This window comes from Petrimonas sp. (assembly GCF_963921705.1).
Lineage (GTDB): Bacteria > Bacteroidota > Bacteroidia > Bacteroidales > Dysgonomonadaceae > Petrimonas > Petrimonas sulfuriphila.
In genome coordinates, this window is sequence record NZ_OY997410.1 from 2,364,317 (window position 1) to 2,479,659 (window position 115,343).

Annotated in this window: 100 protein-coding genes, 1 tRNA gene, 2 pseudogenes and 1 riboswitch (2 of these 104 running past the window's edge); of the genes and pseudogenes, 49 read left to right on the forward strand and 54 right to left on the reverse strand. The window is 43.5% G+C overall.

What is annotated here, in order from left to right:
• A protein-coding gene (acnA, locus tag AACM02_RS09815) for an aconitate hydratase AcnA (protein WP_339116845.1) crosses the window boundary here: on the forward strand, positions 1-431 show its 3' portion. Its footprint begins 2,344 nt before the window's first position; only the last 431 of its 2,775 coding nucleotides appear in the window; its start codon lies off the left edge, out of view; its stop codon occupies positions 429-431.
• A gap of 21 nt (positions 432-452) precedes the next feature.
• On the opposite strand, the gene AACM02_RS09820 is transcribed toward acnA, so the two are convergent.
• The 15 genes from AACM02_RS09820 to purH form a co-directional block, all read right to left on the reverse strand.
• Complete coding sequence (locus AACM02_RS09820) at positions 453-1,199, reverse strand: creatininase family protein (RefSeq protein ID WP_339116846.1); 747 nt, start codon at positions 1,197-1,199, stop codon at positions 453-455.
• A gap of 18 nt (positions 1,200-1,217) precedes the next feature.
• Positions 1,218-2,381, reverse strand: coding sequence for an MFS transporter (locus AACM02_RS09825; RefSeq protein WP_321716220.1), 1,164 nt, complete (start codon positions 2,379-2,381; stop codon positions 1,218-1,220).
• A 17-nt stretch (positions 2,382-2,398) separates the two neighbouring features.
• Positions 2,399-3,277 carry a LuxR C-terminal-related transcriptional regulator gene (locus tag AACM02_RS09830; RefSeq protein WP_332456437.1) on the reverse strand — a complete coding sequence of 293 codons (879 nt, stop codon included), beginning with the start codon at positions 3,275-3,277 and terminating at the stop codon, positions 2,399-2,401.
• Positions 3,278-3,616 carry a nitrous oxide-stimulated promoter family protein gene (locus AACM02_RS09835; protein WP_214062767.1) on the reverse strand — a complete coding sequence of 113 codons (339 nt, stop codon included), beginning with the start codon at positions 3,614-3,616 and terminating at the stop codon, positions 3,278-3,280.
• 151 nt (positions 3,617-3,767) lie between these two features.
• Positions 3,768-4,457 (reverse strand): monofunctional biosynthetic peptidoglycan transglycosylase, encoded by a 690-nt coding sequence (gene mtgA, locus AACM02_RS09840; RefSeq protein WP_214062766.1) that lies wholly within the window; start codon positions 4,455-4,457, stop codon positions 3,768-3,770.
• A 7-nt stretch (positions 4,458-4,464) separates the two neighbouring features.
• Complete coding sequence (locus tag AACM02_RS09845; protein WP_332456435.1) at positions 4,465-4,920, reverse strand: hypothetical protein; 456 nt, start codon at positions 4,918-4,920, stop codon at positions 4,465-4,467.
• Positions 4,921-4,951: 31 nt separating this feature from the next.
• Positions 4,952-6,256, reverse strand: coding sequence for a hypothetical protein (locus AACM02_RS09850; RefSeq protein WP_339116847.1), 1,305 nt, complete (start codon positions 6,254-6,256; stop codon positions 4,952-4,954).
• A gap of 169 nt (positions 6,257-6,425) precedes the next feature.
• On the reverse strand, positions 6,426-7,196 hold the full coding sequence (locus AACM02_RS09855) for a tRNA threonylcarbamoyladenosine dehydratase (protein ID WP_339116848.1): 771 nt from the start codon (positions 7,194-7,196) through the stop codon (positions 6,426-6,428).
• A 53-nt stretch (positions 7,197-7,249) separates the two neighbouring features.
• On the reverse strand, positions 7,250-8,029 hold the full coding sequence (locus AACM02_RS09860; RefSeq protein ID WP_339116849.1) for an SDR family oxidoreductase: 780 nt from the start codon (positions 8,027-8,029) through the stop codon (positions 7,250-7,252).
• Between the two features lie 174 nt (positions 8,030-8,203).
• On the reverse strand, positions 8,204-9,661 hold the full coding sequence (gene rodA, locus AACM02_RS09865) for a rod shape-determining protein RodA (RefSeq protein ID WP_339116850.1): 1,458 nt from the start codon (positions 9,659-9,661) through the stop codon (positions 8,204-8,206).
• On the reverse strand, positions 9,645-11,567 hold the full coding sequence (gene mrdA, locus AACM02_RS09870; protein ID WP_339116851.1) for a penicillin-binding protein 2: 1,923 nt from the start codon (positions 11,565-11,567) through the stop codon (positions 9,645-9,647). Before mrdA ends, rodA begins: the two co-directional genes overlap by 17 nt.
• Complete coding sequence (gene mreD, locus AACM02_RS09875) at positions 11,560-12,075, reverse strand: rod shape-determining protein MreD (protein ID WP_339116852.1); 516 nt, start codon at positions 12,073-12,075, stop codon at positions 11,560-11,562. Before mreD ends, mrdA begins: the two co-directional genes overlap by 8 nt.
• Positions 12,075-12,917, reverse strand: a complete 843-nt coding sequence (mreC, locus tag AACM02_RS09880) for a rod shape-determining protein MreC (protein ID WP_339116853.1) — start codon at positions 12,915-12,917, stop codon at positions 12,075-12,077. The genes mreD and mreC overlap by 1 nt, the downstream gene beginning before the upstream one ends.
• A 1-nt stretch (position 12,918) precedes the next feature.
• The gene (locus tag AACM02_RS09885; RefSeq protein WP_214062758.1) at positions 12,919-13,944 is read right to left on the reverse strand and encodes a rod shape-determining protein; all 1,026 of its coding nucleotides are present in this window, start codon (positions 13,942-13,944) and stop codon (positions 12,919-12,921) included.
• Positions 13,945-14,010: 66 nt separating this feature from the next.
• Positions 14,011-15,534: a bifunctional phosphoribosylaminoimidazolecarboxamide formyltransferase/IMP cyclohydrolase gene (gene purH, locus AACM02_RS09890; RefSeq protein ID WP_339116854.1), complete on the reverse strand. Its 1,524-nt coding sequence runs from the start codon at positions 15,532-15,534 to the stop codon at positions 14,011-14,013.
• Positions 15,535-15,864: 330 nt separating this feature from the next.
• Positions 15,865-16,079, forward strand: a riboswitch (cobalamin riboswitch).
• 120 nt (positions 16,080-16,199) lie between these two features.
• On the opposite strand from purH, the gene nrdD reads away from it, so the two are divergent.
• Entirely contained in the window at positions 16,200-18,329 is a 2,130-nt protein-coding gene (gene nrdD / locus AACM02_RS09895; RefSeq protein WP_339116855.1) for an anaerobic ribonucleoside-triphosphate reductase, read from the forward strand.
• A 100-nt stretch (positions 18,330-18,429) separates the two neighbouring features.
• Positions 18,430-18,891 (forward strand): anaerobic ribonucleoside-triphosphate reductase activating protein, encoded by a 462-nt coding sequence (gene nrdG, locus AACM02_RS09900; protein WP_332456427.1) that lies wholly within the window; start codon positions 18,430-18,432, stop codon positions 18,889-18,891.
• A gap of 156 nt (positions 18,892-19,047) precedes the next feature.
• Here nrdG and AACM02_RS09905 read toward each other — a convergent pair whose 3' ends face one another.
• Positions 19,048-20,616, reverse strand: coding sequence for a metallophosphoesterase (locus tag AACM02_RS09905; protein WP_339116856.1), 1,569 nt, complete (start codon positions 20,614-20,616; stop codon positions 19,048-19,050).
• A 359-nt stretch (positions 20,617-20,975) separates the two neighbouring features.
• On the opposite strand from AACM02_RS09905, the gene AACM02_RS09910 reads away from it, so the two are divergent.
• From AACM02_RS09910 to AACM02_RS09950, 9 genes are all read left to right on the forward strand, one after another.
• The gene (locus AACM02_RS09910; protein ID WP_339116857.1) at positions 20,976-22,928 is read left to right on the forward strand and encodes an alpha-amylase family protein; all 1,953 of its coding nucleotides are present in this window, start codon (positions 20,976-20,978) and stop codon (positions 22,926-22,928) included.
• Positions 22,929-22,951: 23 nt separating this feature from the next.
• Complete coding sequence (locus tag AACM02_RS09915) at positions 22,952-25,213, forward strand: hypothetical protein (protein WP_286855838.1); 2,262 nt, start codon at positions 22,952-22,954, stop codon at positions 25,211-25,213.
• 121 nt (positions 25,214-25,334) lie between these two features.
• Entirely contained in the window at positions 25,335-27,590 is a 2,256-nt protein-coding gene (locus tag AACM02_RS09920; protein WP_339116858.1) for a hypothetical protein, read from the forward strand.
• Positions 27,591-27,594: 4 nt separating this feature from the next.
• Entirely contained in the window at positions 27,595-29,610 is a 2,016-nt protein-coding gene (locus AACM02_RS09925; protein ID WP_339116859.1) for an alpha-amylase family protein, read from the forward strand.
• Positions 29,611-29,703: 93 nt separating this feature from the next.
• Positions 29,704-32,079 carry a hypothetical protein gene (locus AACM02_RS09930; RefSeq protein ID WP_286848642.1) on the forward strand — a complete coding sequence of 792 codons (2,376 nt, stop codon included), beginning with the start codon at positions 29,704-29,706 and terminating at the stop codon, positions 32,077-32,079.
• A gap of 38 nt (positions 32,080-32,117) precedes the next feature.
• Positions 32,118-33,278, forward strand: coding sequence for a M24 family metallopeptidase (locus tag AACM02_RS09935; protein ID WP_321716209.1), 1,161 nt, complete (start codon positions 32,118-32,120; stop codon positions 33,276-33,278).
• 12 nt (positions 33,279-33,290) lie between these two features.
• On the forward strand, positions 33,291-34,034 hold the full coding sequence (locus AACM02_RS09940; RefSeq protein WP_332456752.1) for a creatininase family protein: 744 nt from the start codon (positions 33,291-33,293) through the stop codon (positions 34,032-34,034).
• A gap of 2 nt (positions 34,035-34,036) precedes the next feature.
• On the forward strand, positions 34,037-34,981 hold the full coding sequence (locus AACM02_RS09945) for a DUF6786 family protein (protein ID WP_339116860.1): 945 nt from the start codon (positions 34,037-34,039) through the stop codon (positions 34,979-34,981).
• Between the two features lie 62 nt (positions 34,982-35,043).
• Positions 35,044-36,252, forward strand: a complete 1,209-nt coding sequence (locus tag AACM02_RS09950; protein ID WP_339116861.1) for an MFS transporter — start codon at positions 35,044-35,046, stop codon at positions 36,250-36,252.
• A 64-nt stretch (positions 36,253-36,316) separates the two neighbouring features.
• Here the strand turns inward: AACM02_RS09950 and AACM02_RS09955 are convergent, their stop codons facing one another.
• Together AACM02_RS09955 and AACM02_RS09960 are read right to left on the reverse strand one after the other, a co-directional pair.
• On the reverse strand, positions 36,317-37,465 hold the full coding sequence (locus tag AACM02_RS09955) for a DNA-binding transcriptional regulator (protein ID WP_339116862.1): 1,149 nt from the start codon (positions 37,463-37,465) through the stop codon (positions 36,317-36,319).
• A gap of 235 nt (positions 37,466-37,700) precedes the next feature.
• On the reverse strand, positions 37,701-38,663 hold the full coding sequence (locus tag AACM02_RS09960; RefSeq protein ID WP_286845308.1) for an ROK family protein: 963 nt from the start codon (positions 38,661-38,663) through the stop codon (positions 37,701-37,703).
• A 259-nt stretch (positions 38,664-38,922) separates the two neighbouring features.
• Between AACM02_RS09960 and AACM02_RS09965 the strand changes: the two genes are divergently transcribed.
• Positions 38,923-40,371: a tryptophanase gene (locus tag AACM02_RS09965; protein WP_286845307.1), complete on the forward strand. Its 1,449-nt coding sequence runs from the start codon at positions 38,923-38,925 to the stop codon at positions 40,369-40,371.
• Between the two features lie 65 nt (positions 40,372-40,436).
• Here AACM02_RS09965 and lpdA read toward each other — a convergent pair whose 3' ends face one another.
• The 11 genes from lpdA to pstS all read right to left on the reverse strand — a co-directional run bounded on the left by lpdA (position 40,437) and on the right by pstS (position 52,641).
• Positions 40,437-42,137: a dihydrolipoyl dehydrogenase gene (gene lpdA / locus AACM02_RS09970; protein ID WP_339116863.1), complete on the reverse strand. Its 1,701-nt coding sequence runs from the start codon at positions 42,135-42,137 to the stop codon at positions 40,437-40,439.
• A gap of 42 nt (positions 42,138-42,179) precedes the next feature.
• The gene (locus AACM02_RS09975) at positions 42,180-43,289 is read right to left on the reverse strand and encodes a dihydrolipoamide acetyltransferase (protein WP_286855881.1); all 1,110 of its coding nucleotides are present in this window, start codon (positions 43,287-43,289) and stop codon (positions 42,180-42,182) included.
• A 12-nt stretch (positions 43,290-43,301) separates the two neighbouring features.
• The gene (locus AACM02_RS09980) at positions 43,302-44,303 is read right to left on the reverse strand and encodes an alpha-ketoacid dehydrogenase subunit beta (protein WP_286855880.1); all 1,002 of its coding nucleotides are present in this window, start codon (positions 44,301-44,303) and stop codon (positions 43,302-43,304) included.
• Positions 44,304-44,453: 150 nt separating this feature from the next.
• Positions 44,454-45,449 (reverse strand): thiamine pyrophosphate-dependent dehydrogenase E1 component subunit alpha, encoded by a 996-nt coding sequence (locus AACM02_RS09985; RefSeq protein ID WP_339116864.1) that lies wholly within the window; start codon positions 45,447-45,449, stop codon positions 44,454-44,456.
• Between the two features lie 341 nt (positions 45,450-45,790).
• Entirely contained in the window at positions 45,791-47,539 is a 1,749-nt protein-coding gene (locus tag AACM02_RS09990) for an ATP-binding protein (RefSeq protein ID WP_332456747.1), read from the reverse strand.
• On the reverse strand, positions 47,536-48,228 hold the full coding sequence (locus AACM02_RS09995) for a response regulator transcription factor (RefSeq protein ID WP_214062481.1): 693 nt from the start codon (positions 48,226-48,228) through the stop codon (positions 47,536-47,538). The genes AACM02_RS09990 and AACM02_RS09995 overlap by 4 nt, the downstream gene beginning before the upstream one ends.
• Before the next feature lie 21 nt (positions 48,229-48,249).
• Entirely contained in the window at positions 48,250-49,005 is a 756-nt protein-coding gene (locus AACM02_RS10000) for a PhoU domain-containing protein (protein WP_286844961.1), read from the reverse strand.
• A gap of 45 nt (positions 49,006-49,050) precedes the next feature.
• Positions 49,051-49,833: a phosphate ABC transporter ATP-binding protein PstB gene (gene pstB / locus AACM02_RS10005; protein ID WP_214062479.1), complete on the reverse strand. Its 783-nt coding sequence runs from the start codon at positions 49,831-49,833 to the stop codon at positions 49,051-49,053.
• A complete protein-coding gene (gene pstA, locus AACM02_RS10010; protein ID WP_214062478.1) occupies positions 49,821-50,696 on the reverse strand; it encodes a phosphate ABC transporter permease PstA in 876 nt (291 codons plus the stop codon). Before pstA ends, pstB begins: the two co-directional genes overlap by 13 nt.
• Positions 50,693-51,550 (reverse strand): phosphate ABC transporter permease subunit PstC, encoded by an 858-nt coding sequence (gene pstC, locus AACM02_RS10015; protein WP_339116865.1) that lies wholly within the window; start codon positions 51,548-51,550, stop codon positions 50,693-50,695. Before pstC ends, pstA begins: the two co-directional genes overlap by 4 nt.
• A gap of 11 nt (positions 51,551-51,561) precedes the next feature.
• Positions 51,562-52,641, reverse strand: a complete 1,080-nt coding sequence (gene pstS / locus AACM02_RS10020) for a phosphate ABC transporter substrate-binding protein PstS (RefSeq protein ID WP_339116866.1) — start codon at positions 52,639-52,641, stop codon at positions 51,562-51,564.
• A gap of 368 nt (positions 52,642-53,009) precedes the next feature.
• Between pstS and AACM02_RS10025 the strand changes: the two genes are divergently transcribed.
• The 4 genes from AACM02_RS10025 (at position 53,010) to AACM02_RS10040 (ending at position 56,134) form a co-directional block, all read left to right on the forward strand.
• On the forward strand, positions 53,010-53,672 hold the full coding sequence (locus tag AACM02_RS10025; protein ID WP_286844968.1) for a YiiX/YebB-like N1pC/P60 family cysteine hydrolase: 663 nt from the start codon (positions 53,010-53,012) through the stop codon (positions 53,670-53,672).
• A gap of 4 nt (positions 53,673-53,676) precedes the next feature.
• Positions 53,677-54,207, forward strand: a complete 531-nt coding sequence (locus tag AACM02_RS10030) for a TlpA disulfide reductase family protein (RefSeq protein WP_339116867.1) — start codon at positions 53,677-53,679, stop codon at positions 54,205-54,207.
• Between the two features lie 94 nt (positions 54,208-54,301).
• Complete coding sequence (locus AACM02_RS10035) at positions 54,302-55,228, forward strand: undecaprenyl phosphate translocase family protein (RefSeq protein ID WP_339116868.1); 927 nt, start codon at positions 54,302-54,304, stop codon at positions 55,226-55,228.
• Positions 55,229-56,134 (forward strand): DMT family transporter, encoded by a 906-nt coding sequence (locus AACM02_RS10040; RefSeq protein ID WP_339116869.1) that lies wholly within the window; start codon positions 55,229-55,231, stop codon positions 56,132-56,134.
• Here AACM02_RS10040 and AACM02_RS10045 read toward each other — a convergent pair.
• Together AACM02_RS10045 and AACM02_RS10050 are read right to left on the reverse strand one after the other, a co-directional pair.
• Positions 56,122-56,904 (reverse strand): DUF1080 domain-containing protein, encoded by a 783-nt coding sequence (locus AACM02_RS10045; protein ID WP_339117454.1) that lies wholly within the window; start codon positions 56,902-56,904, stop codon positions 56,122-56,124. The genes AACM02_RS10040 and AACM02_RS10045 overlap by 13 nt on opposite strands.
• Positions 56,887-57,834 (reverse strand): annotated as a pseudogene (locus AACM02_RS10050) (glycoside hydrolase family 43 protein); the annotation flags it as partial. The pseudogene AACM02_RS10050 and the gene AACM02_RS10045, both read right to left, overlap by 18 nt.
• 350 nt (positions 57,835-58,184) lie before the next feature.
• Here AACM02_RS10050 and AACM02_RS10055 point away from each other — a divergent pair.
• Complete coding sequence (locus AACM02_RS10055) at positions 58,185-58,643, forward strand: hypothetical protein (RefSeq protein WP_214063475.1); 459 nt, start codon at positions 58,185-58,187, stop codon at positions 58,641-58,643.
• Between the two features lie 77 nt (positions 58,644-58,720).
• Here the strand turns inward: AACM02_RS10055 and AACM02_RS10060 are convergent, their stop codons facing one another.
• Positions 58,721-59,902 carry a lactonase family protein gene (locus AACM02_RS10060; RefSeq protein ID WP_339116870.1) on the reverse strand — a complete coding sequence of 394 codons (1,182 nt, stop codon included), beginning with the start codon at positions 59,900-59,902 and terminating at the stop codon, positions 58,721-58,723.
• Positions 59,903-60,162: 260 nt separating this feature from the next.
• On the opposite strand from AACM02_RS10060, the gene AACM02_RS10065 reads away from it, so the two are divergent.
• The 4 genes from AACM02_RS10065 (at position 60,163) to AACM02_RS10080 (ending at position 62,675) form a co-directional block, all read left to right on the forward strand.
• The gene (locus AACM02_RS10065; protein WP_286844976.1) at positions 60,163-60,603 is read left to right on the forward strand and encodes a DUF5606 domain-containing protein; all 441 of its coding nucleotides are present in this window, start codon (positions 60,163-60,165) and stop codon (positions 60,601-60,603) included.
• 6 nt (positions 60,604-60,609) lie between these two features.
• Positions 60,610-61,446: a phosphatidate cytidylyltransferase gene (locus tag AACM02_RS10070; RefSeq protein ID WP_286844978.1), complete on the forward strand. Its 837-nt coding sequence runs from the start codon at positions 60,610-60,612 to the stop codon at positions 61,444-61,446.
• Between the two features lie 96 nt (positions 61,447-61,542).
• Positions 61,543-61,761 (forward strand): winged helix-turn-helix domain-containing protein, encoded by a 219-nt coding sequence (locus AACM02_RS10075; protein WP_286844980.1) that lies wholly within the window; start codon positions 61,543-61,545, stop codon positions 61,759-61,761.
• 143 nt (positions 61,762-61,904) lie between these two features.
• The gene (locus tag AACM02_RS10080; RefSeq protein WP_339116871.1) at positions 61,905-62,675 is read left to right on the forward strand and encodes a hypothetical protein; all 771 of its coding nucleotides are present in this window, start codon (positions 61,905-61,907) and stop codon (positions 62,673-62,675) included.
• A 75-nt stretch (positions 62,676-62,750) separates the two neighbouring features.
• Here the strand turns inward: AACM02_RS10080 and galE are convergent, their stop codons facing one another.
• Positions 62,751-63,785, reverse strand: coding sequence for a UDP-glucose 4-epimerase GalE (gene galE / locus AACM02_RS10085; protein WP_339116872.1), 1,035 nt, complete (start codon positions 63,783-63,785; stop codon positions 62,751-62,753).
• 212 nt (positions 63,786-63,997) lie between these two features.
• Here galE and AACM02_RS10090 point away from each other — a divergent pair, with 212 nt between their 5' ends.
• A complete protein-coding gene (locus AACM02_RS10090; RefSeq protein WP_339116873.1) occupies positions 63,998-64,981 on the forward strand; it encodes a GNAT family N-acetyltransferase in 984 nt (327 codons plus the stop codon).
• Between the two features lie 264 nt (positions 64,982-65,245).
• On the opposite strand, the gene AACM02_RS10095 is transcribed toward AACM02_RS10090, so the two are convergent.
• A complete protein-coding gene (locus AACM02_RS10095) occupies positions 65,246-65,989 on the reverse strand; it encodes a lysophospholipid acyltransferase family protein (RefSeq protein WP_332456742.1) in 744 nt (247 codons plus the stop codon).
• 189 nt (positions 65,990-66,178) lie between these two features.
• Between AACM02_RS10095 and AACM02_RS10100 the strand changes: the two genes are divergently transcribed.
• Positions 66,179-66,463 (forward strand): hypothetical protein, encoded by a 285-nt coding sequence (locus AACM02_RS10100; RefSeq protein WP_286856050.1) that lies wholly within the window; start codon positions 66,179-66,181, stop codon positions 66,461-66,463.
• 55 nt (positions 66,464-66,518) lie between these two features.
• Here the strand turns inward: AACM02_RS10100 and AACM02_RS10105 are convergent, their stop codons facing one another.
• Positions 66,519-67,601: a 3-oxoacyl-ACP synthase III family protein gene (locus AACM02_RS10105; RefSeq protein WP_286856051.1), complete on the reverse strand. Its 1,083-nt coding sequence runs from the start codon at positions 67,599-67,601 to the stop codon at positions 66,519-66,521.
• Between the two features lie 116 nt (positions 67,602-67,717).
• Positions 67,718-69,160: a transposase gene (locus tag AACM02_RS10110; RefSeq protein ID WP_339115938.1), complete on the reverse strand. Its 1,443-nt coding sequence runs from the start codon at positions 69,158-69,160 to the stop codon at positions 67,718-67,720.
• 494 nt (positions 69,161-69,654) lie between these two features.
• Here AACM02_RS10110 and AACM02_RS10115 point away from each other — a divergent pair, with 494 nt between their 5' ends.
• Positions 69,655-71,424, forward strand: a complete 1,770-nt coding sequence (locus tag AACM02_RS10115) for an IS1634 family transposase (protein ID WP_214063063.1) — start codon at positions 69,655-69,657, stop codon at positions 71,422-71,424.
• A gap of 299 nt (positions 71,425-71,723) precedes the next feature.
• Here the strand turns inward: AACM02_RS10115 and AACM02_RS10120 are convergent, their stop codons facing one another.
• From AACM02_RS10120 to AACM02_RS10175, 12 genes are all read right to left on the reverse strand, one after another.
• A complete protein-coding gene (locus AACM02_RS10120) occupies positions 71,724-72,737 on the reverse strand; it encodes an LLM class flavin-dependent oxidoreductase (protein ID WP_339116874.1) in 1,014 nt (337 codons plus the stop codon).
• Positions 72,738-72,747: 10 nt separating this feature from the next.
• Positions 72,748-73,461 (reverse strand): DUF3307 domain-containing protein, encoded by a 714-nt coding sequence (locus AACM02_RS10125; RefSeq protein WP_321770199.1) that lies wholly within the window; start codon positions 73,459-73,461, stop codon positions 72,748-72,750.
• The gene (locus AACM02_RS10130; RefSeq protein ID WP_321716232.1) at positions 73,458-74,096 is read right to left on the reverse strand and encodes a hypothetical protein; all 639 of its coding nucleotides are present in this window, start codon (positions 74,094-74,096) and stop codon (positions 73,458-73,460) included. The genes AACM02_RS10125 and AACM02_RS10130 overlap by 4 nt, the downstream gene beginning before the upstream one ends.
• A 112-nt stretch (positions 74,097-74,208) precedes the next feature.
• A complete protein-coding gene (locus AACM02_RS10135; protein ID WP_339116875.1) occupies positions 74,209-75,873 on the reverse strand; it encodes a formate--tetrahydrofolate ligase in 1,665 nt (554 codons plus the stop codon).
• Positions 75,874-75,932: 59 nt separating this feature from the next.
• Positions 75,933-77,957, reverse strand: coding sequence for an excinuclease ABC subunit UvrB (uvrB, locus tag AACM02_RS10140; protein ID WP_339116876.1), 2,025 nt, complete (start codon positions 77,955-77,957; stop codon positions 75,933-75,935).
• Between the two features lie 63 nt (positions 77,958-78,020).
• Entirely contained in the window at positions 78,021-79,460 is a 1,440-nt protein-coding gene (locus tag AACM02_RS10145; RefSeq protein WP_332456735.1) for an MFS transporter, read from the reverse strand.
• A 65-nt stretch (positions 79,461-79,525) separates the two neighbouring features.
• Positions 79,526-81,025: a histidine ammonia-lyase gene (gene hutH / locus AACM02_RS10150; RefSeq protein WP_332456734.1), complete on the reverse strand. Its 1,500-nt coding sequence runs from the start codon at positions 81,023-81,025 to the stop codon at positions 79,526-79,528.
• A 7-nt stretch (positions 81,026-81,032) separates the two neighbouring features.
• Positions 81,033-81,659 (reverse strand): cyclodeaminase/cyclohydrolase family protein, encoded by a 627-nt coding sequence (locus tag AACM02_RS10155; protein WP_332456733.1) that lies wholly within the window; start codon positions 81,657-81,659, stop codon positions 81,033-81,035.
• 24 nt (positions 81,660-81,683) lie between these two features.
• Positions 81,684-82,928: an imidazolonepropionase gene (hutI, locus tag AACM02_RS10160; RefSeq protein WP_339116877.1), complete on the reverse strand. Its 1,245-nt coding sequence runs from the start codon at positions 82,926-82,928 to the stop codon at positions 81,684-81,686.
• Positions 82,929-82,933: 5 nt separating this feature from the next.
• A complete protein-coding gene (pnuC, locus tag AACM02_RS10165) occupies positions 82,934-83,515 on the reverse strand; it encodes a nicotinamide riboside transporter PnuC (protein ID WP_339116878.1) in 582 nt (193 codons plus the stop codon).
• A gap of 14 nt (positions 83,516-83,529) precedes the next feature.
• Positions 83,530-84,426: a glutamate formimidoyltransferase gene (gene ftcD / locus AACM02_RS10170; protein WP_339116879.1), complete on the reverse strand. Its 897-nt coding sequence runs from the start codon at positions 84,424-84,426 to the stop codon at positions 83,530-83,532.
• 39 nt (positions 84,427-84,465) lie between these two features.
• Positions 84,466-86,457, reverse strand: coding sequence for a urocanate hydratase (locus AACM02_RS10175; RefSeq protein WP_339116880.1), 1,992 nt, complete (start codon positions 86,455-86,457; stop codon positions 84,466-84,468).
• A 166-nt stretch (positions 86,458-86,623) separates the two neighbouring features.
• Between AACM02_RS10175 and AACM02_RS10180 the strand changes: the two genes are divergently transcribed.
• Both AACM02_RS10180 and AACM02_RS10185 read left to right on the forward strand, forming a co-directional pair.
• A complete protein-coding gene (locus AACM02_RS10180) occupies positions 86,624-87,373 on the forward strand; it encodes a copper homeostasis protein CutC (RefSeq protein WP_339116881.1) in 750 nt (249 codons plus the stop codon).
• Between the two features lies 1 nt (position 87,374).
• Positions 87,375-89,711: a glycoside hydrolase family 20 protein gene (locus tag AACM02_RS10185; protein ID WP_339116882.1), complete on the forward strand. Its 2,337-nt coding sequence runs from the start codon at positions 87,375-87,377 to the stop codon at positions 89,709-89,711.
• Positions 89,712-89,718: 7 nt separating this feature from the next.
• Here the strand turns inward: AACM02_RS10185 and nhaD are convergent, their stop codons facing one another.
• Positions 89,719-91,125 (reverse strand): sodium:proton antiporter NhaD, encoded by a 1,407-nt coding sequence (gene nhaD, locus AACM02_RS10190; protein WP_339116883.1) that lies wholly within the window; start codon positions 91,123-91,125, stop codon positions 89,719-89,721.
• A gap of 9 nt (positions 91,126-91,134) precedes the next feature.
• Entirely contained in the window at positions 91,135-91,986 is an 852-nt protein-coding gene (gene nfo / locus AACM02_RS10195) for a deoxyribonuclease IV (protein WP_339116884.1), read from the reverse strand.
• Positions 91,987-92,151: 165 nt separating this feature from the next.
• Here nfo and AACM02_RS10200 point away from each other — a divergent pair, with 165 nt between their 5' ends.
• From AACM02_RS10200 to AACM02_RS10235, 8 genes are all read left to right on the forward strand, one after another.
• On the forward strand, positions 92,152-92,472 hold the full coding sequence (locus AACM02_RS10200) for a heavy metal-binding domain-containing protein (protein WP_332456724.1): 321 nt from the start codon (positions 92,152-92,154) through the stop codon (positions 92,470-92,472).
• A 166-nt stretch (positions 92,473-92,638) separates the two neighbouring features.
• The gene (locus AACM02_RS10205) at positions 92,639-93,355 is read left to right on the forward strand and encodes an SGNH/GDSL hydrolase family protein (protein ID WP_339116885.1); all 717 of its coding nucleotides are present in this window, start codon (positions 92,639-92,641) and stop codon (positions 93,353-93,355) included.
• A gap of 101 nt (positions 93,356-93,456) precedes the next feature.
• On the forward strand, positions 93,457-94,590 hold the full coding sequence (gene pdxB, locus AACM02_RS10210) for a 4-phosphoerythronate dehydrogenase PdxB (RefSeq protein WP_339116886.1): 1,134 nt from the start codon (positions 93,457-93,459) through the stop codon (positions 94,588-94,590).
• Positions 94,591-94,796: 206 nt separating this feature from the next.
• Entirely contained in the window at positions 94,797-96,488 is a 1,692-nt protein-coding gene (locus tag AACM02_RS10215; protein ID WP_339116887.1) for a hypothetical protein, read from the forward strand.
• A 157-nt stretch (positions 96,489-96,645) separates the two neighbouring features.
• Entirely contained in the window at positions 96,646-97,419 is a 774-nt protein-coding gene (locus tag AACM02_RS10220; protein WP_339116888.1) for an MCP four helix bundle domain-containing protein, read from the forward strand.
• A gap of 2 nt (positions 97,420-97,421) precedes the next feature.
• The gene (locus AACM02_RS10225) at positions 97,422-98,870 is read left to right on the forward strand and encodes a TrkH family potassium uptake protein (RefSeq protein WP_339116889.1); all 1,449 of its coding nucleotides are present in this window, start codon (positions 97,422-97,424) and stop codon (positions 98,868-98,870) included.
• Between the two features lies 1 nt (position 98,871).
• Positions 98,872-99,549: a potassium transporter TrkG gene (locus AACM02_RS10230; protein WP_339116890.1), complete on the forward strand. Its 678-nt coding sequence runs from the start codon at positions 98,872-98,874 to the stop codon at positions 99,547-99,549.
• A gap of 2 nt (positions 99,550-99,551) precedes the next feature.
• Positions 99,552-100,043: a potassium transporter TrkG gene (locus AACM02_RS10235; RefSeq protein WP_339116891.1), complete on the forward strand. Its 492-nt coding sequence runs from the start codon at positions 99,552-99,554 to the stop codon at positions 100,041-100,043.
• 218 nt (positions 100,044-100,261) lie between these two features.
• On the opposite strand, the gene AACM02_RS10240 is transcribed toward AACM02_RS10235, so the two are convergent.
• Positions 100,262-101,704: a transposase gene (locus AACM02_RS10240; protein ID WP_339115938.1), complete on the reverse strand. Its 1,443-nt coding sequence runs from the start codon at positions 101,702-101,704 to the stop codon at positions 100,262-100,264.
• Positions 101,705-102,067: 363 nt separating this feature from the next.
• Between AACM02_RS10240 and tyrS the strand changes: the two genes are divergently transcribed.
• The 4 genes and pseudogenes from tyrS to AACM02_RS10260 all read left to right on the forward strand — a co-directional run.
• A complete protein-coding gene (gene tyrS / locus AACM02_RS10245) occupies positions 102,068-103,360 on the forward strand; it encodes a tyrosine--tRNA ligase (protein WP_339116892.1) in 1,293 nt (430 codons plus the stop codon).
• Positions 103,361-103,381: 21 nt separating this feature from the next.
• The gene (locus tag AACM02_RS10250; protein ID WP_339116893.1) at positions 103,382-104,125 is read left to right on the forward strand and encodes an acyl-ACP thioesterase domain-containing protein; all 744 of its coding nucleotides are present in this window, start codon (positions 103,382-103,384) and stop codon (positions 104,123-104,125) included.
• 95 nt (positions 104,126-104,220) lie between these two features.
• Positions 104,221-104,291 (forward strand) — tRNA-Gln (locus tag AACM02_RS10255).
• 313 nt (positions 104,292-104,604) lie between these two features.
• Positions 104,605-105,373: pseudogene (locus tag AACM02_RS10260) on the forward strand (IS982 family transposase); the annotation flags it as partial.
• 216 nt (positions 105,374-105,589) lie between these two features.
• On the opposite strand, the gene AACM02_RS10265 reads toward AACM02_RS10260, so the two are convergent.
• The 3 genes from AACM02_RS10265 to AACM02_RS10275 all read right to left on the reverse strand — a co-directional run bounded on the left by AACM02_RS10265 (position 105,590) and on the right by AACM02_RS10275 (position 108,554).
• Entirely contained in the window at positions 105,590-106,306 is a 717-nt protein-coding gene (locus AACM02_RS10265) for a peroxiredoxin (protein ID WP_339116894.1), read from the reverse strand.
• Between the two features lie 123 nt (positions 106,307-106,429).
• On the reverse strand, positions 106,430-108,124 hold the full coding sequence (locus AACM02_RS10270; RefSeq protein WP_339116895.1) for an FAD-dependent oxidoreductase: 1,695 nt from the start codon (positions 108,122-108,124) through the stop codon (positions 106,430-106,432).
• Positions 108,125-108,137: 13 nt separating this feature from the next.
• Complete coding sequence (locus AACM02_RS10275; RefSeq protein WP_339116896.1) at positions 108,138-108,554, reverse strand: DUF134 domain-containing protein; 417 nt, start codon at positions 108,552-108,554, stop codon at positions 108,138-108,140.
• A 305-nt stretch (positions 108,555-108,859) separates the two neighbouring features.
• Here AACM02_RS10275 and AACM02_RS10280 point away from each other — a divergent pair, with 305 nt between their 5' ends.
• The 10 genes from AACM02_RS10280 to AACM02_RS10325 form a co-directional block, all read left to right on the forward strand.
• Positions 108,860-109,183 (forward strand): NifB/NifX family molybdenum-iron cluster-binding protein, encoded by a 324-nt coding sequence (locus AACM02_RS10280; RefSeq protein ID WP_339116897.1) that lies wholly within the window; start codon positions 108,860-108,862, stop codon positions 109,181-109,183.
• A gap of 16 nt (positions 109,184-109,199) precedes the next feature.
• Positions 109,200-109,439 (forward strand): DUF5320 domain-containing protein, encoded by a 240-nt coding sequence (locus AACM02_RS10285; RefSeq protein ID WP_339116898.1) that lies wholly within the window; start codon positions 109,200-109,202, stop codon positions 109,437-109,439.
• Entirely contained in the window at positions 109,436-109,774 is a 339-nt protein-coding gene (locus AACM02_RS10290) for a NifB/NifX family molybdenum-iron cluster-binding protein (RefSeq protein ID WP_045089215.1), read from the forward strand. The genes AACM02_RS10285 and AACM02_RS10290 overlap by 4 nt, the downstream gene beginning before the upstream one ends.
• 13 nt (positions 109,775-109,787) lie before the next feature.
• Positions 109,788-110,657 carry an ARMT1-like domain-containing protein gene (locus AACM02_RS10295; protein WP_339116899.1) on the forward strand — a complete coding sequence of 290 codons (870 nt, stop codon included), beginning with the start codon at positions 109,788-109,790 and terminating at the stop codon, positions 110,655-110,657.
• Positions 110,618-111,511, forward strand: a complete 894-nt coding sequence (locus AACM02_RS10300; protein ID WP_339116900.1) for an ATP-binding protein — start codon at positions 110,618-110,620, stop codon at positions 111,509-111,511. Before AACM02_RS10295 ends, AACM02_RS10300 begins: the two co-directional genes overlap by 40 nt.
• Positions 111,508-112,374: a P-loop NTPase gene (locus AACM02_RS10305; RefSeq protein WP_339116901.1), complete on the forward strand. Its 867-nt coding sequence runs from the start codon at positions 111,508-111,510 to the stop codon at positions 112,372-112,374. Before AACM02_RS10300 ends, AACM02_RS10305 begins: the two co-directional genes overlap by 4 nt.
• Before the next feature lie 28 nt (positions 112,375-112,402).
• Positions 112,403-113,356: a radical SAM protein gene (locus AACM02_RS10310; protein ID WP_339116902.1), complete on the forward strand. Its 954-nt coding sequence runs from the start codon at positions 112,403-112,405 to the stop codon at positions 113,354-113,356.
• Positions 113,357-113,455: 99 nt separating this feature from the next.
• The gene (locus AACM02_RS10315; protein WP_339116903.1) at positions 113,456-114,295 is read left to right on the forward strand and encodes an Mrp/NBP35 family ATP-binding protein; all 840 of its coding nucleotides are present in this window, start codon (positions 113,456-113,458) and stop codon (positions 114,293-114,295) included.
• A 9-nt stretch (positions 114,296-114,304) separates the two neighbouring features.
• Positions 114,305-114,589 carry a thioesterase family protein gene (locus AACM02_RS10320; RefSeq protein WP_339116904.1) on the forward strand — a complete coding sequence of 95 codons (285 nt, stop codon included), beginning with the start codon at positions 114,305-114,307 and terminating at the stop codon, positions 114,587-114,589.
• A gap of 260 nt (positions 114,590-114,849) precedes the next feature.
• Positions 114,850-115,343, forward strand: partial view of a DUF4405 domain-containing protein gene (locus tag AACM02_RS10325; protein WP_339116905.1) — the 5' portion only. 31 nt of this gene lie beyond the right edge of the window; the window shows 494 of its 525 coding nt (coding positions 1-494); the start codon lies at positions 114,850-114,852; the stop codon falls past the right edge of the window.

A 115,343-nucleotide genomic window follows, 5' to 3' on the forward strand; every position in this document is an offset into this window, starting at 1 on the left:
AAACAGCGATGGCGTATAAACGGGATAAAACGCCCTTAATCATCATAGCGGGTAAAGAATACGGTTCAGGTTCTTCCCGCGACTGGGCAGCCAAAGGAACTTTCCTGTTGGGTGTAAAAGCCGTCATAGCCGAAAGCTTCGAACGCATTCACCGGAGTAATCTCGTAGGAATGGGGGTAGCACCGCTTGTATTCCTCGCAGGTGAGAATGCGGAAACCCTCGGTCTGGACGGAACCGAAACCTACAACATCACCGGGCTGGCCGACAACCTGATCCCCCATAAATTACTGGAGGTTGAAGCGGTACATCCTGACGGAAAAGTGACCGTATTCGAAGTGGAAGTACGTTTGGATTCCGCTATCGAAATTGAATACTACAGAAACAACGGAATCTTGCAGTACGTGCTGAGGGATTACCTGAAGAACAGTTGATAAAAATGTTGTGGATAAGATTTACCACGCTTTCAACTCAACCAGTAAACCGGCAATTTTCCCCACCACAGCTTCGGCATATCTTTTGCCTTTTTCGGCGGTGGATTTTGCAGGATTACCTATCCCTGTGTCTTCGGAAACCTGTTGCCAGGGTCGTGGTAACCAGCCAACTTTTTGATTGATGGACTCCATCGGTAAGGGAGATGTTTTGCCATTACCGGCTTGTTCCATCTTCACCAAATCGGGACGGTAATGGAGCAGTACCGAGGTTTCCTGCTCCCCACCGTGCTCATCGATCTTCTCTTCAAAGTAGGCACCGGCAGGTACAATGGACCACCAGTCCACGGCGATAACGGTAAAATCGGGATATTTCTTGGCTAAATCGCGAATGTAGGTTTTGAATGTATTGCCGCCGTGTCCGTTTACGATAACCAGCTTTTTTAATCCTTGCCCGTGCAGGGAATCGACTATATCGCACAATATGGCTTTTTGCGTCTCGCTGTTCGTGTGAATGCACAACGGCAAGTCCCATTGTCCGGGGTTTTGTGATCCGAAATAAACCGGCGGCAGAACAGCACACAACACGCCGGATTTCTCATAAGCGAGTAAAGCGCTCTCCAAGGCTATATGATGCGATAAGTAACAATCCGTAAGGTACGGTAAATGATAATTGTGCGGCTCAAAAGCGCCCCAGGGTAATACCACGGCATCGTAGCTGGCTTCTTTTACGTCCTTCCAGTTGGCAGACCTTAAATCAATTGAGTTCATATGTTGAAAAATTAAATGTCAATAACGAATAGCCGTTTTCTTATCTGCTTTTCCAATCAACAGGAAAATAAAAATCATCATTACAATTTCCACAAGAACCACATACGGAAAAACATTCATTCCAAACTTTTCGGTCAGTATGCCGATTGAATAATTTATAATTGTATTTCCGGTGAGCGCAATGAGCATCGCAAAACTGAAAGCCGTCCCGGAAACCTCCTTGAAGATTTCACCTACCAAACCCAGCATGACCGGAAAACCCGGGGCCAGGCCGCTACCGATAAGAAACATTCCCAGCAAGTGCATAAAGTAGGATGCCGGTAGCACCAGACAGATCAACCCGAGCGAAAACAGCAATAACGACAATTGAATCAACCGAAAATGATGCCATTTTTTCAATACGCTTCCCGTAAGAATTCTCATGCAAACCAGTCCTGAGACAGAAACCGATAATGCTATCAATGCCTGATATTGAGGCACGGCAAGTTTATCAATAAAAAACGAAACCGACCAATTGTTGATTATGGCTTCGAAGGCCGACTGAAAAAACAGGTAAAAACAAATGGCCATAAACAGCTTGTTCTTTACAAAAACAGGAATGAGCTTTAACGATATTTTTTCCTTTTGAACGGTCAACGGATAATTGATGAGAAGAAAAATTAAGGCAACAGCCAGGCTGATGCCACTCACCACATCAATAACCAAGGTGTAATGTATCTCATCTATCCGGCTCAGGATCATTGGCATGGAAAATGCACCAATACCGTAAAACAATCCTAGCCAGTTCAGGTTTATGATTTTATTTTTTCCTTCGCTTAAGTCGGAAACCAATGCGCTGGTACCGCCGTTAATGACTCCACCGCCCAATCCGAAAAAGAAAATACCGGCCCTCAACAAGTGAAGGGAACCCACGTGGACTATCCCGAAAAACCCGAGCGATAGAAACAGCGAAGCAACGGAAAGCACCCACCTGTAACCGAACTTGTCTACAACAGGCCCAAACAAAACCGAGCCGGCAAGCATACCAACGGGAAGAACGGAGAATAAACCTCCGGCAGCAATATCAGACATTCCGAAACGGGCCTTCAGCAACGGCAAAATCGAACCGATAATCACCATGGAAATTCCGAAAAGAAAGATGCCCGTAAAGTTGGCTATAAATGCAATTGTTTTATTATTCATATTCCTTTTTGCCTTTGCTAAACAACATGGTCGCCGGGAGAAACATATCCGTTGGAAATAGAGTAAAACGTAAGCCCGGAAACCGTTTTAATACCGGTCTTCGCAATAATATTTTTACGGTGCGAAAGGACTGTGTTCAGGCTTATGTTCAGCTTATCGGCAATCTCTTTGTTTAAACGTCCCTGAACTATAAGCTTCAGTACCTCTATTTCCCGGTTGGTCAACTGCTTATTCTCCTCTTGCAATTTATGTTCATCGGAAAAGGTATGGTTCAGGTGTTCGATATGTCCGGAATCCAGTTCCTTGAGTTTCGGACGCAACACTTTTTCCAACAACCGGTTATGAATGTGCAGCTCCTTTTCGAGGGCAGTTATTGAAAAAATAACCGCGTAAGCAAGGTTTTGGTTAAAATTTCCCGAAATATGCCTGATGATAATGTTTTTTAAATCGTGCAACAATTCATTTGGGTAGTCACTGAGCTGCTCAAGGCCTTGCTGCAGATGTTCAGAAAGCTCCGATTTGAACTGATAGAATATTTTATGCAACAGTTTTAGTTCTTCATTTTCGCCACCACTCATCGCGATAAAAGGGGTGAAGTGCTTTTCCAGGTTCGGAACAGACGCCTGCATATAATTTTCGACGGTACGTTTAAGATAATCCACGATAAGTGAGACATCAAACGCATCGAGATCCTTTTCCGGATTATATTCTTCATCCAGGTAAACATTCAGGATGGCCAGAATGAAATCAATGTTCAGGTCATTTTCCAAGCAGATTTTTTCGATCGTTTTCTCTCCCACTCCCAGTTTTATGCCAAACCTGTTCACAACAGGTATAAGTTCACTGTGCTCGGTAAGCAATTCAGATAAGACCGCATTTTTTTTAATGTCTGCCATTTATTTCCGGAAAGATTTTTCAGCAACCGAAGAGAAGCGATCCCGCCTGTATTCTTTGTAGAAATGCCGGACAGCATCTATGGGATGCCAAAACAGCATTCTGGGGCCTGAAAATCGCATTACTTCTTTTATTTTCAATCGCATATCGTTTTTATAGCAATGAACAGTGCAGGATCCGCAGGTAGGTTTTTTTTCACCGAAAGGGCAATTTTCAAGCCGTTTCATTGCATAATTTTTCAGTACGGTACATTCTTCACACAGTCCCGTCACATGTTTATGATTCGCCCTACAATAGATGGCCATCATCTTGTTCACCACTTTTTTTTCACCTTCGTTCATATATCGTTTAAACAGCCAGGCGCGTTCTGTAATCAGCGTTATTGGTATAAGCTTGATTATTGCCTGAGTCCGTTTCTATAAAGAACCGTAAAAGTAACCCTTTTATTTTTTTTCTCAAAATCGGGACAAAATGATTTGATGAAAAGAAGAGTCACTTCTTTTCCGAAGCCGGAGGAAGTTGTACTGTACGCATTTGCCGGAGGATATGCGATTGCCGTTGCCTGATATATGAAGACGGTTTTTTTGAGCTAAATTTCAGCGGATTAGGCAATGTTGCGGCCACCAATGCCGACTGTGAAGCCGAAAGTTTCTCCGCCGTAGTATTGAAATGTTCATGGGCAACCGCTTCCACGCCATAAATCCCGTCACCCACCTCCATACAGTTCAGGTAGACCGTCAAAATACGTTCCTTTGTCCAGAAAAATTCAATTAAAACTGTGAAATAGGCTTCCAATCCTTTTCTCAGCCACGACGACCGGGGCCAGAGAAACACGTTTTTAGCCGTTTGCTGACTGATGGTGCTTGCTCCCCGGGGACGTTTACGGGTTTTATTCTCTTTGAGGGCTTTTTTAATTTCCACCTTGTCGAAGCCGTTGTGATTAAAGAAACGCTGGTCTTCCGAGGCGACAACAGCGCGTTTCATATTATTCGAAATACGTGTGTACGAAACCCATTTGTGCTTAACCTCAGGCTTTCTCCCCTCTGCGATCTGTTCCGTCATTCTTATTCCCATCAGTGGAGTAAAATAGACAGGGACAAACCTGTACCCTATCACGGATACTACGCTCCAGAGAAAGAAAAAAAGCACTATTTTACCGAAGATACGAGGTATTTTTTTCATGACTTCTCTACCACAATTTGAACCTTACCCGCCACCTTCCATCGCTAAAATCGTGGCTAATAATTTCAAAACGCCCGATTTCCGATGTGTTTCCAACATGTGAACCGATGCAGGCGCAAACATCATAGTCACCTACCCTGACAATACGCAATGTTTCTGATACATTATCGGGAAGTTTTGATAAATCCACTATCTCTGCTGCCGCTGAGACCGGTAGAAATTCTTCTGAAACGGGCAGATGACGGCCGATAATCTCGTTTACGCCCGCCTCAATGGTTTGTACTTGTTCAGGGGTGGGCGATTGAGACAAAAAATAATCGGCTTTGCTTTTCTTCCGTTCTATGTGTGTATTTTTCGAGCGGGCACAACCGAACATCCTTACCATTGTCTGGTTAAGAATATGTTCCGTAGTGTGCATGGGAGGGTATTCCTGTTTGTTGTGTCCGTTAAGCTCAAGTTCCATAATCCGTTTCAAAGCACAAAGATAAGAAAAATCACTCGTTTTTTTTCTTCGTCATCAAATAATTCCCCTGATTGTTTTTTTCAAGGTAATATCCTTTGTTCAGCTCAATGCGCCACCCTTCGCCGGTAATTTCATCTTCGCCGATCTCCACCGGTTCAGAAACAACCACCCATACTAGTCCGGGCGACAACAGCGCACCTCCGCCGGTCACCGTCAAGATTCCCCAGTTGTCGCTTATGCGGATGGTGGGATAAACCGTCCCTTCGTCAACATCCAGGGGAATCGGGTTAACCGGGTCGAACGACATGTTCATATCCTCCAGTTTAATTTCAAGTCGCGGCTTTTCCAGAAACTTATCCCGCAACTCATTCAGTGTTAATGTGTGTTTTTCGCTACGTAAAGTCTCTTCATCACGAATTTCCTTGCCGCGATAATCTTCCGATAATTGCCTTACGTATGAAGGTAAAACTATTCGCATATCTAACTCAAAAGCCTCTTCGAAAAATTCTGTAAGATCGGTTTCTCCGCTAATACCCTTGTTCCAGTTGTTGTTTTTCTGATAAAGAAAAAAGCCATACACCGCCACAGTTTCATAAGCAAAAGACCTGACAAACGAAGGAGTGTTGGGATAATCTTCCAGTCTCGCTATGAGGTATTCGCGCAACTGCCATTTATCGCGTCCGCTCATCATTTGTCCGGTGTAGGTTGCAAGGCCTTCAAGCAATTCCAGTTTGTTCTCCGATAGTTGCGATCCGCTGTATACCAGATGACGATACTTTCTGAATATCAATGCATTCCGCAAATGTTCTTCTGCCAGCGAAAGCCTCCTGGCCCTCAGTGCTTTTTTTAAGGCTTCAAGTTCGAGCCGAAGAAATACCCTGCCGTCTTTCTCATCCAGGTGATAATTATCTGATCCCCGTATATCGAAGCCAAGCGAAAGTTGTGCACTGTGGAACAGTTCGTGCGTAATAAGATCGAGTCGCTGGTATTTATTGGGTGAAAGCGGCAAAACGACTGTTGCCCATGTTTTTCCTTTCCAATCGAGCGAAGTGTTCTGAAAACTGATTTCTTTGGGCAGGACTCCCGTGTAATAACCCCTCCTTGCCACCAATACATTGTCTTTGTCCGGCTCATTGGCATAGATTACACGGGTACCTTCCTCTATGAGCATAATAGGGCCGTAGATGTCCTTATCCCATATTTTAACATTTTCGCGTGTTGCCTGTTTTACCTGATCAAAATAATGCGGAATACTGTCCCTGTTTATCATCGGGGTTTGTGCACCGGCCACAGGGATAAAAAAAGAAATCAATACTGCGCAAACAATACCTTTCATTCCTCTCCAACATCTTGAGGCGAAAGATACGAAAAACATTTCCTTTTAAAGAAAAATGCTCAAAATCTTTTCTTTTAATCTGTAAGTCTACTTCAAAAACTCCGAAGACTTATTTTATCGTAGAAGACTTATCTGTTAAAAAACACATGGAGGTTAAAAAGGTTAACTTTCAGGATTCACCTCCCGAATGAATGTCTATATCCTTTACCACAAGTGAAGCCAGTGTCATTCCGAAAATTGCCGGCAGGTAAGACATTGTACCGTTAATTCGCGCTTTTTTTGTATCCCATTGAGAAACAGGAGCATTACTCTCCTCTAGAAACGATTTTTCTCCTTTGTTTTCACGCGCTTCATTGCTGTAGACACAAAGGAATTTTTTTTCCAGCCCGCCAAGTTTCTTTATTCTTGTCCGGAGTGCGGCAGCCAGGGGACAACCTTTCACTTTCCAAAACTCATCTACCCTGATGTAGGAAGGGTCAATCTTCAACGCCGCACCCATCGATGAAAAGAAAACTCCAGGCATTTGCGAGGCTAAACGTATAAGATGAACTTTATTGGAAAGGCTGTCGATAGCATCAATAATGAAATCATACGATTCGAGCTTAAAGGAACCGGCGGTCTCCGGACTATACACTACTTGCATAGAAACAATTTCGGCATTGGGATTTATTTCGAGCAGTCGTTCCTTTAACACCTCCACCTTCACTTGTCCGATAGTTTTCACCGTAGCCATCAGCTGCCGGTTGATATTGGTTACGGCAACCTTGTCTGAATCCACCAGCGTAAGATGGGTAATCCCGCTTCTTATCAGCATTTCTGCGCACCAGCTCCCGACTCCTCCCACACCAAATATAATAACCCTCTTTCGCTCTGCGAGATCCAAATAACGGCTTCCCATAAGGAGCTCAGTTCGCTGAAATATCTCTTTTTCGTTTATCATAAAACAGGACATGAAAAAATTCAAAACAGTTTCTATCAATCGGGTGCTTTCCTTTACCAGGAAATCACTTTTGCGGAAAGGGTTATCAGCCATTTGCGCGGAATAAACCTGACCAGGTTGGCTACGAATTTATTCAATCCTCCTTGAATAACCAGTGTTTTTCCTTTCATCATGGCACGATAACCAAACGCTACCACTTCCCCCGGCAAAGGCGTTTTCATGTCTTTCAGAAATCCGTTTGGGTGCTGCATCCGGGCAGCTATCCCAAAATTGGTTCTGACGGGTCCGGGACAAAGTGCAGTGACGGTAATGCCGTATTTTTGGAATTCGTAAGCAATGGCTTGTGAGAAGCTTGCCACGTATGCTTTGGACGCAAAATAAACCGACATCCCCGGGCCCGGTTGAAAGGCAGCTGTGGATGCAATATTCAAGATTTTTCCCGATTTACGCGGGATCCAATCCTGAACAAAAAGATGACATAAATGCGATAATGCACTTATATTCAAATCGATCATTTGTCTATGCCTCACCCATTCCGTATCGGCAAAATATCCAAAATCGCCAAACCCTGCGTTGTTCACCAAGTAATCTACCTCTATTCCAGTGTCCTTTATTTCATCGTGAACAGCCCGCACATTTTCTGGCTTTGTCAGGTCTTTGGCAATCGTCCGTACCGATATGTTAAATGTATTTTCCAATTCATCTTTCAAATCATTCAATTCTTTTTCGCTTCGGGCAACGAGAATCAGGTTTGTGCCCTTTGAAGCGAACAGCCGGGCAAACTCAGCACCAAGCCCCCTCGACGCACCCGTAATTAATGCAGTATGGTTCATTCTTATTGATTTTGGAACAAAATTAAACTTTTTTTCCGTAGCGCGGTCGAAGAAAATGAACCAATTAACGAAACGTTAACTGGCTACGCATAAAAAATGCCGCCAAACTGAAAAATAATTGGGTTCTAATTGATAGGATGCATGCCGGTTGTGAAATTAGTGTGCATCCACTTTTTATGCTCTTTTCCGTCCTTTGTCTATCCGCAGAAAAATAAACAACAAGATGGTAAATCCCCACAACGACGAACCGCCGTAACTAAAGAATGGCAACGGGATACCAATTACGGGCATAATGCCAATCACCATTCCGATGTTTACCAGCAAATGGAACAGAAATATACTTACAACACCATAGCCATACACGCGGCCAAAGATTGTGGTCTGTCGTTCCGCCAAAGAAATAAGCCTCAGTATGAACACGGCAAAAAGCAGGAGAATAATGGTTGAACCGATAAAGCCCCACTCTTCGCCTATCGTGCAGAAAATAAAATCGGTGTCTTGCTCGGGGACATATTTCAGTTTGGTTTGTGTGCCGTTCAAGAAACCCTTTCCAGACATCCCGCCCGATCCAATGGCTATTTTCGATTGCCCCACGTGATAACCCGATCCACGCAAATCCTGCTCCATTCCCAACGTTACCTTGATGCGCATTTGCTGGTGCGGTTGCAGGACATCGTTAAAAACATACTCACTCGATTCAACAAACGCGAACGAACCCACAACAAACAACAAGATATACAAATAAACCTTTTTCCAAAACCGAAGCGACAAGTAAGCCAGGTAAACCGCGACCAATCCTAATGCCACAAGCGCCAATAAACCGGGATTGACAGGAAGATTAAAAAAATGCATAATCCATCCGGCTGCCAGGACAATCAATCCTAGTCCGATGATGATGAAAGCCGTTTCTCGGCGTTTTACGTAGTTCCAGACCATGGCGGCAGCAAAAACAATAATCAGTATAACTGCGATGAACTCGCCGACGGACAACATTCCCAGTTGAACGTCCGAAAAACGGATAGCCAGTACAAAATATAAAATTGCCGCCACACCCATGAAAAGAATTCCACCAGGTAGCCCCTCACGGTACAACACAAAAATAAGGCTCAGGTAAACCAGTGCGGTGCCTGTTTCACTTTGCAGTATCACCAGCACCAACGGAAGGAAAATTAAGGAGAATACGATGATCAGGTTTTTCCTTTCCATCAAACGAAAATTGTACACGTTGAAAATCTTTGCCAGCGTAAGTGCTATGATAAACTTCATAAATTCGGCAGGCTGCAACCGTACCGGACCTATCACCAACCACGAACGTGAACCTTTGATTTCGGGCGCGACAACAAGGGTAATGATCAACAATGCGATTCCGGCGATATAAGCTACAAAGGCATACGTTTCGTAAAATGAAGTATCAATTTTGAGGAGGGCAAACGCAAGCAGCAACGAGGTACCCATCCAAACAAGTTGCATCCCGGCCCGGCCGGAAAGGTCGAACATGCTCACCGCATTCTCCAGGTCGAAGCTGGCCGCATAAATGTTCAACCAACCCAGCACTATAAAGAGTAGGTACATAAGCGCAGTAAAGCGGTCTACCCTTCCCTTTTCCTGTATTTCCCTAGTTCCTCTGTACATTTCTAACTTGAGTTGCTGTGGTATCGATGCGTTGGGCAGAAGCATTTCTTCTGTACGCAAACGGTAAAATCACCCGGCTGGCAATAGTTTTTTCCAACACCTGGTCCTGTGGCATAATTTCTCCCATCAAGTACTTCTGCATCATTAATCTTCCGATAGGAACGGCGTTCGTGGCTCCAAAGCCTCCGTTTTCCACAATCACGGCAATGGCCACTTTCGGGTCGTCCTTCGGAGCAAACCCGATGAACAGGGAGTGATCTTCCCCGTGCGGGTTTTCGGCCGTTCCCGTCTTGCCGCAAACCGTTAAGAACGGTTCCATATTTGCCCTTCGGCAGGTTCCGTGCGTTACGGCATCGGCCATTCCCGCAACCGTCAGTTCAAAATGCTCGCGGCGGATGTTCGACTCTCTTCGTTTACTGAAGAGCGTATCTAACGGAGCACCTTTTCTGGCTTTCACCACATGCGGTTTATGGTAATAACCCCTGTTGGCGATTAGCGCTGTATAATTGGCAAGCTGCAAGGGCGTGGCCAATATTTCTCCTTGTCCAATAGCAATAGAAATGATGTTATGAGCCACCCATCTATCATTCTTAAATGCATTTGAATAATATTTGCTGTTAGGGATAAATCCCCTTTTTTCAGAAGGTAAATCTACATCTGTTTTATAGCCGAATCCCAGATCAACCATGTGCTCTTTCCAAACCTCAAAAGCCTCAATAGTACTACTGTATTTGGTACGGTTATTAAGCATGGCGTTAAGTCCATAACAGAAAAACGAGTTGCACGAAGTGGCCAGTGCCGGCTGCAGGCTGAGCGGTGAAGCGTGTCCGTGACAGGCAGGACGCCCTCCCAATGGCGGATAGCCTCCGAAACAGCTGTACCGGGTATCAGGAGTAATGATTCCTTCTTCCAGAAAAATCAATCCTTGTGAGGGCTTAAAAGTGGATCCGGGTGGATACAATCCCGAAACAGCCCGGTTGATCAACGGCTTGTAAGGATCCTGTTCGAGTTGAAGGTAATTCTGGCTGAAGTTTTTTCCGGTCAGGATCGACGGATCATAAGAAGGTGCAGCCACCATACAAAGGATTTCGCCTGTTTTGGGTTCAATCATAATAATGGACCCGATTTTGTTCTGCATCAGGTATTCCCCGTACGCTTGCAAATTAATGTCAATGGCCAGCGTTAAATCGCGACCTGAAACGGGCGATTTGTCAAATTCTCCATCACGGTATTTTCCCTGTACGCGACCGTGTGCGTCGCGCAAAAGGACTTCCACTCCTTTTTCACCCCGCAAGTCTTCTTCGTGAGAAAGTTCGATCCCAGACTTTCCCACATAATCAGTACGGGTATAATACGGATCAGCATCCATCTTATTTTTGTCTACTATGCCCACGTACCCCAATATCAACCCCATATTAGGATATTTGTATTGACGCTCGGTCCGGTTTTGAATATAAATTCCAGGGAACTTGTACAACTTTTCCTGCAACAAGCCGTATTCTTCCACATCGAGTTGCGACATGAAAAGCTGCGGTGTATAGGAGGAATAGCCTGGATTTTTTCGCCGGTCTTTCATTTCGGCTTCCAGCTGTAGAAAAGCTGCTTTGTCGATGTTTAGCGTGTTACAAAAATCGAGCGTGTCAAATTGCTTCATTTCACGGACAACCATCATGACATCGTATGTGGGCTGATTGAAAACGACCAATTCGCCGTTTCTGTCATAAATGGCTCCACGTGCCGGATAAAGTGTTTTTCTGAAAAAAGCGTTGCTGTCGGCAAAGTTTCTATATTCCGGACTAAGAATCTGCAAATTAAATAGTTGTGCAATATACACCAATAGCGTTACCACGACAACAGACGCAATGATATACTTCCTTTTCTCGTATGACTTGTTATTGTTAACCACTTTTCTCTCTCCTGATTGATAGGGAATCCAGTGCCAGAATCAGGACAATAGTCAGTATCGAAGAAGACCCAATCCGGATAAGGGTGCTGGTTAAATTAAAGAGTGTGAAGGCTTCGATAAAAAAGAGCAACGTCTGATGCAACAATACCATCATTACTGTAAATTTCACAAAAGCCGCTGTTGACGTATGAATACCGGGAACCAGGTCTTCGTACTCATTTTTGGGATAAAACAGGTTTAACACCATGCTTCTCAGTGTAGCAGTAATGGTTGTGGCAGCAGCATTCATACCGGGTGTATTCAAAAAAATATCGATAACAATTCCCAACAGGAAACCCGAAACAATTACATAGAACCGGTTTCTTCCGTAAGGCAGTTTTATGAGAAAATAGATATACAGAATAGGCACAGCCAATCCAAAAACAGCAATACGATTAAGCAGCAATACTTGTAGCAATACCAATATTACGAACAGCAAAATCTCTTTGAATATGGAAACCGCTTTCATTATGGAATTGAATTTTCTAATTCATTCTGTTCGTCAAAATGCGCATCATTTATAATAAGAATATCCCTCACAGAATAAAAATCAGTAGCTATTCGCAAATTTAACGTATTGAAATTGTCATCTTTAGATAAAATCTGCCCGGTAACGTATCCAATAACAATATCTTTTGGGAAAATGCGTGAAAAACTGGTCACTACCGTGTCTCCCGGTTGAAAGACTTCGTGTTTGGGAAGTTCTCCTATCTGCGCTGTAATCAAATCCTTGCCGTCCCACGAAATTGATCCCGTATTGTTGGAATTTTTCAGTTTGGCACTCAACCTGAATTTCGGATTTATAATGGGAATAACCACTGAAAATGATGGAGAGGTCTTCAACACTACTCCCACCACTCCATTTTGTGAAACTACACCCATATCAGGTTTGACACCGTGTATGGAACCTTTGTTTACCGTGATAAAATTGTTTGGGCCCGAAAAACTGACATTGATCACTTCAGCGGGAACAAACGAAAACCTTGAGGCTGGAATGGAATCACTCAGAAAAGCATTCGTTGTTAACGTGTCCCTTTGCGTGTCCGACAAGTAGGACTTTAACGAGTATAGTTCTTCTTCGAGCCGTGCATTCCGTTCCAGTAAAAGCTTGTTGCTCTTGTTTAAATAGATAAAAGCCGTTGCTTTGTCAGAAATCTCGTAAAACCAGCCAGTAGCCTTGTTTGCAGATGTGAGGTATACACTTCTCTGATAAGAATTATAAGAAAATACCAGATAGAAGCTGATAACAATCAAGCCGATTGCTACCAGCCACGAACTGTTTCTGATAATAAACGAGAGAAGGTTTTTCATCCTATCTCATCAGGAATGTAAACTTATCAATGTTTCTTAAAGCAATACCTGTTCCTTTGGCTACCACGTGTAACGGATCATCTACTACTTTGAACGGAATACCGATTTTATCGGTCAGCCGTTTATCCAAACCACGAAGCAAAGCACCGCCTCCTGTCAGGTAAATTCCATTACGTACAATATCGGCATATAACTCCGGGGGAGTTTGTTCCAGTGCACTAAGCACCGCTGAATCCACTTTAGAGATCGACTTTTCAAGGCAGTGTGCTATCTCCTGATAGGATACGGGCACATCCATCGGCAAAGACGTCATGCGATTAGGACCGTGAACGACAAAATCTTCTGGAGGATCCTGAAGCTCGGTCAAGACGGAGCCTACATTAATCTTGATCTGTTCGGCGGTTCTCTCTCCCACTTTCATGTTGTGCTGACGCCCCATATAATCCATAATGTCTTCGGTGAGGTCGTCACCGGCAATCTTTATCGATTTGTTCGATACTATCCCGCCCAGTGAGATCACAGCAATCTCTGTTGTTCCCCCACCTATGTCCACAATCATGTTCCCTTCGGGAATCTCCACATCCAGGCCGATACCCAGAGCAGCTGCCATAGGCTCGAAGAGCATGTAAACATCGCGTCCTCCGGCATGTTCAGCTGAGTCACGAACCGCACGGATTTCCACTTCGGTGCTTCCTGACGGAATACAGATTACTACCCGAAGTGACGGCGAAAATAATCCGCCTTTGTTTTTTGTAGCCATTTTAATCATACCGCGAATCATCTGTTCTGCGGCGTTAAAATCAGCGATTACACCATCCCTCAGGGGCCTGACCGTATGTATGTTTTCGTGTGTTTTTCCGTGCATTTGGCGGGCCTTCTCGCCCAGCGCGATCATCCTGTCGGTCTTGCGGTCCAATGCCACTATGGACGGCTCGTCCAGCAGAATTTTTCCGGCATTGTTTACAATAATGGAGTTGGCGGTTCCCAGGTCCATTGCCAACTCTTGTGTGAATGAAAATAATCCCATATTGTTATGTTTGTTACGAGTTGCAGGGTGTGTTCACACTGCGAGAACCCACCCCTGGCTTCTCAATCAATGTTTAAAATGCCTGATCCCGGTTGTAACCATGGCCAGGCCGTTTTCGTTACAGTAAGCAACCGACTCTGCATCCTTGATGGAGCCTCCCGGCTGAACTACAGCTGTTATTCCGGCTTTATGCGCTATTTCAACGCAATCGGGGAAAGGAAAGAAAGCGTCCGATGCCATTACGGCCCCGTTAAGGTTAAATTTAAACGTTCCTGCTTTCTCTATCGCCTGATTCAACGCATCCACTCGCGATGTTTGTCCGGTCCCGCTAGCAATCAATTGCTTGTTTTTCGCCAGCACTATAGCGTTCGACTTCGTATGTTTCACCAGGATATTTGCGAACAGCAGATCTTCCGTTTCTTTTTCCGTTGGAACTTTTGCGGTTACCACCGTTAAATCGCTTCTTGTCTGAATACTCGTATCTTTATCCTGCACCAGGAATCCGTTTAATGCAGAACGGACCTGTGTATTGTTCGCCTCCTTTCCGGTTATTTTTTGCTTGAGGATGATCCGGTTCTTCTTCTGGAACAGGATATTGAGCGCATCCTGCGAATAATCGGGAGCAATAATTACTTCGAAGAAAATTTCATTTATGACTTTAGCGGCATCTGCATCCACCTGACGGTTAGTAACCACAATTCCGCCGAAAGCAGAGATAGGATCAGCCGCTAGAGCTGCATCCCAGGCTTCTTTTACCGTACTCCGACAGGCCATGCCACAAGCATTATTGTGCTTCAGAATAGCCAAGGCTGTTTCATCAAAATCGGCAATCAACGAAACGGCGGCGTCTATGTCGAGCAGGTTGTTGTACGAAATCTCTTTGCCGTGCAACTGCTCAAATATTTCATTAAAGTTACCGTAAAAAACGCCCTTTTGATGCGGATTTTCCCCGTATCTCAATGTTTTGCCACTGTCGGCAGAAATCCGCAAAACGGGGCTTTCGCCCTTGTCGAAATAATTAAAAATAGCCGAATCGTATCCCGATGAAACGGCAAAGGCTTCCTTGGCAAACCAGCGCCGATCCTCAATGTCGGTATTTCCGCTTTTCTTTTTTAACAGATCGAGCAACGGTTTATATTGCTTCATGGAAGCCACAACAATCACATCTTTAAAGTTTTTGGCAGCCCCGCGAATAAGCGAGATTCCGCCAATATCTATTTTCTCGATAATTTCATCTTCGGGAGCTTGTGTAGCTACGGTTTCTTCAAACGGATATAAATCAACGATGACCAGGTCTATAGAGGGAATATCATAGGATTTGATGATTTTCCGGTCCTGCTCCTCGTCACGGCGGTACAGAATTCCCCCGAAAACTTTAGGATGCAGTGTCTTTACCCGTCCGCCTAGAATAGATGGATAGCCGGTAACATCCTCCACCGATTCACACTCATAACCCAACGACTGGATAAAATCACGGGTTCCCCCCGTTGATATAAGCTTTACGTTTAAACTGTTCAGCAATTTCAATATCTCCTCCAGGCCGTCTTTGTGGTATACCGAAATGAGTGCCGAATTTATTTTCTTTGACATCAATGATTATTTTTTTAAAGAATACAAAGGTATAAAATCTATCGGTCATTTTTGTGAAATTGGAGTTTGTTTTATGAATTTTTGAGAAAAAGAAGCTGTTCGGGGTTGTGCGACCGGATGGCGACCGCTTTTATCATGCTTTTTTAAATAATTATGCAAAGTATAGCAATTAATCAGTAGAAAAAAAAGAAAATATTGTCACTTGAATTTAATCAAGGAACTATCGAAATTAAAATATATAAATTTAATAATCAGAAATATAAAAAATAAAAGCACCTATGTTGATAACTTTTCCGGAAAACTTTATTGGTTTTCTAAAAAAGTAAATTTACCTTTGTGGTAACATTTGGTTTTTATTCATAGTTGTCTTTATGAATAAAATAAAAGGGAATGCCGTGAAAATCGGCAACAGTTCCCGCTGCTGTAAGCTCTTTTTTTGCGTGCTGAACAAACACCTCCATAGCCACTGTTTCGATAAACCGGAACGGGAAGGCGTTCAGACACGGGAGTAAGTCAGAAGACCTGCCAGATGTATTTATATACTCTTTTTGATGTCTTTCGGGTAAAAAGACGGTTAAAAATTTGATATCCCTATTTGTTATTTTAAAAACTGGCAGGTTTGCAGGTTTCAAGGGCTATTTATCCAATTATCTAAATGTCTAAATATGGGCAACAAAGAAATTTTTATTGTAAAACGAGACGGGAAAAAGGTTCCCTTCTCCATCGAGAAAATCAGAAATGCCGTTGCAAAAGCATTTCTGGCGGTAGGATCTTTCGCCACCGAAGAGGACTTTATCACGCTCCTCTCCCACCTCCACATTTCTGACGGCATGACTGTGGAAGAAATTCAGAACCAGGTAGAAACAGCGCTGATGAGGGAAAAATACTTCGCCGTTGCAAAAGCATACATGCTCTACCGGCAGAAACATACCGAAACACGTGAAATCCAGAGCAAGATGAACTTCCTGATGAACTATTGCAACGCACAGAACGCAGCAACGGGAAGCAAGTTCGATGCCAATGCCAACGTAGAGAAGAAAAACATTGCCACCCTCATCGGGGAATTACCCAAAAAGAACTTCATTGACCTAAACCGGAAAATGATCACCGACCGTATGAAGGAGATCTACGGGAAGGAGCTTGCCGACAAATACATCGGTATGCTGAACGAGCATTTTATCTATAAAAACGATGAGACCAGCCTAGCCAACTACTGTGCCAGCATCACGATGTACCCGTGGTTGCTGAACGGCACCCTTCCCATCGGTGGCAACTCCATGCCCCCGACCAACCTGAAATCGTTCTGCGGTGGGTTCATCAATATGGTGTTCATCGTGTCGAGCATGCTCAGCGGCGCCTGCGCCACGCCCGAGTTCCTGATGTACCTGGACTATTTTATCCGAAAAGAGTACGGCGACGACTATTTCGGGCGTTCCGGGGACGTGGTGGACCTGTCAAGGAGGCAACGAACAATAGACAAAATGATTACCGACTGCTTCGAACAGATCGTTTATTCCATCAACCAGCCTACGGGAGCACGTAATTTCCAGGCGGTTTTCTGGAATATTTCCTACTACGACAGGCTCTACTTCGAAAGCCTGTTCGGGGAATTCCTTTTTCCCGACGGATCACGCCCCGTATGGGAATCGCTCAGCTGGTTACAGAAACGATTTATGAAATGGTTTAACAAGGAACGCACCAAAACCGTGCTTACCTTTCCGGTGGAAACGATGGCATTGCTCTCGCGGGAAGAGGATGTGATCGATACAGAATATTCCGATTTTACCGCCGAAATGTATGCCGAAGGACACTCTTTCTTTACCTATATGAGCGACAATGCCGACTCATTATCGAGCTGCTGTCGCCTGCGCAACAAGATTCAGGACAACGGGTTCAGTTATACATTGGGGGCCGGCGGAGTGTCCACCGGATCGAAAAGCGTGCTCACCATCAACCTGAACCGCTGCGTTCAGTTCGCAAAACGTACGGGACAACCCTACAGCATTTTCCTTGAAGAGGTGGTGGACTTGACACACAAGGTACAGACCGCCTATAACGAAAACCTGAAGATGTTCCAACAAAAAGGGATGCTACCGTTGTTCGACGCGGGATACATCAACTTGGACCGTCAATACCTTACTATCGGTGTAAATGGGTTAGTGGAGGCGGCTGAATCGCTGGGGATAGCCATCAACCACAATCCTCAATATAAGGCCTTCGTACAGGAGGTGCTCGGGATCATTGAGCGATACAACAAAAAATACCGGTCGAGAGAATTGATGTTCAACTGTGAGATGATTCCCGCGGAAAACGTGGGCGTGAAACATGCCAAATGGGACAGGGAGGACGGTTATTTTGTACCGCGCGACTGCTACAATAGCTATTTTTACCGGGTGGAAGATCCATCGCTGAACGTGATCGACAAGTTCCGCCTGCATGGACGGGACTATATTGAGCACCTGACGGGCGGATCGGCGCTTCACCTGAACCTGGAGGAACATCTCTCAAAAGCACAATACCGACAGTTATTGCGCGTAGCAGCCCACGAAGGCTGCAACTATTTCACCTTCAACATTCCAAATACCGTATGCAACGATTGTGGCGTCATCGACAAGCGCTTTCTGAAAGAATGCCCCGGATGCAGATCCCTGAATGTGGACTACCTCACACGCATTATCGGCTATATGAAGAGGGTGAGCAATTTCTCGGCTGCCCGGCAAGCGGAAGCGGAAAGAAGACATTACGGAAAGCCGGACACAACAGAGAAGCCTAAAGAGGAACCTATTATTTATTAAGGTTATACATTAGCCGCAAGCATACCAAAGCTATGTTTGAGAATGAGATGCCAGAAAGGTATTACAGAAAAGCGGACATTTCAACCATAAGATAATTTTTATGCTTAAATATACAGACTATGATATTGTTTTTCAAGAGATTCCCGACGAGGTGACGTTAGCCGTCAACCTGTCGGGTTGCCCGCACCGCTGCAAAGGGTGCCACAGTCCTCACCTGCAGCAAGACATAGGGGAGGAACTGAACGAAGGAGCCCTTTCGAGACTGCTGCAGCTCTATGAGCATTCAATCACCTGCATCTGTTTTATGGGGGGCGATGCTCATGCCGAAGAGGTATGCCAGCTGGCAAACCATATCCGGATGGGTTGGAAAGGAAAGCTTAAAACGGCATGGTATTCAGGAAACAGTAACCTGCATCCTATGGCTACTGGTCGTTTTGATTATGTGAAAACAGGCCCCTATCTGGAAGCACTGGGAGGGTTAAACAAAAAAACAACCAATCAACGGTTGTACAGGTTTACAGGCGGCAGTTTTAAGGACATTACAGCAGAAATGCAGAAATAAAAAAACTCTCTACTTTTTATTTATTATTTTGAAAAGGCATTCCAAGTGATTGGCGTGCCTTTTAGTTAACTCTGCTCATAAAAAACAGCCTACAATCACTTGCCGGCTGCGTAGAGCGGTGAGTAGAGCCGCTTAAAATAGAGAGAATGAAAAATATTATTCGGAAAACAACTTCACTTCTACCTCATCGTTGACATTTTCATTAGCGTAAAAGTTTCCGTTGTTTATATTTTCATTAGTATTGAGTGTTAGAAAATAATTCAAGTCGTTTATAGAGTTATCCATCAGCCTTCCCTTTACGACTCCCTTTCCCGTAAGAAAAGTGTTTTCCCAAATGCTTGAGACGGCCTGTTTGGTCTTTTTAATCGTCTTGCTGCGTACAACAAGTTTCTCTATAATCCCCGACAAGCTTCCAGCAGATGCTTTACACAAGTCACGCACAAAACTGTCAATGGCTAATAACAACTCCTCTTTATGCCGGTGCGCATTCTCTATATTGTTTTCGTTTCCTCCGTAATGCGCAACAAGCATTTCCACAGCCGAGGGAGACAAGTTGGACAATACCATATCCGTAAACTTCTCCGCATCGGGAATGCGGATTATCCCCTTAAGCCATCGGGGTAAATATACAGGCAAGGATGAATGATATTCACTGATAAGAGCCGATATCATCTCATTAAAGCCTACATCAACCATCTTTTTCGCATAAGCCTGGAAATTCATACCCGAAGGAATAGGAAAATCTATACTATCCGTTAATTTTGTTTGTATGTCCAGATGGTTATTCGAAAGATCAATCACCTGGTAAGGACACGGATAAGTCACAACGGAGCCTGTCTCAATATCGTAAAGATAATTGCTTTTTTCATCTTCGATTCGGGCAATATCCGATGCATGAAAGTGTCCGGTAAACACAACATTCAGGCCGGCTTCCATGAATGATTGCTGAACCCATTCGAAATTATCGACGAGGTAAGGGCTAGCAAAAAAAGACTGATGGTCGAAATGTTCCACTACTCCGTGATGCATCATGGCAATCACTTGTTTTCCCAATAACTTAGCAAGCCGGACTTCATTTTTTATCCAGTTCATGGTTCCAGGTTTTACGGTACCGTGAGTGACACACGAATCTTTTTTCGCACCCCGGGAGATAAAAGTGTTGTCGCGATATTTACAGGCATCGATACAAATTATCCTTAACCCCTCGACAGGTTCATTTACGTAAATCAACGAATGTTCATCCAGACTGAGAGCGCTGTCATAGCCGTAATCCGAGTAAATATCTTTAAATTCAGCAGGTGTAACCGATCTAACCTTACGGGTTTCGCCTCCGTGAAAGATTACGGCGTCGGGGTTGTCGATATCGTGATTTCCGGGAACCACCAATACCTTCACTCCTTTTTCCCTGAGCGGAGACAAGAGTTCCACCACTCCACGGTGACTAACCAATTCTCCGTCTTTGGTCAGGTCGCCGGGAATAAGGACTACGTTTACATCCTCGCACAACAGATTCTCAACCAATTTCCGCAACAAGGCGTCGCTTTCGAGAAGAAGTTTTCTGTCGCGCCGTAAATAATCTTCCAGCGCTTTGCCTTTCTCAACAATCAGTGCCGGATACGTGTAATGCAGATCGGATATCACACCAATTCGGGCATGTTGTGCCTCAACGGAAAAAAACGAAGTGATAACCCAAAAGAAGAAAACGGATGAAACGGTTCTTTTCATTTTGTAGAAATTGTAAATTTCGTACAGTAAAACTACGCAATGAATGTTACGATCCGCTTACTTTTTCATTAAGATATAATGAAGATTTAGCTACAGAAATGTTAAGGGTAGATCTGATAACGTCGTCATACCTGGCAGACTACACGCCATGATGTAGTTTTAAACAGTTTTCCCTTTTTTGCGATTTTAGCCGTATAAAATAATATATCTTGCGCTATTTACAATAATTACTGCGTGAATTATATAAAATAATTTAAAAAACCAATGTTAATTTGTATTATGTTTGTTCATGAATTTATCCGTAACGTTAAAAGGGACGATTGAAAAACTTATATAACTGAACACATTAGATTTATAGCATGAAACATAAACCTAAATACTGTTTATTCTATGATAATCATACGATGAAGGCTATTCCCGATGTGGGAGAAAACTTTGATGTAGAAACTTTTACCGATAGAATCAGAAACTGTGGAGTCGATTATCTCGTGTTTCATGCTCGTTGTAATCAAGGGCTTGCATATTATAATACCCGGATTGGGACAAGACACCCTTCCTTAAAATACGATCTTTTCGGCAAATTGTCAGAAGCTTGTCAACGAAAAGGGATTGCATTGGGAGCATACTTTAATGCGGGTATTAGTAGTGAGGAAGGATTGCAGCATCGGGAGTGGACAACCTTGTATTTCGATGGCAGGTCGTTGCGTGAACCACGTTTTACGCCGCATGTCCGTACCATGTGTTACAACTCGGGATATAGGGATCATCTGATTGAAATGATAAAAGAAGTACTTTACCAATATCCCGTTGGGGGACTGATGATTGATTGCTTAATCAATTATCCCTGTGTATGTCCTGTCTGTGTACAAGAGATGAAGAAAAGAAATATGGATTGGTCGGATTTAAGCGCGGTCACTCGTTTTGCGGAAATTTCAGCAGTACGTTTAGCAAAAGATATTGCGGAGGAAGCGATGAAAATAAACCCCGATTTACTTATTTCCAATAATTATCCGAGTTACGAAGAGTTATTGGGAATAAATACCTATTTCGATGTGGTGTCTTTACCGGCATCGGATAGCGGATACGAGTTTATGCCTGTGATGGCCCACTATTTAAGGACGCTGGGCGACTATCCGGTTTTGAATATGACGGGCCGGTTTTACGATTGGGGGGATTTTGGAGGATTACGTCCCGGGGAAGCCATCAAGTCGGAGTTGCTTTACGGGTTGGCCAACGGGATGCGTCCCAATATCGGAGGCCATTTTCACCCCAGGGGGGATCTCGAGAATGCCGTCCTTGACAGGGTGGAAAGAATATACAGGGAACTCCAGACCATGGAACCCTGGTTCGACAACGCCAAGAACATAACTGAAATAGCCATCGTCTATCCAAAGAAAATTGCAAACATACGGGGCGACAGACAACTCAAAAGCGCGGTGCGCATGTTGAGCGAATTGAAGCAGCAGTTCGATGTGGTGACGCTGGCATCGGACTGGAGCAAGTACAAGGTGCTGATCTTTCCCGACGACATTCTCTTTGACGAGGAAACGGCAAGACGCGTGAAGAAACACGTCAATGAAGGAAAGGCGGTCATTTCAACGGGGTTCTCCGGCCTTGATCCGGAGAAGAGACATTTTGTGCTCGAACAGGAATGGGGCATCAAATTTTTAGGAGAAAATCTGTTTGATCCGGCTTATTTTACCGTAGGGGAAAATTGTAATGAAGGGTTGCCGGACATGCCGCTCTCTTTATACTCCAACGGCATTGAAGTGGAAGCCTCCGGTAAAACAAGAACGGAGGCACGTCTTGTAAAACCATATCATAACCGGGATTGGGATGGGGAATATGCTTTCTATTATAATCCGCCAGACAAGGTGACGGAGAAGCCGGCGCTTACAATTAACGGGCAGGTGGCCCATTTCAGCCACCGTATATTCTCCGGGTATTACGATAAGGCATCCGTGGAGTTAAGAACAGTCTTTTCCAACGTGCTCGACCGGTTTCTTGCCAAACCGTTAGTAAAGACAAAAAATTTACCGTCATTCTCCCGGGTTTTTGTCACGGAACAACCCAAAAGAAGAATGGTGCATTTGCTTTCTTATCTGCCCGAGATGAGGGGAAATACGCAAATGATCGAAGAACCCATTGAACTTGACAACATAACCCTATCCCTTCGCCACGATGATAGAAATTTCAAGAACATCTACCTGGCACCCGAAAAGGTGAGGCTGTCTTATACCCTTGAAGGTGATTATGTCCATATCAACGTACCTAAAAGCAAAGGATACTCTCTGCTGGTTATCGAAGAATAAACAAATAACAAACATATGCAGTTATGAAAAAAATTATTATTCCATTATTTGTATTGATTAACATCATTTTAATGTCATGTGTGCAAAAAAATGAAAGTGGCAACCTCGAAAATGACGTTGTAATCGAAAATGAACAATTTAAATTAGTTATCGGTAATAATGCCGCTGCTAAGAGTTTGAAACTGAAGTCTACCGGCGAGGAGTGTTTGATGCAGGGAGAAAATATGGCAATTATCTCAGTGACTCAGGAAAGGCCGTACCACAATGAAATAAAATTGGGTCACCCCAATAAGAAAACGACATACCAGGCCGATACTATTTATCGGGAGGGAGACAAACTCATTGTTGGATTTGAATTAATTCCGTACAAAGCGGTTATTCAAGTCAAGGAAACACCTGATTATATAGGTTTCAGCCTTTACGATTTTATTACGGACGGCGTTTATCCCTCGTACCTTAAAATAACTCCTCCTCCCGCTACTGAAGTATGTATTTTACAATTACCCATCCGTAACCGGGAGAATTTTGGAGAATGGCTAAATGTCAGTTGGGATAATAAGGCTGCTATTAATGTGTTAGCCACAGATGAATACGCCTATATCGATTTTGAGAAACGAAACGGGTATAAAATATTGAAGGCAAGTGCCATTAAGGATATAAAATTTAAAGGCACCGGGGCTGCATTAATTGTTTCTGAATCCGATAAATTGCTGGATAATATTGCTCAGATAGAGAATGACTTTAATCTGCCCAAAGGCGTAGAAAGCCGTAGAAATGATTTTATCAATGCTTCATACTATTGGACGGCAAACATAAATCCAACGAATGTCGATCAACACATCAAATACGCCAAGATGGGTGGTTTCAGGTTGATGAATATCTATTACCCCAGTTTTGAAGGAGGAGGAGGATACGGTATCATTGGAAGTTATGAAATTGACAAGACGTTATATCCCAATGGAAAAGAAGATCTTCAGAAAATGTTGGATAAGATTAAAGCGGAAGGTATCATTCCGGGTGTTCATTTTCTTCATTCACATATCGGCAGAAAGAGCCAGTACGTAACTCCCGTTCCCGATTACCGGCTAAATCTCGTAAAAACATTTAATCTGTCGGAAAACCTGGGAAGGGACGATACGACTGTGTATGTAGAACAAAATCCCGAAGGATCCGTCATGGCGGAGGGATGCCGGGTTTTGAAGGTAGGAACGGAACTTATTTCATATGAGAATTTTACTACTGTACCACCTTATAAATTTACGGGATGCAAAAGGGCGATCGATAACACTACGGTGAACAGCCTTCCCAAGGGATACTCCATTGGTATACTGGATGTCAGTGAATTCGGCGCTACCAGTGTTTATATAAACCAGAAAACCAGCTTACAAGATGAAATTGCTGAAAAAATTGCGGCAATTTATGATGCCGGATTTCAATTTTTCTATTTTGACGGTTCAGAGGGGGTGGATCCTCCATTCGGTATCAACGTTGCTTTAGCGCAGTACAGGGTATTTAAACGGTTAAAACCCCAGCCTTTATTTGCAGAAGGGGCTGCTAAAACACATTTTAGCTGGCATATGTTGAGTGGAGGAAATGCTTTTGATGTTTTCAGGCCGGAAGTATTGAAGGAAGAAACAAAAAAATGGCCGGCAGAAGAAGCTCCCCGGATGAGACAGGATTTTACACGAATCAACTTCGGATGGTTGGGTTATTGGGTTCCAAGTGAGACAACCGTAGGAACACAACCGGATATGTTGGAATACGTTACCAGTGTGGCAGCGGCCTGGGATTGTCCGATTTCCATTCATTCTAATCTTGAGGCATTTGAAGCTCATCCAAGAACTCCGGACAACCTGGAAGTAGTGCGAAGATGGGAGGAGGTCAGAGCGAAGCATTGGCTCACGGAAGAGCAGAAAAATGAGCTGAAAAATACGGAACAAGAGCATCATCTATTACTGAATGAACAAAATCAATTTGAGTTGGTGCCTTATGAGCAAATATCCGGCGCGGCGGGAAACAGCAAAGAAATCAGGGCTTTCATATTCCAGAGAAAGGGAGAGTATTACGTTGTTTATTGGCACATATCCGGAAATAAGAAACTGGAATTACCAATAGACAATAATAATGTAAAACTATACGAGAACCTGGGACAGGAAATTAACTTAATCCCCAGTCAAGAAAACCAGACAATAATCCCGGCCGACAGCCGTAGATACCTGAAAGTGAATGGAGTAACAAAAGAGCAATTAATAGATTGTTTTGTCAAGGCTAAAATTCTCAATTAAAAAACCTGTCGTAAAGTTAGATTTCTAGAGTGGTTTAAACAAAAAGAATTAACCCCTCAACAAATACATCTTTAGTAATTATTCAATTTCTTAAATAAGAATAATAAAACAAACGTCAAACATGAGATTTTCTATTGTCTTACTTATCATAGCCAGTGTTGCATTAAACATAGATGCAAGAACAAATGATAACAGGGATATCGTCATTGAAAACGATCAAATGAGATTTGTTATCGGGGAAGATGGAATTGCCAAAAGTCTACTGTATAAACCAACCAATGAAGAATGTCTTTCGCAGCAATTAAACATGCCTGTTTTCTCTGTCACTCAGGAAAGGCCATTCCACAATGAAATAAAACTGGCTTATCCAACAAACAAAATAACATTCAATGCTAAATCCGTTAAAAAAGAAGGGAACGAACTGATTGTTGATTTTGAACTGATTTTCTATAAGGCACGTATAAAATTAGATATAACACCCAATTATATAAACTTCACGGTAAAGGATTTTTTTATAGAAGGCAATGATTATGGCATTGGTGTAAATAAAGGGATTTTACCTCCCGTTTATGAAATGAATTTTATTCAATTGCCTGTGCGCGACCGAGAACACTTCGGAGAATGGCTCAATGTAAGCTGGGACAATAAAATAGCCATTAACGTACTCGCAACAAATATTCATGCGCGGATCAATTCAGAAAAGCGTGAAGGGTATCGCATAATGAAGGCGGCAGTTGAAAGGGACATTCAGCTATTAGAGGTTGGAGCCGCTTTGATAGTCTGCAAAACAGGCGATTTACTAAACAATATCGCCCGGGTGGAGGAGGATTTTAATTTGCCAAAGGGCGTTGAAAGTCGCAGACACAAACTATACAATGCATCTTATTATGCCGCTTCGGATATCACTCCCGACAACGTAGATGAACATATAAAATATGCAAAAATGGGAGGATTTCGCAGTATGAAAATTCCATATAGCGCTATTGTAGAAAGTGGCCCATCATGGAGTAAAAAGGGAGATTATGACTGGAGAAAATCAATTTACCCAAATGAAAGGGAGGATTTGGAAAATTTACTTAAAAAAATCAAGGGTAAAGGCATCTCACCCGGTTTACATTTTTTACATTCACATATAGGAAGAGACAGTAGGTATGTTACGCCTATACCCGATCATCGATTGAATTTGCTTAAATATTTTACGCTGGCAAAACCACTGGGAACTAGCGACACAGAAATATTTGTGGAACAAAATCCAGTCAGTACTACATTAGCAGATGGTATGCGCGTGCTAAAAATAGGAACCGAATTGGTTTCCTACGAGAGCTATACGACATCGTGGCCGTATAAGTTTATCGGTTGTACAAGAGGAGTTGACAAAACAACCATAAATTCATTACCGGTTGGTACCATTTTTGGATTGCTTGATGTAAGTGAGTTCGGCACCCAAAGAAGTGTTTATATTGATCAGAGAACCAGCTTACAAGATGAAATTGCGGAAAAACTGGAAAACATATATAACGCCGGATTTGAGTTTTGCTACTTCGACGGTTCAGAAGGAGTTAACCCTCCATTTTGGTTTAATGTCCCTTATGCGCAGTGGAGAGTTTATAAGAGATTTGATCCTACACCCATTTATGCAGAAGGAGCGGCAAAGTCACATTTTAGCTGGCACATGCTAAGTGGAGGAAATGCGTTTGATGTTTTCAGGCCGGATGTTCTGAAGGAAGAAATAAAAAGATGGCCAGCTCAACAAGCAAGGCGGATGAAAGCCGATTTTTCAAGGGTTAATTTCGGGTGGCTGGGCTATTTTGTTCCTAATGAAAAATCAATTGGGACACAGCCTGATATGATCGAATTTGTAACTAGCGTAGCTGCTGCTTGGGATTGTCCTGTTTCATTAAACTCAAATTTGGAGGGATTTAAAAAACATGCCCGAACAGCCGATAACCTGGAAGTTTATAGGAGATGGGAAGAGGTAAGAAGTATTGATTGGCTCACCGAAAAACAAAAAACAATGCTTCAGGATATGGAACAAGAGCATCATCTATTACTGAATGAACAAAATCAATTTGAATTGGTGCCTTATGAACAAATCTCTGGCGTAGCAGGAGGCAGCAAAGAAATCAGGGCTTTCATATTCCAGAGAAAGGGAGAATATTACGTTGTTTATTGGCACATATCCGGAAATAAAAAACTTCAACTACAGTTAAAACCATCCGATATTACTTTATACAAGAGATTGGACGAGGAAGAGCCTGTTAATGACTCGAACGGTAATATTCTTATTCCCCTAAATGACAGACGGTATATCCGAACGAATAAACTTACCAAAGAAGAAATACTAGCCGTGTTATCTAATGCTAAAATCATTGATTGAAAAAATGAAGAAAATCATTCCTTTTGTTATTTACCTTGTCCTACCCTTTCTGGTTTATCCGCAGGGCAAAATTCATACGCCTAAGTATTGTCTGTTTTACGATAATCATACTATGCCTGCAATCCCGGATGTAGGAGAAAATTTTGATGTAGAGGCATTTACTGATAGGATCAAAGCCTGTGGAGTAGATTACCTGACATTCCACGCCCGCTGTAATTTGGGAATGGCTTATTACGATACAAAGATTGGCATAAAACACCCTTCTCTAAAATATGATCTTTTCGGGCAGCTTGCAGATGCATGCAATCGGAAAGGGATTGCTCTTACGGCATATCTGAATGGGGGAATAAGTAGTGCTGAGGGATTAAAACACAGAGAGTGGACGACTCTGTATTTTGACGGCCGCGAATATCGTGAGCCACGTTTTACGCCTTACGTACGAACCATGTGCTACAATACCGCTTACAGAGATCATTTAATTGCCATGGTAGAAGAGATCGCACGAAATTATCCGGTGTCCGGCTTCTTTATTGATTGCCTTCAGAATTTCCCTTGCGTCTGCCCTGTTTGCGTAAAGGAAATGAAAGAAAAGGGAATTGATTGGAACAATCTGGACGAAGTAACAAAATTTTCGGAATTCTCCGCACTGAGATTAGCTGAAGATATTTACAAAGCGGCAACGAAAATAAATCCTAATTTATTAATATACCACAACAATCCCGGTTACGAGGAACAGAGTAAATTCAGTACTTACTTTGAAGTAGAATGCCTTCCTGCCGGCGCATGGGGATATGAATACTTACCGGTTTTATCTCACTATTTAAGGACGCTGGGCGACTATCCGGTTTTGAATATGACGGGCCGGTTTTACGATTGGGGGGATTTTGGAGGATTACGTCCCGGGGAAGCCATCAAGTCGGAGTTGCTTTACGGGTTGGCCAACGGGATGCGTCCCAATATCGGAGGCCATTTTCACCCCAGGGGGGATCTCGAGAATGCCGTCCTTGACAGGGTGGAAAGAATATACAGGGAACTCCAGACCATGGAACCCTGGTTCGACAACGCCAAGAACATAACTGAAATAGCCATCGTCTATCCAAAGAAAATTGCAAACATACGGGGCGACAGACAACTCAAAAGCGCGGTGCGCATGTTGAGCGAATTGAAGCAGCAGTTCGATGTGGTGACGCTGGCATCGGACTGGAGCAAGTACAAGGTGCTGATCTTTCCCGACGACATTCTCTTTGACGAGGAAACGGCAAGACGCGTGAAGAAACACGTCAATGAAGGAAAGGCGGTCATTTCAACGGGGTTCTCCGGCCTTGATCCGGAGAAGAGACATTTTGTGCTCGAACAGGAATGGGGCATCAAATTTTTAGGAGAAAATCTGTTTGATCCGGCTTATTTTACCGTAGGGGAAAATTGTAATGAAGGGTTGCCGGACATGCCGCTCTCTTTATACTCCAACGGCATTGAAGTGGAAGCCTCCGGTAAAACAAGAACGGAGGCACGTCTTGTAAAACCATATCATAACCGGGATTGGGATGGGGAATATGCTTTCTATTATAATCCGCCAGACAAGGTGACGGAGAAGCCGGCGCTTACAATTAACGGGCAGGTGGCCCATTTCAGCCACCGTATATTCTCCGGGTATTACGATAAGGCATCCGTGGAGTTAAGAACAGTCTTTTCCAACGTGCTCGACCGGTTTCTTGCCAAACCGTTAGTAAAGACAAAAAATTTACCGTCATTCTCCCGGGTTTTTGTCACGGAACAACCCAAAAGAAGAATGGTGCATTTGCTTTCTTATCTGCCCGAGATGAGGGGAAATACGCAAATGATCGAAGAACCCATTGAACTTGACAACATAACCCTATCCCTTCGCCACGATGATAGAAATTTCAAGAACATCTACCTGGCACCCGAAAAGGTGAGGCTGTCTTATACCCTTGAAGGTGATTATGTCCATATCAACGTACCTAAAAGCAAAGGATACTCTCTGCTGGTTATCGAAGAATAAACAAATATTTTTATAATAAACATGCACTTCTGGTAATAAACAGATCTCTCTTTAAAGGTATTCGAATACGTATATGTAAATACAATCAAAAAAATGAGAAAAAATTTTACCCGTAGAAATTTTTTAATTACAAGCACTACCGGCCTCGTCGGAATGACTGTTTCACCCACTATGGGCTTTGCTGAAAAGAGTGATATTTCCACAGAAAACACCATAAAAAACAGAAACGTAACCCCTTTCCTTTCAGAGGTTGAACGCCTTGCTGTGGAAGAATCGTATGACTACCACAAACATCTTTCAACGGCTCCTGTGCATGTATGGAGAAGGGACAAGAGCACCTCGGCGGAAAAGGATGAGATGACCATTCTCAATCACGGGTGGAAACTGGTTTACTTGAAACAGGCAGGTATTGTCACCTTAACCGCCGTTCAAGATTTTCAGGATTATATGGTTATTTCACACGGTGTGGCAATAGAATTCGAAGAAAGGGTCACCTTGAATGACTGGAAGAAATTAAGTCAATGTATTGTTGCAGGAACGAGAGAGCAGCTTCCCGGATGCGGGTTAACCCTTAAAAACCCCAAAGATTACGAAATACAGGTAACTCCTCGTCGTATTGTTGTGTGTGGTTATGACGAACAAGGAACAATGTTCGGCCTTTATAACCTGGAAGCAAGAATGAATCTTCGTGAAGCTCCTTTTTTACCCAACAACTTAAAAACAGTTCGCCACAGTTTATACCATACGCGCATGGTTCTATCGTGGATGGGATGGATGGAATGGCCTGATGCACTTTTGTCCCATCTTGTTCATGACGGCTTTGACGGTATTTTTGCCGGTGTATATACCAACCCGAATGGAGACCGGACAACAGCCGATAATTCTACCGATTTTTACGCACGCCTGATGTACGGAGTGCGTAAACAAGATCCTGCAAAAATAAGAGATCTGATTAAACGAGCTTCCAAATACGGCTTGAAAGTTTACACGCAGATCATTTTCCAATACTTGGGAACCGAAGAAAGCGAAGCGGAATTGCGTAGACTGGTACGCGATATTGTCCGGGAATTTCCTGAAATCAACGGATACATCCTCTTAACGGAGGGATTCTGGTACAAAAAATGGGGGGGAGGCCACGGTGCAAGTAAGGAGTACCTTCAGGATTGGGCTAAAAACTGGTCGTATGCTGTGGGAATAGTCGAAGAAGAGTGTCATAAAATGAACCCGGCCATAGAAATACTTCCATGGGAATACAATATCGATTTTCGTCCCCAAAATACGGAAATAAAGCGCTATTTCATTCAACAACTCCCTGAGAACACCACCCCCATGCTCACCTGGGAAAATGGAAAAAGTTTTGAAATAGACGGCATGCAGGGATATTTGCGTGATTATTCCTTAAATCAAATTGGCCCGGCCGAAGTGACGGAAGCACAAATAGAGGAAGCCAAAAATCGTAACATGAGGGTCTTCTCTAAAGTAGACACCTTTGCCAGTTGGCAATACGGAACAATACCTTATCTGCCCTGTCCTTATCAATGGCATGACCGTTATAAGGCGTTGGAAAGACTAGGTGTGAACGGAACGTTGGAGAGCTGGAGCAGCGGTTACAAACCCAATTTTTTAAGTAAGCTTCGTGCATGGACTTGTTGGACAGATTATCCTTCTTTTGAGACACTTTTGAATCAAACGGCTACGGTAATTTTTGGAAAAAATCAGCAGGAACAGGTATTAAAAGCATGGGAACATTTTAGCAGGGCTATCCGTCTTGTTCCCGACACCGGGCCTAATATGGGCACTAACAATGCTATTGGAAACCCTATATTTTTCCAGGTACCCCCAGTAAGAACAGCAACTTTTACCTATTCATGGTCAGATCCGGCAAAAAATGATCCAGATCTCAACCCTTACTGGCCGTTTACCGTTTCCCGTATGGTATTCTTCCCCGATTTTTCGAATCAGGTAAATAGAGCAGAACAATATGCCAGAAATGCAACAGGTATTGTCGCTACAAATGAAACAAAGATTCTGCCCCTTTTCCTTAATTATCTAAAAAAAGCCATTGATGAAATGGAAAGGGGATTGACTTTATACAGGTCTGCCGCAATTAACAGTCCTGAGGCTAAACGCAGAGAAGCGGTAAGAGAAGTAATTGTGGCTGAACAACTACAACGAATGATGCAAAGCGACTACGCTATCCTTGAATTTGAAGATCTCCGGATGAAGCTAGTAAAAGAAAAAGAAAAAGAAGCTATTCAGGAGATCCTTGATAGAATGGAAAATATTGTAAAAGACGAGATCGAACGGACTGAACTCTCCTTATTGGCCACAACTAGAGATTCCCGTATGGGTTTTCAGTTTGAGCAGGATTATGTCTATACCCCATACTCATTAAAAGAGAAACTTTTGGTTTTGAAAGACACCTTATTGTACCAGTTGCCTAAAGTCAGAAAAGAAAACATTCGATAAACTTTATAACAAAATTATTAATGAAAAAAAACTGTATTATGAACACAACAACAATCCCAACAAGTGAATTTAAAGAAAGAATCAGGAAGTTTCAGGCAAACATCAAAAAAGAAGGCTTAGACGCCTGTTTAGTACATGCCACAGAATCAGACATGGCATTCGTCAGGTATTTGAGTGAGTACTGGCCCGTGTTTGAAACAGCTGCGGTATTTGTACCGGCACAGGGAGAAGCAATATTGTTAGTTGGCCCCGAAAGTGATTTATACGCGTCTCAGAGAAGTTTTTTCAAAAATATTGAAAAGTTGATAGAATACCGCGAATCAGCTGAGCCGGACGCGCCTGGGATGTCTTTTATTACATACAAAGATTTGTTGGAGAAATACGATTTGCAACACATTCGTAAATTAGGCATCGTGGGATGGGCTATTACTCCCCTACCCGTATATACCTCCCTAAAAGAGCAGCTTCCTAACGTAGAAATCGTAAAAGCAGACATGACCCTTTGGCCCCTTCGGTTCGTAAAAAGTGAAAATGAACTCGCATGCATGAGGAAGGCGTACCAGATATCGGAACTTGCTGTGGAAGCTATATTGAACGAGATAAAACCGGGTATGACGGAACTCCAGGTCATTGGAATTGCCCAACGTGAGATATATAAACACGGGGGAGAATATGAAGGACACTCCCTTTACTGCTTTTGCGGAGAGTCTACCAACAATGCTATCTCGAGACCGGGACACAATACAATCGTAGAAAATGAAGTAATACAACTTAATATAGGCGCAAGAGTCAGTGGCTATTCATCCAGCGTGGGTTTGCCGTTCTCCATCGGGCCGTTGCCCGAGCGAAAAAGACGTTTAATAGAATTTGGGTTAGAAGCTCACAAAAAAACCATAGGTATGATTGCTGCAGGAAAGCCTGCCGGACAAGTTGTCAATGACTACGAGAATTGGGTAAAGAATCAAGGTTTTGGCCAATATCTTCTTTACGGCCCGTGTCATGCTATCGGCATGATGGAAGTAGAGCGCCCCTGGATGGAATCGACTTCCGAATATCTATTGCAGAAAAATATGACTTTTCAAATCGATACTTTTTTCTACGATAAAGATTTTGGCTTAAGGTGGGAAAACGGAGTCATTGTTAAAGATGGCGGTGTAGAAATGATGTCCTCTAAATTTATGAAATACATTGAACTTTAAACAATAAAAAATATGCGTTACGAATATATGTTTCCGGATCAAATCCGAAAGTCTATTGATGAGAATACTCCGGTAGTTATGGCGTTAGGTGTTATAGAATATCATGCCGAACATCTTTGCACAGGTGTAGATACATTAGTTGTACAAGGTGCGTTGGAAATGTTGGAGAAAGAAATGGAGGTGATTATTTTACCGCCTTTTTGGTTCGGCGCAGGATCTTATGCCGTATCCGGGCCTGAACGCAAGGGAGGCATGCACATTGATTCAGGCGTACTCAACACCTTTGCACGGCAATTATTTTACAACCTGTTGCGAATTGGTTTCCGCAATATAAATTTGTTTTATCACCATCAAAGTGAAAACTTCGCGAGCGGTATGCCAAACGATTTAGCATTCAGGCTGGCCGCCAAGCAGGAAATTTTCGCTTTTCTCGACCGGGAAAAAGGGGATGGCTGGTGGGGAGAAGACAAGGCCTCTGCCAATTACTACGCAGAACATGATGCGGGAACGGACCCGTTCAGTTGGATTCGGGTAGAACCCTTTATGAGTGCCGAGGCACAGGCACAGTGGCCGATTGATCATGCCGGTGAACAAGAGACCTCACTTATGATGGCTTTTGCTCCCGAAGGAGTCGACATGAAGCGTTTCGACGACAAATATTGGTATGCACAACACGCACCCAAGGCTAACATGGAATATGCGAATAAGGCAAAGGCCTTTATCTTGACAGATTTAAAGAAAAGATTAAGCAAATAAAAATGACCGGAATTGAGTTAACTGAACTGCTGAACAAGTCTTATCGACGTTGGCACCTTACCGGTAATATGGAAAATGGCGTGATAGCCGCATTGGATCTGGAAGGACGGTTGTTCACGATTGTAAACGGACAAGTTTTAAACAGGGTTCAGCCCTCGGCCATTGAAAAACGTTCCAATAAAAATGCATATCAAAACCCTGGGGGCGACGCGCTTTGGCCCGCCCCCGAAGGGACAACGTTAGGTTATGAATACCCAACAGGAAACTGGCGGGTTCCACCATCTGTTACTGGAGCAGTGTGGGAAGTTATTTTATCAGAAGAGGACAAAACGGTCTTAAGGGCTGAAATTGATTTGATAAATAACCAACAAACAGGCCTTCCGTGTGAATTTGAAAGACACGTAAAGATTGAAACAGATCAGCATGTTTTCAGACAAAACGTTACCGAACTTATTCGATACGTGGGAAAAAAGACGATCAACAACGGAGAATTTATGTTAGCGCCCTGGTCGTTGTGCCAGTTCGATTCTGGTGAAAGAGGCAGAGTCGTAATACCTGTTTCTGATGAAGAAAATGTTTGGGACTTGTACAACTCCAGTAAACAGCAGCGTTTTATTGAAGATGGCCGACTGATTGTCAACACAGAAACGGATCAAAGGTTTCAGTTGGGGTTAAGTGAAAAAGTAGATTGGATGGAATACCTTCCCGGTGAAAAGTTCAGGGTAAAGCGCAGCGTGTTGAACGTTGCATCGAAACATCAATATATTGATATTGCGGATATTTCTCCCGATAAAACTCCTTCAGCCAAAGGGGTCAAATTGAGTGTTTATTGCGACCCCTCCGGATTCATGGAGATAGAAGGTTGCGGTAGATGTCCCGATACACTAACACCCGGTATAGAAATGAGTGTCGATATTTTAACAGAATACATAGTTACAGATTATTAATGATTTAGATTCCGTATGTACAGCGATAAACATACAAAAGCTCAATTAATAACATATTAAGAATGAAAGTAGATAAAAAAAACATCATTGTACCGTTACTCCTGGTGGGTTCGATGAATGCTATATTGGGTTTTGCACTGGGAGTTAATGCTTTTTTTATTCCTTTTGTAAAACAGGCATTTCATGTTACCACAGCAATGTCATACTTGATCATGCTGGCTACATTTTCGGCTTACCTGGTCTTTGGTGGCGTAGCAGGCAATATTTTAAAAAAAGCAGGTTATAAAGGCGGAATGGTCATTGCACTTATACTGATGGCTGTAGGTTTTCTCATTATTGTGCCTTCAGCTAAAACGGTAAACTTTTCCTTGTTTTTATTGGCCCTCTTCATCAATGGTTTGGGACAAGCACTGCTGACAGGTGCTTACAGCACCTATGTCTCCATTATAGGATCACCTGAAAGTGCAGCATCAAGAATTTCATTCATGGGGATTTGTGCGAAAATATTTTATGCTGCCGCATCTTTTATTTTGGCTGTTTTTATGGATTTGAGCAATGTAAGGATAACCGACATTATTACTCCGTTTTATATCATTGCAGCCGTAATGTCTGTAATGGGAATTATCTATTATTTTTCTCCTCTGCCTGAAGTAAAAGCTATAGGAGAAGAAACAGAAACAGGAGAAATACAGAATTCTTATTCTTCTACAAAAACAAGTGTATGGCAGTTTCCACATTTGCTTTTAGGAGTTGTGGCCATATTTTTTACGGTGGGAGTGGAATACCTGGCTTTAGGAACAATAAATGATTATGCCAATATATTGGGATTGTCTTCCCCACATAACTATGTGTGGTTTGTTTCGTTTGCCATGATAGTAGGATATTTGGTAGGGATGATTTTTATCCCAAAATATATAAGTCAGACGCAGGCATTGCTTGCATCTACCATATTAGGAATTATTGTGAGCATAACCATTCTTATATTGCCTTCTACTATTTCTATCTACTTAATACCTTTATTGGGGCTCGCGAACGCTTTGTTGTGGCCTGCTATATGGCCCTTAGCTATTGCCGACTTAGGAAAGTTCACCAAATCGGGTTCTGCGTTATTGGTAACCGGGATTGTGGGTGCGGGCATTATTCCGTTGATCTTTGGGTATTTTGCACAACACTTTTCTTATCAAATGGCTTATGCCATAGGATTACCGGCTTACCTATTTATTATGTATTATGCACTGTGGGGAAGTAAAATACGGACAAAACAAGCCTGATTATATGGATTGAATTACTTGTCTTGACGAAAATTTGTAAAGTTGCTTACCAGGAGGAAAGTAATCACATAAATCTTTTACGGTATTCTACCGGGGTACAGCCTTTTATTTTTCTAAACAACCTGAAAACGTTCGAATAATCATTAAATCCGGATTTAAAAATTATGTCGGATATGGATAAATTTGTCGTGGTTAACAAAAAAGTAAAATGTTCTATTCTTAAATTAAGAATAAACTGGTAGAGCGAAATTCCCATTTCATTTTTGAACTTACTTTCTATACTCCTGCGGGAAAGAGGCACTAAAGAAGTTAATTTATCTATTTTTATTGCCGAATCAAAATTCTTTTGAAGGTATTTCACAATTTCCAGGATATATTTATCTTTAACATTATAGTTCTCTGTAGATTTTCGCAATTCAATTCCTAAAGGGTTAATACAAATACTGAACGGCTTTGGATTATTCTCCTGTAACGTCTCATGAATCTTTCTGCCCAGTTCATATCCTCCCTTTTCAGCGTCCAGTATAATGGAAGAGATTGGAGGATCGGATAAATTACAAATTAATCTATCGTTGTCTACTCCTAAAAGAGCAATTTCTTTAGGGATGTTTATATTGTTTAATTTACAAATTTCCGATATCTGTATGGCAAAACTATCGTCGCATGCGAAAATTGCAACCGGCTTCGGCAGAGAAATCAGCCAATCTTCCAATTGGGTGTGCGTGTGCTCCCATTGCTTATCATTCAAATCTTCACTCTCGAAGTAATAATAATTTCCTTTAATTTTTTCAATTTCACGCCTATAACCCTCGGCTCTTTCTCTTGACCAGATAAATCCTTTATTTCCGTAGAAAGCAAAATTATTATAACGCCTTTGAATAAAAAACTTCGCAGCCATCGCCCCCATCCCAGTGTAATCGCCTGTAATATTTGAAAAACATTTGCCTTCCTCTTTGTAGTTTTGTAAAAAAACCGGTATCTGTAACTTCTGAAGCGATTCCAAACTCATGTAATTCCATTGGGCTATAATAATATTGGCCTCCCACTTTTGAGCCCACGCTATTACGCCTTCTTCTCCATGGATGTTTTTATAGTAAACAGGAAGGCGATAAAAACTCCATTGTCCCATTTCCTGAGCATATTGGATTAACCCATCCAGGAAACGGCGGCTGAACTCAGTTGAGTAATCTATTAGGACCAATACTTTAATCACGTTTTTTAAATAGGGTTAATAAAAAATTTCACGTTGTTTTTAAGGATAAAATTAAACCTTCTTTTTCTTTTTTCCGAGATCGTTAGTTATACTTTCCTGCATAGATCTTATGCAAATGTAAATAAATCTCGGCTCTTTCACAAAAATGATTCGTTGCAGAGCCATGAAGGATGAAAACAAAAGAAAAAAACCGCCTCATTCCTGAGACGGTTTATAATCTGTAGTCTGTATAAAATCATCTCACTTCCCAACCCAGTGCGCTGGCGCCAAGTACCGCTGCATCACTTTCCTTGAGTTCAGAGAAGATCAATTTCACTTTGTTTTTGAAAATGGGCAACAGGTTTCTTTCCATTGATTCGCGGATTGGGTTCATAATTAGATCACCGGCTTTCGCCAATCCTCCAAAAAGGATAATGGCTTCAGGGCTTGAGAACGCTACAAAATCAGCAAATGCTTCACCTAACATTTCACCGGTAAAACGGAATATTTCTTTGGCCATTTCATCGCCTGCCATAGCCGCATCAAAGACATCTTTGGAAGTGATGTCATCAATGGGGATGTTACGCAACTGAGTTTTTGCGTCGTGTTGAAGCTCCAGGTATTCACGTGCAGTACGGGCTACTCCCGTTGCTGAGGTATATGCCTCCAAGCATCCCGATCTTCCGCAACCACACACTCTTCCGTTCGTGCGCCGCATGATTACATGTCCAAGTTCACCTGCAAAGCCATCGTGGCCGTACACCATTTGTCCGTTCACCACAATCCCACTTCCTACACCGGTTCCGAGAGTGATTACAATAAAGTCTTTCATTCCGCGGGCTGCTCCGTATGTCATTTCACCGATGGCTGCCGCATTGGCATCGTTGGTAAGCGCCACGGGAATACCTACTCTGTCTTCCAGCATTTGTGCAAACGGAATAACTCCTTTCCAACGAAGGTTGGGAGCAAATTCGATACTTCCGGTGAAATAGTTGCCGTTGGGTGTTCCGGCTCCAATTCCTTTGATTTGATCTTTAGTGGCAATATCCTTGATCACATCTTCAATCACTTGGCTCAATTCATTCAAGTAGTCTTCCACTTCAGCATGCTTAGCCGTTTTCAGACTTCCGCTACGTAAAATCTGTCCCCTCTTATCAACGATACCCACAACCGTATTTGTACCGCCGACATCTATACCTATTACATAAGGTTTATCCATGAGTTTCTGTTTAAATGTTATTCAATGAGATTAATTGTACTCGCAAATATACGATTAATTTGTCATCCTTACTTGAAATCGTTAAAAAAAATACAAGCGACCCGCTTTTTTTAAATTAAACTCAAATAATGGGTAATGATTTTATAATTTGACATATCTTTGCAGATCGTTTTGCCAAAACGACAGTTTTTCACATTAGATTTTGACCGATTAGAGGAATTCAGACTTTTATCTTTACAAAACAAAATAAACAATTATTATGCAGGAAATTAAATTTTATAACGGAGAGAATATCCCGTTGGAATTGCACAAAGTGCGTGTTGTGCAGAAACTACATTTAGTACCTATTGAACGTCGACTGGAAGCATTGGAAGAAGGTGGATTTAACACTTTCAGACTAAACACGAAAGATGTATTTCTGGACATGCTTACCGACAGCGGAACCAATGCTATGAGCGACAATCAGATGGCTGCGATGATGCAGGCAGATGATGCATATGCCGGATCACAAAGTTTTTACCGGTTAAAGAAAGCTGTAGAAGACGTTCTGGGGAAAAAACATTACCTGCCGGTTCATCAAGGCCGTGCAGCCGAAAATATTTTATCAAAAGCATACATCAAGCAAGGGAGCCTGATTCCGATGAACTATCACTTCACCACTACTTTGGCACATATAACCGAGTGTGGTGGCCGCATCGTGGAACTGCTTTACGATGAAGGGTATGTGATGAATTCTGATCATCCGTTTAAAGGCAACATGAACATCGAAAAACTGGAAGAGAACATTATCCGGCACGGTTCAAAAAACGTTCCGTTTATCCGCATGGAAGCTTCCACCAACCTGATTGGCGGGCAACCATTTTCGATTCAAAACCTACGCGATGTGAGGGCTATTGCAGATAAATACAATATCCGTTTAGTGCTGGATGCCAGCTTATTGGGTGAAAATGCTTACCTGGTAAAATTGCGGGAAGAAGAGTTTAATGAAACGTCTATGGCGGATATTCTAAAAACAATGACCGAGCTGGCAGATATTGTCTATTTTTCGGCACGGAAGCTAAGTTCTTCGCGCGGTGGAGGTATCTGCACCAACAGCGAAGTGATTTACAAGGAGCTCGAGGCACTTGTTCCCCTTTATGAAGGATTTTTGACTTACGGTGGCATATCGGTACGTGAAATTGAATCAATGGCAGTCGGATTATACGAAACGTTGGATGAAACCATGATTTGTCAAAGTCCCGACTTTATCCGTTACCTGGTGGATGAACTGGATAAAAACGGAGTACCCATGCTGAAGCCTGCCGGCGTACTCGGTGCACACGTGAATGCTATGGAACTCTGTTCCCATATTCCTCAAACGCAGTATCCTGCCGGATCGCTTGCTGCAGCCTTGTTTCTGATATCCGGAATCCGGGGAATGGAACGCGGCTCGGTTTCCAACCAACGCGACGAGTACGGAAACGAAACATACGCCGACATGGAGTTAGTCCGGCTTGCCGTTCCACGTCGTGTATTCACGTTATCACAGATAAAATACGTTATCGACCGGGTTACCTGGCTGAATGACAACCGTGAACTTATCGGTGGATTAAAATTCGTTTACGAACCGCCTGTTCTTCGTTTCTTTATGGGAGGGCTGGAGCCTGTTAACGATTGGCCACAAAGGCTTATTTCCAAATTCAAGGAAGATTTTGGAGAAAGCTTGTGAAGAATTTGAGAAAAAAGAGGCCGTCATGAGACGGCCTCTTAATATTTGTCAGTTTTTATACAAAACTACTTCTGTTTTTTAACAATATGTACAGCCTCGCCTAGAACATCTGCACAGGCTTCAAAAAGTGCTTCTGAATAGGTAGGGTGTCCGTATATAGTTTTGATTACTTCGTCCACGGTGATTTCCATTTCCATAAGCAACGATGCCTGGTTAATGATTTCAGCTGCCGCGGGACCTACAATATGCACACCAAGAATCTCGCCATATTTGCTGTCGGCGATCACTTTCACAAAACCAACATTATCACCGGATGCCATAGCCCGGCCGTTGGCAGCAAAATCAAAACGGCCAATACGAACGTCGTATTTCTCGCGTGCCTGTTCTTCCGTAAGACCAACCATAGCCACTTCGGGATGGGTATAAACTACCGAAGGAGCGGAATGCAATTTAAGTTCGCGATGATTGCCTTTTACAGCATTATCAGCTGCCACTTCACCCATGCGAAATGCTACATGCGCTAGCATCTTTATAGCATTCACATCGCCGGGTGCATAAATGCCTTTCACACTGGTTTCCATATATTTGTCAACCTTGATCCGGCCGCGCTCCATTTCAAACTGAATATCTCCCATCCCTTCGGTATCCGGTAAGCGTCCGATAGAAATCAGGACCTTATCAGCAATGACCGATTCTCCTCCTTCAATTTTAACTTCCACCTTGCCTTTTTTATCGGCAAGCTCAGTAATCTTGGTAGAAGTCATTATTTTCACGTTCTTCTTTTTCAGCAACTTGGTAAGTAATGCCGACGCTTCAGCGTCCACTGACGGAATAATCCTGTCCATCATCTCGATAACGGTTATTTTTGTTCCGAGCGCCTCAAATGCCTGAGCCATCTCTATACCGATAACACCTCCGCCAATCACCGCCAGCGTTTCCGGCAGTACGTCCAGCGCCAACAAATCATCACTGGTTAATACATTCGGATTATCAATACCCGGAATGTTTATTCTGGATACTTTTGACCCTCCCGCTAGAATAATTTTGTCACCTTTTATCACCGTGGAATCATCCACTACCACATCTTTGTTTTTATTGATTCGGGCAACTCCTTTGAAAATGTCCACTTTGTTGCTTCTCAGCAATGCTTCTACACCGCTTGTCAGCTTTTTCACCACCGAGTTTTTGTGCTGAACCACCCGAGGCATATCTATTTTGTACTTAACGCTTTCAAAAATGATTCCACGTGAAGCAGCCATCTCCATACCCTCGATAATTTCACCACTTTTGAGATATGCTTTCGTCGGAATACATCCCAAGTTAAGACACGTTCCTCCAAATTCTTTTTTTTCCACAATGGCCACTTTTGCCCCCTGTTGTGCAGCACGGATAGCAGCCACGTATCCAGCAGGTCCGCCACCAATGACGATCACATTGTATGAATCTTCGAGCCTTGTCATTGATTTGTCAGCAGCCTCTTCTTCAACCGGTTTCTCCTCTTCATATGCCTGCGGAACAATTTCCTCGCCTTCTTGTCCGATATAACCGATAACTTCCGTTACCGGAACAGTATCTCCGTCGTGACGGAGAATTTTAAGGAGCACGCCTGTTGCCTCGGCTTCAAGTTCCATACTTGTTTTATCGGTCATGATTTCGAGGATAATTTCACCTTGAGTCACAGGATCTCCTTCTTTTTTTAACCACTTTACAATTTGCCCTTCGGTCATGTCGATTCCCGCTTTGGGCATTATAATTTCGTATGCCATGTTTTGAGTTATGAGTTATGAGTTTTAAGTAAACCTCAAACGTTAAATTAATAATGTTAACGGATTTTCAAGCAGTTGCTTCAGGTCCGTCATGAATTTTGCCGCTGTAAGTCCGTCAATGATGCGATGATCACTGGTAAGGCTGACTTTCATTACCGGACGGATTACGGCCTCACCGTTGCGGACCACAAGGGTATCTTTTGTCGATGAGACGCTTAAAATGGCTGCATTCGGCTGATTGATGATTGCCGTAAAATGTTCCACGCCATACATTCCCAAGTTGCTGATGGTAAATGTACTTCCCGTTTGTTCATCGGGCAGCAACTTTTTCGAAAATGTGCGTTCGGTAACGTCTTTCAAAGCTACTACCAGTTCGCTGAGCAACATTTTATCGGCATTTTTCACTACCGGCACCAGCAATCCCTCGTCCAATCCAACCGCCATTCCTAAATTCACGTAGTTGTGGAAAGTGATCTCGGTAACCTCGTTATTCAAGCTCGCATTGATGTATTTGTGTTTCATCAATGTTTTCACCACAGCAAACGAAATCAGATCGGTAACAGTCAGCTTTTTATCCGTTTTCTCCTTTATCGGATCCATCAATTTTTTGCGTAACTCAAGCAGTTCAGCCATATCTATTTCCCAGGTTTGAATAAACGAAGGGATCGAGAAATAACTTTCCGACATACGTTTTGCTATTACCTTGCGCATCATGCTCAACGGCTCGGTTTCGGTACTTACGGCTGCTTCCACCTTAACAGAGACATCGGGTTTGCTATCGGCAGGTATTACCTGAAGCTGCTTACTTATTCCCGAAAGAATTTTTGGTGCTGCCGTAGCTTCAGCAAAATCATTCCGGGTAAGGCGGGCTTTCAATACAGGATCAGAGATGAGCAACAGCACATCGTCCTTCATGATTTTATCGTTGTGACCGGTGCCCCTGACACCTTTCAGATCAATGTGATGTTCTTCAGCAATTCTGCGTGCGAGCGGCGAGACGTGAATTTTACCCTGAAAATTCCATCCGGCAACATCTTCTTTATGAACGCGTCCCTTATAACCTGTACCGGTCACATTTGTAAGCGTCACGTTCATTCGTTTAGCCAGCAATCTTGCTGCAGGAGTGGCTCTAACTAATTGTCTTTCTTCCATAAACCTCCTCTATCACCTTTTATTAACCAATTTGAGGATGTATTTTTTAATCCTTTCAACACTGGGTAGCATGGCTGCTTCAAGTTTGGCGTTGTAAGGAACGGGAACGTCTTCTGCCGCCAATCGCAGAATGCGGCCGTCGAGGTAATCGAAGGCATCGCTTTCGGCAATCATGGCGGCAATTTCACCGATGAAACCACCGGTTTTGTGCGCATCGTTAACGAGCAGCACACGACCGGTTTTTTTCACCGAATTAAGAACGGCTTCTTTGTCAAGCGGTATCAATGTTCTCAAATCAACCACTTCTACGCTTACCCCATCAGCCTCCCGTACCTGGTCGGCCGCCTGTAATACGCGTTCAAGCATTCTTCCATACGTAACAACAGTTACGTCCTTGCCCTCTCGTTTAAGTTCGGCTTTGCCTAATGGAATGGTAAATTCCGGATCGAGAGGAACTTCTCCTTTCATGTTGAATTGCGCTTTATATTCAAGGAAAATAACGGTGTTATTGTCCCTGATAGCGGATTTAAGTATTCCTTTTACATCGGCAGGTGTTCCCGGGGCAACAACCTTGAGTCCCGGGATGTGAGTAAACCAGGCTTCGAGCGACTGCGAATGTTGTGCAGCGGCACCCACTCCCGATCCTGCCGCGCAGCGAAACACAACAGGTACCTGTCCTTTTCCGCCGAACATATATCGGGTTTTTGCTGCCTGATTCACTATATTGTCCATCATATAAACAATAAAGTCCATAAAAGTTACATCAACAATGGGGCGCAGGCCGGTCATGGCTGCTCCGATGGCACAACCGGAAATAGCATTTTCAGAAATTGGCGTGTCGCGAACGCGTTCCTTACCAAATTCCTGAAGCATCCCTACCGATGTTCCGAAGTCGCCACCAAAAATACCCACGTCTTCACCCATAAGAAACACGTTTTCGTCACGGCGCATTTCTTCTGACATTGCCAAAATAATGGCATCTCTTACAGACATTACTTTAGTTTCGTTTTCCATTTTTTATTATTGTTGCTGAGAGCTTGGTGCAGAGGCTTAGGGTCAATCTGTACAATGAATCACCTTTGCTGTTAGCTTTTTTGCTCTGTATCGTTTTGTTGTATTTTGAGTTACTGATTGTAAAGGAGCGGCATTCCGCATCCCTAAGTCTTAATCTGCAAAAATATCTTCGAAAGCCGATTCCAGAGTTGGCTCGGGGCTTTCCATCGCAAATTTCACAGACGCTTCAACGGCGTCCATGGATTTACGGTCTATATCATCCAACTCTTCTTCGGAAGCTAGATTATTTTCCATCATATATTTTTTGTACTTGACAATCGGGTCTTTTTTCTTCCATTCATCCACCTCCTGTTTGGTACGGTATTTTCCGGGGTCTGAAGTTGAATGTCCGTACCAGCGATACGTGAGTGACTCAACCAAGACAGGCCCGTTTCCGCTGCGGACATAATCCACCAGCTCGACAAATTTGTTGTAAACAGCCAACAAATCATTTCCATCTTCGATAAGATGTCCTGGGACGCCGTAGGCGCTAGCACGCTGGTAATTGTAATCTATGTTGATTACGCTCGAAATAGGAGTACTGATTCCGTAAAAATTATTGATGGAATAGAAAATAACCGGTAACTTCCAAATGGATGCCATATTCATTGTTTCGTGAAAAGTACCTTCATTCACCGCTCCGTCACCAAAAAAACAGACGACAATCTTTCCGGTTTTTTTCATTTGTTGTGTCAGGGCAGCTCCGATAGCCATTCCCATTCCCCCCCCCACAATTCCGTTGGCACCAAGATTTCCCTTATCCAGATCGGCTATATGCATTGAGCCTCCTTTTCCTTTACAGGTTCCTGTCGCTTTTCCCATAATTTCGGCCATCATCTCGTTAAGGTCTATTTCCATAGCAATGGTCTGCCCATGGCCGCGATGGTTGGAAGTAATTAAATCACCTTCCGACAGAGCAGCAATTGCACCCACATTGGCTGCTTCTTCACCTACCGAAAAATGCGTCATCCCGGGAACCTGGCCTCTCTTCACCATGTAATTGACCTTTTCGTCGAAATTACGGATATCGCACATTAACTTATGCATGTGCAGTAATTTTTCCTTGGGTATTTCTTGTTTAGCTGTTGATTTTTTAGATTTTGCCATAATATATTTAGTTGTAATATTGGATCAAACCTATCTCGTATTACCTGAATCAGTAACAATAACATTTTTTGAATGATATTTGTTTAACACATATCATTTTTTTATCGGTGATAAAGCGGGTTGATTGAAATCCTGATTCTGTGATTTTTCTACAAAGTTATTTAGAATTGTTTTAAATTACAAAACCGTTTAGTTTATTTAACCATTGCGTTTCTATTTTTCGGTTAAAATAAGCGTTGCCAGTCAAAAGTATTATTGCTTCCCCCACAGATAAGGGTAGTGTCAAACTTGTTCGGATTGTGTTAAGACGAGTAATAATCGAATAAAATTTATTGTTGCAGTTATGCTTTGATTTTTGGAAAAGTTATGAGAAAAAGCAACCCACCCTCGGGGCGATTTTTGGCTACGATGTTACCCTTGTGTAAAAGCACTGCATTTTTAACGATAGACAAACCTAAGCCTGAACCGCCGGTATCACGAGTACGTCCTTCGTTCACCCTGTAAAACCGTTCAAAAATCTTTACGAGGTGTTTCTCCTCCACCCCAACTCCGTTATCGTGAAATTCGAAGTACACAGCATCATCAGTTTCCATGTAACACCTAAGCACAATCTGAATAGACTTGCCAGCATATGCTAAGGAGTTTTCCACAAGGTTTCGGAAAATGGAATACAGGAGTGTGCGGCTGCCATAAATAACCACACTATCCGCTACCTCGATAGTAAATGTGGTGTTTTTTTCAAGGAATATATGGGCTAAATCAGATTTCAATTCATCAAGAAGCAATTTTATAAAAACGGGTTCTTTAACAAACCGGTCCGCAGCCTCTTCTATTTTAGTCAACATGCTTATATCCTGTATTAATTCGGATAACCGAATGGTTTGAACATACGCTCGATCAATAAAAACCTGCTGACGGTCTGTATCTTTGGGGTCAAGGTTAAGTATGGTCTCCAGATAACCACGGATACTGGTAACCGGTGTCCGGAGTTCATGAGCGATATTGTTGGTCATCTCCTGCTTGAGCAAGCGTCGCTTTTCAGCCTTAGTAATGTCGCTGATATAAATTTCAAAATTTTTATCTTCGAAAATAATGACCCTGATATTGAACTGCTTACCGTTTTTTTCTATACGCGTCGAGAACACATTTTCAGTACGGTCGGCCGAAGCTAGAAAAGCATCAATCTCTTCAAAATCAGGATCGGAAAATAAATATTCATCTTCCAACACGGGTTTATCTGCTATAATATTCAAAAATTGCAGAAAATGGGAGTTAGCGTAGATTTTCTTCCGTTCTTCGGAAAAAATGGCAATCCCCTCTTCGGAAAATTGAAAATGCTGAATAAGTTTTTCTCGCTCCAAAGCCAGTTTTTTCCGGTTTTCTTTCAATAAATTGTAATTCTCCACGATCTCGGCACTAACCTCTCCTACCTCATCGTCGGGAAACTCGAACGCTGTTTTTGTAGGCCTACCATTCTTCAGGTTTACCGCAAATTCCTTTAACTCTTTAATTGATTTGGAAAATTTATTGGCAAAATAGAACATCATCAGCGCACATACAATGAAAAACAAAATGATGAAATACATGAAACTGTTTTTGGAATTAAGAAACGGCCTCACTTCCACCTCGTAGGGCAAGGCAACGCGAATAAAATATGCTCCGTCGTAATTCCTGGCATAATATAAATACCGGATATGGTTACTGTCCGACATTCGTATGTTGGAACCGCTACCTGAAACCATTGCCTTTTGAATTTCGGGACGGTCTGTATGATTAGTCATCCTCTTCTCGTCCAGCAGATTATCATACATTACTCTGCCCGTCTTATCAATAATAGTCAAACGTAGGTTATCGGATAAATACGCTGTTAATTCATCCATCCGTTGTATGCTATCCGGGAATACAATATGCCGGCCTTTTATGTAGCGGTGAATAAAACCGGCATTTCCGTCAAGCATATTTTCAAGGCTTTTCGTACGTTCGTGCCGGACTTGCTTTTGTTCAAACAAAATAATCCCCGCCGTAAAAACTGCAATGATTACGGAGAAGTACAGCAAGATTCTTTTTCGGTATGACAGCCGGAAACTCATTCTGTCGTTTTTGGCTCTGAATTCAGGTAATATCCGAATCCTGAACGATTTACAATAATTGATGAATATTCGCCTAATTTTTTCCTGAGGCGAGTTATGTGCACATCTACTGTTCTGTCGAGAACAAACTCGTTGTCACCCCAAACCTGATTCAAGATTTCGCTGCGGGTATAAACGTTCGGGGAGGTTTGCGACAACAACGAAAGAATTTCAAACTCTTTTTTCGTGAGTGTAACTTCAACATCATCTATGGTCACCCTGTTATTAAGAATATCAATGGTTAATCCCTCATGCTGCCAGAGTGTCTGCGTCTCTTTCTTATTTAAACGGACTCTTTTTAAAACCGATTTTACCCTTGCAATCAGTTCTTTTACAGAAAAAGGTTTAGACACATAATCATCACCGCCTAAGGAGAAGCCCGTCAGCATATCGTTTTCGGTGTTTTTTGCCGTCAGAAATATGATGGGGACACTCTTTCCTTCTTTTCTGAGTCTCTCGGCCATTTTAAAACCCGACATCCCCCCCATCATAACATCCAGAATAATCAGATCGTGCCTGTCGGTAAGAATTGACAATGCCTCTTCAGCCGAATTAGCCAAATCTACTTTGTACCCTTCATTTTCAAGATTAAACTGAAGAATATCGCAAATGTCTTTTTCGTCGTCTACAACCAGAATTCTTTCTTCCATAACTGATAAAATTGATGTTTATTAAGATTCCTCTTCTGTTTTAAAAGGCAATGACTTTTTTAGTTCTTTATCGTGCCGGACATCTTTTCCCTCCAACAGAAAAATGGCTGATTCTGCCATATCTACTGCTTTATCGCCGATACGCTCAATGTAATAAGCAATATTGTTAAGATTTACAATATTAATAAGCATTTGATAACTAGTGACTTTTTCTTGAAAACCTTCAGCCAGCTTGCGTTCCATTTTTCGTTCCATCTTGTCTACTTTATCGTCCATCAAAATGGTATTGTAAGCCATTTGGTTGCTCGAACCCGAAACGGAAAACACCGCATTTTTAAGCATTCCGTCTGTATGCACAAGCATTTTCCCCATCAATTTAATATACGTATCGAAACCATCGAGCGAGAAATCTATCTTTTTAATTGATTCGGCAACATTTTGGATAAGATCCCCTACACGTTCCAAGGAAATAGTCATGTCGTAATAAGCCATAATCTTTCTCAAATCTATGGCTACGGGATTGAAGAACATGATGCTGTTTATTACTTTTTCTTTTATGGTGATATCCAACGAATCGATAATTTTTTCGTTCTTCTTCATCAGTATAAAGAGCTCTTCATTTTTTTCTGTCAAAAGATGTTGCGTGTTTGCCAACTGTTCCAATACAATTTCAGAAAGAAGCTGGAAGTCACTGTTCAATTGGTTGAAGTATTTTTCTTTTATACTGACGCCAGACGCGCTTAACAGGTTGTCGGATTCTTTGTTATTCGTTCCCATGATTGCAGTTATTAGAAAATTGATTTCACATACAAAGATAACCAACTATCCGAATACACCGGTCAGGTATTCTTCGGTTTTTTTATTCCGGGGTTTCGTAAACATGTGGCGTGTGTTGCCGTATTCAATCAAATTCCCCAGATACATAAACATGGAATTGTCCGAAATCCGTGCAGCCTGCGACATGTTGTGAGTAACAATCAGGATAGTGTATTTCGATTTCAAATCCAACAGTAATTCTTCAATTTTGTTAGTTGATATCGGATCAAGTGCTGAGGTAGGCTCATCCATTAACAACAATTCCGGTTTCAAGGCCAGCGTGCGGGCTATACACAGTCGTTGCTGCTGTCCGCCCGAAAGGAACGAACCACGTTTGGTCATCACGTCTTTTACCTCATCCCAAAGTGCCACCGAAACAAGGCTTTGCTCCACGATACGGTCTTTCTCCTGTCTATTTAAACGTATGCCGTTAAGGGAATAACCGGCCAATACGTTATCATAAATACTCATTGTTGGAAACGGATTGGGCTGCTGAAAAACCATTCCCGCCATACGACGCACTTCCATTGGATTCATCTGCAGTACATTCTTCCCTTTCAGGAGAATTTCTCCCGTCGTCTTCACACTGGGATACAAGTCGTGCATACGGTTAATGGCACGCAGCAAGGTGCTTTTCCCGCATCCCGACGGCCCCATAATTGCCGTGATGGTATTGGGGAATACATCTGCAGATACTTCATTCACTGCTTTTTTGTCCGGTGTGTATGCTACCGACACCGATTTTAATTGTAGGATAGGCTTATTGCCGTTATAATTTATATCTTCCATTTGCGTGCTACGATTTTTGCCAGCCAGTTTAAAAGAAATATGACGATAAGGAGCAGTAATGAGGTTGACCAAATTAAATCGACCAAGTTGGGATCGTTGTAAAAATCCCAGATCAGAAGTGGAATAGCGCTTGTTGGCTCCATCAAGTCCCAGTTTACCACGGTTGCCCCCAGGGCCGTCAACATCAGGGGTGCAGTCTCGCCCATTACCCGGGAGACAGCGAGTAAGATCCCGGTAAAAATTCCACCGAATCCCGAGGGAAGCAATATCTTGAAAACCACGTTCCTGTAGGAAGAACCTAATGCCAGTCCTGCTTCCTTATAGGAACGAGGCAGCATTTTCAGTGTCTCTTCGGTTGAACGTACCACCATAGGCAGCATCATTATCGTCAGCGCCACGCTTCCGGCCAGGGCAGAATACCCGCCCAAAGGCTTCACAACCCATGCGTACGCGATAATTCCAATAACAATTGAAGGCATTCCCTGCAACAAGTCAGTCAGGTAGCTGACCAACCGAGCAAACTTTTTTTGCGGGTTCTCCGAAAGATAAATCCCAATCAGCAATCCCAGCGGAATTGTCAGAAGAATAGCTACTCCAACAATGAGCAGAGTTCCGGTTATTCCGTTCAAGATTCCTCCGGGTATGGATTCGCCGTTGATACGTGATAGCATAGCATCCATCGACGACGGTGTCACTTCAGAAAACAGCTGTAGGTTGAAATTTTTGTATCCCCTGGATATTACTTCCCACAAAATGAAGAATAACGGCAGCATCGATAAGGCCGACAATGCACAGACAAGAACAAACACCAATTTGTCCTTGCTGCTTCGATACCTTATGCTTGTTTGTTTCCTCTCCATCATACCCTCGACAAGTGTTTCATTACCAGTTTTGCTATAAAATTGATAATTGCCGTAATTAAAAAAAGCAACAACCCGATAGCGATCAACGCACTTAGTTTCAACCCGTCAGCTTCACCAAATTGATTGGCAATAATGCTCGCCATGGTGTTTCCTGTATCGGCCAACCCTTTCGGAACATGATTGGTATTCCCGATAAGCATGGTTACCGCCATAGTCTCGCCCAGTGCTCTACCGAGCGCCAAGATATATGCGGCTACAATCCCGGAGCCGGCCGTTGGCAAACTGATGTGTTGAATAACCTCCATTCTTGTCGCACCCATACTGTAAGCACCTTCTTTCAGGTTATTGGGAACCATCGACAAAAATTCTCCGCTCAGTGAAGAGGCATAAGGAATAATCATGATCGCCAGTACGACTGATGCCGTAAAAACTCCGAATCCCTGAGAATTTATCCCTAAATCTACCACAAGCGGGCGTATGGCATAAAATCCCCACAAACCATAAACAATGGAAGGAATTCCAGCAAGTAAATTGACAACCGAACTCACAAACGAGGAAATCTTAGTCCCTTTGAAATATTCTCCGGTGAACAAAGCCACAGGCAATGAGAACAGAAGACAGATCAATAATGCAAACGATGCCGTAAAAAGTGTTCCCACAACAAAAGAAAACGCTCCGTACTCTTCGGTTGCCGACCTCGGATCCCACTCGGAATTTGTAATAAAACCGAGAAAACCATATTCTCTGAAAGCTTCTGAAGCACTACCCACCAAAGCGTAAATTATTCCGGCTGTAAGTAGCAAGACGCTTGCTGCAGCCGTAAACAAAATAGCTTTAAACAAGTTATCTTTCATCTCTTAACGTTTTACCAGGGTAACGGATCCGGATTGGCAGACTGCAGGACCTTGCCTCCGTAATGGATTTCCGAAATTAACTTTTGTGTCTTTATCAACGCCTGCTCCGACAAGGGGGCGTAATTAATTTTCGCTGCGACTTCCTGCCCTTCGGGTGAGAGCACGTAGGTGAGCAAATTGACTAAATCCCGGGCATCCTTTTCGGTTCTGTTTGCATATTGCTGGTTTTTGTACACCAAAATCCATGTCAACAGACTGATTGGGTAAGCATTGGGATCGGCAGAATCGGTAAGCGTGACCCGCATATCATCGGGTAAATCCACGTTAGCAGCAGCCGAGATAGTTTCAAGTGTGGCATCTACATAATTACCGGATTTATTTTTAAGTTTTGCCGTAGACAGCTTTAATGTGAGTGCATATTCAGAACCGATGTAACCGATAGCCCCTTCGGTTTGCTGAACAATTCCCGCCACTCCAGGGTTCCCTTTCGCGGCTATTCCGGCACTCCACTTCAGGGCTTTTCCTTTTCCCATGCTGCGTTTCCATTTATCACTCACCTCGCATAAATAATCGGAGAAATTAAACGTGGTACCGCTGCCATCGGATCGGTAAACAGGTGTAATTCTCAGATCGGGTAGTTCTACATCCGGATTTTCCTGAACAATAAGCGGATCGTCCCAACGGATGATATTGCCCATAAAAATTTCAGCAACCAACTCGCCAGTCAACCGCAAGCTGTCAACGCCCGGAAGCGTGTAAGCCATCACCACACCTCCCATACAGGTGGCTATATGAACAACTTCAGCATTCATTGATTTCAATTCCTTATCGGAAAGAAAAGCGTCGCTGGCTCCAAAATCCACGGAGTTATCGCGCAAACTCCGGATACCGCCTCCACTGCCAATGGCTCCGTAGTTCACGGTCATGCCCGGATTCACACGCATATAGTCGCGAAAAACAATGTTGTAGAAAGGATATGGGAAAGTAGCTCCGGCACCCGATATAGCAGAGTTGCCTTTAATGGGTGAATTTTGATTGACACAAGAACCTAAAACAAGTACGATGGCTGGAAACAGTAGAATCTTTTTCATCAAAACCTTAAAGTCTATCTGTAAGTGACGGCAAAGTTACAATTCTTATGTTACAAAACTGTTACTTTTTTGTTACGAAATTATTAAGATTTTAAGGCGGTTAAATGATGCTTAAAGCAAGTCTTATTCCATTTACACTTATACCGTGAAATCTGGACAAGTGCAGGATACTCACAATAATAAACAACGTATTTTTTTGATAAAACTAACTAAAAACCATACCTCCCAAAATAATATAACCCATTGTATTATTACCTGATAAAAAATATTACTCATTCAGATTTTGTAAATAATTTGCTTTTATCCGTTGCGTAGGTTTTGCGCAAAAGTAACATTGCTCTATATTTGTATCCTAATTCTAAAACAACATGTTTCTAAAGAAATATTTTTCCCTTCTTTCCTGGTCTGTAATCATTATTCTTCAGGCATGCAACACTACTCATAACTATGATGAGTTAAAAGAGGGCGATTTACTGTTTATTGTCGGAAAAAGCAAATCAGAACAGACCAGTGCCATTAAAAGAAGCACATCACAAAAAGAAGAAGTTCCTTATTCCCATGTAGGCATAGTAAAATTCGATAAAAAAGACGTATACGTCATAGAAGCTACCCCCTCGGATGGAATCATCCAGACGTTGCTTTACGAATTCATACAGAAAGCCGAAAAACGAAAAGGAAGACCCCTGATTGCAGTAGGAAGGGTAAAACCTGAATTTCAATACATTGTTCCACTTGCCGTTGAAAACGCCGGAGATCTACTAGGTAGACCTTATGATTACGCCTATGAAGAAGGGAACGATGCGTATTACTGTTCCGAGCTTGTTCGCTTCTCGTATCTAGATTCCTTACGTAACCCGATTTTTCCTGCTGTTTCTATGACATTCAAAAACAAGGAGACAGGCGAAACTGAAGCTTATTGGGAAAAACACTTTGCCGGACTGCAACTGGAAATTCCCGAAGGAAAGTCAGGGACAAATCCCGTTGATATGTCGAAATCGCCCATTATTGATATAGTTCACAAGTATTATTGACAGTATGCGATACTCTTTTATGCTTTTCTTGTTGTGTTGCCTTTTTACAGGATGCGTGAAGGAAGAAACTGACAACCGGGATACCGGATTTATTGTTGCGGTAGGTGATCCGGCTCCAGATTTTCAGATACACTATCAGGACGGAAACACACAATCGCTGAAATCACTTCGCGGAAAAGTAGTTTTAATCCAATTTGCCGCCAGCTGGTGCAAAGTATGTCAGGATATTATGCCGCTTATGGAAAGGGAGTTTAATCTCAGATATAAATCGCATCCCGACTTTACCCTTTTTGCCGTTTGCAGAGGACAAACTCCGGAAGAAGTTCAGCAGTTCGCTGAAAAAGTCAAGGTAACTTATCCGCTTACGCTGGATGAAGACGAATCTATTTTCAGGCTGTATGCACTTGCCAAAGCCGGAGTAACACGAAATGTACTGATAGATAAGGACGGAAAAATAGTCTATTTAACCCGCCTTTACAACGAACAGGAATTTGCTCAATTAAATAAAACGATCGATTCGTTGTTGCAACCGTGAAAAATGTCTTGTTAAGGTAAAAAAGTTTATTAAAGTCGGGGATACCTGTTTCACTTAACGAAATAGTTGTATTTTTGTTTTTTTAAACAAAAATATGGACAATTATTCAATCAAAGAAACAACACCAAAAGAAGCCAGGCCTCGCAGACTAAATCCAATAACCGACTGGCTTATAAGACTTATCAAGGGAATTGTAGTAGGAATTGGTTTTATTCTACCCGGATTATCGGGAGGTGTACTGGCAGTAATTGTGGGAATGTATGATCCGCTGATAAAATTCCTGGCTAACCTGAAAGATAAATTCCTTAAAAATATAATGTTCTTCCTGCCTTTTGCCATCGGCGCTGCGGTTGGAATTGTACTTTTTGCAGTAGTGGTGGAAAAAGCCTTCGGAAAATATGCTGCTCAGTTCGTTTGTTTATTTGTTGGCTTTGTTGCCGGGACATTCCCGTCGTTATTTAAAACTGCCGGAAAACAGGGACGAAAGAACAAAGATTTTCTTTTCCTTATCCTCTCTGCGGTTGGAATTTTTACGCTGATGCTTGCGGGGGGAAAGCAACTGACCGAAGTAAACCCACACATATTATCTTGGCTTGCATCGGGATTACTGATGGGTTTGGGATTGATTGTTCCCGGGCTAAGCCCTTCCAATTTCCTGATTTACTTTGGCATGTACGATAAAATGGCTACAGGGATCAAAGATTTTGATTTTGCAGTAATTATTCCGTTGGTAATCGGATTTATTCTCTGTGTAATTCTATTCTCAAAAATTGCGGCATATCTTTTCAAAAAATATTATCCGGGGATGTATCATTTTATTCTCGGTTTGGTGATTGGATCTTCGTTGGCAATCTTTCCGACAGTTGTATTTCCTGCTTTCCAATCCGATCAATTAGCAACAGCCGGACTTAGTTTTACCGGAGCACTTCTTTTCTGTTTGGTGCTTTTTGTAGCAGGGACGGTTGTATCGTATCTTTTCAGTAAACTGGAAGAAAAATATCCGAGGGAGGAAATATTTTAAATGGCGAAACTTAACAAACAGCAAGGTCACTTGGCGTTGTTTACGTCCAGCCTAGTTTTTGGTTTGAATATTCCCATTGCACGCACCATAACCCCCGGCATAGTGGATCCGTTTTTAATGACGTTTCTCCGGATGTTCGGGGCGGCAGTTCTGTTTTGGATCGCGTCACTTTTTATTCAAAAAGAATTCGTTCCAAGAAAAGATATTCTCTTTTTTTTCTCTTCCGCTGTTTTTGCTATCGTAATCAATCAAGCCTCTTTTATCGTTGGATTGTCCAAAACCTCACCTATCGATGCTTCGTTGGTGGTAACCCTGTCACCCGTTATCACGATGTTGCTGGCCGCCATCTTTATCAAGGAACCTATAACGCTAGTAAAAGCCCTTGGAGTGCTTATAGGTGCCTCCGGAGCATTGGTCCTCATCCTGAGTAGCACGCATAATGAATCCGGCGGTAGTTTAGCCGGCAATCTGCTTGTTCTATTGTCCGTAACCTCCTATGCACTTTATCTGACACTCTTCAAAAACCTGATTTCACGCTATTCATCCATAACCTCCATGAAGTGGATGTTCTTGTTCGCCACCGTCCTCACTTATCCAATGAGCCATAGGGCAATTGTTGAAACCGACTTTACCACATTCGACACAAGTGTATATCTACGAATAGGTTATGTTGTAGCACTTGCCACTTTTTTCACCTACATGCTCATCCCCATCGGACAAAAGACATTACGTCCTACCACCATCAGCATGTACAATTATTTGCAACCAATCGCAGCTTCTTTTCTTGCAGTTGCCATCGGCATGGACCGGTTTGGATGGGACAAAATCATTTCCACCGTGCTTGTTTTCACGGGTGTCTATCTGGTTACGCAGAGTAAATCTCGTATAGACCACTACAGGCGTTGAAGATCAACTTTTCGGATAAAGATTTCCGCTCCTTCCGATTGAATCTGTATTTTTCCTTTTTGTGGTTTCACGTTGTAAATCCGATTCACCAGTTTGCCGTTCAGGTAGATAAGAAGATTGCTTCCTGTCGCATAACATTCTATCCGGTTCCATTGCCCTAAAGGCTTTTCCACATCGTCTGCACCGCGAAAACCTTTTTTATCTTCCCATTGCGGGTCTCGACTGTGCCAATCGATCCTTCCGCGCACGAAAGTCTTTACTTCTCCTTCAGGATCGTAAAAGTAGGCTCCTTCAAGCACACCGGGCTTGACGTTTGTTGTAGCCGAAAAGTTATCTGTACCATCACCTACGATGATGATATCTCCTGTTCCTCCTTCAATAATCTGGCTTTCTATGGAATGCATCCAGGTACCTCCTGAAGCTCCGTCTTCACCAACGGAATGCAACAATATACCGCTATCTCTTGCCCGGTCAGCGCGAGGTGCAAAAGTTCTTTCCCCCCATTTGAATTCAACGGTCAGTTTATAATTTTCAAACTCTTCATCAGTAGTAATACAACCAAACTCTTCGCCCGATATAACAATGTTGCCGTTTTTTACGATAAACACTTTATTAGGATCACTGTTTTTCCCTTTTCCCTTCAAAAAAGTGTACCATCCATCCAGGTTTTCACCATTAAACAACTGAATGTATTTTTGTGAAGTATTCATCCGTCCGGAAAATGAACCAGCCTTATCCAGAGGCCGCACATCCACACCTTCGTTAGTCATAACTACAGGCAGGATCTTACCATCGGGATCGAACTCCATTTTATCGATACAGGTCATGCGGGAATTTCCGTCCTTTTCTGTCAGGGGGCGACGATGATATACCATGTACCACTCGTCCGTTCCAGGCACATTGATGACAGAATTATGGCCCGCTCCGTTAGCAATACGCCCGTCCTGCTGCAATACAATGCCTATACGTTCGAAGGGTCCCAACGGTGAATCGGCTATAGCATAAGCCACCCGGTAATCCGGCCCTGTCCATCCGCCTTCCGACCACATAAAATAATACTTCCCGTTACGGATAAACATAACTGAACCTTCTACATACCCTTCGGGCGTGATTTCCTTGAAAATTGTTCCGTCGTCGAACGGGATGAATCCGGTAAAATCACTGTTAAGTTTTGAAACGTTGCAGTGCTTCCATCCGCCGTAAAACATATAATATTGTTTGTCAATATCTTTGAACACAAATTGGTCTATAGGTTGTGCCCCATTATGAAACTGATCGATTAACGGTTTTCCCAAGTAATCGCGGAAAGGGCCTTGGGGACGCTCTGCAATGCCTATGCCTATGCCACCATGATTTCCATTGTTCTGGATATCATTGGCTGCAAAAAAAAGGTAATATTTTCCTTCTTTCTCCACAATGGCAGGGGCCCACATGGCTTTTTTTGCCCACTTGACTTGAACGGTATCAATAATGTGGCTGTGCTTTGTCCAGTTCACCAGATCAGGAGACGAAAAGGCATCCATAAATACCTGCTGGTTGTAGGGAGCCGAGAAAGTAGGATAAATCCAGTATTTATCACCGAAAACCGTCGCTTCAGGATCGGCATACCAACCGGTAAAAACAGGGTTTCCCGATTTTTGAGCATTGAGTGCCGCATAAAACAGCAATAGCAGACTAAAGAACAAGATTTTTTTTCCCATTTGCATTGATTGTATTTTGGTAAAAAGCTAATCGTCACACAATCCGTGTATTTTTTATCCATGATAATCGTGTATTCACCCTTACAAAGATAAAAATTATTTCCCAAAAAAACTTAAAAACACAATGCACTTTAAGGTATGGACCAACCGGTTTTTTTTATCGACAAACGATGAATTATTCTGTACAAACAGCTAATATTTTCATTTAAATATATGATATTTAGACTATTAATTCAATAAAACTATAGTTAAACAGCCACTTTCTGATTAAACATTTCTTTATCTTTGAATGTCATAATAGCGATAAGTTTTTATTCAACGAATTATAAACACTAAAAAAAAATTGAGGTATGAAAAAGTATGCAATGTTTATGTTAGCTGCCATACTAACAATCGGCTTGCCGATCTCAGCACAAGACGGGCAAAGAAAACAACGGAGTAATGACAATCGGCTGCACCGGGAAATGAGAATGACGGCCAAAGAACGCGCCGAATGGATGGCTAAACAATTAGAGCTGACTGCCGACCAAACGGAAAAGGTACAGGCACTACTGGAAAAACAAGATGCCAAACGCACGGAGCAAATTACAAAACTCCGGGAGCAACGTGAACAGGAGATCACAAATCGCAACAAAAAACGAGAGCAAATACGTGCCCTGCGTGAAAATGAAAGTAAAGAAAACAGAGTCGAACTGGAAGGTATCATTGGAAAAGAGAAAATGGAAAAACTGAATACACTACGCGAATCACGCCGGCAGAGGTCACAAGCAGATCGTCAAGGTAAAAAGGCAGAAACAAGTAAAATTTAGGTTACCGACATTCTTTTTCTAGAAAATCAAAACGCCACCCTTCCTGGATGGCGTTTTGATTTTGTTATAAGCCTGTACTACATTGTTGCAAACTTCAAGCAAACCGGTTTGCTGACGTTAATATCTTGGCCAGTGTCGGTAAGAAGACCCGTTTCGTTGTTGATGGTAAAAACCTGAATCTTATTGTCATCTCGGCTAGCCACAAGTAACAACTTCCCATTGGGTGTAATCACGAAATTCCGGGGATGCCTTCCGGTCGGCTGATAACCGGCCTTGGTAAGGGTCCCGTCGTCCGGATCAATCGAGAATATAGCTATACCATCGGCTTTAAGCCGGTTGGAAGCGTATAGAAATTTTCCGTCCGGCGATACGTGAATATCTGCACTTCCACGTAAACCTTCCACGGTGTCAGTAGCAATTACTTGTTTTTCTTTCAGGTCACCCCCGTCGTAATCATACACAATTACATCGCCCGACAGCTCACCCAATAAATAAAAATACTTACCGTTGGGGTAAAAATCAAAATGACGTGGACCAGTACCGGCGGGAGTAGAGAATTCTTTCAGACTTGCCTGGGAAAGTACCGGCTGGCCTTCAAAAACCGAGCCAATAGCGTTATAGCGATATATTTTATCTGTCCCCAGATCAGCAGCAAACAGGAATTTTCCGTCAGGAGAAAATCGGACGCTGTGAAGGTGAGAACTCTCCTGCCGGGTAGTATCGGGTCCTGATCCCTCAAAACCAATCACGGGGTCGGCGGAAGATAATGTGCCGTCATCATTTACCTGAAATACAGAAATGCTTCCACCTCCATAATTTGCCGTGAGAACACTTTTGCCTGTTTTATCAATTTCAATAAAGCACGGTCCCGGACTTTCGGTGTTGCTCGAATTCAAATACTGAAGCACTCCTCTGCCTTTATCAAACGCAAATGTAACGGCAGTACTCTCTCCATCGCCGTTTTCACCTACAGCGTACACAAATTTCTCGTCAGGACTTACCACCAGATACGATGGATTCACGGCTTCGGCCAAGCTCAGAGAGTCGGATTTGCCGGTTTCCGTATCAAATTTATACACATAAATACCCTGACTGCCTCCTTCAGAAGTATAGGTTCCCACAAGTAAAAACATATCGTCTGGCGTTGCCGATGCGACAACCTTATTCATTGTATCCATATCTTCTTTCTTTGTTTTTCTGCCGGTGCACGCTGCGAATAAAACAGCGAAGATAAGTGCGAAAATAATTTTTCTCTTCATTTGTATTTTATTTGTTTGTTAGCTTGAAGTCAAGTTATTGTTATAATATTCACTGAATTTGCACACGTATGGTGATCCTTGCTGAATCTTTCAACGAACGATACTTTGTATCTAGTTTAATACGAATTAATCTGACACATGCGAAATTACATCTTTTTACGGATATAACCATCTCCGAGAAAAACAATTGCCGTTTTATGTTGTGAAATTGCCGGAGACTGTGTATTTTTGCAAACTATTTTGAACTAAAAAAAACAAATATGCTAACGAAAATATTGTCTGTTTCCGGAAAGCCGGGTTTATATAAACTAATCTCTACCAGTAAGAACCTTAATATCGTGGAATCTCTTCTCGATGGCAAAAGAATTCCCGTTTATTTGACCGAAAAAGTAGTTGCCCTCAGCGATGTATCTATCTACACAACCGAGGAAGATATGCCGTTGCGCGAAGTTTTTCAGAAAATAAAAGAAAAAGAAAATGGAGAAAAAACGGTTCTTGGGTCAAAGTCATCCAACGGAGAAGTTTTCCGCTATTTCGAGGAAATACTGCCTAACTACGATACCGAAAAAGTATACGCTTCGGACATAAAAAAGATATTGAACTGGTATAATATTCTTATCAACAGTGGAATCGATTTTGACCAAGAGGAGCCCAATACCGAAGAACCTGCCGGAACCGAACCGGAAAACAACGAAAAATAAAGTAAATTGAACCCTAAAAATTTGTTCACTCGGATAGTAGCGGGAATTATATACATTGCCGTTATTTTGGTGGGTATTCTGGGAGGTAAATACTCTTTTATCGGAGTTTTCGGTTTATTTTTAATTATCGGACTTTACGAATTTTACCGGATGACCGAAAAAAACACCTCTCACGCCATAAGTAAAGCCTTCAATATTGCTTCCGGGTTTCTTATTTTTCTTTCGGCATATCTTTATTTGGAGAATATTTGCAAAATTGCATTGCCCTTGACCTCCATAACCTACCTGCTTATTCTTTTTGCTTCGGCAATCTTCATAAACAGGAAAGATATTCTTCATGCTATCATCTATTCCTTTTTTGGACAAATCTACATTACGCTACCACTATCCATACTGATGCTTTTGTCCTATCAGTATCAGACACTTTCCAACGAGTATTATTATGCTTTTGTTTTGGCTATTTTTGTTTTTATCTGGGTAAATGATACGGCGGCTTTTGTGGTAGGTTCTCTCCTGGGCAAGCACAAGTTTATCGAAAGGATTTCTCCCAGGAAAACCGTCGAAGGTTTCATCGGGGGAATTGTATTTTCGGTCTCGGCCGCAGTTATTCTTTCAGCCTTCTTTACCGACTATTCGTTAGCTTTCTGGATAGGATTCAGCATTATTACAGCACTCTTCGGCACTCTGGGGGACCTGTTTGAGTCACTAATTAAAAGAACTTACGAGGTAAAGGATTCTGGTAGCCTCATCCCCGGACACGGAGGTATTCTCGACCGAATAGATAGCCTGCTTATTGCCATTCCGGCAGTCTACATTTATCTCGCTGTTATGCTTATTTCCTAACCTTGTTTTTTCTAAAAAAAACAGGTTGTTTTCATTGAACTTTTGTAGCGTATTGCTGTTTCAATTAAAATTGTCATACACTTAACACGTATTAAGATGAACAAGAAAGCAATTGGAACAAACGCCGGCATTATCTGGAATTTGTTGAACAGCAGTGAGAAATGGGACGTCTCTCAATTGATGCAAAAATCAGGCTTAACGGAAATAGAAGTGTACACGGCTATCGGTTGGCTAGCCCGCGAAGATAAGATAGAAATTGAGGAAAAACCAAACAATAAACACTATTACTACCTCATTGTAGACTATTATTTCTGATCAAATCTGAGAACGAAAATAAAAATCCGACATCAGTGACGATGCCGGATTTTTATTTTTTAACACTTATGAATGCAACGTTTTCGGCCGTTTCTCCATCTATATATTGTTAACAACTCAATTAGGTATAAAATCGGCCCAAAATGAAAAAATTACTGCCTTTGTTTTTACTTATTTCACTCATCTTAATTTCGTGTGAAAAGATTGATTCATCCCTTATCGGGAGCTGGAGATTAAACGAAACAAACTATCGTATAACCACCAATCAGGACTTTACGTTTACGAATGTTTTCGGTTCTCCTTGGAAAGGAACAATAAAGATCGACAACAAAAACCTAAATCCAATGTTATTCAACTATTATTTCGAAAATGTCTGGGGACAAACATTGTTTGCTTCAGAAAATGTAAGTTTCACCTTTGCAGGTCCCAATCGTTTAGAGATTTATTATGAAAACGCACTTTATTTACTTGAAAAAGAGTATATATTTAATATTTCAACAGGATTATTCAAAGTGGATGGAACAGCCAAATACCAAGACAGAACCCTACAAATAGCCATTGAATTAACTATGCCGAAAGTAGAACTGAAAAAAGGAGCTCAATTTTTAGTTAAAGACGGATACAATTTCATGCCATATAGACACCTCTGGTTAAACAATGGAGGAAAGTTACAAACTGACTATTTAACAGGCGACATTATGGACAGATTATCAGGAAAATGGAATATAAGTGACAATAAAATAAACATTAATTTGAAAAATCGTGCAAGCGATATTTATCAATACCGATTTAACAATGATAAATTGCTGTTGTCGAAAGAAAAGAATACAAAAGAGCAGCTTCCGCACCACATATCGCCGTTTGCCGATAAAATAAGTAATACCACGTATCAAGCACTTTATACGCGGGAGTAACAAAAAATCCGAAACAGGAATATCTCGGATTTTATTTAAATTTGTAAATCTAAAATTGTAATTCGTAAATTAAAATCACATTATTCCCCTTTCGCGTAAACGCTGCTGCCACTTCCAAGCAGAAGCCATTGTATTTTCGATAGTTTCTTTTGCTGTCCAGCCAAGAACGTTGTTCGCTTTATCGGGATTAGCCCATATTTGCTCAATATCGCCCTCTCTTCGCCCTACAATACTATAATTCAGCGACTTGCCAGAAACTTTCTCGAAAATATCAATCAGTTCCAACACCGACACCCCCTTTCCCGTGCCAAGATTAAAAACTTCCACCTTTTCGTCCGATTTATCCGAGAGCATTCGCTCAACTGCGGTCACGTGCGCTTTGGCCAGGTCCACCACATTGATGAAATCGCGAATGCATGAACCGTCAGGAGTATTGTAATCATTACCGAAAACACTTAGTTGTTCACGGATTCCAATGCCGGTTTGCGTAATATACGGCACAAGATTTTGCGGTACCCCGATAGGCAGTTCTCCGATTTCGGCGGATGGATGTGCTCCAATTGGATTAAAATAACGCAAAATAATGCTCTTTACAGGTGCACCTGAATAAATAAAATCCCGAATTATTTCTTCGTTTATTTGTTTAGTATTTCCGTAAGGCGACTCAGCGGGCTTTATAGGAGCACTTTCATCGATAGGATTATTATCGGGTTCACCGTAAACCGTGCATGAGGATGAAAAAACAATCCCTTTCACGTGAAACTGAGGCATCAGTTCCAACAGGTTTATCAACGACACCAGGTTATTGCGGTAATACATCAGCGGTTTTTGAACCGATTCACCCACCGCTTTACTGGCAGCAAAATGGATAATACCATCAATACCCTGATATTTCTCAAACAAGGATTTCAATGCCTGAAAATCAATACAGTCGAGCTTTTCGAAAACAGGACGTACTCCTGTAATTTTGAAAATCCCCTCAATTACCTCTGCATTTGAATTGGATAAATTATCTATAATGATCACTTCATAACCGGCCTGTTGCAGTTCAACTACCGTGTGCGAACCAATATATCCGGTTCCACCTGTAACAAGAATTTTTTTTGACATAAAGAATAATTTCAGCTTAAAGTAAGCCACAAAGTTAATAAAATAACAGGTGATTTATCTGCTTTTCTGTTATTTCCCGTTAAAAACTAAGTCTACGGCATACGATTCCCTTATCCGGTAAAATGCCGTAAAGGCCAATTAAAAAAACCAATATTGCCGTTAAAATATGTTTTAATCAAAGTTTTTTTCTATTTTTGTGTAGATTGCAAACAATGGAATATCAGGTTAAAATATACGGTAAAAAGGAGGATCTTCCTCCCTTGAACGATGTGAAATTCTTTCACTACGTATCTTCTTTTGACTGGAACCAAAACATTTCATTTTACAGGCCTATGATGCTTATTGTTTTTTGCGATGAGAAACCTATAGCATCTATGTTTGCACTAATTATGCGGATCAATCGGCTGATGTACGGCTCGGTGTTTAAAAGATGTTACATTTCGCAGCAACCCAGCTTTTACGAGGAAAACGTCAACAAAATAGAGATTTTCAACCTACTCATTTCTTCCTTGGTGAAAGAAGTTGAAAACAAGGTTTTCTTTATTGAATACCGAAATTTAAACGACGCAGTTTTTGGGTATAAGGGATTTCGTGAAAATGGGTTTTATTCCGCAAAATGGATTAACGTGAGAAACTCGTTGCAGCGAAAACGAAAGATATGGGATCAGCTGTCTTCCACCCGGAAAAATCAGGTCAACAAAGCCCGGCGGAAAGGTGTTGTTGTTGAAGAACTCACCTCACACGATAAATTACGGGAGATTTACAAATTAATCGACAAATCCAGAAACTGGAAAATGTCTAAGAAGTTTCCGCCTTACCAATACTTCGAGAATTTTTTCAACTGTTACGTTTCCCTGGGAAAGGGAAAGATACTGATCAGCCATTACAACGAGAAAATCATTGGTGGAATTATTCTCGGATTTGAGCAAAAAACGGTTTATGTACTTTATTTTTGGGGGAAAGAAAAAAGGTACAAAACATATTATCCTACCGTCTTCACAATTTTTTCAGCCATGGAAATGGCTGAAAAAGAGGGATATGAGTTTTTCGACTTTATGGACTCAGGCTACCTGAATATTAATGCAGGAAAACCTCGTTTCCTGCTTCAATTCGGGGGAAAACCCAAATCGACAAGACGCTGGTACCGCTTCAATTGGCGCTTACTCAATTTTTTTGCAAAAAAAATACACGATTGACGGGGATAAAAAAACTTTCCGGAAACCTGTAATGCAAAATTGTGTAAACAATTTTGTATGCACTCGATTGCATAAAGCCTTTTAGATTAAATAAAGTTAAGCTAGGCCATTTTTTTATTCATTCATTTGGCTGTAAATAAAAAGCACGCTATATTTGTATCGTGTTTTTCATGGTATTAGATTTAAGGTTAACAATGGAGATTGGTTGTCGTGAGACAACCATTTTCTTTTTATATTGATCCACACTCCGGATTCCTTTTAGTTTTAATCTTTAAACTTCTCCCACAAAGCAGAATGAATGATTTTCCTTGATTCATCTATCAATGTAGGGATATCGCATTCATTCAAATTTTCAGTACAAATAGGCTTGTGAATAATCAATTCCAGTTTATTGGGTTTTAAACAAAGTGAGCCACGTTTCATCACATCGAAAGGGCCGTTAATTGTTAGCGGAACGATAGGTAATCTGAGGTCGTAAGCAATCTGATAAGCTCCCCTTTTAAAATGTCCCAGTTTCCCGGTACGTGACCGGGCTCCTTCAGGAAAGAGCATAATGGAAACATCATCCGTCATTTTCTTTTTGGCTTCACGAATCGTATTGGCACGAGCTGCAGGGCTGGAATTATCCACAAAAACGTGGCCGGCCATTTCCGATGCAAAGCCTACCAAAGGTATATTGCGTAAGCTGGCTTTTTGTACCCATTTTATGTTCTGGTTCAAAAAACCGTAAATTAAAAAAATGTCGAAAGCTCCTTGATGATTGGCTACAAAAACATAAGACTGTTTAGAATTGAGATTTTCGTGTCCGCTGCTCTTTATCCGGCATAAAGCCAGCCAGCAAGTCATTCTTGACCACCATCTCGGGGGCACATATCCCCAATACCGACTTCCAAAAACGGGAGCAAAGACCATTACCGTCAATGCTGTTAAAATAGTAAACAGAAGGAAAATGGGCGCAAAAATAAGCCACTGGTATAAAAATATGAAAATCCTTTTTATCAACTTCATAACACAAGAAAATTCGCACTAACAAAAATAATCATTTTTTGCTATCCCCTGATTATAAAAAAGGTTGTTTTCAACTTCATGAAGGTTTTTGATGTCATAATTGAATTTTTAGCTTAAATAATTTTATTATTTGTGGAATTTTGTGTTTATTTGTGCTACGAAATCAAAAACATAATATAATAAACACACATGAAAGAATTAGCAAGGTATTCAGGCGTAATAGTAATGATTATTGGCGTGCTGATTTTGGCGCTTCCTTTTTTTAGCGGAACGACCAACAACACAAACCTTTTAATTGGTTTACTATTGGTAATTGAGGGTTTTTTGGGGCATCTCTATGTGAATAACATGAAAAAAGGAACTATTGTGGGTAACATTGTCTGGGCAATTATTCTTCTGGTTGTTCCCTATTTTTTGTTCACAGCAATGAAAAACCTGGCATACAGTAAAGACGAGTTTGCGCTGTATAATTAATTACAAAAATTGCATAACACAAAAAAAGAGGATTTTTTAATCCTCTTTTTTTGTGTTATGGCATCCTGTATATGACGCTGTTAATATTCATTCCTGCACCTACCGATGTAAGCACCAGGTTATCGCCGGAGGAGATGCTGTGTCCGTTCATTTTTCCTCTCATCACCATATCGAGCAAAGTGGGAACTGTAGCAACAGATGAGTTTCCCAACCACGAAATCGTCATAGGCATTACCGATTCTGGAATATCGTTGATGTTGTACAACTTAAACAGTCTTTTGAGAATGGCATCATCCATTTTTCCGTTTGCCTGATGGATCAGTACTTTTTTCACATCGTTTACATGCAATTTAAGCTTGTCCAGACCTGATTTTATAGCTTTGGGAACATTTTCCAATGCATACTGATATAAACGACGGCCGTTCATTTTCAGGTATAAATCCTTTTTACCGGCCAACTCTCTGTCGTACGAATATCCCATGTGAAGCAAGTTTACATAATCCATGGAATCGCTTCGCGAATTATGCCCGATAATACCCACCGGCGTTTCGCTTTCCACTGCTTCTACAATGGCAGCACCAGCTCCATCAGCATAAATCATACTATCGCGGTCATGCGGATCTGAAATCCTCGATAGTACATCGGCACCGATGACCAGTATCTTTTTTGCGTCACCCGAACGAATATAATAATCTGCCTGAATAAGGGCTTGAACCCAGCCCGGACATCCATACAAAATATCGTATGCAATAGCCTGTGGACTCCGGATACCAAGTTTAGCCTTTACGCGCGAAGCAAGCGTAGGCAATATATCAATACGGGTATCATTCGGTTGGGTTTCTCCAAAATTATGTGCCAGAATCACATAATCAAGCTCTTCCCTGTCAATCCCTGCAGATTCGATGGCTTGTTCTGCTGCAATGAGAGCCAGATCAGAGGTTAGTTGATGATCTTCGGCATACCTTCGTTCGGAAATAGTTGTTATTTCTTCAAATTTATCCACTATTTCGCGATTTTCTTTGTCGATTTTTTCACCCGTCGACTCCAGGAAGTCATAATTCAAAAAGTCATCATTCTTAACAACTTTGGAAGGAACATAACTTCCGGTTCCGGTAATCAGGCTGTATATTTTTTTCATATAATAAAGTAATAACTCATGTTTCGCACTTCCCTCAAACCATTGACAAAGAAATAGAAGGGAAATGCATTATTATCTATATCTCTGTACTATAACATTTTATATTTTACAATTTCTCAATCGTCCTTAACCATCACCGAACAACACAGTGCAATGATCATGGATTCTGCTTTTGGATTGGCCAACATTTTTTCAAGTAAATCATCGGCATCCATCTCCAATACCTCGCATACTGAGCAGACTAACTCGATGAACAGCCCCCATAGCCGTCTGTCGAGTGTTTCCCTGAGCACATCGGCGTTCATTGACCGATAAAGTGCCCCTTTCGACTCGTAGTTATCGTACCGGAAACGCAGTGTCAATAACAGATAGGCTATCATGCTGATGGTCGTTTCTGCTACCTGGGCGTCAAAGTTACTGGATTGACATCTTCCCAGGTTCAACAATTGCTTCGATTCTCGATTGAACACCTCCACAACCCATCTTACCTGGTAATGCCCGATCAATCCCTTGAACGTCAGTTTCGTGTCCGTCGTCAACAAAACCTTCCATTTGTCATTTTTGCCCCGACGACTAAAGAAAAGGCAGATCTCAACACCTTGGTACAGCACCCTGGCCTGTTTGTACTGGTAACCCAGGGAACGGCAGCGCCTGGGTTTGCCCAGCATGTTATTGATCTGGGCGTGAGTCAGGCTCTTACCCTGATACTCAAACTTAGTCTTTGCAAACTTGTACATCCCGATCAGGTGAACTTCCTTGTCCTTCACACTCCGGATAGCCTGTATCAACGCATCGCAAGTAAACCAGCTGTCCACCAGGACGTAATCAACACGAAGCCCGCGATAGATGGCCGTGAAAAACATCCGCAGGACCATCTGAATCTTGTTCGTGTCCAGTTCTTCCACACGTTTAGCGGTGTACGAGTCCTTGATACGCTTGCAACTGTATTGCTTGCGGATCTGCTTTTTGGTCATCCCAAACGGGCGTTCCTGCTTTTTCCCTTTTTCCCGGTGAAGACTGAAATCCAGTGGTATGGAGGACTTACCGTCCCAGTACATCATCACCAACAGCTTGAATCCAAGCACGTAGCTGTTGGTTACATGATCCCATACCTTCCCGATCTTCTCTATACGCTTCCCGGTTTTAGACAGGGTGGTGTCATCGAAGATCAGGTAACGGGATGAGGTATCATCTACATCACTATCTTTGGACGTCACCGTCAGAAAACGATGCACAAGATGCCACATAAGCATCCGCCAGCATATGATGGAACTGTTCTTCAAGCGATAGAACACATCCTTGCCCATGGTGGAACCTTCACCTGTGGGGCTGTTCAGATAGGAGTTGACCGTCTTGTCTGAACTGACCACCATGGAGACCAGCAGGGCCAGGACCATTTTAAAATCATATCCCCGGGTCTTGAACCATTTGAACTCAGAAAGACCTTCGCTTAGCTTCAACGCCTTGAAGCGGCTAAAAATATCTTCAGCGGAAACCCTGCCGGGGGTAAAGTCCGCTTTCAACTCTTGAATCTTTTTAATATCTTTGTCCTGCAGCATATTTTAATGGTTTGGTTTCCATCGCTAAGATAATCATTTTCAATGATATATTAGCTAAAATATGCTGCTTTTTTTATCTCTTATCCTCTGATTATCAACTTCATTTTTAACTGCGAAACATCAGGTAATAATATTTATTTTCAGATGAAGGTCGTATAATCGTTTCAGCGCAACTCAAACCGCTGGCTTCACGCTCGTTCCATCATCAATCCCCACAAACAATAACCTAATTTCTCACCAAAGGTAGCAATTTATTATCAATACAATTAAACTTCACCGGTTTTTCAGCAGGGCATATCCCTTTTTTCTACAATACCTGAAATTAACTTAATCCCAATTCTTTTGCCAGCAATTCGTAACCCTGTCGGCGTCCTTTCATCTGCGGTAGTTTGACACAATAAATTTTCGATTTTTTTGATAAAAGACCTCCGGAGGTCTTTTTTTTGTCAAATATTTTTTCTATATTTGTAGCATTATATAGCATTGTTACAGATATGAAATTGAATATTGTCAAGTCCAAGAACTGTACTATTCTCTACGCGGCACGTTCTTACAGGAGCGAAAGCGGCAAAAGCACGTCCAAAGTGGTCAAGCGTCTAGGGACCGTTGAAGAACTGCGCGAGAAGTTGAATGGTGAAGACCCGATTGAATGGGCAAGGACTCAAGTTGCCGGGATGACCGCACTTGAAAAAGAAGAGAACAAGCACGTCATTATTGACTGCAACCCCATGGCGCTTATCCCCAAAGGCGAGCAGCGCTCGTACAACGGCGGCTACCTGTTCCTTCAGAAAATATATTACGAACTGGGCCTGGACTACATCTGCAAGAAGATAGCGAAGAAGCACAAGCTGCTGAAGTATGACCTGAACGGCATTCTTTCGATGTTGGTATACACCCGGATACTGTATCCGGGATCCAAGCGGTCCTCGTTGGAAGATGCAAGGAAGTTCCTCGAGCAGCCGGAGTGCGCGCTGGAGCAGGTGTACAGGGCGCTTTCGCTGCTGGCCGGTGAGTTCAACGAGATACAGGCCGGCGTGTACAAACGCAGTCTCAAACTCGGGAAGCGCAATACGCGGGTGGTGTATTATGATCTGACGAACTACTTCTTCGAGTGTGAAGAGGAAAGCGGCTTGCGCCAGTATGGCCACAGCAAGGAGAACCGTCCGCTGCCCATCGTGCAGATGGGGCTGTTCATGGACCGCGACGGCTTCCCGCTGGCAATGTGCGTCGAGCCGGGCAATACGGCGGAGACCACCACCCTGAAGCCGATGGAGCAGATACTGAGGGACAAGTTCGGCCTGTCCAGGCTGGTGGTCTGCACCGATGGAGGCCTTTCAAGCTATGAGAACCGCAAGAATGACAGCGTGGGAGACAGGTCATTCATTACCGTGCAGTCACTGAAGAAGTTGAAAAAGCACCTGCAGGAATGGGCCCTGGACAGCAAGGGTTGGCGTATTGCCGGTTCGCAGGGCAAGGAGGAGTATGACATCAGCATCCTGGACGCAAAGGAGTACCATGAGACTCTCTTTTTCAAGGAACGCTGGGACCCCACGCTGATGTCAACTGGAGAGACGTTGGAGCAGCGCGTCATCGTGACCTTCTCGTTCAAGTATCAGGAGTACCTCCGCCATGTCCGCGAACGTCAGATAGCTCGTGCCAAAGCTTTGCTTGCCAAGGGCTGGGGTGCCACCTCAAAGAAGAAGAGCCCGGGCGATGCCAAGCGCTTCATCAAGGCCGAGCACGTCACCGCGGACGGTGAGCTGGCCCAGATAGAGAACTTCTCGCTCAATCAGGATATGATAGACCAGGAGGCGCGCTTCGACGGCTTCTATGCCCTGTGTACGGACCTCGAAGACCCGGCCCCGGCCATCATCGAACTCAACGGCGGCCGTTGGATCATCGAGAACGGCTTCCGTATCATGAAAACCGATTTCGATGCCCGGCCGGTATACGTGAGAAGGGATGACCGCATCAAGGCCCACTTCCTCACATGCTTCCTGGCACTGCTGGTATACAAGTATCTGGAGAAGAAAGTGAACCGTGGCGGGAAGCACTTCACAACAGATGAGATAGTGGATACGCTCAGGGGGATGGACTTCCTAGGCATACCCGGTGAAGGATATATCCCCACTTACACCAGGACGGACTTGACCAATCATCTCCATGGCAGCGCGGGCTTCAGGACGGATACCCAGATAGTCACCAAACAGAAGATGAGGAGTATCATTGCCCAAACCAGGAAAAGGGAGAAGGATGAGGAGTAGGTAGAATACAGGAGAAGGGGCCTGCCGGCGGCAACGCCGCCGGGCAGGCAACCTCATCCATGGGGCGGAGGCCCCACAGGCCCCCTTCCCCTGTATCCCTCACCGTCCCACACCTGCCATATTGCTACAAAGTCAGAAAAAACAGCAAGGCCACAAATCGCCCCTGAAGCGGCCTGTGGCCTTGATCTATCACCAGTCTGACAAAATCAAAGTGTCAAACACGGGAATTTATTATCAATACAATTAAACTTCACCGGTTTTTCAGCAGGGCATATCCCTTTTTTCTACAATACCTGAAATTAACTTAATCCCAATTCTTTTGCCAGCAATTCGTAACCCTGTCGGCGTCCTTTCATCTGCGAATACAAATCGAAAATAATGATCTCGTCCACCAGGGTTTCTTTGGCCCATTGCCAAAGCATTTCGGAAACTTTACCGGGTGAGCCGATAACGAACTTCCGCATAATGCTTTGCTTCACCGCCTCTTCCTGAAGTGAATACCTATATGAAAGCGCTTCTTCAAAAGTAGGATTAACAATCCTCTTACCAACAGTCAACATCGTCCAGTGTAGAATAGCGGGCGCTGCCTGATAATAAGCTTCTTCATCGGTTTCTGCTGTAAAAACCATAATCGAAAGAATACTTTTAGGTTCCTGAAGATATTCCGAAGGCTTAAACTGCCGGCGATACATGGTAAGCACAGGGACCGCCAAATCTGCGTTTATCTGTGCCGCAAATACAAAAGGCAATCCTTTTGTCAAGGCAAACTCAACACCACCGGTACTGGAACCAAGCATATAGATTTCGGGGATGAGAAATGGGTCTGGCGATGCGTTGATGTGGGCAAAAGGATGTTTGTCGGGCAGGTTGTGGCCCAAGAATCCCAGAAGCTCCGTTAATTGTTCGGGAAACGTATCCTGCTTAATGGCCTCCCACGACCTTCGAAGAGCCAGCGCTGTCCGTCCGTCGGTTCCTGGTGCACGTCCTATACCCAGATCTATTCTGCCGGGATACAATGCCTCAAGCATAGCAAACCGTTCGGCAACACTGAAAGCACTGTGATTGGGCAACATCACTCCTCCCGTTCCTACCCGGATCCTTTGGGTTTGTGAAGCAACATGCGCCACCATAATTTCGGGGAACATGCTCATCACCATAGATGTATTGTGATGTTCAGCGAACCAGTAACGGGTGTATCCCAGTTTATCGGCAAGTTTGGCAATTTCCGTGGATTGATTCAATACTTCTGAAGCAGTTTTGGTTTCTTCGGTAAATTTTGCCAAATCAAGTATGGACAATTTCAATTTGTTCATTCCGGTTTTGTTAGACAGAAGAGAGATACAAAGTGAGAATTCCCGTAACAATAGCTATACCAAAACTTAACAAGGTCCCAATAAGAATATACTCTGTCAGTTTCCGGTTTCGCGAATCTTTCAAATCGCCAAAACGAAATACTGATTTAGCTGCTATCAGAAACCCAATAGCTTCCCAACGCCCCAAAACGACAAACAGGAAAACCAGAAGTCTTTCCAGAATACCGATATAACGGCCGGCATTGGGTAACGACTTTTCTTTATCGAGATGTATATCTTTTGCCCAGTTTGTCAACAGTACCTGAATTCCTATACCGCACACCACAGTTAAGAAAAGAATTGCTGTCAGGTAAATCCAAAATTGCTGATTTTCGGCCAGTACACCCATAGGTATATCCGGATTAAAAAACAGGTACCACAAAACCACAATGCTCAACACATGCAACAACTGATCCATCAGAAACCACCCGGTTTTATTGTTTTTTTTCTGAAAAGACAATTTCACCATGTCTATCCCGACATGAACAACAGCAATTGAAAGTGCCACAGCCCAATACCGTAAATCCCATAGAATCAGCCATGCCAACGCACCGTGAATGAGGCCATGCAAGTACAACTTGATGGATCTTATGCCTTGTTTTTCTTTTTCCTCAACCCAAGATTTTGACTGAAGAATAAAATCACCGGCCAGATGCATTAAGATAAGCTTGACAAGTATAATCATAAAAGCAACCTTTCCAATTTGCGCCGATACATCTGCTCCATAGACAAAATTTCATCTATATTGGCCCTTTTCCATCTTCCGCTTACAGAGTTTTGTTTTATCCCCAGCCGGCTACCAATCTCGTTTTGGGTATAATCGGGATGTTCCAATGCCACCTCCACCAACTCAGCAGAAGCGACCGACCATTTATCCATAAAAACTGAGGCCAACCTGATAAAAAGATTCATTTCCCCGTCAAAATCCGGCCAGGGGCTTTTAACAAGCAAATTGAATTTTTCTTTTTCCAGTTCTTCAAATTTTTCTCCGGCATTTATAAACGCTTCTCCGTTACTTTCCGTTATACGTTCGCCCGTATAACTCTTTCCTCCTATGCCTATCGCCATTCTCACATCAATAAGGCTTTTATTAGTTTCATCCGAAACTATCTTCTTTATTAATGCTTTCACCCGTAACGCCTTTTTCAGGGCTTCTTCCGGGCGATCTACTTCCAGTTGAAACGAATCGCCCCATACGATTTCCCACTGTCCGGGCGATTTTCCCCATTCATTGAACAAGCTTTTCAGCGGCAATAGCCACTTTTCGGAATTTTCTACTTTTCGAGACGAAACAATGTCTCCTTTTATTACTGCTATCATCCGACAAATATCGTGAGAAAAAATGATATATCAAAATATCGTATCAAATAACGATATTTCAAATTATCGTCGATAAAAGTGATATTCTCACACCATAAATCCTAAATTGCAACTAACTCAATCCTTCCACTTTTCCGTTCACAATATCAATCCTTTTGGCCTGTGGATCAGCGGGAAGGCCAGGCATACGCATCATTTCGCCGGCAATAGCGACAATAAACTCCGAGCCCTGGTTAATTACAATATCGTTGATCTTAAAGCGAAATCCTTTGGCTACACCATACTCCTTTGGATCGGCAGAGAACGAGAATTGCGTTTTTGCTATGCAAACCGGAAATTTTGCCAGTGGAGTATCGTCTATTCTCTTCAATCGCCTTAATGCCTTTTCGTTAAAGACTACATCCCGTGCACCGTAAATATTAAGTGCAATTTTTTCGAGTTTTGTCCGGATGGAATCTTCATCGGAATAAGTAAACTGTAACGGTTGAGACGGCTCTTTTTCAATGGCTTCCACTACCGCATTAGCCAGCTCAACGGCTCCCTGCCCACCTTCAACAAACGCATTGTTTACGGCAAAACGAACCCCACGTTGGCGACAAAACTCAGCCACAGCATCTATTTCATCCTGTGTATCAAAAGCATATTTGTTGAATGCCACCACAACAGTTTGACCAAAAGAGGCCAGATTCTCCAGGTGTTTCGACAAGTTCTCCAACCCTTTTTTCAGTCCTTCCATGTCAGGCTGTCTGATATCGGTTTCAGGAGTTCCGCCGTGCATTTTCAGTCCCTGCGCAGTAACGACAATAACCGTTAGTTTGGGTTGCAAACCACTTTTTCTACATTTAATATTAAAAAACTTTTCCGCTCCCAGATCGGCACCGAAACCGGCTTCGGTAATCACATACTCGCCATATGACATGGCCATTTTTGTAGCAGAAACCGAATTACAACCGTGTGCAATATTTGCAAAAGGACCGCCATGAACAAATGCTGCCGTATTCTCAGTCGTTTGTACCAAATTGGGATGAATGGCGTCTTTCATCAGTACGGTTATGGCACCTGCAACACCCAGGTCTTTTACCGTAAACGGCTTGTCTTCCCGCGTATAACCCAATAAAATATTTTCGATGCGTCGACGCAAGTCCTCTTCATCCTCCGCCAGACACAAAATAGCCATCAATTCCGATGCGGCTGTTATATCAAAACCGCCTTCGAGCGGTACTCCATTTCCCGGGCCGAGGCCGGTAACAATATAGCGCAAACTGCGGTCGTTCACATCCAGCACCCGCTTCCAAAGCACTTCCTTGATCTCATGGGGTGTACCCTGAACACGAAAAATATAATTGTCCAGAAGTGCCGATATAGTGTTATGAGCCGATGTGACCGCATGAAAATCACCGGTAAAATGCAAATTGATGTTCTCCATGGGAAGCACTTGGGCATACCCGCCGCCAGCAGCTCCTCCTTTCATTCCAAATACGGGACCCAATGAGGGTTCACGTAATGCGACAATGGCTTTTTTACCAATTTTGTTCAGTCCCAATGCCAAGCCGATGGAAACGGTAGTCTTCCCGATACCTGCCTTGGTGGGTGTGATAGCCGTAACCAAAACCAGCTTGCTTTGGTCAATTTTTTCCTGATTTTTTAACCGCAAGGGCACTTTTGCCATGTACGGACCGTAGTTATGCACCTCATCCCGGTCGATACCTATGTTTTCTGCGACTTCCTTTACTTTTTTTAGCGGTGTCTCTCTTGCAATCTGAATGTCTGATTTCATTTATATGCGGTTTTAAGATATGTGTGTTTTAAGAACAAAGAAAAACAAGCCGATATACATTAGCTTTTAGACTTCTCAGCAAGTTCGTCTTCCAATTTTATCAACTGATCACGCAGCCTCGCCGCTTCAAGGAATTCCAGTTTTTTGGCAGCTGACAGCATAGCCTTTCGGGTCTGTTCGATTTTTGTTTTCAGATCGTCTGCGGTAGCATATTCGGGCAACGGCTCCGATGCCATGGAATAGTAATCGGGCTCTACGTATGCCCTGGCTTCTGCGGTAACCGTGTACTCTTTGTTTAGCACGGATGACCGGGCTTTTATTATCTGTTGCGGCGTAATGCCGTGTTGTTCGTTGTATTTTATCTGCTTCTCCCGCCGGCGGTTAGTTTCATCGATAGTCGTTTGCATGCTGTCGGTTATTTTGTCGGCATAGAATATGACTTTCCCATTAACGTTTCGGGCGGCACGTCCCGCAGTTTGTGTCAGGGAACGATGCGACCGTAAGAAACCTTCCTTGTCGGCATCCAGGACAGCGACAAGTGAAACTTCCGGAAGATCCAATCCTTCACGGAGCAGGTTAACCCCGATGAGCACGTCGTAAATCCCGCTTCGCAGATCATCCATAATCTTCACACGTTCGAGTGTTTCTACGTCGGAATGGATGTAGTTGCAACGTATATCGTGCTGAGAAAGATAATCGGTCAGTTCTTCCGCCATCCGCTTAGTAAGGGTGGTTACGAGGATCCGTTCGTCTTTTTCGACCCTCAGCTGGATTTCCTCCATCAAATCATCTACCTGGTTCAAACTCGGGCGCACATCAATGGGCGGGTCGAGCAATCCCGTCGGGCGGATCAGCTGGTCTACGACAATCCCTTCCGATTTTTCCAATTCATAATCGGCAGGAGTAGCGCTGACAAAAATGATTTCAGGCGTATGCGCTTCAAATTCCTCAAACGTAAGCGGGCGGTTATCTATGGCTGCAGGCAGGCGAAAACCGTATTCAACCAGGTTAAGCTTCCGCGAATGATCACCGCCGTACATCGCCCGGATTTGAGGGATGGTCACGTGGCTTTCGTCGATAACGGTGAGGTAGTCTTCGGGAAAAAAGTCAAGCAGGCAAAAAGGCCGTGTTCCGGGCAAACGCCCGTCAAAATAGCGTGAATAATTCTCAATGCCCGAGCAATACCCAATCTCCTTGATCATTTCCACATCGTACGTAACACGTTCGTACAGGCGCTTGGCTTCAAGGGGTTTTCCGATAGACTGGAAAAACTCCACCTGTTTTCCCAGATCGATTTGGATTTCATCTATGGCGCGAAAAATCCGTTCTTTGGTAGTTACAAAAAGGTTGGCCGGAAAAATCCGGTAGGAGTTCAGGCGCTCGGTGGTCACTCCCGTGAGCGGGTCGACCGTTTCGATACTTTCTATTTCATCGCCCCAGAAGATTACGCGTACGATATAATCGTGGTATGCCAAAAAAACATCTACCGTATCCCCTTTCACGCGAAAATTTCCCCGGCTAAACTCGACAGTTTCATCGCGCGAATACAAACTGTTTACAAGCAACCGCAAGAAATGATCCCGTTCCAGCAATTGTCCCTCGCTGATATCCACAGTCGTTTTGTTGAAATCCTCCGGATTTCCGATTCCGTAGAGGCAGGAGACCGACGAAACAACAATCACGTCGTTTCGTCCCGAGAGCAACGATGAAGTGGCTGCCAAACGCAATTTTTCAATTTCATCGTTAATGGACAGGTCTTTCTCAATGTAAGTGTCTGTAGTTGGAATATAAGCCTCGGGCTGGTAATAATCGTAATAAGAGACGAAATACTCCACCGCATTATTCGGGAAAAAGCCTTTGAACTCACTGTACAGTTGTGCTGCCAGTGTCTTGTTGTGACTCAGCACCAACGTGGGTTTGTTCAATTGTGCTATCACGTTGGCAATGGTAAATGTTTTCCCCGAACCGGTAACTCCCAACAGTGTCTGATAAGGGATTTTCTGTCTGAGTCCCTCTATCAAAGCCTTTATGGCTTCCGGCTGATCGCCGGTAGGCCTGTATTCGGATGTAAGTTGGAAATGCATAGTCGTTATAAAACAACTTAATCCTCCATTTGTTTGATGCCGCTATATTTCTTACCGATCACTTCAGCCCGGATTGCTTGTCGCATCATGATCCTTTTTTACAATGTTTGGAAGCTCTAATCCAAAACCTTTTTTCTTGTCCAGTGCTTTTAGGTAGAAAGCCAGTAAAAGTGCTGCAACTCCAAATCCGGCAAAGATAAGCATCGGAACAGTATAATTATATTTTACAGCTTCGCCGGATGCAATCTGTTCGGCAATACCCGGGTTACTTCTTTTTAATGCCCACCCTATCAAAACCGGAGTCAGCATTAATCCAATGTTCTGAATCCAGAATATGATGGAATAAGCAGATCCCAAAACCTTGTTGTCCACCAACTTAGGAACTGAAGGCCACAGCGAAGCAGGAACCAGGGAGAACGAAACACCCAGTACAATGATAGCCCCTAACGCCACGGCAAACGTAAAGTTTTCCTCCGGTGTAAGCGCAAAAATCAAATGGCAAACAATCACTAGCAGGGACCCCAACATCAGCATGGTAGCTGCCTTCCCCTTGTTATCAATAAACCATCCCAGCAAGGGTGTTAAAATCATCGCTCCAATAGGAAAATAGGAAAACAAGCCGCTCGCTTCGGAGGTAGTCATTCCCAAACGGCTTTCGAGCATCCCGGTAGCAAACTTCTGAAACGGGAAAATCGCTGAATAAAACAGAACGCATAGCCCGGCTACAACCATAAAGGTTTTCGACGTAAATATAGCTTTTAAATCGCTGATCCTGAACTCCTCTTCCGGAGAAGATTCATTACCGGCCCTGAGAGCATCGGTTTGCGAATCAAGCTTTTTATCGAAGAAGAAGTACACACTGAAAGTCAACAATCCGATCAGGAGCAACAAAGTCCCCACACCTACCGAAAGTGAAACGCCCCCCTTTTCAGCCAGGTACGGCGACAAACGGAATACGGCAAAAACACCCAGCCGCGCAATAGCCATCTCCAGGCCCATGGCCAGTGCCAATTCTTTTCCGGCAAACCATTTTACGATCCCTTTGGAAACGGTAACTCCCGCCATCTCCACCCCACAACCAAAAATAGCAAAACCAACCGAAGCCACTTTTGCCGATGCAGGGAACCCGGTCCAGAAAGAGTTGAAGAAATCGTATCCGAAGCCTCCGCCATTAAAATAATCGCTGATACCATACAGCTTTATGGACGCTCCGATTACCATCAGGGAACCGGAGACAAGTGCAGCTTTCCGTACACCAATCCGGTCTAAAATAATCCCGGCAAATATCAGGAAGAAGGCAAATACATTCAGGAAGTATTCCGAACCGGCGACCGCGCCAAAAGTGTCGGGCGTCCATTTCAGCGAAGTTTCGAGCATGGTACTCAGGGGTGCCAAAACATCGATAAACATATAAGCCACAAACATTGTGGAAGCCAGCAGTATTAATGCGGTCCATCTTGCCACGGAAGAATCACGAAGCGTACTGTGAATTTTCTCTACCATTTAATTTTTAGTTTATGTTATGAAAGTGTTTCGAATGTGCAAAGATAAAAAAAATCACCGTTCTTTTACAGCGCATCCACGTGCAATCGGTTTAAAAACGCAACGGTTTTATGAATCTCCTTATACATGACAATATCTTCCTCTACAAAGGGCACCTCTTTCCGGTATTCTTTGATGGTTTTTTCAATAACAGGCGACGATTTAAGCGGACGACGAAACTCCATCGCTTGCACAGCATTCATCAGTTCTATCGATAAAATCAGATCAAGGTTATCCATTACTTTCAGCAATTTTATAGCCGATGTAGCCCCCATACTCACGTGGTCTTCCTGTCCATTTGACGACACAATGGAGTCGCTCGAGGCCGCATAGCAATACATCTTGTTCTGACTTACGATGGAAGCCGACACGTATTGGGGAATCATAAATCCGGAATTCAATCCCGGATTAGCCACTAAAAATTCGGGCAGACCGCGGTTCCCGAGAATCAGTTGTGCTACCCGGCGTTCAGAAATATTACCGAGTTCGGCGAGGGCGAGTGCCAAGAAATCAAAAGTAATGGCGAGTGGCTGACCGTGAAAATTTCCACCCGATATAATTTGATCATCATCGGGGAAGATGGTAGGATTATCGGTCACGGAATTGATTTCCGTAAACAATACCGATTTCACGTATGCGATAGCGTCTTTGGTGGCACCGTGAACTTGCGGAATACAACGAAACGAGTAAGGGTCCTGAATATGCTTCTTTTCCCTGGAGATCAATTCACTACCCTCCAGAAACCGGACAATATTCTGTGACGTTTCTAATTGTCCCAGGTGCGGACGGATAAGGTGCAGCTTTTCGTCAAAAGGCTCCAGGTGCCCGTCGTAGGCATCGAGCGAAATAGCCGCGATCAGGTCGGCACGTTTCGACAAGCGTTGTGCTTTCATAACCGCAAACACTCCGTGTGCCGACATAAACTGGGTACCGTTTAGCAATGCCAGCCCTTCCTTGCTTTTCAGTTTAAGGGGTTCCCAGCCAAATTCGTCGAGCACGCTACCGATATCGCGTTTTTGCCCTTTGTAATATACATCTCCCACGCCTATCAAAGGCAGAAACAGGTTGGCTAACGGTGCCAGGTCGCCTGATGCCCCCAGGGAGCCTTTATCGTAGACCACAGGCAGAATATCGTTATTGAACAGGTCGAGCATCCGTTGAACGGTTGCCACCTGCACACCGCTGTAACCCAGTGAAAGTGCGTGTGCTTTGAGCAGAAACATCAGTTTTACAATCACCGGCTTAACTTCTTCCCCAACACTGCACGCGTGTGATTTCACCAGATTCTCCTGCAACATATGCAAATCATTGTTCGAAATAGTGCGGTTGCATAGCGACCCAAAACCGGTGGAGATTCCGTAAATAGGTTCCTGCTGATTTTGCATTTTCTGATCGAGATAATCACGGCATTTTTGAATACGTTCTTTGGCTTCCTGCGATAATTCGAGTTTGATGTTTTCATTGATGATCCGTTCAAGGTCGTCGAACGTAAGTTCATCTTTTCCGATGTAATAAATATTTTTCACTTTATGTTTATAGTTGTGTTTTTACCCAATCCGTTAACTCTTTTTCTTTTGCCTCTGTTTCTCTTTCTATGCGGCTGCAAGCGTCTGTCAGCTTTTGCACGAATCCAGCATCCTTTAATCCTCCCAGGTTGATGCGTACGTTCAGCAGCGCACCCAAGACGGCAGTCCGGCAGGTCATCATTGCCACGCAGCCGTCGGTAATGGCATTTTTGTTGCCCTTACGGGTAGTTTCAACAATGAGGTCAAGCATTCCGAAGGCACGCTCGGCAATTTCCATCGGAACGAGTGCGGCAATCTTGGTCGCCTCCTGAATATTTTGGCTGCGATATGCTTTTTCCTCATCCGTTTCTTTCGGAAGCTTAAATGCTTCGAAAACAAGGTTATAAGCTTCACTATCGCGATCGATATCGTTCAGAAAATGCATCCTGAATTCTTCAAATCTTCCGGCATTTTTTTTCATCCGCTCTTCCACATCCGTGTAATTTTTTCTGCCAATAGTCAGGTTTGCCAGCATTTGTACCAATGACGATGATATGGCTCCGTTTAATGCCGATACACTTCCACCACCGGGAACAGGCTCATTCCCGGCAGTTTTTTCTAAGAATTGTTTTAAAGTTAAATCCTGTAGTTTCATTTTATTTATTTATAAGTCTGATATTCAACGGTCAACAAGAAGACATCCACGCTTGATAACTTTTTCTACAATGTTCATACCCACGTGATAGGGCAGGAATTTGTACGACGGAAATTGCAACAGCACCAGGTCAGCTTGTTTCCCCACATCAATACTGCCGATTTTGTCGGCTCTGCCTACAGCAGCCGCACTGTTAATCGTGAAAGCCGTTACTGCTTCTTCGGGCGACATTTTCATATAAATACACGCCAACGCAAACAGCAAGGGCACAGATGCGCTGAACGAACTACCCGGATTGAAATCAGTTGCCAAAGCAACCATACAATTGTTGTCAATCATTGTCCGGGCACGGGCAAAATTTTCGCGAAGCGAGAAAGCCGTAAGCGGCAGCAGCGTGGAAACCACTTCTGCCTTTGCCATTGCACGAATGCCTTTACCCGATGCTTTCAGCAAATGGTCGGCAGACAGGCAACCAAGTTCAGCAGCAAGCTCGGCTCCTCCGAACGGTACAATTTCATCGGCGTGGATTTTCAGTTTGAAGCCCTGTTCTCGTGCTGCAGTCAGGTAGCGGCGCGATTGTTCGATGGTAAATACATTTTTTTCGCAGAAAATATCAGCGTATTCCGCCAATTTTTCCTGAGCCACTAAAGGGAACATTTCGTTTATGTTGAAATCGATAAACTCATCTTCCCTACCCTTCCACTCTTCAGGAGTAGCGTGTGCGCCCATGAACGTGGAAACAACATCCAATGGATGTTCTTCGTTGAGGCGCTGCATGACACGGAGTTGTTTTAGTTCAGTTTCCTTATCGAGCCCATAACCGCTTTTACCTTCCACGGTAGTAATCCCGAGTCGCATCATGGCGTCAAGCCGTTGTTTCCCGGCGATAAAAAGTTCATCTTCCGATGCGGCGCGTGTAGCGTGTGTAGTGTTTACAATACCACCGCCGCGGTTCATGATGTCCATATAACTATCCCCACGCATCCTCCACGCAAATTCCTCTTCCCGGTAGCCGCCAAACACAAAATGCGTATGAGGATCAACAAACCCGGGAAGCAATGCCTTACCCTCCGCACAAATCACTTCGTAATCCGACAGGTCTACGGAAAGACCTTCACCCTCTTTCAGCACGTGCGAGATAACACCGTCAGTAACAACGACTGTTCCATTCTTAATCACATGCAGGTCCGACATATCCTCACCTCTTTTCCCTGTAAATCCACTGCAGGTAACTACTTGCGAAGCATTTTTCAAAACAAGGTTGTTCATCTTTTCTATTTGTAATTTATTTTCCTTTTCCACTCCTTCCAGCCCGATATAGCTAAAACCAGAAAAATAGCGTATTGAGCGCTCGTAAAATACAATCCCTGCGAGGCGTAGATGGGGATCGACACAATATTACCTATAATCCAAAACTGCCAATTTTCCAGCTTTTTAAATGCCATCAAAAGGGTAGCTACCAAAAAAAAAGCTGTATTAAACGAATCGATATAGGGCAGATACGATTGAATGTAACCGGTATCTGTCCGGTTAACATATCTCAAAAGAAAAAACAGAGACACATAGATCGCCACCACTGCGGTCCAGGAAATCATGTTCTCCTTGGAAGTATTACGTTTAATTAGTAATTTACGGCTGTCTCCGTCGATACGGGACCACAAATACCATCCGTAAACATTCGAAGCCAGATAAACTACGTTAATTCCAGCGTTCGCATACAATCGGGCAGCAAAACAGATGTAGATATAAATTGCGACGTTTATGATTCCGAAAGGAAAGACTAAAATATTTTCTTTTCGGGCAAACCAAACGCTCAAAACGCCAAAAACTGCGGCAATAGGTTCTATCCAGTCCATAGGTAAGCCTCGCTTTATTCCATCAGTTTTGTTTCAAGTACCTGGTTTAGTGAAAAATTCTCAAGGCCAAGATAATATGCGGCAGTATCCACCAATGCTTCCAGAGGTACCAAGCCTACGATTTCAGCTCCAATAACAGGCACACCGTAACGGTTAGCTTCTATACGAACCAGTTCGTGAGCCCTGTAAATGGCCGTTTTGGTATAATCGGTCAGGTTCATGGAAACCTGGGTTATGCCTCGTTCCTCCAGCGCCACGCCCATTCCTTTACAGAAACGTAATCCACCTCCGATGAAACGCACTTTTTTGGCTATTGACTGAGCTATTTCAAGATTGTCGGTTCCTAAGTTTACGTTATAGGCCACCAGAGGCATACGTACACCCACAGCAACAGCCCCGGCCGTTGGATGACGCTCTGCAGGACCGAAATCAGGCTTCCAGTCGTCTTTTTTTATTTTCTCCGCCATCCCTTCAAATTCACCTTTACGGATGTTTGCTAAATTTTCACGATGAGGTGCTGAAGCTGATTTTTCGTACAGGAAAACAGGTAAGTTATAACGTTTGGCAACCGTCTGTGCTACCTCTTTTGAAAACGAAACAGCCTCTTCCGGAGTTACGTTCTTAATGGGAATAAAAGGGACTACATCAACGGCACCCATTCTCGGATGTTGCCCGCTGTGCTGGTTCATATCGATAAGTTCTACCGCTTTACCAATGGCATCAACAACGCTTTTTTTTAATGGTTCGGGTTCACCTATAACAGTCACAACAAGCCGATTATGGTCTTCGTCATTACTGTAATCCAACAGTTTTACATTTTTTTTTGCGCGGAAACACTCCACGATCTTTTCAATTTTCTCTTTGTCGCGTCCCTCGCTGAAATTAGGAACACATTCCATTATTTTGTTCATATCAAGACTCCTGCTCCTCAGGAAAAGAGCTTTTTAAAATTATTGTTTGTAATTTGTGATATTCTTTATTATTTCCTCGTCCACCAGGTAGGGTTCGGTAATGTAATAATCATCGGCAAACGACTGGTTAAAATCCTGCACGGTGCTCATAGCATTTGCATTTCGTGCCCATGAACGGCGGGCAACACCGCCCATAACGTCCCAGAGCATTGCTGAGCGGAGGATTTCGTCCACGCGTTCACTACCGTCACACACCATTCCGAATCCACCGTTAACGGCTTTTCCTATACCTACGCCACCTCCGTTATGTAGCGCCACCAAGCTCATTCCCCGTGCCGCATTCCCCGCGAAGCATTGCACGGCCATGTCCGCCATCACGTTACTTCCATCCTTGATGTTTGCGGTTTCGCGGAAAGGCGAATCGGTGCCACTCACATCATGGTGATCACGCCCAAGCATAACAGGCCCGATCTCCCCGTTGCGCACCATCTCATTAAATCGTAAAGCGATATTCATGCGTCCAGGTGCATCCTGATACAAAATGCGGGCCTGTGTACCTACAACAAGCCGGTTTTTTTCCGCGTCACGGATCCAAATCCAGTTATCTTTATCCTGTCCGCGACGTGCCGGATCAATACAATCCATAGCGGCCTTATCCGTTTTAACCAGGTCTTCATGTTTTCCGCTCAGGCACACCCAACGGAAAGGGCCATAACCGTAATCGAACAGTTCAGGCCCCATGATATCTTCCACGTACGAAGGAAAAATAAAACCCTCTTTGTCATCGATACCGTTTTTCGAAATCTCTTTCACCCCGGCATCATAAACGGCTTTCATAAACGAGTTTCCATAATCGAAAAAGTAAGTACCGTTGGCAACCAGTTTTCTGACGACATTGAAATGACGGCGCAAGGATGCATCCACCAATTCATGAAACCGGGTTCGGTCTTCTTCCAGCAACCGGGTGCGCTCATCGAACGGGATTCCCGCAGGGCAATATCCGCCCGTATAAGGCTCGTGACAGGAGGTTTGATCACTCAATAGATCGATGTGGATTTTCTCTGTCTCTGCAAATTCAAGCAAATCGACAATATTTCCGTGATATGCGATGGAAAGAGGTTCTTTGTGTGCCATCGACTCATGAGCCCAGGCGAAAGCCTGTTGTTTGTCACCGGTTATTTTGTGTACCCACCCCTGCGAATAACGGGTTTCTATGCGCGAATAATCCACCTCTGCCACAATGGATACCGCACCGGCAATATCGGCAGCTTTAGGTTGCGCACCGCTCATTCCACCCAACCCCGACGACACAAACAGGTATCCCCGCAAATCTCCGTCTTGTGGTATGCCAAGCTTCAACCTTCCGGCATTGAGCAATGTGTTGAATGTTCCGTGAACTATTCCCTGTGGACCAATATACATCCAACCCCCGGCCGTCATTTGTCCGTAGTTGGCAACACCCATCTGTGCGGCAATCTCCCAATCCGGGAGGTTATCGAATTGACCAATCATCATTGAATTGGTTATAATTACACGTGGTGCATCGGGTTTCGATTTAAACAATCCGAGCGGATGTCCGCTTTCCACTACCAGTGTTTGTTCCTGTGTCAACTGTTCCAGGTACATTTTTATCAACCGGTACTGCATCCAGTTCTGACAGACCTGACCTGTTTCGCCATAGGTTACCAGTTCGTATGGATACAAGGCTATATCAAAACAGAGATTATTGTCAATCATCACCTGAAAAGCTTTTCCTTCCACGCAATTTCCTTTATAATCATCTATCGGTTTTGCCTTCAGGTCGCCTTCGGGACGATAACGGTAACCGTAAATTCTTCCCCTGGTCCAAAGCTCTTCTAAAAATTCGGGAGCCAGCGTCTTATGCAATTCACACGGAATATAACGTAAAGCGTTTTTTAAGGCGATTTCGGCCTGGGCAGGTGTTAGGCGGAATCCGCGGTCGGGCGCACGGCGAATACCCTCTTTAAAAACAGGATAATGAGGCAACTCGCTGGATAAGGTTATTTTCACTTTATCAGACATTTAGACATTAGACTTACAGACTTCTGGACAAATGTAATGCTTTTGCTTACATATTGACTGTAAAATTAGAGAAAATCAGACTCAAAAACAAGATTCTGAGAGAATTTTATAAAAAGAAATCTATTATTATCTTTGCAAAAGCGTAAATAAGAAAATGGATTATAAACTCGAAATATGCGCCAACTCTGTCATGAGTTGTGTCGAAGCACAAAAAGGCGGTGCTTACCGGGTGGAACTTTGTGCGGCAATTCCAGAAGGCGGCACCACGCCGTCATACGGCGATATTGCGGTAGCGAGGGAACTGCTGCACATTAAGCTGAACGTTATTATCCGTCCACGCGGCGGCGACTTTCTTTATTCCGGGCTGGAGCACAAAATTATGCTCAAAGACATCGAAATGTGTCGCAAACTGGGTGTTGACGGGATTGTAATCGGCTGTCTCACGGAAGAAGGTGATGTAGATATGGAACGCTGCAGGGAGTTAGTGGAAGCAGCAGAAAAAATGGATGTGACCTTTCATCGGGCATTCGATCAATGCCGGGATCCGTTAATAAGCCTTGAAGACATTATTTCGCTGGGTTGCAGCAGAATTCTCACGTCGGGTCAGCAACCCAAGGCAGAACAAGGGGTAGATTTATTGAAAAAACTGGTTCAACAAGCCGGAGAGCGCATCATCATTATGCCGGGAAGCGGAATTAACGAAAATAATATTGCAAAGATCGCTTGGGAAACCGGTGCGGTTGAGTTTCATCTTTCTGCCCGGGAAGCGGTGGAAAGTAAGATGAAATTCAGAAACTCAGCCGTTTCAATGGGGGGGACAAACATCACAATCAACGAATTTGAACAATTGATTACCAGTGCCCAAAAAGTAAAAAATACATGGACTGTTTTAAATATAAAATGAAATGAAAAAATTCAAGATTCTCTCTGTGCTTATTGCAGTAATCGCCCTATTGCTCTCTTGTTCACCGAAAGAAAAGAAAAGCATAGAATCTGCCAACTACCGGGTTATTCCGTTGCCATCGGAAATCGTGACATCCGAAGGAAATCCTTTTGTTTTGTCCTCATCAGTAAAAATAGTATTTCCGGAGGGGAATGAAAAGATGCACCGTAACGCGGAATTTTTAGCGGAATTTTTGAATATATCCACAGGTATAAAACCGGACATAACCTCGACAGCACCGGAAAAGAACGCCATCATTTTGAGCATCGGCCTCCAAAATCCAAATAAAGAAGCCTATGAAATAGCAGTCGGTGAAAACAGCATAACCATAACGGGCGCAAGTGAAGCTGCTGTCTTTTACGGGATACAGACGTTGCGCAAATCTGTTTCGGCAGACGCAAAGCGTATTGTTTTCCAACCTGTGAAAATCAAAGACGAACCCCGGTTCGCCTACCGCGGCATGATGCTGGATGTGGCGCGCCATTTCCAATCGGCAGATTTTGTAAAAAGATACATCGATATCCTGGCATTACACAGCATCAATCGCTTTCACTGGCACCTGACCGATGATCAAGGATGGAGAATTGAGATAAAGGCCTATCCGAAACTAACGGTGGTCGGGTCGCAGCGCGAACAAACTGTTGTGGGCAAAAACACAGGGGAGTATGATGGAAAACCTCACGGCGGTTTTTATACACAGGAAGAAATTAGAGACATCGTTAAATATGCCCAAGATCGGTACATCACCGTTATTCCCGAAATTGATCTTCCGGGACATATGCTGGCAGCCCTTGCCGCATATCCCGAGCTAGGCTGCACAGGCGGTCCGTACGAAGTTGCGGGTTCGTGGGGAGTTTTTGACGATGTTCTTTGTCCGGGAAAAGAAGAAACTTTCACTTTCCTGGAAAGTGTGCTTTCGGAAGTAATTGAACTTTTCCCGTCCGAATACATCCACATCGGTGGCGATGAATGTCCCAAGGTCCGCTGGGAAGAGTGTCCCAACTGCCAGACTCGTATAAAAGAATTAAACCTCAAGGACAAAGAAGGACATAAAGCGGAACATTACCTGCAAAGCTACGTGACTGCACGCATCGAAAAATTCCTGAACAATAAGGGAAAAAGCATTATCGGCTGGGACGAGATTCTGGAAGGGGAACTGGCTCCAAACGCGACAGTCATGTCATGGCGCGGGATGGAAGGAGGTATTCAGGCTGCTCAAATGGGTCACAATGTAATTATGACACCAACCGCTTATTGCTATTTCGACTATTACCAGACCCAGAATACCGACGAAGAGCCATTGGCAATCGGCGGATATGTCCCTATCGAAAAAGTGTACAACTTTGAACCGGCACCTGAAATTTTAACAGACAAACAAAAAGCACGTATACTGGGGCTGCAAGCTAACTTGTGGACAGAATACATTGAAACGCCGGATTACGTGGAATACATGATAATGCCCCGTATCGCCGCGCTATCCGAAGCACAATGGGTAAAGCCCGAAAAGAAGAATTACGAAGCATTCCTTACCCGGCTACCCGGACTGCTCAACCTGTACGGCAAGCTGGGCTACAACTATGCAACACACGTTTTTGACGTGCAGGCAAAAATGATTCCCAATTTCGAAACCAATTCGCTCGATGTGGAATTGTCAACCATTGACAATGCACCGGTATATTATACGCTCGACGGTACGGTTCCTACCGTTTCGTCGACAAAATACGACGGCAAATTCTCCATCCGGGAGAATACAGAAATTAAAGCAATGGCTATTCGCGCAAGTGGAAACACAAGCAAAGTTCTCTCGGAAAAAATTAATGCAAGCAAAGCCGGCTACAAACCCATAACACTGCTGACTACACCGGACCCGAACTACAGGTATACCGGTGAAAGCATGCTGGTCGACGGCCTTTTCGGGAACAGTACGAATTACAAAACCGGAAAATGGATGGGTTTCAAGGGTGAAAACATAGTGGCCATAATCGATATGCTCGAACCCACGGAAATTTCAACCGCTCAAATCCGTAACTGCGTGGTAACCGGCGACTGGATCTTTGATGCATCGGAAATTATTCTCGAATCCTCCGATAACAACTCAGTATTCACTGTAGTCAGCAGTCAAAAACTGCTGGATGCAAACACCACACATTGGTCGGACATTGCTGTCCATACGCTGTCTTTCGACCCTGTAACCGCCCGTTATTTCAGGCTGACGGTTAAACCAACGGTTATGCCGGCATGGCATCCGGGAAAAGGGAGCAAAGGCTATGTATTCATCGATGAAATATCGTTGAACTGACCCCGAATTATGCCATCGCCAGGAACAGCAGAATACCTGCAACGTACCCCAGTATTGCCAACGGTGTAAATCGTTTGAAAAAATAGCCGAAGCTTATTTTTTCCAGTCCCATTACGGCTACTCCGGTAGCCGATCCGATGATGAAAATACTGCCCCCGGTCACCGCACAATACGCCAGCAAAGTCCAGAAACCGCCGTCAGCTACAAAATACTGCATGTACGGCGTTGCCGCTGCCGACGCTTCTACTACCGGATACATTCCCATGGTTGCTGCCACCAACGCCACGTTGTCTACAACGGACGAGATAGCGCCACTGATTATACTAATGGTGTAGGGTTCCTTTATGTTGGAGGAAAGAACATCGGCAAAAAGCGAAAGTTGTCCGCCAACATTCAACGCGGCCACCGACATCAGGATGCCGAAGAAAAAGAAAATCGTGGGCAAATCCACCGAACGGGACAACGTTGGAATACGCAACTTGTCCGATTCCCGGATATCGTTTATCCGCCCATACATTAAATCGGTATATATCCATAAAAACACCAACCCAATCAACACGCACATGAAAGCAGGCAGGTGAGTTATTGTCTGAAATACAGGAACTAAAGCGAGGGAGGAGATTCCGATCCAGAAAATGATTATTCTTGATTTGTTGGGAATACGCTCCATGTAAATGTCGTCGGCCGATAAATTGCTGCTTTGGCGCAGCTTTGTCCCTTTCTTGAACAACCAAAGATCGGCTATAATCAAGGGAACCAACAAATTGGCCAATGCAGGCAAAAACAGGTGTGATATCTGGTGCCATGCCGTGATATTTCCGCCCGTCCACAGTAAAAGTGTTGTCACGTCGCCGATGGGTGACCAGGAACCACCCGCATTTGCTGCCAGGATAATAATGCTGGCGTATTTCATGCGGTCGGTATGATCGGGAACCAGCTTGCGTAGAATGGCAATAAGCACGATGGCGGCAGCCAGGTTATCAAGCAAGGCGGAAAAGAAAAAAGACGATAAGCCAATAAACCACAACAGTTTCCTTTTATTCTCGGTACGCAATGAACGCGAGATAGCCATAAACCCTCCGTGTTTATCCACGATATTTACGATAAGTAATGAACACATCACAAAGAACAACGTTTGTGCCACATCACCCAGGTGGGAAACAAAAGCTTCCTCAGTTAAATAACTTACGATTTGGTCTTTAACGGGAATGTTTCCCAATTCTGCCTGTTTAATGAAGTGTAGGAAGTCGGGATTCTTGCGTTTGACCAGAATGTCCTGTGAGCCAAACACCAGCATCAACCAAAGGGTAATGCACATAAACAGCGCCGTTGCTGATTTATTCACTTTAATTTTATCCTCGAGCGCAATGGCTACAATACCAAGGATAAAAATAATCGGCATAATATAGTACATACGTTTGAATTATGGATGATGAGTGATGAGCGAGTAGAGCAGTTTTATTTCTTCCGCCCACAACGTTTCGTCAGGGGTTTCGAGGATCAACGGTATATTGTCAAAACGGTTATCGTTCATGACAAGAGAAAAGACATCCATATTCATCAATCCCTTTCCCAGGCTGTCGTGACGATCGACACGAGATGCCAGCTCTTTTTTGGAATCGTTTACGTGCATTCCTTTCAGATAGCTAAATCCAATAATCTCTTCGAATTGACGGAATGTATTTTCAAACCCATCACGGGTTCTTATTTCGTAACCCGACGCCAGTGTATGAGCTGTATCGAGACACACCCCTATCCGGCTTTTGTCCTCCACTTTATCAATGATACGGGCAATTTGTTCAAAAGTATGTCCCAAATTGGTCCCTTGCCCTGCCGTATTCTCTATGACAGCTGTTACCCCGTTCGTTCTTTCTAGCGACAGGTTAATGGATTCGGCAATTCTGTCCAGGCAATCATCGACCGACAACTGGTTTAAATGGCTGCCGGGATGAAAATTAAGCCGGTTCAACCCCAGTTGCTCACAACGTTTCATTTCATCGAAAAAGGCAGAACGCGATTTTTTCAAGCCTTCTTCTTCAGGATGACCCAGGTTGATCAGGTAACTGTCGTGTGGAAGAATATGATCCGGAGAGTAGCCGTACTCTTCGCACCGTGATTTAAACAAATCGATATTTTGTTGCGTATAGGGCGCTGCAAACCATTGACGCTGATTTTTGGTAAAAAAAGCAAAAGCCTTTGCCCCTATCAAATGTGCGTTAACCGGTGCATTTTCCACTCCGCCCGATGCGCTGATATGTGCTCCTACAAATTTCATCTTCTCGGTTTTTTTGTTAATTAAAGTCTGTTCAGCAGCAAAGATACTCGATAAAGATTGAAAGAATAAAAAATGCATTGTTTTTCTGCGGAATTTCTTACCAAAAGAATAAAATTTATTATCTTTCGAAAAAAATAACAATTGAATAAAACCATTCTTTGCTCTATGTTGATTACAACAACAAACACTATTGAAGGAAAGCACATTGTTGCATATTATGGGATCGTTAGCGGAGAAACCATTATCGGTGCCAATATTGTAAGGGATTTTTTTGCTTCCATTACGGATGTAATTGGAGGACGTTCCGGAGGTTACGAGAAAGTTTTGCGCGAAGCGAAAGATATTGCGTTGCAGGAAATGAGTGAACAAGCCCGGAGAATGGGTGCAAATGCCATTCTGGCGGTCGACATCGACTACGAAACCATCGGCAACAACGGCAGCATGCTGATGGTTTCAGCATCGGGAACAGCAGTGAAGGTAGAGTAACAAGACCCGTCATTTAGAAACCAACTGTCAGTTGCACACACTTCAAAAATAAAGCGGGACCTCTGTCCTTTACTGGTTCCGGGGTAAATATTCTCCCGATTTTTGTTTGAAAACTTTTCACAAACAAAACAGCAGTTTTGACGACAAACACAATATAATTAGACAAATGAAAACGACAACAAAATTATTTTTTACAGCCATTATTACTCTGAGTTTCATATCTTCTGCGGATGCGCAGGATTGGGCAAATTTAACGCGTTTCAAAGAAGACAATGCGAAAATAGGGATGCCAAGGACGTGTGACGACCGTGTGGTTTTTATGGGCAACTCCATCACACAGGGATGGATAGAGAAAGTACCGAAATTCTTTGAAAACAGACCTTACATTAACCGGGGTATAAGCGGACAAACCACACCTCAAATGCTTGTCCGTTTCCGCCAGGATGTCATAAACCTTTATCCGAAAGTAGTGGTTATTCTTGCCGGGACAAACGATATTGCCGGAAATACCGGACCCTCGACACTGGAAATGATCGAAGACAACATCCATTCTATGACTGAGATCGCACAATCCAACGGAATTCAAGTAGTGCTTTGCTCGGTTCTTCCTGCATTTGAGTACAAGTGGAGACCCGGCCTTGAACCTGCCGAAAAAATTGTAGAACTGAACCGCAGGATAAAAAAATATGCAGAAACACACGGTGCTGTTTATTGCGACTTCTTTTCAGCCATGGCCGATGAGCGAAACGGATTGCCTGAAAGCTTGTCGGGCGATGGTGTGCATCCCAACGTAGAAGGATATGCCCTTATGGCTCCCATTGCCGAGACAGCAATTGCCCGTGCCCTGTTGATGTGGAAAGATAATCCGAAAAGAAAATACTGAATTAACTTACGAATTTACGAGTTGAAACCCGGGACCTGGAGTCTTGAATCATTCAAAAGAAATCCCTATTCCTGAGTCTCGGCTCTTGTGTTTACATAAATATGAAAATTCTTGCAGATGCGCATATTCCTTATCTGAGAGGTATTGCCGAACAGTTTGGCGAAGTGGAATACTTGCCTGGAAATCAATTCACGAAAGAAGCCATTGGTGATAAAGACGCACTGATCGTACGTACGGTTACTCATTTTGGGAAAGACATTCTTGAGGGAAGCAGTGTAAAGCTGATTTGCTCCGCTACGATCGGTTTTGATCATATCGACACCCGATATTGTGACGCAACAGGTATTGCCTGGCGCACAGCACCGGGTTGTAACGCCAACTCCGTGGAACAATACGTAACAGCTTCGCTTTTGTATATGGCAGATAAATACGGATTCCGTCTAGAAGAAAAATCAATAGGAATTATTGGCGTGGGCAATGTGGGTAGTAAAGTGGAAACGGCTTGCCGAAAACTGGGAATGCATGTATTACTAAATGACCCACCGCGGGAAGAGAGGGAGGTCGGAGAAAAGCCCGGAGTAAAGGGAAAAACTGCTTTTGTGGATCTGGATACGATAAAGAAAGAAGCCGACATCATCACCCTGCATACACCGTTAACAAAAACCGGAAGACACAAGACCTATCATCTGGCGGACGAATATTTCTTTGATACACTGGATAAAAAGCCGTTTGTCATTAATTCTTGCCGCGGAAGTGTGGTGGACAACCCAGCCATGAAAAAGGCGCTGAAAACAGAAAAACTTGCCGGAGCGGTAATCGATTGCTGGGAAAACGAACCCGATATCGACCGGGAACTATTACAGATAGCCGACATCGCCACACCACATATCGCCGGATATTCGGCTGACGGCAAATGGACAGCAACCAAAATATCGCTTGAAAACCTGAACGAGTTTTTTGAACTAGATGTCTATCCAATAAAATTAATGCAGCTTCCTCAGCCGAATAATCCGGTTATTGACTTAAGGGAGGTTGAACCGGATCGTCAATTGGCTTATGCAGTCTGGCAAACCTATAACCCCATGATGGAAACAATGAATCTGAAAGCAGATCCCGATAAATTCTACTGGTTTCGATCCAACTATCCGCTGCGCAGGGAATACGGAGCTTACGAAGTAAAAAATGCAGACCCAGGGGTTGTTCCTATCTTAAAACAACTCGGGTTTGATGTATAATCAACCCGGCAATTTTCACGTCGATGGATATTTCTAAAAAATACCTAAATGTGATCGGTTTATTTTTTGATATCACATAAAAAAGGTAATTTTGTTGTATGTTGTTTCAAATTATCCAGGATAGAGAGTAAGTGAGTATAATGATGGATAATGCGATTATCTCTTTTGGAAAATTCAATAAACAAAAAATAAAAATCAATCGGAAAATGAGAAAAATTTCTTTTTATGCTCTGCTCGCCGGGCTTGTTTTTACTGCTGTATCGTGCAGCAATTTAAAGCCTCTTTCACAATCAAACTTCAATGCAACCCCATCTCCCTTAGAAACTGTTGGCAACAGTGTGCCCGTAACCGTTAACGGAACTTTCCCCGAGAAATGGTTCAACAAAAACGCAACCGTAAAAATTACTCCGGTATTGAAATATGCCGGTACCAAAGAATCCTACGGATCTGCTCAGGCTTACCAGGGAGAAAACGTTTCAGGGAACGCCATTGAAATTCCGTATAACCGTGGGGGAAACTTCAACATGAGTTTCACCTTTCCCTATCAAACCGACATGCTGACTTCGGAACTTTTTATGCGTTTTGATGCCAAAATCAAAAATAAATCCGTAAAACTTCCCGAGGTAAAAGTAGCCGACGGTATCGTTGCCACTTCGGCGCTGGCAAGTGCTCAGACAACTGCTCCATCTGTTGCCGATGATGGCTTTCAACGCATCATAAAGCAGACACAGGACGCTAACATTCATTTCGTTATCCAACAGGCAAATATCCGTTCATCCGAAACAAACACGCAAGATATGCGTTCGTGGCAACAACGGGTTCAGGATGCATTCAACGATCCGCGCCAGAACGTAGACATTGAGATTTCTGCTTACGCATCGCCCGACGGAGGTCTTACGTTGAACGAAAGATTAGCTGCTCAACGTGAGAAGAACACGACACAATACCTGGAAGGTGAGCTGAAAAGAAGAAAGATTGATACCGATGTAAACGCCCGCTACACGGCACAAGACTGGGAAGGGTTCCGCCAATTGCTGGAAGCATCGGATCTACAAGATAAAGAGCTCGTATTAAGAGTTTTATCCATGTATCCCGATCCCGAAACACGCGAGCGTGAAATCAAAAACATCTCGTTTGTTTACAGTGATCTGGCATCAACCATCTTACCGCAGTTACGTCGTTCACGTATCACGGCAAACATCGAGATTATCGGAAAATCAGATGAAGAGATCATGGAATTCTGGCGTGCCAATCCTAAAAAACTGTCGGTGGAAGAATTGCTTTACGCTTCCACGCTCACCGATAACGATGCCGATAAAGAAAAAATTTATCAATACGTTACCGTAAATTTCCCGCAAGACTACCGGGGATGGAATAACATGGCTACCGCTTATTACCAGCGCGGCGAATACAATAACGCCAAACAGGCGTTAGACCGTGCAGCCCTGGTTTCACCCAACGCAGCCGAAGTGAATGTAAACAAAGCGCTATTCGCTATGATGGACGGAAATACACAATCGGCAAAAGAATTACTGGGCAGGTCATCAGGGGCAAACAACCTGGAGGCAGCTATGGGATTACTTTACCTTATGGAAGGTGATTATAATCAAGCTGTTGATGCTTTTGGAGATACAAAATCGAACAACGCCGCATTAGCGCAAATCCTTACAAAAAACTACAACGCTGCTGATATCACGCTGAAAGCTATTAAAAATCCTGATGCATTGACCTACTACCTGATGGCTGTCGTTGGATCGAGAACGAACAATTTCAACGATGTGATGACCAACCTTCGTTCCGCAACAACTATGGATAAAACAATGGCTACCAGAGCATTAAATGACCTGGAGTTTGCAAAATACAGGACAAATCAGGATTTCATGACTTTACTAAGATAAAATTTAAAACAGTTTCTTAAATATAACGATAAAATGGAGTGCCGGAAGCGCTCCATTTTTATTTTATTGTAAAAAATAAATTCATATTTGTAAAGAAACCGTAAAACCCGTACATTTGTTACGAAAATTTTATTATTCATGTTAAAAGAGAGTTATTATGCTTAAATCGTTGAGAACTAAAATATTTTCCAGCTTTATGTTGCTCGTGCTGATGCTGGTAATTGCCGGAATTATGTCAATTATTGAGTTCAACAAGGTGGGAGTATCCATTAAGAATGTCATGGACGATAACTACAAATCCATTGAGCAGACCAAACAAATGTTGGACGCGTTAGAAAGGGAAGACAGCGGCTTGTTGATGTATCTGATGGGAAACCGGGAAATGGGAAGCCAAACCATTAATACGGCCTATTCAGCAATACAGGATGCCATTAAAATAGCCCAAAATAACATTACCGAAAAAGACGAGGATAAATACATCAATAATATTATAAAAAAATACGAAGAATTTCATACTTCCGTTAAGCAAACTACCGATACCAGCGAACAATTAACATTGGAAGAAAAAAACGAAATATACCTCCAAAACCAGCAATTGTTCTTTTCAGCAAAGAAAGCCATCAATGAGTTGATGCAACTTAACCAGGAAGGGGTTTACAAACAAACAAACACGATGAAAGAAAACTCAAAAAGGGCGATGATGCCAGCCATTGTATCTATTGTCGCTGCCATCGTTTTCGCTTTATTACTTAATTTCTTCATATCCGAATATTTTATTCGTCCAATCAATCGGCTTATCGATGGAGTAAAATCATTTTACCCGGAAAAAGGCATCATAAATAGTGGCATCAAGTCAAACGACGAAATTAAGCGCTTGGAAACCGAAACGAATAATCTTATCGGAAGATTGCTGCGTTTAAAAAATAAATAGAAATGAGAGTCAGCGTTATTGCAAAATATTTAGGTTTTGTATTGTTATTCAATGCATTACTTATGTATATTTCTGCCGCTATTTCCATTTTTCTAGGAGAAACTTCTATAACCCCCTTACTGTATAGCGCTATCTTATGTACAATTGTAGGAGTGTTTCCACAAATCTTTGTAGAAAAAACAGAGGAACTAAAGTCCCACGAAGGAATTGCGATTAGCGTTCTGGGATGGATATTAACATGTATCGTAGGCGCAATTCCATATTTCATGTGGGGCGGTGAATTCACCTTGACAAATGCCCTTTTCGAAAGCACAGCCGGTTATACAACTACCGGATCGACCATTCTTACCAACATTGAAGTGTTGCCCAAAGGTCTTTTGTTCTGGCGATCGGCAACACATTTTATCGGAGGAATGGGAATTATTTTGTTTGTGTTATTGATTCTCCCCAATGCCAAAGCAGCGCGGACCAGCATCTACAGGTCTGAAGTATCCGGGCTCTCCATGTTGAATTTTCAGATGCGAATGCGGGAAATCGTACGCATTATCGGCATAGTCTATACAAGCCTGATACTGGTTGAAACAATGATTCTATGGGCACTGGGAATGACCTTTTTTGATGCTATTTGCCATTCATTCGGAACACTGGCAACCGGCGGTTTCTCTACTAAAAATACCAGCATTGCCTTTTACAACAATATTTGGATAGAAATCACCATTTCCTTTTTTATGTTGTTGGGAGGTATGCATTTTGGACTTATATACGCTACCATAACAGGTAGGAAACAAAATCTTTTTACTTCTGACGTTGTTAAAACTTATTTGACCATTATTTTTATAGGCATCTTGTTTATTGCATTCAAACTTGTCAACGATCACGTATACAACTGGGGAGAGGCGTTTCGGCACGCGTCGTTCCAGGTAGTTTCGTTAGTTACTACTACCGGTTTTGCTACTGTGGATACGTCTGTTTGGCCCATGTTTACCGTTGTTGTCCTTATCTATTTTTCCATTCAGTGCGCAATGATTGGTTCAACCACGGGAGGGCTAAAATTCGATCGGGTATATCTCTTTTTTCAAACATTTCTTAAACAAATTAAACAGACAAATCACCCTAACGCCGTCTATGTGTTGAGAATGGATAAGACCCTTATCAGCAGCGATATTGAACTACAATCAATGGCTTACATCATCGTTTATCTGGTCATTCTTCTAACTTCTACCCTGGCATTATCTGCCATGGATATCGATCTTATCACATCCTTTTCAGGGTCTGTTGCCACTTTAGGTACTATTGGTCCGGGATTTGGAAAAACAATCGGATCGATGGGAAACTTCTCTACTTTGCCCGATGCTGCAAAATACATTTTTTCGACTAATATGCTGTTGGGACGTTTGGAAATTATGAACGTGATTGTATTGCTTGTTTTTCTGACAGATAAAAACAGATAAAATGACCCGCTGGGAAGTAATTGTAAAATATTTAGGATACGTGCTGTTATTTAACGCGTTGTTTTTCTATATTTCCGCCTCAATTTCATTCTTCTTTCACGAAAACTCACTCACTCCGCTTTTATACAGTGCAGTGGTCTGTACAATCCTTGGCTCTTTTCCACTAATATTTGTGGAAAAAATTGATGAAGTTAACTTCCGCGAAGGAATGGTAATCAGCGTTTTTGGATGGATCCTTACCTGCTTTGTCGGTGCTGTACCGTATTTCATGTGGGGTGGCGAGTTCACGTTTACCAATGCCCTTTTCGAAAGTGTTTCGGGATATACTACCACGGGAGCAACCATTTTGAAAGACGTAGAAGCGTTAACCAAAGGATTGTTATTTTGGCGGGCATCCACTCATTTTATAGGTGGTGTGGGAATCATTCTGTTTGTTCTATTGATTTTACCCAGTGCCACCGGTACAAGATCGAGTATTTACAACTCGGAACTATCCGGATTGTCTAAATTAAACTTTAAAATGAGAACACGCCAAATAGCGCGTGTTATCGCCGTTGTCTATCTTAGCCTGATCATTATCGAAATTGCACTTCTTTGGGTATTGGGTATGAATTTCTTTGATGCTATCTGTCATGCTTTTGCAACAGTGGCAACGGGTGGTTTTCAACCAAAAACTTAAGCGTGGCATATTACGACAGTGTTTGGATAGAAGTCGTCATTATGACATTCATGCTGTTGGGGAGCATTCATTTCGGATTATTGTACGGTACCGTAACGGGGAACAAAATGAATGTATTCACGTCAAAGTCCGTCAGGACTTATATAGGTTTAATGTTTTTGGGAATCATTGTTGTTGCTGCAAAGTTAACCAACGACGGGTTTTACTCGTGGTGGACATCCCTCCGGTACGCTTCGTTTCAAGTAATATCTCTGGGAACAACTACCGGCTTTGCTACTGTGGACACTCCAAACTGGCCGATACTTACCATTATCATTATCATGTATTTTACGATTCAGTGTGGAATGGTCGGCTCCACGTCAGGAGGATTAAAATTTGATCGTGTATTGCTCTTTTATCAATCACTGAAACGGCAGATAAAACTTGTCTTGCATCCGAGCGGCGTATATATATGGTATGACTTCCATATCGGCTTCCATTGCTACAATTGGTAATGCAGGACCCGGTTTTGGAAAAGTAAGTTCACTTGGAAATTACTCATCCATCCCCGATGCGGGAAAATATGTTTTATCGATAAACATGCTGTTGGGACGTCTTGAAATTATTAACGTCTCATGTTTCGCACTTCCCTCAAACCATTGACAAAGAAATAGAAGGGAAATGCATTATTATCTATATCTCTGTACTATAACATTTTATATTTTACAATTTCTCAATCGTCCTTAACCATCACCGAACAACACAGTGCAATGATCATGGATTCTGCTTTTGGATTGGCCAACATTTTTTCAAGTAAATCATCGGCATCCATCTCCAATACCTCGCATACTGAGCAGACTAACTCGATGAACAGCCCCCATAGCCGTCTGTCGAGTGTTTCCCTGAGCACATCGGCGTTCATTGACCGATAAAGTGCCCCTTTCGACTCGTAGTTATCGTACCGGAAACGCAGTGTCAATAACAGATAGGCTATCATGCTGATGGTCGTTTCTGCTACCTGGGCGTCAAAGTTACTGGATTGACATCTTCCCAGGTTCAACAATTGCTTCGATTCTCGATTGAACACCTCCACAACCCATCTTACCTGGTAATGCCCGATCAATCCCTTGAACGTCAGTTTCGTGTCCGTCGTCAACAAAACCTTCCATTTGTCATTTTTGCCCCGACGACTAAAGAAAAGGCAGATCTCAACACCTTGGTACAGCACCCTGGCCTGTTTGTACTGGTAACCCAGGGAACGGCAGCGCCTGGGTTTGCCCAGCATGTTATTGATCTGGGCGTGAGTCAGGCTCTTACCCTGATACTCAAACTTAGTCTTTGCAAACTTGTACATCCCGATCAGGTGAACTTCCTTGTCCTTCACACTCCGGATAGCCTGTATCAACGCATCGCAAGTAAACCAGCTGTCCACCAGGACGTAATCAACACGAAGCCCGCGATAGATGGCCGTGAAAAACATCCGCAGGACCATCTGAATCTTGTTCGTGTCCAGTTCTTCCACACGTTTAGCGGTGTACGAGTCCTTGATACGCTTGCAACTGTATTGCTTGCGGATCTGCTTTTTGGTCATCCCAAACGGGCGTTCCTGCTTTTTCCCTTTTTCCCGGTGAAGACTGAAATCCAGTGGTATGGAGGACTTACCGTCCCAGTACATCATCACCAACAGCTTGAATCCAAGCACGTAGCTGTTGGTTACATGATCCCATACCTTCCCGATCTTCTCTATACGCTTCCCGGTTTTAGACAGGGTGGTGTCATCGAAGATCAGGTAACGGGATGAGGTATCATCTACATCACTATCTTTGGACGTCACCGTCAGAAAACGATGCACAAGATGCCACATAAGCATCCGCCAGCATATGATGGAACTGTTCTTCAAGCGATAGAACACATCCTTGCCCATGGTGGAACCTTCACCTGTGGGGCTGTTCAGATAGGAGTTGACCGTCTTGTCTGAACTGACCACCATGGAGACCAGCAGGGCCAGGACCATTTTAAAATCATATCCCCGGGTCTTGAACCATTTGAACTCAGAAAGACCTTCGCTTAGCTTCAACGCCTTGAAGCGGCTAAAAATATCTTCAGCGGAAACCCTGCCGGGGGTAAAGTCCGCTTTCAACTCTTGAATCTTTTTAATATCTTTGTCCTGCAGCATATTTTAATGGTTTGGTTTCCATCGCTAAGATAATCATTTTCAATGATATATTAGCTAAAATATGCTGCTTTTTTTATCTCTTATCCTCTGATTATCAACTTCATTTTTAACTGCGAAACATCAGTTAACGTCTTTGCCTTGTTTACGGTGTTAACCTACAAAAAATAACCGTTTTCTGGGAAGAAAAATGTATCTTTGCACCCTATTCAATGGTTATTTAGCTTCGTTGAAATTCGCTACGCATTATTCAACAGTAATTAATTGCGGCAAACAAATGTTCACCGGAACAACAAATTTCCATTAAATTGAAAATTGCCCTTAGGCATATTTACTGAATTACAATCGAATTACAACTGAATGAACATGAACTTTGTAGAAGAACTTCGTTGGCGAGGCATGATCCACGATGTGATGCCCGGAACGGAAGAACAGTTATTGAAAGAACAAACGTCGGGGTACCTGGGAATTGACCCCACAGCCGACTCTCTCCATATCGGACACTTAGTGGGCGTGATGATGCTGAAACACCTGCAACGCTCGGGACATACACCAATAGCGCTTGTTGGCGGAGCCACAGGAATGATCGGTGACCCATCGATGAAATCGGCAGAACGTAACCTATTGGACGAAAACACCTTGCGGCATAACCAGGAAGCGATAAAAAAACAACTGGCCAAATTCCTCGATTTTGAAAGCGATATTCCCAACAAAGCTATTTTGGTAAACAATTACGACTGGATGAAGAATTTTTCGTTCCTTTCGTTTATTCGCGATATCGGCAAGCACATCACGGTTAATTACATGATGGCGAAAGATTCTGTAAAGAAACGTCTGAGCGGTGAAGTCAGTGAAGGCATGTCCTTCACCGAATTTTCTTACCAGTTGATGCAAGGATACGACTTCCTTCACCTGTATCGTGAGTACGGATGCCGCTTGCAAATGGGTGGAAGCGATCAATGGGGTAACATCACTACCGGGACCGAACTTATCCGCCGGATTGCAGGCGGAGAAGCTTTTGCGCTGGTTTGTCCACTCATTACTAAAGCCGACGGCGGAAAATTCGGTAAAACCGAAAGCGGAAATGTATGGCTGGACAGCCGTTATACGACACCTTACCAGTTCTATCAGTTCTGGCTGAACGTGAGCGATGCCGATGCCGAAAAATATATCAAGATTTTCACGGCATTATCGAGGGAAGAGATTGAATCTCTGGTGGCAGAGCAACAGTCTGCCCCGCATTTGCGCCCGTTGCAGAAACGTCTGGCAGAGGAAATCACCGTTATGGTTCACAGTCGTGAAGACTACGACATGGCCGTTAGTGCATCGGAAATTCTTTTCGGGAAATCCACCTCTCATGCCTTGCGTTCTATTGACGAAACCACCTTTCTTCAGGTTTTCGATGGGGTTCCCCAATTCAATATTTCAAGAAGTCTGGTTACTGAAGGTATAAAAGCGGTGGATTTATTAACAGAAGCGGCTGCCGTTTTCCCATCTAAGGGTGAGATGCGGAAAACCGTACAGGCCGGTGGTGTATCGATAAATAAAGACAAAATTGATGATTTTGAAGCAGTTATAGATGAATCTCACCTTATTGCCGATAAATATATCCTGGCACAGCGGGGTAAGAAAAACTATTACCTGCTGATAGCCATATAACAATCGCTTTTCCCTGCCTGCATGGATAAAAAAAGGAGGTATCAATTCCAGGTTTCAGCCCAGCATATCGATTTTCAGAAAAAAGTATCGTTGTCGTCTTTGTTTCATCTAATTTTAAAGACAGCTGGAAAAGATGCTGACAACAACGGGTTCGGTTTGCTGAAACTGCAATCGGATGACTACACGTGGGTCCTTTCACGCTTCGTCATGGATATGGAAAGGTTTCCACTGGAAAACGAAAACATAACCATTGAAACGTGGATTCAAGACGTGGGTACAATGTTTACCACACGTAATTTTCGAATCACCAACGGTGAAGACCGGCTTATCGGTTACGTGTCATCTTCGTGGGCAGTAATTGATATGAAAACCCGACAGGGAGTTCTGTTGGACTCGTTAGCGTCACTGAACGCTTTTGTATGGCCGGAAACTATCCCCATAGGTGTCCCCACCCGCATTGCCAACATCAAAGGCGACATAGCCAACCGATTTGAAGTAAAATACAGCCACATCGATGTAAATTGTCATGCAAGCAGTCCGTTTTACATTCAATGGATAGCTGACTGCTTTTCGCTGGATTTTTACAGGAGGCATAAGTTAAAAAGATTTGAGATAAATTTTCTGAAAGAAATAACGTTCGGTGACACCGGAGTCGTTTACAGGGAATCGAAAGCTAAAAACGATTATCTTTTTCAACTGGTTACTTCGGAAAAAGGAATTTCCTGCCGTGCACGGATACAGTTTGAAGATGAGGGAAACTGCTGATTTGGATCCGGGAGTAAAAAACATCTCCCAAAAATTTGGTCATTTACAAATATTGTTATACTTTTGCACTGCTTTTCACGAAGCACATTAAGGATTGTCCTATGGTGTAATGGTAGCACTCCTGGTTTTGGTTCAGTCAGTCTAGGTTCGAATCCTGGTAGGACAACAATACCTAATGAATATCAAGGTTTTACGTAATGGTGGCACTAAAAGTGGTACTGATTAACGTAAAACCTTGTTTTTTTATTGAAATATTGCAGTCAAAATTTAACTTTTATACCAAGCTGATGACCGAAATTTCTATCGAATGTATCGAAAAGATAAAGACTCATTTCTTCAATAAAAATCGGCGATACTTTATCCACTGTTTGCCTTTTAATAAATCAATCTTAAAAAAATTGAAAAATGGTAGCATAATTAAGAACTAGTCATTATCTATATAGTGATGAATAACAAATAAATAACTAAAATTCATCACCGTGCTAACCATCAACGAAATTACGGAAATTTTCTATTTAGGCGACGAATTTTCAAAAGAATTTGAAGTAACTTTCAAAAAATATACTTTGGAAGAGTCCAAAGACAAAAAACAAAGGAATAACCGAACAGGCTATCCGACAGTGAAGTGATGACCATACTGATCGCTTTTCACTTAAGCGGAATGCGCAACCCGAAACACTTTTACGTGTTTTATGTCAAGCAGCGTTGGAAAGAAGAGTTCCCGTGTCTTGTTTCTTATAACCGGTTTGTGGAATTTCAACAAAAGAAGGTTCTTCCTTTGGTCTCGTTTCTGAAAACCTGCCGTATGGGAAATTTCACGGGAATCAGCTTCATGGATTCCACCGCATGGCAAGTATGTCACATCAAGCGGGAATATTCCAACCGCGTATTTGACGGTATGGCAACCGAGAGTAGGACAACCTTGGGCTGGTTCTTTGGTTTTAAGTTACACATTATCATTAACGACAAAGGTGAAATTATCAGTTTTGTCATTACCCGGGGTAACGTGGATGACCGCCATCCGCTCTCGATGGAGAGTTCATTAAAGGAGGAGAACTTCCGTTGCAAGACAGGGTAATGCTTCGCAAGAGAGCCGTTATTGAATCGGTAAACGATGAATTGAAGAATATCTGTCAGATTGAATATACACGGCACAGGAGTTTTACAAACTTTATCACCAATCTGGAAGCATGGTTACTGGCGTACAACTTTTTGCCGAAGAAACCTTCTATCAGGGTAGACTTTGTAGATGACAAACAACTTATGCTATTTAAAAAATCATATCGAACTCACGTTAATTTATTGATAAACAGTAATTTATTGGAGTTGTACAGATCAAAATATTCAATTGTTATCGGTGAAGAAAGCAAAGTAAGATTCATATGCAGATTGTGAAACGGAATCATCATAAAAAAATCCCGCATTCTGATGAAGCGGGATCAATTCCGATATTGCCAGGTCGGTTCAGTTATTCAGTAAGGCATTTTCAACTGTTTCTTTCGAAAGTTTTTTCGTGCAGAAGAACCAATCATAACAATGCATATCTTCCTCCTTGGTTTCCATTCGTTCTTTAGCGACACCGCAAGAACCGGCTGTAGGTACGATCACTTCATCTCCCGGACGCCAGTCCGCTGGAAGGGCCACACCAAACTCATCGGCTGTCTGCAAACCGAGAAGAATACGTTTCAGCTCATCGAAATTACGGCCCAATGACAGGGGATAATAAATAATTGTCCGGATTATTCCTTTGGGATCTACAAAAAAGACGGCACGCACAGCCTGAGTTGAGTTTTCATTGGGCTGTATCATACCATACTTTTTGGCAACTTCCATCGTGATATCTTCAATCAGCGGGAAGGTAACCTCTACATTTTTCATTCCTTTGTACTCTATTTTATCCTTGATGGTACGCAGCCATGCAATATGACTGTATAAACCATCTACGGACAAACCGACCAACTGACAATTCAGCGCATCGAAATCTTTTTGCATAGAGGCAAAGGTCATGAACTCGGATGTGCAAACAGGAGTAAAATCAGCAGGATGACTAAAGAGTATCTTCCATTTTCCGGAAAAGTCTTCCGGGAAATTAATAATGCCCTGGGTTGTTTTTGCAGTAAACGAAGGCGCTTTGTCTCCAATTCTTGGCATAGAAGTGGTGTTTTCTTGATTTGTTTCCATTTTCATCTTTTTTTAAATTAATTACTATTTGATATAAGTGAACATATTACAGATATAGATATACAATAATAAACTGGAGATTCTTAACACATGTATGACACGACATTTCCCAATACCTAATAATTATTTTTCACGTGACCAAGGCCAAGCCGCGATACCACCCTCCAACACTTTCACATTGGTGAACCCGTTTGCCTCTAATATCAAGGCGGCTTCATATCCACGCAGTGATATTTTACACCAGGTGATTATTTCCCTGTTTTTATCTTCAGGCAGCTCGTTCAACCTATTCCGCAGTTGTCCCAAAGGGATCAGTCTTTCACCAATACCCAGTCGGACCTCCTCGAATTCATTGGGATTACGTACATCCAGCAAAAGCATAGGTGCTTTTTCTTTCAGTTTATTCTTCAGCTGTTCGGCAGAGATACCTTTAAATAAACCTTTTAGTTTATTCTGCATGATGTGAGCCGTGGCTATGCTGTGATCAATGGCCAGTGAAAAAGGCGGTGCGTACGGAAGATCGGCGTTTACCATGTCATCTATACTGAACTTACCTTTAATTGCCATCGCCCAAATGGCAACCTGTTTGCTGACATCACCCGGTCCGATTACCTGTGCACCCAACATTTTTCCGGATTGTTTATCTACCACCAGCTTGGTTATCAGTAAATTTCCTTTCATAAATCCGGGCTTATCCAGGCTTGCATTGACGACGGTTTCAATATTTGTGTAACCTTGCTTCAGCGCATTCTGTTCAGAAAGGCCAGTAGAACCGACCGCATAGTCAAACACCTTGCAAATTCCGGTCTGTATAGTACCGGGGAATTTTACTACATTCCCGGAGATCAGGTTCTCACCTGCTACCCTTCCCTGTAGATTGGCCAGATCGCCAAAAGGAGCATGAACCGGTCTATAGGTAATCAGATTGGGAATCTCGATACAATCGCCAACGGCATAGATATCGGGATCGGATGTCTGCATATACTCATCGACCAGGATACCCCCCGTTTCTCCGATGGTCAAGCCGGCTTCTTTTGCCAGTTTATTATTCGGTGTAACACCTATTGCCACCACCGCCAGATCGCAAAGTATTTCGGTTCCATCCTGTAGTTTTACAGCCTTCAGTATCCCGTTTTCTCCTACAAAAGAAGCTACACCGTTTTGCAGGATTACATTCGCCTTCGTCTGCACATATTTTTCCACTAGGCGGGCCATCTGTTTATCGAGAAAGATGAGTAACTGAGGTAATAATTCTATGATTGTGATATGGATACCTGCAAGATGGAGCGCTTCTAGTGTTTCTATCCCTATCAAGCCACCACCAATCACCACAGCCTTTTTAATCACACCTTCATCCTTGATTTTCCTCAGGTAGTCTGCATCTGACAGTGACTGCAGTGTGGTTATCCCTTCCAGGTCGATACCAGGAACAGGCGGTTTACGGGCGAGGGACCCAGTGGCAATCACCAGCTTATCATATGCTGCTGTTCCTTTTTTACCTGTAGTGAGATCGGTAAATTCTATCTTTTTTTGCTCCCTGTCAATGCGTGTTACTTCTGTCAGCACCCGGGTGTTAATTTTTTTGGCATTCCAAAAAAAATTGGCATCACGTACAACACCAGCCGGTGAACAGAGAAGCTGGCTGCGATTATCAAAAAAACCGCCCACGTAATAGGGATATCCGCACGAAGCCATCGAAAGATCTGATGCTTTCTGAAAAATGGTAATTTCGGCATTTTCGTCCATGCGACGTGCTTTAGAAGCTGCTTTTGGCCCTGCAGCAGAACCGCCTATAACAACAATTCTTTTCGTACTCATAAAACAACAAATTTCATTTTTCTCCCGCATTAATCGGTATTAACTCGTTATTGCCAAAACTTGTACAATCCTTACAGCGTACATGGTTCTCGATACCCCCTATCAATTTGAAGCAACGTCTGCAACGAAACCACTCTTTGTCAAACAGCACATTACCACCTTCTATATTGATCATCTTTCCTTCCACCAATGCCTGTGCAATTGTTTTACGGGCTTGTTCATAGATACGCGTCAGGGTGGGCCGGGAAACGTTCATCCGTTCCGCTGCCTGATCCTGGTTCAAACCTTCATAATCCAATAATCGGATTGCTTCATATTCGTCATACAGCAATGAAACAGCACTCAACCTGTTTCGTGGAATGCCAAAGGGCTTGAATCCCTGCATCAGGGGAGGATTGGATATTTTTCGGTTTTGTTTGGGACGAGGCATAATTTCAATTCACAGTTAAAAAGTTGATTTTATTACTTTAAATTTCAAAGATATGGAATAATTATAAACTTATGCTCATTAATGGAATTTTTTTTGATAAATAATTTCACGATCCTGATTGTTGAATTATCATATTTTTTAGAGTGAGATCGTTTTTATTGCATTGTTTATGTTACAAAAAAAAAATCACCTAAAATATATCGAAATATTTGCATATTGAACATATGTTCATTATATTTGCTGCGTGAAAAAAATGGATTGTCCATATTGGCGATCTCAAAAAACAACCAGGAAAAAAACATCTTATGAAAGTAGCCATCACATCATCAGGAAAGGAATTGACATCACTTCCGGACAAGCGGTTCGGACGCTGCAACTGTTTTGTTATTTACGACACCGAGAACGATTCGGTGGAGATTGTGGATAATCCCAACAGGGAATCCAACGAGGGAGCGGGACCTGCCGCAGCACAACTGATTGCATCGAAAGGAGCTGAGATGATCATCACAGGACATTTGGGCGGAAAAGCAGCATCGGTTGTGCAACAGCTCGGGATAGGAATGACTCCGCTGGATGACAATCAGAGGAGTGTAGAAGAAGTGATTCAAAAGATCAAACAACACAATTAAACAAAAGGAGGTTATTATGCCAGGATTTAACAGAAAAGGCCCAGATGGAGAGGGCGCCATGAGTGGAAGAGGACGGGGACGTTGTAACCCGTCGAACAGAGAGTCCAATAACTTTGATGCTCCGGCAGGACGTGGGGCGAATGCACCCTTCCGGCCAGATGCTGGTAGAGGATTGGGTCAAGGTCAAGGCATGGGCCGTGGTCAAGGCGAGAGAATGAGAAGAAGAGACGGATCCGGTAGAAGACGAATGGGATGAAGCAGGTGATCGCAATACCCCTGGAAGAGGGAAGACTCTGTCAGCACTTTGGCCATTGTCAGCAGTTTGCTATTATCGAGGCGGAGGAAGGAACCATTGTGAACGAGTATTTGGTGACACCTCCACCGCATGAACCGGGACTGCTGCCAGCATGGTTATCAGAGAGAGGCGTCACCGAGGTGATTGCAGCAGGTATCGGACAGAAGGCCATTCGACTGTTTCAGCAGCAAAATATCAGGGTGCACGTGGGTGCCGAGTATAAAAGTCCGCGGGAGTTGGTTACCGATCACTTCCAACAGTCGCTGGTCACCGGCCTCAATGCCTGTGATCATTAGATGAATTTATTCTGTGGAAGCAGATTATAGATGTTATTTTTGCTTTGCCCGCACCTTCGAGCGACTGATAGAGAAGTATACACTCACCGCTACTGAGAAAAAAGCGCTTGCCGCTGAGTTGTTCTCACTCTTTCACAATGGGACCTCCGGTTTTTCAGTCCCCACTCTCTCAAGAGAACTCTATCGTCTCTTCAGGGAGAAGAGTGGCGTGGCCGATCCATACGAACAGATCAAATATGAGAGCAACGAGCGCCTGCTCGGTGAGTATGCGATGTTCCGGGAGATGATTGACCAATCGGATGATCCCTTCGAGATAGCATTGCGACTGGCGGTTGCCGGGAACATCATCGATTATGGGGTGAGTGATCACCATGATCTGGAAGAGACGATAGCGAAGGTGCTGGATAGCCCTTTCGCTATCAATCATGTGGGACGGCTCAGACGGCGGCTGGCTGAAGCCGGGACGGTCCTCTACCTGGGCGATAATGCCGGCGAGATTGTCTTTGACAAGCTGTTCATCGAAACCTTTCGTCACCCCAATATATGGTATGTCGTGCGAGGGGCACCGGTGATCAACGATGCCACCCGGAGAGATGCCGCCCAGGTAGGGATGGAAGAGGTGGCACAGGTGATTGACAACGGTTACGATGCGCCTTCAACCCTGCCGGAGAAGTGTTCTCACGCCTTTCAACAACTCTACAATGAAGCCGATCTGGTGATCTCAAAAGGCCAGGGCAATCTGGAGGGGTTGATTGATGCCCCCAGGGGGGATATTTACTTCCTGTTGATGGTGAAGTGCGATGTGATTGCCGACAGGCTGGGAGTAGCAAAAGGTAGTTTTGTATGTGCAGACAACAAATCGAAAAAAGAAAAGACAGGATGAAGATCGCCATAGCCAGTGGTAAGGGAGGTACCGGTAAGACATTTGTCTCCACTAACCTCTTTTGGGTAGCCTCACAGAAGGGCATCGATTGTGCGCTGGCCGACTGTGATGCGGAGGAGCCCAATGTCGCGGAGTTTATTGCCGGTGAGGAGGAACAGGTTGATGAAGTCTATCAACAAGTGCCGGTGATTGATCCGGAGAAATGTTCCTTCTGCGGGAAATGCTACGAATATTGCAGTTACAATGCCATCCTCTACCTGCAGGAGAAGAGAATGATTCAGGTCCTTCCCGATCTGTGCCACGATTGTGGTGCATGCAGCTATGCTTGTCAAGCGGGAGCGATCACCGAACATCCCAAGCTCCTGGGCAGAGTGACGCGTGCTGTTTACGGTGCCGCTCAGCATCTTGTCGAAGGTCGTGCCGAAGTGGGGGTTTACACCCCTGTGCCGGTCATCACCCATACCATTCGTGAGGCTGGCGACAGGGAGCTGGTGCTCCTCGACTCACCACCCGGCATCTCATGTTCCTTTATCGCGACAGTCGACAGGGCCGACTATGTGGTGCTGGTCACTGAGCCCACGCCATTCGGTCTGCACGACCTGGAGCTGTCGGCAGCTACCGTCCGGCAGCTGGGTAAGCCGTTTGGTGTGGTGGTCAACAGAGCCGGACTGGGAGACAACGAAATATACCGGTGGCTGGAGCAGGAGTCTATTCCGTTGTTGCTGGAGGTCCCTTTCGACCGGGAGGTGGCACGCATCTATGCCGAGGGAGGGTTGCCGGCAGCAGTGGATGACTCCTACCGGGAGATGTTCAGCCGCCTGCTCACTCAAATCGTTCAACAGAAAGTCATATGAGACAGATCGTCATTATCAGCGGAAAGGGAGGAACAGGCAAGACAAGCCTGAGTGCGGCACTGGCAACCATGGGTGAACAGCTGACGGTAGCCGACTGTGATGTGGATGCAGCCAACCTTCATCTGCTGCTGCAGCCGGATGATCACTCCCGCCACCCTTTCTCCACCGGTGCCAAGGCGGTAATCGACCAGCAGCTATGTACACAATGCGGTGCCTGCATGGATGCCTGTCGCTTCGATGCGATCCGCTACCAGGAGGATCGTTACATCATCTCTGAGACATCGTGTGACGGATGCCGTCTCTGCATGCGTATCTGTCCGGCCGATGCCATCAGTATGATTGAAAGCAATGGCAGCTACTGGACTTCCGGCACGTTCCGTAACGGCTGGATGGTCCATGCCCGGCTGGAGCCGGGTGAGGAGAACTCCGGCAAGCTGGTCAATGTGGTGCGTGAGCAATCCCGTCAGCTGTCGGAGCAGATGGGTGTGGAGACCATTCTGATTGATGGTCCTCCCGGCACCGGCTGTCCCGCGATCTCAGCTATGAGTGGCACTGATTTGGCACTGTTGGTTACTGAGCCGAGCCGCTCCGGTTTTCATGACCTGAGGAGGGTGAAGCAGTTGGCCGATGGGTTCGGTATTCCCTCTGTTGTAGTGATCAATAAATATGATCTGAATGAGCAGGTGACGGCCGAGATTGAGGCTTGGTGCCGCAGCGGGAAACTCCCCCTCATCGGCAGGATTCCTTTCGAGCCGGCGGTGGTGGAGGCGATGCTACAATGCCGTACGGTGGTTGAGTGGGCGCCCCGCTCGGCAGCAGCCGGTGAGATCGCTGCTATTCACCGGCAGATTTTCCAGTCGTAGTGACAGAACCAAATAAAAAGAAGAAGCGATGATCAGTTTTGGACCCGTACCCTCCAGAAGATTGGGCCAGAGCCTGGGGATCAATAATATCCCCGGGGATAAGATTTGTACCTATGCATGTATCTACTGTCAGGTGGGTGCCACCCGCCATTACACCCTCGAGAGGCAATCGTTTTACAGTCCGGAGCAGATTTTCAAAGCGGTCGAGGAGCACCTGAGTAAGTTGCAGGGGATGCCTGACTATCTCACTTTCGTGCCGAACGGTGAACCCACACTTGATATCCACCTGAAAGAGTCGATCCGCCTGTTAAAGCAGAGCGGTATTCCGATCGCTGTGATCACCAATGCATCACTACTGGGTGACGCAGGGGTGCGTGATGCCCTCTCGCTGGCCGACTGGGTATCGGTGAAGGTGGATGCCAACGATGAGGCTGTATGGAAGAAGATCAACAGACCCCATCCCAGGCTCACCTTCAAAGACTACATGGAGGGGCTCATGACTTTTGCCTCTTCCTACCGGGGGATCCTTGCTACCGAAACACTGATGGTAGAGGGTGTCAACGATGGGGCTGAGCTGTTACAGCACAACGCCTCACTGATTGCAACGATCAAACCGGCCACAGCCTATCTCTCCATTCCCACACGTCCTCCGGCCATGCGGAGCGTGAAGAAACCGGATGAGGAAGCCATCAACAGGGCTTACCAGATCTACACTGATGCCGGACTGCACTGCGAGCTGCTGCTCGGCTTCGAAGGCAGTGATACCGGTTTCACCGGCGATGCCAGGGAGGATATCCTCAATATGAGTGCTGTGCATCCCATCCGTGAGGAGACCATGGGTGAGATCCTGCGCAAGAACAGGGCTGATAGCAGTCTGCCGGATCAGCTGGTCCGCGAGAAAGAGATCAGGGAGGTGATCTATCAGGATAAAAAATTTTGGATTCGTAACTTTACAAGAGCAGAGGGTATAGGGCTGGCATGAGGTTGACTATCTTGATGGCATCCTCTTCGTAGATCGGTTGTCCGGTTTACAAAAACGATTGATACAGGGTAAACTGAACAAAATAAAAAAGAAAAGAAGATGAACGAACAATGTAATACTGCCAAAAAGCCGTTCGAGAAAACGAGGCTGCCCAATATAAAAAATTTGCTTATCGTTGCTTCGGGTAAAGGGGGAGTAGGCAAGTCGACCGTGGCTGCCGGCCTGGCCCTCTCTCTGGCCAGAGAGGGGTATGCAACCGGCCTGCTGGATGCCGATATCCATGGTCCCTCGGTACCCACTCTCTTCCACCTGAACAACCAGCGGCCGCTATCGATGGAGAAAGAGGGGAAGATATGGATTGAACCGTTTGACCGGTACGGCATCAAGGTGATCTCGATCGGTTTCTTTATCGACCCCTCCCAGTCGCTTCTCTGGCGAGGACCCATGGTGTCGAATGCGCTCAAGCAACTGCTCAACGATACCGACTGGGGAGAGCTGGATTATCTGGTGATTGACACCCCGCCCGGCACCGGTGATGTACACCTGACCCTGCTGCAGTCGTACGAGATCACTGGTGCCGTGGTGGTGACTACGCCGCAGACCATCGCACTGGATGATGTGATCAAGGCGATTGGCATGTTCAACAACAAGAACGTCTCTGTGCCTGTGCTGGGAATCGTGGAGAACATGGCCTGGTTCACTCCCTCGCTGCATCCCGATGAGAAATATTTCCTCTTTGGACAGGGGGGAGGTGAGAAGCTGTCACAACAGTTTCATCTGCCCCTGATCGCACAGATACCCATGAATGAGCAGATTCGCCAAAGCTGTGATGAGGGGTCGCTAGACAACCTCTTTCAGGATGAGCAGATACAAAAAGTATTCTCCGGCTTGGCGGATACTATTTTGGCCAATCAGAGAAAAGAAAGCACGCATAAATAGAACAGCAGTATGATCGAGTACGACTACATTTTCCGGGTCTTGTACCCCGATACTGACCAGATGGGAACCATGCACCATGCCAATTACGCAAAATACTACGAGGCAGCACGTTGGGAATTGTTCCGGAGTATCGGTATTTCTTACAAGTCGGTCGAAGATGCCGGATACATGCTCCCGGTTATCAGGATGGATTTTCGTTTCCTCAAAACCACCCGGTATGATGCTCTGCTAACTGCAAAAACAACCTTGACAGCCGTTATTGGAAACCGTGCCTTGCACCTGATTTTGTTTTAAAAGCCATTCACGCTAACCTGAAAACATAAATCGTCGTGTATTATATCGCATATAAAACCATTGGAATTGTCCATTCTTCTTTTCCTGAATCCCAGGAATCCCGATCCAGATCGCGGCTTCAGGCAACCGGCCATCAAAACGTAAAAGTTTTTGAAAGCGACATGATAGCCCTGCCTTATAAAGGGGAAAAATAGAATGAGGCTTGTGGGATCCTGCCCATCAATCAGGATTTTAAGCAACAACTGAAAAAATTAGCCAGGATGAAACAAAAGTGGTGTAATCAATCAAAACTGAACCTGAGCATTGACATCATCATGTTATTACTGCTCATGCCCTTGGCGGGAATCGGCTTCCTGATAAAATATGTTCTGATCCCCGGTATTCAGCGGAACGAACGCTACGGGGCTGGTGTTGAACTGGAATTTTGGGGACTAACGCGTCACCAATGGGGATCCATTCACCTGATCATCAGCATCGTTTTTCTCGTTCTTTTACTTCTTCACATTATTCTGCATTGGAAAATGATCGTTGGGATCTTCAAACGGATGATCCCTGATAAAGCTTTACGTGCAATATCGGCCACACTGATTGCCGGTGCCGGTCTTCTCATGATTGCATTTCCTCTTTTTGTGAAACCGGAGATCGTTACAAGGGAATCGTTACATCTGAACAGAAAAATCAGACAAGAAACTCTCCAAATCGCGCCGCCAGGAGAAATCCGTAAAGAAGTGTCAAAAGAAGCTAACAAGGATGT

Excerpts from the sequence above, each read along its gene's own strand:
- AACM02_RS10045 (WP_339117454.1), bottom strand. The coding sequence starts at position 56,904 with ATGACTAACGAAGGTGTGGATGTGCGGCCTCTGGATAAGGCTGGTTCA.
- AACM02_RS10300 (WP_339116900.1), top strand. The coding sequence starts at position 110,618 with ATGTGCAGACAACAAATCGAAAAAAGAAAAGACAGGATGAAGATCGCC.
- AACM02_RS09845 (WP_332456435.1), bottom strand. The coding sequence starts at position 4,920 with ATGGAACTTGAGCTTAACGGACACAACAAACAGGAATACCCTCCCATG.
- pstS (WP_339116866.1), bottom strand. The coding sequence starts at position 52,641 with ATGAAAAAGATTCTACTGTTTCCAGCCATCGTACTTGTTTTAGGTTCT.
- AACM02_RS09980 (WP_286855880.1), bottom strand. The coding sequence starts at position 44,303 with ATGGAAAACGAAACTAAAGTAATGTCTGTAAGAGATGCCATTATTTTG.
- AACM02_RS10225 (WP_339116889.1), top strand. The coding sequence starts at position 97,422 with ATGAGAGTCAGCGTTATTGCAAAATATTTAGGTTTTGTATTGTTATTC.
- AACM02_RS10130 (WP_321716232.1), bottom strand. The coding sequence starts at position 74,096 with ATGATAGCAGTAATAAAAGGAGACATTGTTTCGTCTCGAAAAGTAGAA.
- AACM02_RS09820 (WP_339116846.1), bottom strand. The coding sequence starts at position 1,199 with ATGAACTCAATTGATTTAAGGTCTGCCAACTGGAAGGACGTAAAAGAA.
- AACM02_RS09830 (WP_332456437.1), bottom strand. The coding sequence starts at position 3,277 with ATGGCAGACATTAAAAAAAATGCGGTCTTATCTGAATTGCTTACCGAG.
- AACM02_RS10310 (WP_339116902.1), top strand. The coding sequence starts at position 112,403 with ATGATCAGTTTTGGACCCGTACCCTCCAGAAGATTGGGCCAGAGCCTG.
- tyrS (WP_339116892.1), top strand. The coding sequence starts at position 102,068 with ATGAACTTTGTAGAAGAACTTCGTTGGCGAGGCATGATCCACGATGTG.
- pstA (WP_214062478.1), bottom strand. The coding sequence starts at position 50,696 with ATGATGGAGAGGAAACAAACAAGCATAAGGTATCGAAGCAGCAAGGAC.
- galE (WP_339116872.1), bottom strand. The coding sequence starts at position 63,785 with ATGTCAAAAAAAATTCTTGTTACAGGTGGAACCGGATATATTGGTTCG.
- rodA (WP_339116850.1), bottom strand. The coding sequence starts at position 9,661 with ATGTACAGAGGAACTAGGGAAATACAGGAAAAGGGAAGGGTAGACCGC.
- AACM02_RS10215 (WP_339116887.1), top strand. The coding sequence starts at position 94,797 with ATGAGAAAAATTTCTTTTTATGCTCTGCTCGCCGGGCTTGTTTTTACT.
- AACM02_RS10125 (WP_321770199.1), bottom strand. The coding sequence starts at position 73,461 with ATGATTATACTTGTCAAGCTTATCTTAATGCATCTGGCCGGTGATTTT.
- AACM02_RS09835 (WP_214062767.1), bottom strand. The coding sequence starts at position 3,616 with ATGAACGAAGGTGAAAAAAAAGTGGTGAACAAGATGATGGCCATCTAT.
- AACM02_RS10055 (WP_214063475.1), top strand. The coding sequence starts at position 58,185 with ATGAAAAAGTATGCAATGTTTATGTTAGCTGCCATACTAACAATCGGC.
- nrdD (WP_339116855.1), top strand. The coding sequence starts at position 16,200 with ATGGGCAACAAAGAAATTTTTATTGTAAAACGAGACGGGAAAAAGGTT.
- AACM02_RS10100 (WP_286856050.1), top strand. The coding sequence starts at position 66,179 with ATGAAAGAATTAGCAAGGTATTCAGGCGTAATAGTAATGATTATTGGC.
- AACM02_RS10035 (WP_339116868.1), top strand. The coding sequence starts at position 54,302 with ATGGACAATTATTCAATCAAAGAAACAACACCAAAAGAAGCCAGGCCT.
- AACM02_RS10290 (WP_045089215.1), top strand. The coding sequence starts at position 109,436 with ATGAAGCAGGTGATCGCAATACCCCTGGAAGAGGGAAGACTCTGTCAG.
- AACM02_RS10145 (WP_332456735.1), bottom strand. The coding sequence starts at position 79,460 with ATGGTAGAGAAAATTCACAGTACGCTTCGTGATTCTTCCGTGGCAAGA.
- AACM02_RS09915 (WP_286855838.1), top strand. The coding sequence starts at position 22,952 with ATGAAAAAAATTATTATTCCATTATTTGTATTGATTAACATCATTTTA.
- AACM02_RS09825 (WP_321716220.1), bottom strand. The coding sequence starts at position 2,381 with ATGAATAATAAAACAATTGCATTTATAGCCAACTTTACGGGCATCTTT.
- AACM02_RS09850 (WP_339116847.1), bottom strand. The coding sequence starts at position 6,256 with ATGAAAGGTATTGTTTGCGCAGTATTGATTTCTTTTTTTATCCCTGTG.
- hutI (WP_339116877.1), bottom strand. The coding sequence starts at position 82,928 with ATGAACAACCTTGTTTTGAAAAATGCTTCGCAAGTAGTTACCTGCAGT.
- AACM02_RS10105 (WP_286856051.1), bottom strand. The coding sequence starts at position 67,601 with ATGAAAAAAATATACAGCCTGATTACCGGAACCGGAAGTTATGTTCCT.
- AACM02_RS10320 (WP_339116904.1), top strand. The coding sequence starts at position 114,305 with ATGATCGAGTACGACTACATTTTCCGGGTCTTGTACCCCGATACTGAC.
- AACM02_RS10065 (WP_286844976.1), top strand. The coding sequence starts at position 60,163 with ATGCTAACGAAAATATTGTCTGTTTCCGGAAAGCCGGGTTTATATAAA.
- lpdA (WP_339116863.1), bottom strand. The coding sequence starts at position 42,137 with ATGGCATACGAAATTATAATGCCCAAAGCGGGAATCGACATGACCGAA.
- AACM02_RS09940 (WP_332456752.1), top strand. The coding sequence starts at position 33,291 with ATGCGTTACGAATATATGTTTCCGGATCAAATCCGAAAGTCTATTGAT.
- AACM02_RS10090 (WP_339116873.1), top strand. The coding sequence starts at position 63,998 with ATGGAATATCAGGTTAAAATATACGGTAAAAAGGAGGATCTTCCTCCC.
- ftcD (WP_339116879.1), bottom strand. The coding sequence starts at position 84,426 with ATGAACAAAATAATGGAATGTGTTCCTAATTTCAGCGAGGGACGCGAC.
- AACM02_RS10115 (WP_214063063.1), top strand. The coding sequence starts at position 69,655 with ATGAAATTGAATATTGTCAAGTCCAAGAACTGTACTATTCTCTACGCG.
- AACM02_RS10135 (WP_339116875.1), bottom strand. The coding sequence starts at position 75,873 with ATGAAATCAGACATTCAGATTGCAAGAGAGACACCGCTAAAAAAAGTA.
- AACM02_RS09995 (WP_214062481.1), bottom strand. The coding sequence starts at position 48,228 with ATGGAAGAAAGAATTCTGGTTGTAGACGACGAAAAAGACATTTGCGAT.
- AACM02_RS09990 (WP_332456747.1), bottom strand. The coding sequence starts at position 47,539 with ATGAGTTTCCGGCTGTCATACCGAAAAAGAATCTTGCTGTACTTCTCC.
- AACM02_RS10060 (WP_339116870.1), bottom strand. The coding sequence starts at position 59,902 with ATGAAGAGAAAAATTATTTTCGCACTTATCTTCGCTGTTTTATTCGCA.
- pstC (WP_339116865.1), bottom strand. The coding sequence starts at position 51,550 with ATGAAAGATAACTTGTTTAAAGCTATTTTGTTTACGGCTGCAGCAAGC.
- AACM02_RS10180 (WP_339116881.1), top strand. The coding sequence starts at position 86,624 with ATGGATTATAAACTCGAAATATGCGCCAACTCTGTCATGAGTTGTGTC.
- AACM02_RS10185 (WP_339116882.1), top strand. The coding sequence starts at position 87,375 with ATGAAAAAATTCAAGATTCTCTCTGTGCTTATTGCAGTAATCGCCCTA.
- AACM02_RS10200 (WP_332456724.1), top strand. The coding sequence starts at position 92,152 with ATGTTGATTACAACAACAAACACTATTGAAGGAAAGCACATTGTTGCA.
- mreC (WP_339116853.1), bottom strand. The coding sequence starts at position 12,917 with ATGAAAAACCTTCTCTCGTTTATTATCAGAAACAGTTCGTGGCTGGTA.
- AACM02_RS10040 (WP_339116869.1), top strand. The coding sequence starts at position 55,229 with ATGGCGAAACTTAACAAACAGCAAGGTCACTTGGCGTTGTTTACGTCC.
- AACM02_RS10025 (WP_286844968.1), top strand. The coding sequence starts at position 53,010 with ATGTTTCTAAAGAAATATTTTTCCCTTCTTTCCTGGTCTGTAATCATT.
- AACM02_RS10120 (WP_339116874.1), bottom strand. The coding sequence starts at position 72,737 with ATGAACAAATTGAAATTGTCCATACTTGATTTGGCAAAATTTACCGAA.
- AACM02_RS10155 (WP_332456733.1), bottom strand. The coding sequence starts at position 81,659 with ATGAAACTACAGGATTTAACTTTAAAACAATTCTTAGAAAAAACTGCC.
- AACM02_RS10305 (WP_339116901.1), top strand. The coding sequence starts at position 111,508 with ATGAGACAGATCGTCATTATCAGCGGAAAGGGAGGAACAGGCAAGACA.
- mtgA (WP_214062766.1), bottom strand. The coding sequence starts at position 4,457 with ATGAAAAAAATACCTCGTATCTTCGGTAAAATAGTGCTTTTTTTCTTT.
- AACM02_RS09950 (WP_339116861.1), top strand. The coding sequence starts at position 35,044 with ATGAAAGTAGATAAAAAAAACATCATTGTACCGTTACTCCTGGTGGGT.
- AACM02_RS10275 (WP_339116896.1), bottom strand. The coding sequence starts at position 108,554 with ATGCCTCGTCCCAAACAAAACCGAAAAATATCCAATCCTCCCCTGATG.
- AACM02_RS10075 (WP_286844980.1), top strand. The coding sequence starts at position 61,543 with ATGAACAAGAAAGCAATTGGAACAAACGCCGGCATTATCTGGAATTTG.
- AACM02_RS10280 (WP_339116897.1), top strand. The coding sequence starts at position 108,860 with ATGAAAGTAGCCATCACATCATCAGGAAAGGAATTGACATCACTTCCG.
- AACM02_RS10265 (WP_339116894.1), bottom strand. The coding sequence starts at position 106,306 with ATGGAAACAAATCAAGAAAACACCACTTCTATGCCAAGAATTGGAGAC.
- AACM02_RS09965 (WP_286845307.1), top strand. The coding sequence starts at position 38,923 with ATGCAGGAAATTAAATTTTATAACGGAGAGAATATCCCGTTGGAATTG.
- AACM02_RS09960 (WP_286845308.1), bottom strand. The coding sequence starts at position 38,663 with ATGGATAAACCTTATGTAATAGGTATAGATGTCGGCGGTACAAATACG.
- AACM02_RS09920 (WP_339116858.1), top strand. The coding sequence starts at position 25,335 with ATGAGATTTTCTATTGTCTTACTTATCATAGCCAGTGTTGCATTAAAC.
- mreD (WP_339116852.1), bottom strand. The coding sequence starts at position 12,075 with ATGAAAGCGGTTTCCATATTCAAAGAGATTTTGCTGTTCGTAATATTG.
- AACM02_RS09930 (WP_286848642.1), top strand. The coding sequence starts at position 29,704 with ATGAGAAAAAATTTTACCCGTAGAAATTTTTTAATTACAAGCACTACC.
- AACM02_RS09935 (WP_321716209.1), top strand. The coding sequence starts at position 32,118 with ATGAACACAACAACAATCCCAACAAGTGAATTTAAAGAAAGAATCAGG.
- purH (WP_339116854.1), bottom strand. The coding sequence starts at position 15,534 with ATGTCAAAGAAAATAAATTCGGCACTCATTTCGGTATACCACAAAGAC.
- uvrB (WP_339116876.1), bottom strand. The coding sequence starts at position 77,957 with ATGCATTTCCAACTTACATCCGAATACAGGCCTACCGGCGATCAGCCG.
- AACM02_RS10030 (WP_339116867.1), top strand. The coding sequence starts at position 53,677 with ATGCGATACTCTTTTATGCTTTTCTTGTTGTGTTGCCTTTTTACAGGA.
- AACM02_RS09855 (WP_339116848.1), bottom strand. The coding sequence starts at position 7,196 with ATGATAAACGAAAAAGAGATATTTCAGCGAACTGAGCTCCTTATGGGA.
- AACM02_RS09925 (WP_339116859.1), top strand. The coding sequence starts at position 27,595 with ATGAAGAAAATCATTCCTTTTGTTATTTACCTTGTCCTACCCTTTCTG.
- AACM02_RS10240 (WP_339115938.1), bottom strand. The coding sequence starts at position 101,704 with ATGCTGCAGGACAAAGATATTAAAAAGATTCAAGAGTTGAAAGCGGAC.
- AACM02_RS10270 (WP_339116895.1), bottom strand. The coding sequence starts at position 108,124 with ATGAGTACGAAAAGAATTGTTGTTATAGGCGGTTCTGCTGCAGGGCCA.
- pdxB (WP_339116886.1), top strand. The coding sequence starts at position 93,457 with ATGAAAATTCTTGCAGATGCGCATATTCCTTATCTGAGAGGTATTGCC.
- AACM02_RS10250 (WP_339116893.1), top strand. The coding sequence starts at position 103,382 with ATGGATAAAAAAAGGAGGTATCAATTCCAGGTTTCAGCCCAGCATATC.
- AACM02_RS09975 (WP_286855881.1), bottom strand. The coding sequence starts at position 43,289 with ATGGAAGAAAGACAATTAGTTAGAGCCACTCCTGCAGCAAGATTGCTG.
- AACM02_RS10315 (WP_339116903.1), top strand. The coding sequence starts at position 113,456 with ATGAACGAACAATGTAATACTGCCAAAAAGCCGTTCGAGAAAACGAGG.
- AACM02_RS10220 (WP_339116888.1), top strand. The coding sequence starts at position 96,646 with ATGCTTAAATCGTTGAGAACTAAAATATTTTCCAGCTTTATGTTGCTC.
- nrdG (WP_332456427.1), top strand. The coding sequence starts at position 18,430 with ATGCTTAAATATACAGACTATGATATTGTTTTTCAAGAGATTCCCGAC.
- AACM02_RS10230 (WP_339116890.1), top strand. The coding sequence starts at position 98,872 with ATGACCCGCTGGGAAGTAATTGTAAAATATTTAGGATACGTGCTGTTA.
- AACM02_RS09985 (WP_339116864.1), bottom strand. The coding sequence starts at position 45,449 with ATGGCAAAATCTAAAAAATCAACAGCTAAACAAGAAATACCCAAGGAA.
- nhaD (WP_339116883.1), bottom strand. The coding sequence starts at position 91,125 with ATGTACTATATTATGCCGATTATTTTTATCCTTGGTATTGTAGCCATT.
- AACM02_RS09910 (WP_339116857.1), top strand. The coding sequence starts at position 20,976 with ATGAAACATAAACCTAAATACTGTTTATTCTATGATAATCATACGATG.
- AACM02_RS10080 (WP_339116871.1), top strand. The coding sequence starts at position 61,905 with ATGAAAAAATTACTGCCTTTGTTTTTACTTATTTCACTCATCTTAATT.
- pnuC (WP_339116878.1), bottom strand. The coding sequence starts at position 83,515 with ATGGACTGGATAGAACCTATTGCCGCAGTTTTTGGCGTTTTGAGCGTT.
- pstB (WP_214062479.1), bottom strand. The coding sequence starts at position 49,833 with ATGGAAGATATAAATTATAACGGCAATAAGCCTATCCTACAATTAAAA.
- AACM02_RS10285 (WP_339116898.1), top strand. The coding sequence starts at position 109,200 with ATGCCAGGATTTAACAGAAAAGGCCCAGATGGAGAGGGCGCCATGAGT.
- AACM02_RS09885 (WP_214062758.1), bottom strand. The coding sequence starts at position 13,944 with ATGGGATTATTTTCATTCACACAAGAGTTGGCAATGGACCTGGGAACC.
- AACM02_RS09905 (WP_339116856.1), bottom strand. The coding sequence starts at position 20,616 with ATGAAAAGAACCGTTTCATCCGTTTTCTTCTTTTGGGTTATCACTTCG.
- AACM02_RS09945 (WP_339116860.1), top strand. The coding sequence starts at position 34,037 with ATGACCGGAATTGAGTTAACTGAACTGCTGAACAAGTCTTATCGACGT.
- AACM02_RS10095 (WP_332456742.1), bottom strand. The coding sequence starts at position 65,989 with ATGAAGTTGATAAAAAGGATTTTCATATTTTTATACCAGTGGCTTATT.
- nfo (WP_339116884.1), bottom strand. The coding sequence starts at position 91,986 with ATGAAATTTGTAGGAGCACATATCAGCGCATCGGGCGGAGTGGAAAAT.
- AACM02_RS10110 (WP_339115938.1), bottom strand. The coding sequence starts at position 69,160 with ATGCTGCAGGACAAAGATATTAAAAAGATTCAAGAGTTGAAAGCGGAC.
- AACM02_RS10205 (WP_339116885.1), top strand. The coding sequence starts at position 92,639 with ATGAAAACGACAACAAAATTATTTTTTACAGCCATTATTACTCTGAGT.
- AACM02_RS10000 (WP_286844961.1), bottom strand. The coding sequence starts at position 49,005 with ATGGGAACGAATAACAAAGAATCCGACAACCTGTTAAGCGCGTCTGGC.
- AACM02_RS09860 (WP_339116849.1), bottom strand. The coding sequence starts at position 8,029 with ATGAACCATACTGCATTAATTACGGGTGCGTCGAGGGGGCTTGGTGCT.